The sequence below is a fragment of the Streptomyces sp. NPDC079020 genome, from assembly GCF_044542225.1.
Classification (GTDB): domain Bacteria; phylum Actinomycetota; class Actinomycetes; order Streptomycetales; family Streptomycetaceae; genus Streptomyces.
In genome coordinates, this window is record NZ_JBITUB010000021.1 from 1 (window position 1) to 103,492 (window position 103,492).

General features: G+C 71.3%; 93 protein-coding genes and 5 pseudogenes. 41 read left to right on the forward strand and 57 right to left on the reverse strand.

The window, feature by feature from the left end; all coding sequences use genetic code 11:
* Positions 1 to 145 precede the first annotated feature (145 nt).
* The 6 genes from ACIGJO_RS31330 to ACIGJO_RS31355 all read right to left on the reverse strand — a co-directional run bounded on the left by ACIGJO_RS31330 (position 146) and on the right by ACIGJO_RS31355 (position 9,448).
* Complete coding sequence (locus ACIGJO_RS31330; protein WP_399963968.1) at positions 146 to 3,541, reverse strand: AMP-binding protein; 3,396 nt, start codon at positions 3,539 to 3,541, stop codon at positions 146 to 148.
* 116 nt (positions 3,542 to 3,657) lie between these two features.
* Positions 3,658 to 4,485, reverse strand: coding sequence for a metallophosphoesterase (locus ACIGJO_RS31335; RefSeq protein WP_399963970.1), 828 nt, complete (start codon positions 4,483 to 4,485; stop codon positions 3,658 to 3,660).
* The gene (locus ACIGJO_RS31340; protein WP_399963972.1) at positions 4,482 to 5,279 is read right to left on the reverse strand and encodes a hypothetical protein; all 798 of its coding nucleotides are present in this window, start codon (positions 5,277 to 5,279) and stop codon (positions 4,482 to 4,484) included. Before ACIGJO_RS31340 ends, ACIGJO_RS31335 begins: the two co-directional genes overlap by 4 nt.
* Positions 5,276 to 6,271: an acyltransferase domain-containing protein gene (locus ACIGJO_RS31345; protein WP_399963974.1), complete on the reverse strand. Its 996-nt coding sequence runs from the start codon at positions 6,269 to 6,271 to the stop codon at positions 5,276 to 5,278. Before ACIGJO_RS31345 ends, ACIGJO_RS31340 begins: the two co-directional genes overlap by 4 nt.
* 56 nt (positions 6,272 to 6,327) lie before the next feature.
* Entirely contained in the window at positions 6,328 to 7,386 is a 1,059-nt protein-coding gene (locus ACIGJO_RS31350; RefSeq protein ID WP_399963976.1) for a MupA/Atu3671 family FMN-dependent luciferase-like monooxygenase, read from the reverse strand.
* Positions 7,387 to 7,888: 502 nt separating this feature from the next.
* Positions 7,889 to 9,448 carry a nucleotidyltransferase family protein gene (locus ACIGJO_RS31355; RefSeq protein WP_399963978.1) on the reverse strand — a complete coding sequence of 520 codons (1,560 nt, stop codon included), beginning with the start codon at positions 9,446 to 9,448 and terminating at the stop codon, positions 7,889 to 7,891.
* Positions 9,449 to 9,969: 521 nt separating this feature from the next.
* On the opposite strand from ACIGJO_RS31355, the gene ACIGJO_RS31360 reads away from it, so the two are divergent.
* Positions 9,970 to 13,593, forward strand: a complete 3,624-nt coding sequence (locus ACIGJO_RS31360) for an ABC transporter ATP-binding protein (RefSeq protein WP_399964145.1) — start codon at positions 9,970 to 9,972, stop codon at positions 13,591 to 13,593.
* 110 nt (positions 13,594 to 13,703) lie between these two features.
* On the opposite strand, the gene ACIGJO_RS31365 is transcribed toward ACIGJO_RS31360, so the two are convergent.
* Complete coding sequence (locus tag ACIGJO_RS31365) at positions 13,704 to 14,036, reverse strand: group II intron maturase-specific domain-containing protein (RefSeq protein ID WP_399964147.1); 333 nt, start codon at positions 14,034 to 14,036, stop codon at positions 13,704 to 13,706.
* A 217-nt stretch (positions 14,037 to 14,253) separates the two neighbouring features.
* A complete protein-coding gene (locus tag ACIGJO_RS31370; RefSeq protein ID WP_399963979.1) occupies positions 14,254 to 15,219 on the reverse strand; it encodes a pirin family protein in 966 nt (321 codons plus the stop codon).
* Between the two features lie 155 nt (positions 15,220 to 15,374).
* On the opposite strand from ACIGJO_RS31370, the gene ACIGJO_RS31375 reads away from it, so the two are divergent.
* Positions 15,375 to 15,728: a tetratricopeptide repeat protein gene (locus ACIGJO_RS31375; RefSeq protein ID WP_399963981.1), complete on the forward strand. Its 354-nt coding sequence runs from the start codon at positions 15,375 to 15,377 to the stop codon at positions 15,726 to 15,728.
* 128 nt (positions 15,729 to 15,856) lie between these two features.
* Here ACIGJO_RS31375 and ACIGJO_RS31380 read toward each other — a convergent pair whose 3' ends face one another.
* The 4 genes and pseudogenes from ACIGJO_RS31380 to ACIGJO_RS31395 all read right to left on the reverse strand — a co-directional run bounded on the left by ACIGJO_RS31380 (position 15,857) and on the right by ACIGJO_RS31395 (position 18,182).
* On the reverse strand, positions 15,857 to 16,570 hold the full coding sequence (locus ACIGJO_RS31380; RefSeq protein WP_399963984.1) for a TetR/AcrR family transcriptional regulator: 714 nt from the start codon (positions 16,568 to 16,570) through the stop codon (positions 15,857 to 15,859).
* A gap of 43 nt (positions 16,571 to 16,613) precedes the next feature.
* Positions 16,614 to 17,039: pseudogene (locus tag ACIGJO_RS31385) on the reverse strand (SDR family oxidoreductase); the annotation flags it as partial.
* A 134-nt stretch (positions 17,040 to 17,173) separates the two neighbouring features.
* The gene (locus ACIGJO_RS31390; protein ID WP_399963986.1) at positions 17,174 to 17,947 is read right to left on the reverse strand and encodes a CbtA family protein; all 774 of its coding nucleotides are present in this window, start codon (positions 17,945 to 17,947) and stop codon (positions 17,174 to 17,176) included.
* A 19-nt stretch (positions 17,948 to 17,966) separates the two neighbouring features.
* Positions 17,967 to 18,182 carry a CbtB-domain containing protein gene (locus tag ACIGJO_RS31395; RefSeq protein WP_399963988.1) on the reverse strand — a complete coding sequence of 72 codons (216 nt, stop codon included), beginning with the start codon at positions 18,180 to 18,182 and terminating at the stop codon, positions 17,967 to 17,969.
* Positions 18,183 to 18,463: 281 nt separating this feature from the next.
* On the opposite strand from ACIGJO_RS31395, the gene ACIGJO_RS31400 reads away from it, so the two are divergent.
* Entirely contained in the window at positions 18,464 to 19,045 is a 582-nt protein-coding gene (locus ACIGJO_RS31400) for a histidine phosphatase family protein (RefSeq protein ID WP_399963991.1), read from the forward strand.
* 191 nt (positions 19,046 to 19,236) lie between these two features.
* Here the strand turns inward: ACIGJO_RS31400 and ACIGJO_RS31405 are convergent, their stop codons facing one another.
* The 4 genes from ACIGJO_RS31405 to ACIGJO_RS31420 form a co-directional block, all read right to left on the reverse strand.
* Positions 19,237 to 19,908, reverse strand: coding sequence for a 4'-phosphopantetheinyl transferase (locus ACIGJO_RS31405; protein ID WP_399963993.1), 672 nt, complete (start codon positions 19,906 to 19,908; stop codon positions 19,237 to 19,239).
* Complete coding sequence (locus ACIGJO_RS31410; RefSeq protein ID WP_399964149.1) at positions 19,905 to 20,855, reverse strand: metallophosphoesterase family protein; 951 nt, start codon at positions 20,853 to 20,855, stop codon at positions 19,905 to 19,907. The genes ACIGJO_RS31405 and ACIGJO_RS31410 overlap by 4 nt, the downstream gene beginning before the upstream one ends.
* A 244-nt stretch (positions 20,856 to 21,099) precedes the next feature.
* Positions 21,100 to 22,224, reverse strand: a complete 1,125-nt coding sequence (locus ACIGJO_RS31415; RefSeq protein ID WP_399963995.1) for an MraY family glycosyltransferase — start codon at positions 22,222 to 22,224, stop codon at positions 21,100 to 21,102.
* A 246-nt stretch (positions 22,225 to 22,470) separates the two neighbouring features.
* Entirely contained in the window at positions 22,471 to 23,934 is a 1,464-nt protein-coding gene (locus ACIGJO_RS31420; protein WP_399963997.1) for a dihydrolipoyl dehydrogenase family protein, read from the reverse strand.
* Between the two features lie 115 nt (positions 23,935 to 24,049).
* Here ACIGJO_RS31420 and trxA point away from each other — a divergent pair, with 115 nt between their 5' ends.
* Positions 24,050 to 24,430 carry a thioredoxin gene (gene trxA, locus ACIGJO_RS31425; RefSeq protein ID WP_399963999.1) on the forward strand — a complete coding sequence of 127 codons (381 nt, stop codon included), beginning with the start codon at positions 24,050 to 24,052 and terminating at the stop codon, positions 24,428 to 24,430.
* A gap of 76 nt (positions 24,431 to 24,506) precedes the next feature.
* On the opposite strand, the gene ACIGJO_RS31430 is transcribed toward trxA, so the two are convergent.
* The 3 genes from ACIGJO_RS31430 to ACIGJO_RS31440 form a co-directional block, all read right to left on the reverse strand.
* Positions 24,507 to 24,908, reverse strand: a complete 402-nt coding sequence (locus ACIGJO_RS31430; RefSeq protein ID WP_399964001.1) for a hypothetical protein — start codon at positions 24,906 to 24,908, stop codon at positions 24,507 to 24,509.
* Between the two features lie 64 nt (positions 24,909 to 24,972).
* Positions 24,973 to 25,995, reverse strand: a complete 1,023-nt coding sequence (locus ACIGJO_RS31435; protein ID WP_399964003.1) for a LacI family DNA-binding transcriptional regulator — start codon at positions 25,993 to 25,995, stop codon at positions 24,973 to 24,975.
* Positions 25,996 to 26,121: 126 nt separating this feature from the next.
* Positions 26,122 to 27,261: a glycosyl hydrolase family 18 protein gene (locus ACIGJO_RS31440; protein WP_399964005.1), complete on the reverse strand. Its 1,140-nt coding sequence runs from the start codon at positions 27,259 to 27,261 to the stop codon at positions 26,122 to 26,124.
* A gap of 71 nt (positions 27,262 to 27,332) precedes the next feature.
* On the opposite strand from ACIGJO_RS31440, the gene ACIGJO_RS31445 reads away from it, so the two are divergent.
* Positions 27,333 to 27,800, forward strand: a complete 468-nt coding sequence (locus ACIGJO_RS31445) for a type II toxin-antitoxin system PemK/MazF family toxin (RefSeq protein WP_399964007.1) — start codon at positions 27,333 to 27,335, stop codon at positions 27,798 to 27,800.
* A gap of 35 nt (positions 27,801 to 27,835) precedes the next feature.
* On the opposite strand, the gene ACIGJO_RS31450 is transcribed toward ACIGJO_RS31445, so the two are convergent.
* Positions 27,836 to 28,672 (reverse strand): TIGR02452 family protein, encoded by an 837-nt coding sequence (locus ACIGJO_RS31450; RefSeq protein WP_399964009.1) that lies wholly within the window; start codon positions 28,670 to 28,672, stop codon positions 27,836 to 27,838.
* Between the two features lie 146 nt (positions 28,673 to 28,818).
* On the opposite strand from ACIGJO_RS31450, the gene egtA reads away from it, so the two are divergent.
* Genes egtA through egtD form a run of 4 tightly spaced genes read left to right on the forward strand, consistent with a single transcriptional unit; the run spans position 28,819 to position 33,195 of the window.
* The gene (gene egtA, locus ACIGJO_RS31455) at positions 28,819 to 30,150 is read left to right on the forward strand and encodes an ergothioneine biosynthesis glutamate--cysteine ligase EgtA (protein ID WP_399964011.1); all 1,332 of its coding nucleotides are present in this window, start codon (positions 28,819 to 28,821) and stop codon (positions 30,148 to 30,150) included.
* Positions 30,150 to 31,481, forward strand: coding sequence for an ergothioneine biosynthesis protein EgtB (egtB, locus tag ACIGJO_RS31460; RefSeq protein ID WP_399964013.1), 1,332 nt, complete (start codon positions 30,150 to 30,152; stop codon positions 31,479 to 31,481). The genes egtA and egtB overlap by 1 nt, the downstream gene beginning before the upstream one ends.
* The gene (egtC, locus tag ACIGJO_RS31465; RefSeq protein WP_399964015.1) at positions 31,481 to 32,236 is read left to right on the forward strand and encodes an ergothioneine biosynthesis protein EgtC; all 756 of its coding nucleotides are present in this window, start codon (positions 31,481 to 31,483) and stop codon (positions 32,234 to 32,236) included. The genes egtB and egtC overlap by 1 nt, the downstream gene beginning before the upstream one ends.
* The gene (gene egtD / locus ACIGJO_RS31470; RefSeq protein WP_399964017.1) at positions 32,233 to 33,195 is read left to right on the forward strand and encodes an L-histidine N(alpha)-methyltransferase; all 963 of its coding nucleotides are present in this window, start codon (positions 32,233 to 32,235) and stop codon (positions 33,193 to 33,195) included. The genes egtC and egtD overlap by 4 nt, the downstream gene beginning before the upstream one ends.
* Here egtD and ACIGJO_RS31475 read toward each other — a convergent pair.
* The 3 genes from ACIGJO_RS31475 to ACIGJO_RS31485 all read right to left on the reverse strand — a co-directional run bounded on the left by ACIGJO_RS31475 (position 33,138) and on the right by ACIGJO_RS31485 (position 36,421).
* On the reverse strand, positions 33,138 to 34,064 hold the full coding sequence (locus ACIGJO_RS31475; RefSeq protein WP_399964019.1) for a lysophospholipid acyltransferase family protein: 927 nt from the start codon (positions 34,062 to 34,064) through the stop codon (positions 33,138 to 33,140). The two genes, egtD and ACIGJO_RS31475, sit on opposite strands and share 58 nt — an antisense overlap.
* Positions 34,061 to 34,879, reverse strand: coding sequence for a GNAT family N-acetyltransferase (locus ACIGJO_RS31480; protein ID WP_399964021.1), 819 nt, complete (start codon positions 34,877 to 34,879; stop codon positions 34,061 to 34,063). The genes ACIGJO_RS31475 and ACIGJO_RS31480 overlap by 4 nt, the downstream gene beginning before the upstream one ends.
* Positions 34,880 to 35,167: 288 nt before the next feature.
* Positions 35,168 to 36,421, reverse strand: coding sequence for an extracellular solute-binding protein (locus ACIGJO_RS31485; protein WP_399964023.1), 1,254 nt, complete (start codon positions 36,419 to 36,421; stop codon positions 35,168 to 35,170).
* Between the two features lie 201 nt (positions 36,422 to 36,622).
* Here ACIGJO_RS31485 and ACIGJO_RS31490 point away from each other — a divergent pair, with 201 nt between their 5' ends.
* A complete protein-coding gene (locus ACIGJO_RS31490) occupies positions 36,623 to 36,838 on the forward strand; it encodes a dodecin (protein ID WP_399964025.1) in 216 nt (71 codons plus the stop codon).
* On the opposite strand, the gene ACIGJO_RS31495 is transcribed toward ACIGJO_RS31490, so the two are convergent.
* Positions 36,839 to 37,327, reverse strand: a complete 489-nt coding sequence (locus ACIGJO_RS31495) for a hypothetical protein (protein WP_399964027.1) — start codon at positions 37,325 to 37,327, stop codon at positions 36,839 to 36,841.
* Between the two features lie 69 nt (positions 37,328 to 37,396).
* Between ACIGJO_RS31495 and ACIGJO_RS31500 the strand changes: the two genes are divergently transcribed.
* Together ACIGJO_RS31500 and ACIGJO_RS31505 are read left to right on the forward strand one after the other, a co-directional pair.
* Positions 37,397 to 38,440 (forward strand): MsnO8 family LLM class oxidoreductase, encoded by a 1,044-nt coding sequence (locus ACIGJO_RS31500; RefSeq protein ID WP_399964029.1) that lies wholly within the window; start codon positions 37,397 to 37,399, stop codon positions 38,438 to 38,440.
* A 61-nt stretch (positions 38,441 to 38,501) separates the two neighbouring features.
* Positions 38,502 to 40,928, forward strand: coding sequence for an ABC transporter (locus ACIGJO_RS31505; RefSeq protein ID WP_399964031.1), 2,427 nt, complete (start codon positions 38,502 to 38,504; stop codon positions 40,926 to 40,928).
* Positions 40,929 to 40,992: 64 nt separating this feature from the next.
* On the opposite strand, the gene ACIGJO_RS31510 is transcribed toward ACIGJO_RS31505, so the two are convergent.
* The 3 genes from ACIGJO_RS31510 to ACIGJO_RS31520 are packed head-to-tail and all read right to left on the reverse strand — an operon-like array spanning position 40,993 to position 44,394.
* Entirely contained in the window at positions 40,993 to 41,739 is a 747-nt protein-coding gene (locus ACIGJO_RS31510) for a succinate dehydrogenase/fumarate reductase iron-sulfur subunit (protein WP_399964033.1), read from the reverse strand.
* Complete coding sequence (locus ACIGJO_RS31515; protein ID WP_399964035.1) at positions 41,736 to 43,685, reverse strand: fumarate reductase/succinate dehydrogenase flavoprotein subunit; 1,950 nt, start codon at positions 43,683 to 43,685, stop codon at positions 41,736 to 41,738. Before ACIGJO_RS31515 ends, ACIGJO_RS31510 begins: the two co-directional genes overlap by 4 nt.
* Before the next feature lies 1 nt (position 43,686).
* Entirely contained in the window at positions 43,687 to 44,394 is a 708-nt protein-coding gene (locus ACIGJO_RS31520; RefSeq protein WP_399964037.1) for a succinate dehydrogenase, read from the reverse strand.
* Between the two features lie 95 nt (positions 44,395 to 44,489).
* Between ACIGJO_RS31520 and ACIGJO_RS31525 the strand changes: the two genes are divergently transcribed.
* Positions 44,490 to 45,410: a LysR family transcriptional regulator gene (locus tag ACIGJO_RS31525; protein ID WP_399964039.1), complete on the forward strand. Its 921-nt coding sequence runs from the start codon at positions 44,490 to 44,492 to the stop codon at positions 45,408 to 45,410.
* A 66-nt stretch (positions 45,411 to 45,476) separates the two neighbouring features.
* Here ACIGJO_RS31525 and ACIGJO_RS31530 read toward each other — a convergent pair whose 3' ends face one another.
* Together ACIGJO_RS31530 and ACIGJO_RS31535 are read right to left on the reverse strand one after the other, a co-directional pair.
* Positions 45,477 to 47,651 carry a putative bifunctional diguanylate cyclase/phosphodiesterase gene (locus ACIGJO_RS31530; protein WP_399964041.1) on the reverse strand — a complete coding sequence of 725 codons (2,175 nt, stop codon included), beginning with the start codon at positions 47,649 to 47,651 and terminating at the stop codon, positions 45,477 to 45,479.
* The gene (locus ACIGJO_RS31535) at positions 47,648 to 48,466 is read right to left on the reverse strand and encodes an SAM-dependent methyltransferase (protein ID WP_399964043.1); all 819 of its coding nucleotides are present in this window, start codon (positions 48,464 to 48,466) and stop codon (positions 47,648 to 47,650) included. Before ACIGJO_RS31535 ends, ACIGJO_RS31530 begins: the two co-directional genes overlap by 4 nt.
* 1,016 nt (positions 48,467 to 49,482) lie before the next feature.
* Between ACIGJO_RS31535 and ACIGJO_RS31540 the strand changes: the two genes are divergently transcribed.
* From ACIGJO_RS31540 to ACIGJO_RS31550, 3 genes are all read left to right on the forward strand, one after another.
* The gene (locus ACIGJO_RS31540) at positions 49,483 to 49,617 is read left to right on the forward strand and encodes a hypothetical protein (protein ID WP_399964046.1); all 135 of its coding nucleotides are present in this window, start codon (positions 49,483 to 49,485) and stop codon (positions 49,615 to 49,617) included.
* 15 nt (positions 49,618 to 49,632) lie between these two features.
* On the forward strand, positions 49,633 to 50,397 hold the full coding sequence (locus tag ACIGJO_RS31545; RefSeq protein WP_399964048.1) for a hypothetical protein: 765 nt from the start codon (positions 49,633 to 49,635) through the stop codon (positions 50,395 to 50,397).
* Between the two features lie 172 nt (positions 50,398 to 50,569).
* Positions 50,570 to 51,115, forward strand: coding sequence for a hypothetical protein (locus ACIGJO_RS31550; protein ID WP_399964050.1), 546 nt, complete (start codon positions 50,570 to 50,572; stop codon positions 51,113 to 51,115).
* Positions 51,116 to 51,210: 95 nt separating this feature from the next.
* Here ACIGJO_RS31550 and ACIGJO_RS31555 read toward each other — a convergent pair whose 3' ends face one another.
* Entirely contained in the window at positions 51,211 to 51,849 is a 639-nt protein-coding gene (locus ACIGJO_RS31555) for a hypothetical protein (RefSeq protein WP_399964052.1), read from the reverse strand.
* Between the two features lie 326 nt (positions 51,850 to 52,175).
* Here ACIGJO_RS31555 and ACIGJO_RS31560 point away from each other — a divergent pair, with 326 nt between their 5' ends.
* The gene (locus ACIGJO_RS31560) at positions 52,176 to 52,835 is read left to right on the forward strand and encodes a class F sortase (RefSeq protein ID WP_399964054.1); all 660 of its coding nucleotides are present in this window, start codon (positions 52,176 to 52,178) and stop codon (positions 52,833 to 52,835) included.
* Between the two features lie 82 nt (positions 52,836 to 52,917).
* Here the strand turns inward: ACIGJO_RS31560 and ACIGJO_RS31565 are convergent, their stop codons facing one another.
* Complete coding sequence (locus ACIGJO_RS31565; protein WP_399964056.1) at positions 52,918 to 53,760, reverse strand: polysaccharide deacetylase family protein; 843 nt, start codon at positions 53,758 to 53,760, stop codon at positions 52,918 to 52,920.
* A 165-nt stretch (positions 53,761 to 53,925) separates the two neighbouring features.
* Between ACIGJO_RS31565 and ACIGJO_RS31570 the strand changes: the two genes are divergently transcribed.
* Positions 53,926 to 54,387, forward strand: a complete 462-nt coding sequence (locus ACIGJO_RS31570) for a universal stress protein (RefSeq protein WP_266926216.1) — start codon at positions 53,926 to 53,928, stop codon at positions 54,385 to 54,387.
* A gap of 40 nt (positions 54,388 to 54,427) precedes the next feature.
* On the opposite strand, the gene ACIGJO_RS31575 is transcribed toward ACIGJO_RS31570, so the two are convergent.
* Complete coding sequence (locus ACIGJO_RS31575) at positions 54,428 to 55,639, reverse strand: CapA family protein (protein ID WP_399964058.1); 1,212 nt, start codon at positions 55,637 to 55,639, stop codon at positions 54,428 to 54,430.
* A gap of 268 nt (positions 55,640 to 55,907) precedes the next feature.
* Between ACIGJO_RS31575 and ACIGJO_RS31580 the strand changes: the two genes are divergently transcribed.
* The gene (locus ACIGJO_RS31580; RefSeq protein WP_399964060.1) at positions 55,908 to 56,492 is read left to right on the forward strand and encodes a sigma-70 family RNA polymerase sigma factor; all 585 of its coding nucleotides are present in this window, start codon (positions 55,908 to 55,910) and stop codon (positions 56,490 to 56,492) included.
* On the opposite strand, the gene ACIGJO_RS31585 is transcribed toward ACIGJO_RS31580, so the two are convergent.
* Positions 56,411 to 56,623: a zf-HC2 domain-containing protein gene (locus tag ACIGJO_RS31585; RefSeq protein WP_399964062.1), complete on the reverse strand. Its 213-nt coding sequence runs from the start codon at positions 56,621 to 56,623 to the stop codon at positions 56,411 to 56,413. The genes ACIGJO_RS31580 and ACIGJO_RS31585 overlap by 82 nt on opposite strands.
* A 111-nt stretch (positions 56,624 to 56,734) precedes the next feature.
* Between ACIGJO_RS31585 and ACIGJO_RS31590 the strand changes: the two genes are divergently transcribed.
* Positions 56,735 to 57,253, forward strand: a complete 519-nt coding sequence (locus ACIGJO_RS31590) for a hypothetical protein (RefSeq protein ID WP_399964064.1) — start codon at positions 56,735 to 56,737, stop codon at positions 57,251 to 57,253.
* Between the two features lie 16 nt (positions 57,254 to 57,269).
* Here ACIGJO_RS31590 and ACIGJO_RS31595 read toward each other — a convergent pair whose 3' ends face one another.
* The 11 genes from ACIGJO_RS31595 to ACIGJO_RS31645 form a co-directional block, all read right to left on the reverse strand.
* Positions 57,270 to 58,460, reverse strand: a complete 1,191-nt coding sequence (locus tag ACIGJO_RS31595) for a sensor histidine kinase (protein WP_399964066.1) — start codon at positions 58,458 to 58,460, stop codon at positions 57,270 to 57,272.
* Positions 58,457 to 59,947 carry a cation acetate symporter gene (locus ACIGJO_RS31600; protein WP_266926205.1) on the reverse strand — a complete coding sequence of 497 codons (1,491 nt, stop codon included), beginning with the start codon at positions 59,945 to 59,947 and terminating at the stop codon, positions 58,457 to 58,459. The genes ACIGJO_RS31595 and ACIGJO_RS31600 overlap by 4 nt, the downstream gene beginning before the upstream one ends.
* On the reverse strand, positions 59,944 to 60,306 hold the full coding sequence (locus ACIGJO_RS31605; RefSeq protein ID WP_399964068.1) for a hypothetical protein: 363 nt from the start codon (positions 60,304 to 60,306) through the stop codon (positions 59,944 to 59,946). The genes ACIGJO_RS31600 and ACIGJO_RS31605 overlap by 4 nt, the downstream gene beginning before the upstream one ends.
* Before the next feature lie 62 nt (positions 60,307 to 60,368).
* The gene (locus ACIGJO_RS31610; protein WP_266926202.1) at positions 60,369 to 61,121 is read right to left on the reverse strand and encodes a LytTR family DNA-binding domain-containing protein; all 753 of its coding nucleotides are present in this window, start codon (positions 61,119 to 61,121) and stop codon (positions 60,369 to 60,371) included.
* Between the two features lie 61 nt (positions 61,122 to 61,182).
* Entirely contained in the window at positions 61,183 to 62,043 is an 861-nt protein-coding gene (locus ACIGJO_RS31615; protein WP_399964071.1) for an Fpg/Nei family DNA glycosylase, read from the reverse strand.
* A gap of 67 nt (positions 62,044 to 62,110) precedes the next feature.
* Positions 62,111 to 62,998: an amidohydrolase family protein gene (locus ACIGJO_RS31620; protein ID WP_399964073.1), complete on the reverse strand. Its 888-nt coding sequence runs from the start codon at positions 62,996 to 62,998 to the stop codon at positions 62,111 to 62,113.
* Positions 62,999 to 63,000: 2 nt separating this feature from the next.
* On the reverse strand, positions 63,001 to 63,312 hold the full coding sequence (locus ACIGJO_RS31625) for an L-rhamnose mutarotase (protein ID WP_399964075.1): 312 nt from the start codon (positions 63,310 to 63,312) through the stop codon (positions 63,001 to 63,003).
* A gap of 1 nt (position 63,313) precedes the next feature.
* Entirely contained in the window at positions 63,314 to 64,309 is a 996-nt protein-coding gene (locus tag ACIGJO_RS31630; RefSeq protein ID WP_399964077.1) for an aldo/keto reductase, read from the reverse strand.
* Positions 64,310 to 64,440: 131 nt separating this feature from the next.
* On the reverse strand, positions 64,441 to 65,823 hold the full coding sequence (locus ACIGJO_RS31635; RefSeq protein WP_399964079.1) for a wax ester/triacylglycerol synthase family O-acyltransferase: 1,383 nt from the start codon (positions 65,821 to 65,823) through the stop codon (positions 64,441 to 64,443).
* Between the two features lie 192 nt (positions 65,824 to 66,015).
* On the reverse strand, positions 66,016 to 68,082 hold the full coding sequence (locus ACIGJO_RS31640) for a SpoIIE family protein phosphatase (RefSeq protein ID WP_399964081.1): 2,067 nt from the start codon (positions 68,080 to 68,082) through the stop codon (positions 66,016 to 66,018).
* Positions 68,083 to 68,180: 98 nt separating this feature from the next.
* The gene (locus ACIGJO_RS31645; protein WP_399964083.1) at positions 68,181 to 69,431 is read right to left on the reverse strand and encodes a DUF6777 domain-containing protein; all 1,251 of its coding nucleotides are present in this window, start codon (positions 69,429 to 69,431) and stop codon (positions 68,181 to 68,183) included.
* Between the two features lie 223 nt (positions 69,432 to 69,654).
* Between ACIGJO_RS31645 and ACIGJO_RS31650 the strand changes: the two genes are divergently transcribed.
* Positions 69,655 to 70,164 carry a DUF1990 family protein gene (locus ACIGJO_RS31650; protein ID WP_399964085.1) on the forward strand — a complete coding sequence of 170 codons (510 nt, stop codon included), beginning with the start codon at positions 69,655 to 69,657 and terminating at the stop codon, positions 70,162 to 70,164.
* A gap of 22 nt (positions 70,165 to 70,186) precedes the next feature.
* Positions 70,187 to 71,611 carry a lipase maturation factor family protein gene (locus tag ACIGJO_RS31655; RefSeq protein ID WP_399964088.1) on the forward strand — a complete coding sequence of 475 codons (1,425 nt, stop codon included), beginning with the start codon at positions 70,187 to 70,189 and terminating at the stop codon, positions 71,609 to 71,611.
* Between the two features lie 176 nt (positions 71,612 to 71,787).
* Here ACIGJO_RS31655 and ACIGJO_RS31660 read toward each other — a convergent pair.
* Positions 71,788 to 72,126 (reverse strand): annotated as a pseudogene (locus tag ACIGJO_RS31660) (ammonia channel protein); the annotation flags it as partial.
* Here ACIGJO_RS31660 and ACIGJO_RS31665 point away from each other — a divergent pair.
* The 3 genes and pseudogenes from ACIGJO_RS31665 to ACIGJO_RS31675 form a co-directional block, all read left to right on the forward strand.
* Positions 72,126 to 72,308, forward strand: a pseudogene (locus ACIGJO_RS31665) (ammonia channel protein); the annotation flags it as partial. The pseudogenes ACIGJO_RS31660 and ACIGJO_RS31665 sit on opposite strands and share 1 nt — an antisense overlap.
* Positions 72,301 to 72,639: a fluoride efflux transporter FluC gene (locus ACIGJO_RS31670; RefSeq protein ID WP_399964090.1), complete on the forward strand. Its 339-nt coding sequence runs from the start codon at positions 72,301 to 72,303 to the stop codon at positions 72,637 to 72,639. The pseudogene ACIGJO_RS31665 and the gene ACIGJO_RS31670, both read left to right, overlap by 8 nt.
* Positions 72,636 to 73,011: pseudogene (locus ACIGJO_RS31675) on the forward strand (fluoride efflux transporter FluC). Before ACIGJO_RS31670 ends, ACIGJO_RS31675 begins: the two are co-directional and overlap by 4 nt.
* A gap of 106 nt (positions 73,012 to 73,117) precedes the next feature.
* On the opposite strand, the gene ACIGJO_RS31680 reads toward ACIGJO_RS31675, so the two are convergent.
* Together ACIGJO_RS31680 and ACIGJO_RS31685 are read right to left on the reverse strand one after the other, a co-directional pair.
* Positions 73,118 to 73,291 carry a hypothetical protein gene (locus ACIGJO_RS31680; protein ID WP_399964092.1) on the reverse strand — a complete coding sequence of 58 codons (174 nt, stop codon included), beginning with the start codon at positions 73,289 to 73,291 and terminating at the stop codon, positions 73,118 to 73,120.
* 300 nt (positions 73,292 to 73,591) lie between these two features.
* Entirely contained in the window at positions 73,592 to 75,076 is a 1,485-nt protein-coding gene (locus ACIGJO_RS31685) for an SDR family NAD(P)-dependent oxidoreductase (RefSeq protein ID WP_399964094.1), read from the reverse strand.
* A gap of 241 nt (positions 75,077 to 75,317) precedes the next feature.
* Between ACIGJO_RS31685 and ACIGJO_RS31690 the strand changes: the two genes are divergently transcribed.
* Entirely contained in the window at positions 75,318 to 76,169 is an 852-nt protein-coding gene (locus tag ACIGJO_RS31690; protein ID WP_399964096.1) for an RNA polymerase sigma factor SigF, read from the forward strand.
* Positions 76,170 to 76,413: 244 nt separating this feature from the next.
* Complete coding sequence (locus ACIGJO_RS31695) at positions 76,414 to 76,869, forward strand: ATP-binding protein (RefSeq protein WP_399964151.1); 456 nt, start codon at positions 76,414 to 76,416, stop codon at positions 76,867 to 76,869.
* Between the two features lie 62 nt (positions 76,870 to 76,931).
* On the opposite strand, the gene ACIGJO_RS31700 is transcribed toward ACIGJO_RS31695, so the two are convergent.
* Positions 76,932 to 77,624 (reverse strand): (2Fe-2S)-binding protein, encoded by a 693-nt coding sequence (locus ACIGJO_RS31700; RefSeq protein WP_399964098.1) that lies wholly within the window; start codon positions 77,622 to 77,624, stop codon positions 76,932 to 76,934.
* Positions 77,625 to 77,855: 231 nt separating this feature from the next.
* Between ACIGJO_RS31700 and ACIGJO_RS31705 the strand changes: the two genes are divergently transcribed.
* Positions 77,856 to 79,205: a DMT family transporter gene (locus ACIGJO_RS31705; protein WP_399964100.1), complete on the forward strand. Its 1,350-nt coding sequence runs from the start codon at positions 77,856 to 77,858 to the stop codon at positions 79,203 to 79,205.
* On the opposite strand, the gene ACIGJO_RS31710 is transcribed toward ACIGJO_RS31705, so the two are convergent.
* Positions 79,175 to 80,548 carry a peptidoglycan DD-metalloendopeptidase family protein gene (locus ACIGJO_RS31710; protein ID WP_399964102.1) on the reverse strand — a complete coding sequence of 458 codons (1,374 nt, stop codon included), beginning with the start codon at positions 80,546 to 80,548 and terminating at the stop codon, positions 79,175 to 79,177. The genes ACIGJO_RS31705 and ACIGJO_RS31710 overlap by 31 nt on opposite strands.
* 241 nt (positions 80,549 to 80,789) lie before the next feature.
* On the opposite strand from ACIGJO_RS31710, the pseudogene ACIGJO_RS31715 reads away from it, so the two are divergent.
* Positions 80,790 to 81,347, forward strand: a pseudogene (locus ACIGJO_RS31715) (LacI family DNA-binding transcriptional regulator); the annotation flags it as partial.
* Positions 81,348 to 81,376: 29 nt separating this feature from the next.
* Here the strand turns inward: ACIGJO_RS31715 and ACIGJO_RS31720 are convergent.
* A complete protein-coding gene (locus tag ACIGJO_RS31720; RefSeq protein ID WP_399964104.1) occupies positions 81,377 to 81,850 on the reverse strand; it encodes a MerR family transcriptional regulator in 474 nt (157 codons plus the stop codon).
* Between the two features lie 28 nt (positions 81,851 to 81,878).
* Here ACIGJO_RS31720 and ACIGJO_RS31725 point away from each other — a divergent pair, with 28 nt between their 5' ends.
* Positions 81,879 to 82,649, forward strand: coding sequence for a methyltransferase domain-containing protein (locus tag ACIGJO_RS31725; RefSeq protein WP_399964107.1), 771 nt, complete (start codon positions 81,879 to 81,881; stop codon positions 82,647 to 82,649).
* 393 nt (positions 82,650 to 83,042) lie between these two features.
* On the opposite strand, the gene ACIGJO_RS31730 is transcribed toward ACIGJO_RS31725, so the two are convergent.
* Entirely contained in the window at positions 83,043 to 84,473 is a 1,431-nt protein-coding gene (locus ACIGJO_RS31730) for an amidase (RefSeq protein WP_399964109.1), read from the reverse strand.
* A gap of 126 nt (positions 84,474 to 84,599) precedes the next feature.
* Here ACIGJO_RS31730 and ACIGJO_RS31735 point away from each other — a divergent pair, with 126 nt between their 5' ends.
* The 3 genes from ACIGJO_RS31735 to ACIGJO_RS31745 all read left to right on the forward strand — a co-directional run bounded on the left by ACIGJO_RS31735 (position 84,600) and on the right by ACIGJO_RS31745 (position 87,481).
* On the forward strand, positions 84,600 to 85,250 hold the full coding sequence (locus tag ACIGJO_RS31735; RefSeq protein WP_399964111.1) for a TetR/AcrR family transcriptional regulator: 651 nt from the start codon (positions 84,600 to 84,602) through the stop codon (positions 85,248 to 85,250).
* A gap of 171 nt (positions 85,251 to 85,421) precedes the next feature.
* Positions 85,422 to 86,054: a class I SAM-dependent methyltransferase gene (locus ACIGJO_RS31740; protein ID WP_399964113.1), complete on the forward strand. Its 633-nt coding sequence runs from the start codon at positions 85,422 to 85,424 to the stop codon at positions 86,052 to 86,054.
* A gap of 398 nt (positions 86,055 to 86,452) precedes the next feature.
* Complete coding sequence (locus ACIGJO_RS31745; protein WP_399964115.1) at positions 86,453 to 87,481, forward strand: hypothetical protein; 1,029 nt, start codon at positions 86,453 to 86,455, stop codon at positions 87,479 to 87,481.
* 316 nt (positions 87,482 to 87,797) lie between these two features.
* Here ACIGJO_RS31745 and ACIGJO_RS31750 read toward each other — a convergent pair whose 3' ends face one another.
* The gene (locus ACIGJO_RS31750; protein WP_399964117.1) at positions 87,798 to 88,970 is read right to left on the reverse strand and encodes a S1 family peptidase; all 1,173 of its coding nucleotides are present in this window, start codon (positions 88,968 to 88,970) and stop codon (positions 87,798 to 87,800) included.
* Between the two features lie 314 nt (positions 88,971 to 89,284).
* On the opposite strand from ACIGJO_RS31750, the gene ACIGJO_RS31755 reads away from it, so the two are divergent.
* Positions 89,285 to 89,440, forward strand: coding sequence for a hypothetical protein (locus ACIGJO_RS31755; protein WP_399964119.1), 156 nt, complete (start codon positions 89,285 to 89,287; stop codon positions 89,438 to 89,440).
* Between the two features lie 44 nt (positions 89,441 to 89,484).
* Here the strand turns inward: ACIGJO_RS31755 and ACIGJO_RS31760 are convergent, their stop codons facing one another.
* Entirely contained in the window at positions 89,485 to 90,996 is a 1,512-nt protein-coding gene (locus ACIGJO_RS31760) for a carboxylesterase/lipase family protein (RefSeq protein WP_399964121.1), read from the reverse strand.
* Between the two features lie 332 nt (positions 90,997 to 91,328).
* Here ACIGJO_RS31760 and ACIGJO_RS31765 point away from each other — a divergent pair, with 332 nt between their 5' ends.
* Complete coding sequence (locus ACIGJO_RS31765; RefSeq protein ID WP_399964123.1) at positions 91,329 to 91,976, forward strand: HD domain-containing protein; 648 nt, start codon at positions 91,329 to 91,331, stop codon at positions 91,974 to 91,976.
* 142 nt (positions 91,977 to 92,118) lie between these two features.
* Here ACIGJO_RS31765 and ACIGJO_RS31770 read toward each other — a convergent pair whose 3' ends face one another.
* Positions 92,119 to 93,594: a UDP-N-acetylmuramoyl-L-alanyl-D-glutamate--2,6-diaminopimelate ligase gene (locus tag ACIGJO_RS31770; RefSeq protein WP_399964125.1), complete on the reverse strand. Its 1,476-nt coding sequence runs from the start codon at positions 93,592 to 93,594 to the stop codon at positions 92,119 to 92,121.
* 214 nt (positions 93,595 to 93,808) lie between these two features.
* Complete coding sequence (locus ACIGJO_RS31775) at positions 93,809 to 93,961, reverse strand: hypothetical protein (protein ID WP_399964127.1); 153 nt, start codon at positions 93,959 to 93,961, stop codon at positions 93,809 to 93,811.
* 391 nt (positions 93,962 to 94,352) lie between these two features.
* Between ACIGJO_RS31775 and ACIGJO_RS31780 the strand changes: the two genes are divergently transcribed.
* The 6 genes from ACIGJO_RS31780 to ACIGJO_RS31805 all read left to right on the forward strand — a co-directional run bounded on the left by ACIGJO_RS31780 (position 94,353) and on the right by ACIGJO_RS31805 (position 101,844).
* On the forward strand, positions 94,353 to 94,886 hold the full coding sequence (locus tag ACIGJO_RS31780; RefSeq protein ID WP_399964129.1) for a DUF5709 domain-containing protein: 534 nt from the start codon (positions 94,353 to 94,355) through the stop codon (positions 94,884 to 94,886).
* 99 nt (positions 94,887 to 94,985) lie between these two features.
* Positions 94,986 to 96,428, forward strand: a complete 1,443-nt coding sequence (gene gndA, locus ACIGJO_RS31785) for an NADP-dependent phosphogluconate dehydrogenase (RefSeq protein ID WP_399964131.1) — start codon at positions 94,986 to 94,988, stop codon at positions 96,426 to 96,428.
* 120 nt (positions 96,429 to 96,548) lie between these two features.
* Complete coding sequence (locus ACIGJO_RS31790) at positions 96,549 to 97,619, forward strand: Dyp-type peroxidase (RefSeq protein ID WP_399964133.1); 1,071 nt, start codon at positions 96,549 to 96,551, stop codon at positions 97,617 to 97,619.
* Positions 97,619 to 98,416, forward strand: a complete 798-nt coding sequence (locus ACIGJO_RS31795) for a family 1 encapsulin nanocompartment shell protein (RefSeq protein WP_399964135.1) — start codon at positions 97,619 to 97,621, stop codon at positions 98,414 to 98,416. Before ACIGJO_RS31790 ends, ACIGJO_RS31795 begins: the two co-directional genes overlap by 1 nt.
* A gap of 223 nt (positions 98,417 to 98,639) precedes the next feature.
* On the forward strand, positions 98,640 to 100,286 hold the full coding sequence (locus tag ACIGJO_RS31800) for a PucR family transcriptional regulator (RefSeq protein ID WP_399964137.1): 1,647 nt from the start codon (positions 98,640 to 98,642) through the stop codon (positions 100,284 to 100,286).
* 109 nt (positions 100,287 to 100,395) lie between these two features.
* Positions 100,396 to 101,844, forward strand: coding sequence for a diaminopimelate decarboxylase (locus ACIGJO_RS31805; protein WP_399964139.1), 1,449 nt, complete (start codon positions 100,396 to 100,398; stop codon positions 101,842 to 101,844).
* 357 nt (positions 101,845 to 102,201) lie between these two features.
* On the opposite strand, the gene ACIGJO_RS31810 is transcribed toward ACIGJO_RS31805, so the two are convergent.
* Together ACIGJO_RS31810 and panD are read right to left on the reverse strand one after the other, a co-directional pair.
* Positions 102,202 to 102,555, reverse strand: a complete 354-nt coding sequence (locus ACIGJO_RS31810; RefSeq protein WP_399964141.1) for a GNAT family N-acetyltransferase — start codon at positions 102,553 to 102,555, stop codon at positions 102,202 to 102,204.
* Positions 102,556 to 102,594: 39 nt separating this feature from the next.
* Complete coding sequence (gene panD, locus ACIGJO_RS31815; RefSeq protein ID WP_399964143.1) at positions 102,595 to 103,020, reverse strand: aspartate 1-decarboxylase; 426 nt, start codon at positions 103,018 to 103,020, stop codon at positions 102,595 to 102,597.
* Between the last annotated feature and the right edge of the window lie 472 nt (positions 103,021 to 103,492).

Consider the following 103,492-nt stretch of genomic DNA (forward strand, 5'->3'; position numbering starts at 1 on the left):
CGCAGAGCTCCCTGCAACAACGGCACATCAAAAGAACCTGAAAGCCTCAACATAAACGGCACACCGTAAGGCGCAATCTCACCCCCCAACGCCTCCACGAACCACAACCCCTCCTGCTCCACCGAAAGCGGAAACTTGATGTCCATCATCGCGCAGTACCTCCAGTGCTTCGGCCAGCGTTCCAGACACGCGCCATGCCAGCCGTCGGGCCGGCGTGTGGGGTGGCCCCGAGGGCCGTGGCGGGGTCGGTCTCCAGCAGCGCGGCAACGCCAGCGACCGTTGGGTTGTCGAAGAAGGCCCGGACTGTGAGCCCGCCTGTAGTCGCAGAGTTGAGGCGGTTGACCATGCGAATCGCATGCAGGGAGGAGCCGCCGGAGGCGAAAAAGTGTGCCTGTTGATCAGCTGGCTCACTGCCCAGCACTTCGGCCCAGAGGGCGGCGACCGCTGTCTCGGCGGGCGTCCAGTCGGTCTCCGTCGCACCAGACAGCAGATCATCCCGCAGGGCGCGCCTGTCAGTTTTCCCGTGCCGGGTTACTGGTATCCGGTCCAACGGCCGGAACACGGCGGGGATGAGGAATGGGGGCAGCGTAGCCGCCATGTGTGCGCGCAGCTGCATGGGGTCCGGCGATGAGCCGGGCGCCGGCCGGTAAAAGGCTTGCAGCTGGACGGCGCCGCCGGTCCTCATAGCCGTCACAGCGGCGGCCTCAACTTCCGGGTGTCGCAGCAGGCAGGCTTCGAGCTCTGCGGGTTCGACCCGGTAGCCGTGGACCTTCAGCTGATCGTCCAGCCTGCCGTGGATCTCCAGCCGCCCCTCGGCCGTGATCCGTCCGAGGTCACCGGTCGGGTATCCGGGACCGCCCGTGCTGGGATCGACACCCGGTAGCTCGGTGATCTCGCCGTTCCTGCGGAGGTATCCCGTGGCCAGCCCCTCCCCGTCGATCCACACCTGGCCGAGCACACCCTTCGGCACCACTGAGAGCTCCCCGTCGAGTATCCGAATCGAGGTATCCCGCAGGGGCTGGCCAACCTGTACCCGTGGCGCCGCGCCGTCCACCGTGTCCTCAGTCAGGTCAGCTGCCGTGGCCCAGATGGTCGCCTCAGTGGGCCCATAGAGGTTGGTGACCTGGCACCCGGTGGCCACCAGTCGGACCGCCAACTCAGGCGGGAGCGCATCTCCACCGACCAGCACTTGCAAGGGCGGTTCGGGGGACCAGCCGGTCTCCAGCAGGCACTCCCAGCCGAACGGCGTGGCTTGGAGCAGGGTCACCTGACCGTTTTGAAGCCGGTCGACCATCTCTTCGATGCCGTCCGGTAGTGCGGGGGCGACGTCGACCGCCCCTCCCACGCAGAGGGGTAGCAGAAGTTCGAGCAGCGAGATGTCGAAGGTGATCGGGCTCGTCGCGAGAAGTGTGTCCGAACTGCTCGCCCCCAGCCGGGCGGCCAGGGCTGTGATCCGGGAGGCCAGTGCCGCGTGGCCCACCAGCACTCCCCGTGGTTCACCCGTTGTCCCGGAAGTGAACATCACATACGCCGCTGCAGGCCTCTGATGGGCCTTCAGGTCAGACACAAGGGTCGACGAGTGGATCTGGTCCAGCCGTACGCCGGGAATACCCCAACCGTCCACCCGGGAGTGGGTCTGGTCGTCAACTAGGGCTGCAGAGAGCCCGGCGACATCTCGCATCGTCGCAAGCCGAGCGTCAGGAAGGTCGTCGCCGAGCGGTACACACACCGCACCGATCTGCCAGGCTGCAAGCAGGGCAACGACGAGGCGCTCCGTCCTCTTCAACAGAATCCCCACGCGGTCTCCTTCGGAGACACCGGCGGTCGCGAGTTCGGCCGCAGCCGCGCCTGCGAGGCCAAGAAGCTCGATGTAGTCGAGGCTCTGTCCGCCGTGGCGTACCGCAACCGCGTGCGGGTGCTGGGCAGCATGCCGAGCCACCATGGTCAGCACGTCGTCGACCGGCGCCTCGGTGGCTGCACCGACCAACTCACTTGGAGCGACGGTCCGGACGGTTGCACCGAGTTCGCGCTCGGGGTGCTCTACCAGGGTGCGCAGACTCCGGTCGAGGTCGTCCGCCATCTTCTGCACTGTCCCGCTTTCCACCGCCGAGGTGTCGAACCGCCACACCGCAGTGAACTCCCTGGCGGTCTCCTCGAACTCGAGCTGCAGATCGAGGAAGGCGTGTGCAGAGTCGAGCCGCTGGAGCGCCCAAATTCCGCTCTCGGTATGGATCGTGCCGAGCTTGTGGTGGTGACCGACCAGGAACTGGTATACGGGATTCGTCCTGTGATCTCGGACGGCGTGCAATCGGTTGGCAAGGAGCAGGAACGGCACGCTCTCCCGACGGTATGCGTTGAGGCTGGCCTGGCGCACTTGCTCGAGCAACTCAGTGCCGCTGTCCGACCGACGCAGTTCCACGCTGACTGGAGCCACGTTGGCGTAGAAGCCGACTCCGTGCGGACCGGCCTCCGGCTCGAGGCGGTTGGCGCACGGGACGCCGAGCGTTAGTCGTCGTTGTCCTGAGTAGTCACTCAGGACGCTCGCGGCCGCCGCCAGCAGGACCATGAACGGCGTGGCCCCGTGCTTCTCCGCCAGGCACCGGACTGACGCGCTCAGCTCGGCGTCGATCGGCCTGCTGACGGTCTCCCCCCGGTAGGACCGCGCCGCAGGCGACCGCTCGCTGGCTGGCAGTGTGGCGGGGGATGCGGGCGGGCGGTGTGCATCGGCGGCTGCGGCGACACGGCTGTCCTCGATCGTCCACTCGCTGCGTTGCCGGGCTGCGTACTCGCGGTAGTCGGAGTACCCAAGGTCGCTTCCATCAGCCTGCTCGTAGATCCGGATGAAGTCGGTGACTGCCACTCGAACGGAGAACGCATCGAGGATCGCATGGTGTGCGCTGACCACGATTCTGGTGACCTCGTCCTCGACTCGCACGGCCTCGGCGGCCAGTAGCCGCCCCTCGGTCATGGTGCCGATACTGGCGGACAACCGGGCGTGTGTGGCCTGGACCACGGCGTCGACGCCTAGGGCGGCTGCCCGATGGTCGAGCACGGTCAGCTCGGTGGCGGCCTCAATGCTCTGCAGCAGTGCCTCGTCCCGCTCGGTGAATCGGAGGCGCAGCGCGGTGTGCCGTGTCTGCAGTTTGCGCCAGGCGGCTTTTAGACGGTCAGGGTCAACCGTGCCTCGATACTCCAGGTCAAACGACAGCACGTACGCCCTCGTGCTCTGCGAGTCGATCTTCTCGCTGAGCCAGAGCTGCTCCTGCTGGAACGAGGCCGGCACGTTGGCGCCCGGCGTGGCCCGGACCGCGGGACTGGTCCGGTCGCGTGGTGAAGTCGGATCGTGGAGTAGCAGCTGCACCAACTCCTTTGCGGTCGGCGCCTCGAAGAGAATGTGCAGCGGCAACTCAGCGTCGAGCTCGTCGCGGATGGCAGCCGCCGCTTGCATCGCGCGGATGGAGTCCCCGCCATTGGTGAAGAAATCGTCATCCACGCCCAGGGATGGTTTCCGGAGGACGTCACCCAGGATGCGGGCGACCATGCTCTCCAGAGGACTGAGCTCAGGTGCAGACGGGGACACGGATTACGCCTCTCTTGTCGTGCGAGTGCTCCGGGCCGTGCCGGATGATGAGGGGTTCGTCGCGGTTGATTGTGCGGTCAGGAGCTTCTGGGGGCTGCGGAGCGGGTCCACTCGGTGCGGTCCCCCTCCTCGAGCGCTAGCAGGTGGGAGACGATGCTGGCATCGGCGCCGAGGCTGACAGCGTGGACCGCTATCCCTGGCGCTTCCTTGGTGTATGCGCCGAATCCGCTCGAGAGCTTGAAGGCGCAGGCGCGGTAGGTGCTCGGCGCGGTGACGACCTGGGCCGCACCAATGCGGCCAAAGACGACCCGGTGGATGTGACCGGACAGCACGGCAAGCACGTTGGGAGCGCAGGCGATGATCCGAGCTACTTCATCGCGGTTGAGCAGCCCGATCTCGTCAAGGTACGGGATGCCCACCGTAAGCGGCGGATGGTGCATCGCGACCACCGTGGGGTGCTGGGGGTCGTCGGCCAGCACGGCCCGGAGCCATGCCAGCCGTGTGTCACACAGCATGCCCCAATGCTCGCCCCTGACGGTTGTGTCGCAGACCACGACTCGAAGGCCACCGACATCCGCGACGTACTGGAAGAACTCCTTTTGGTCCTCGCCCGGGCCGAACACCTTCGGGTGTCGCGCCAGCCGGCGTATTTCCTCCTCCTGGTCGTGGTTGCCCTTCACTAGGAGGACCGGTGATTCGGCTTGGTCGAGTGACCTCTGGAACTGCCGATACTGTTCTGGAGCGCCGTCGTGCGTCAGGTCGCCGGTGACAACGACCGCATCCACTGGCGCCTCGAGTCGGGCTAGGCGACCGAAGGCAGAGTTGAGCCTATGGCCTGAAATGTCATCATCTCCCCCAGCTCGAAGATGAGTGTCACTGAGGTGTGCAAGGAGTATTCCGCTCATGACAGCCCGTACGACCGTTCGGGAGCCACCCTCGTGAGCAGGGCTGGGGCGTATCCCCTGATGGCGCTTTCACAGGCCGATACGTAGGCCCGTGCACTGGCCACGCTGATCTGCTGCGGTAGCCCGGGAGCGATTCGATCAAGCAACGGGATATGCCCTAGCAAGGGCTGCAGCCCGGCCTGGCTCGGCGCGCGGCAAGAGCCGGAACAGCCGGTCAGCAAGTGTCCGGATGTTTCGGTGCCGATGGCGGACAGAACAGTCTCCATGGATCGGATCCGTGCCTGAGGGTAGTAACCAGGGCATCTGGTGAGGATGTAGGTGGCGGCGTCGACGGCACGGGGAGCGAGGACATTCGGCAGGTCGGTGGCAGAGTCAAGCTCATCGAGACCGCCCGCACCTTCGAGGACGACGTGTTCGAAGGTGCACAGCAGGCCGTCGAGTGCTGCCAGTACGGCGTCATGGGCGTCCTGGTACCCGCGTCCGGCGAGGCTGGTTAGATCGACGGAGTCCCGCCCACGCAAGCGGACTGCGCCGATGCGACGGCCCATCAACTCCGCCTCGCCGCAGTCGACCGCGGAGCGCCGCACGACAACCGGGCCGACTCTCGGGTCCTCGCGCAGCCCGGCCGCGAGGAGGTGCCCCTCCATTCCACTCGCTTGCGGGTCGTCGGTGACCAGCACAGCCTTGAATGGGGCAACCCGGCCTCCCAACGCTGCCACGGCCGCACAGAGGCCGATGGTGGCCATCGACTTGCCCACGCCAGGGCCATCGGCGAGCACGATCGAGGCGGTCACAGCGTGGTCCGGCAGGTGGTCACCGGAACGTCCTCCGGGCGCGGACCGGGACGCAATGCGGTGACGGCCAAGTGGAGCGCGTCGAGTTGCTCCGCCGAGCCGGCCATGGGCAGCGGCTGAGTGGCGATGCAATCAGCGTCGACATCGGGCAGTGCCGCCAGAAACCGTGAGACCGATCGGCCTGGCCCAAACTGAATGAACCGCCAGGAGTGTTGGGGGAACTCCGTGGCCAGCCTGCGGGCGGCGGCGCCGAACAGAATGGGCTGTTGCAGGTGTCTGACCCAGTGGTCGAGCGGCACGCCGTCCGTCAACGGCTCCGCCGTGACGCTTGAGATGATAGGCAGAGTTGGCATTCGGAGGGGCAGCCCTTCGGTCAACTTCCGTAGTCGGGACCAATGCCGTGGGTGGATTGGACGGTGGCCGGCGACCTCGACCTCGAGTAGCCGGCAGATGTCGCCAGCGTTCTCGAAGACCTCTCGCGCCCGCTGTACTGCTCGGTGGTCACCGGTCACGGCGAAGTGCCGGTCGCTGTTCGCAGCGGCCTGGCGGAGGCCGGTCTCCACCAAGACCCGGCGGAACCGATCGTGGTCCGTATCGACGGCGACCATCGCACCCTCGGCGCCGGTCACCAACGCGTCGGCCTGAAGCAGAGCGACCTGCAGTGCCTCGCTCTCAGTGACCAGGCCGGCAACCACTGCGGCGGCCAGTTCTCCGACGCAGGTACCGATTACCGCGTCAGCGGTGACTCCGGATTCCTGGAGCTGACGGGCGAAGCCGAGGTCAAGAAAGAGGCGCAGGCCCCAGATACCATCCAGCTCACGGAAGACGACATGACGACCCATCAGGGCCTGACGAATCTTGCCAGCCGCAGTTGGCCTGTCGAGGTGGTCCAGCAGGTCGGCGCCCCGTTGCAGGCTCTCCCGGATCGCCGGCACGAATTCTGCTGGGGCGACCAAACGCTCGTCATGGAAGTCTGCAGCCCCGGTGAACACGAAGCAGTACCTTCGCGGCCTTGCGGCTGGCGGGAGTGGAGTTGAGTCGGTCCTGGTCACGCATACACCTCTGAATGCACGGGGTTTGTGCCCTGGGCTAGTTCGGCGATCAGCGGCAGCGATGCGAGTACGGCCTGCGGCTCGACCCCGAAGTCGATCAGGCAAGCGATCTCGTCGACTCCACAGTCAGCGAGGCTGCCCAGTAGGCCCTGAACGCTGGCGACCGAGCCGATCGCAGTGGCCTCGTCTAGCAGACGGTCCGTCGCCCGACCAAGCACGAAGTCAAGGTCAGCGGAGCTGAGTTGCTTGAGATCTGCCCCAGCCCCAAGGTCGCCGGCAGCCCACAGGTCCATCGAGCCACGCAGATAGTTGGCGATGGGGCCAATGCAGCTGCTCCGGGCCTCGTCCCGGTCTGCCCCCAGGAAGGTGTGCAGCATGACGGTGACACTCCCGCGCTCAGGCCCGCCCGCGTACCGTCGGTAACTGGTGCGGTAGGCAGTGATATTGGCGCGCAGGCGATCCAAGTCCTGTCCGAGTAGGTGGGTCAGGACGTTCGCACCTAGAGACCCGGCGGTCCGGTACGTGTCGGTCCGGCCACCGGTGGTCAGCCAGACCGGCAGCTCGGACTGTACAGGTCTTGGGAAAGTCTCTATCTCTACGGGCGCGCCTGACGGATCCGGACGGATAACCGATCCACCGGACCACAACGCCCGGACGGTATCAATGGTCCGTTCGGTGACGTGCCGCCGTTCCTGGAACGGTCTATCGGCGAGGGCGAAGTCCTGCTGGCGCCATCCCGAAGCGAATGAAATCCCGACCCGCCCGCCTGACATTCGATCAACCATTGCCCATTCCTCGGCGATGCGAATCGGGTCGTGCAACGGGGCGACCAAACTACCGGCCCTCAGTTGCACATTTGAGGTCATCGTTGCGAGGGCTGCCGCAGTCACCGCGGGGTTCGGAAACTGTCCGCCGAACTCATGGAAGTGGCGTTCCGGTGTCCAGACAGCATGCAGACCAGCCGAATCCGCAAAGCGGGCCCCCTCGAACAGCAGTTCATAGTCAGTTCCAGGCGTCTGCGCCGAGTGCGCAAAGTAAAATAGACTGAACTTCATGACCGCCCCCATAGCCTCACGGATATATACCTACGCAATTTCTGCTAGCCAATTTTGTGTCGACACAAGATAGCGAGAAATCGAAGAATTCCGCTGCCGTCCAGCGTCGCATCACGAGCTCGGCCGCACCATTAGACCGAGGAGCCGTTACATACCGATTCTTGCAATGCTGCTGCCCGATGACCTCTGCAAAACTAACTGGGCGGTTCAAAGCTTTTCACATTCTCGACGGAGCGGAACTCTAATTCCGCCGTGCAAAAACGAGGCGCCTTCTTCGACAGGGCCCAGCGCGCCCCGCTCCTAAGTGGTTCTCCCTGCGTCGTTCAGTGGGCCGTTCTGCGTGTCTCCTCTTTGAGGCTAAGACTGACTCCGTATAGGTCTTCCCGGAGAATACCGACAGCAGACTTGATGAAGAGTGGCGCCGCGTAGCCACTTTTTGCAAGAGCTCCAGAGGGAATAGCGCCGATGATCGGGTAGTCAATGCCGATCACAGCTTGAAACATCACTTCACTCCCTCCACGAGGCCGGGGCGTCCGGTGGAAATGATGCGTAGGGGTGAGACCACCGTCGCGTTCCTTTCCGACCCGGGCACGGCCTGCCTGACGCCCACCAGAGCGTGGCACTCGCGTGGAAGACCTGCCGTGACAGCGCCGCCCAGGAGGCGTAGAGGGAATTGGGCCACAAGCATTCGCGTTCCCTTCTCTTCGGCACTGACGATCTCGCACTGAGGACCGCCCTCCGCCCTTCGGCCTTGGGTGGAGTCCAGTACCACGGGTTTCCCCTCTGAAGGCACGACGACTTCGTAGACCGGGACCCCGAAGTTGAAAAATACCCGAGTCTCACCATCCGGTGACGACTGTGGGGTGATACGAAAGACGAGAATATCGTCGTCCCAGGTGATCTGCAGGGTCGCGTGGATTGCGTGCAAGTTTCGGCGGTGCGTTATGACGCCTATGCCCTCGGATCCGAGCGCATAGCATGGCGACGATTCGCCGGAAGCCATCGCGTGGACATTAGTCGCACCCAGGTTGCGCACGTACTCGGACGGTTCCTGGCTGCGGACGACTAGATTCTCGAAGTCCTCGAGGGGTGTGGGCCACGAAACAGCCAACGGGTGGTCGAAGTCAGCCCAGAGGACACGTGAGTTCCACAACGGGTAACCTGAATAACGCTTCAGACCCGCTGGCACGTTCCCGATGAGGTGCTCAGCCGCGTGGGCGACGAATGCGACAGCATCCGTCGCATGGAACCTTTCGACCAGATCGCGGAATCGTTGTGCATCGAACTCATCCTCCCTCGCCATATCCAGGGCGTCCGCAAGCTCACCCAACGGCAAATTCGCCATCGGATAGCGCCAGGCCCGGTTTGTGCAGTTCTTGTATATGTGGGCACACGTGACAAGTGTGGCGGCTTCGGGACGCAACATGGCGATCCTGCCGTGCGGAACGTCCACCCAGTGCCATTGTTCCGCGAGGTCCTCGTAGCTGATCAGAGATCGGATCGCGGACGGATCAGAACCCATCGGATCGATGTCGATGCGGCCCTCAACTCTGTGGCCGCCATCCTGACTGTGGGGGAAGGCGAACACCGGAAACCCCCGGTGGATGTCGAGCATCACCTGGGATTCGCGGTCCTCCGCGTCCCCGAGCACGAGGTATCCCACCTCGTGGAACCCTACGTAACGCTCGAAATCCTGGTACCCCAGAGAACGGGCGAGTGACATGAACTCCACTGGATCGCGGGGAAGGAGGTCGATATCGCTGGAGCCATGGTGCGGCGCACGGCCGCGGGTGTTGTAGTGCGGCGTGAACCCCTTGATCAGAAGAGTTGGACGGTCCTGGTCGCCCAGGCTCTGGAGTCGGAGGACATGCGCTGTGTGTGCTTGTGCGCGGGCGGCGATCCGCGCGTCGATCTCTGCCAGCGAGCCGACGACCTCGAAGTACCCCTCTGGCTGTGCCGAGTCGGCCCATCGGGCCAGGAATCGCCCCGTGAGCCGATGGGCAACCAGAGCCTCGACAAGCTCCTCTGAGGTCACTTCGCCCTGCGTCGGCGCGATGTCCATGCCGGGGTAACCAGCCGCCCATGACAAGAGGGCGGTAAGTGAATCTGTCTGACGCATTGATGAGACTCCGTATCCAACTGGGCAGTGTGTGCGGACGCGAGTGCGGGCACCCGGATCGCCGCTGGCTGAACCCAGACCGCAAGTAACTACCCGGCTAGGTTGGTGCATCGTTGCACCAGCCATGAATCGTGGTCAAGGAGATCGACAAAGCTGGGTTGAGATCGCGATCCCGTGCGGCTGGACCGCAACGTCGTTGTCTGAGACGGTATTTGACTGCACTGCAGGTCAGGGCCGCGGAGGCTGGAGACAGGACAGTGCGGCACGTGCGGACGTGCTCGCTTGGCCGGCGCTGTAGGGTGGCGCGGATCTTGCTTCCACGTGGTACAACGATTTACTGGCGGGCGCTGATCGCATCCGGAGGGCGCGTGGCGCACCAAGCCGTGTCTACGCGACCGGTTGCTGCGATGTCGGTGCGCCGGTCGACATGGAGGTATCCGTTGAGCACCGATTCGGGCGGCGGAATGTGGGCATCTCGATTGATCCGGCACTGCCTGCCCCATCGCCGCAACCTAGCGCTAGCTTTCGGCGCGTCGATCTGCGGAGTGGGCATAACTGCGCTTGTGCCCCTCATCCCGAGGGCGGTCATCGACGACGTGAGACATGGTGACGGCGGTCGGCCCGTCAGACTGTGGATCACGCTGCTTGTCATCTCTGCCGGGCTGGTCTACGGTCTGACCTTCGTCCGCCGCTATTACGCGAGCCTCCTCGCCCTCGACGTGCAGCACGACCTGCGCACCGCGATGTACCGGGCGATCGTGGCCCTCGACGGCACAAGGCAGGACGCCCTGTCCACAGGGCAGATCGTCGGCCGTAGCACTAGCGATCTCCAGCTGGTTCAGAGGCAGTTGAGCCTGTTGCCGACTGCGATCGGCAACACGATGCTCTTCGTCTTCTCCATCGTGGTCATGCTCGTATTGTCTCCTCCACTCACCCTGATTGTGCTCGTGGCCGCACCGGCTCTGCAGTACATCGCCCAGCGCAGCCACCGCCATCTCTTTCCCGCCACCCAGCAGGCACAGCAGCAAGCCGCGGCGGTTGCATCGGTGGTCGACGGGGCCGTGGGGGGCGTGCGGGTGGTCAAAGGGTTCGGCAGGGAGCAGCAGGAGTTGCACAGACTGCGCTCGGCCAGCACCAAGTTGTTCACGGCGAAATTGCGCACGGTCCGGCTCAACGCGCGCTACACACCCGCGTTGCAGGCCGTGCCCACTCTGGGACAGGTCGGCGTGCTCGCCCTCGGCGGATGGATGGCCACCCGGGGGGACCTCTCCCTGGGGACCTTCGTCGCCTTTTCCGCCTATGTCGCGCAACTCGTCGGCTCGGTCCGGATCCTCGCCACGATGGTCACGCTCGGGCCACAGGTCAGAGCGAGCGCCGAGCGATTGTTCGCCGTGATCGACGCCCAGCCCGTGATGGCGATCCGGCCGCAAGCGCACGATCTGGACGTCGCCGGCCCCATGAGTATCGAGTTCGATCACGTCACATTCGGCTACAGCAGCGACACCACCGTGCTCAGGGACTTTTCGTTGGACATTCAGGCTGGGGAGACCGTCGCACTGATCGGCGCCTCCGGCAGCGGCAAGTCCACAGCCGCCATGCTGGTGCCGCGCTTTTACGACGTCGACGCAGGGGCGGTGCGCGTCGGCGGCCATGACGTACGCGACCTCACCATCACATCCCTGCGCTCCGCCGTCGGCGTCGTCTTCGACGAAAGTTTCCTTTTCGCGGAGTCCATTCGCAACAACATCGCCTACGGCAAGCCGGATGCCAGCGATGAGGAGGTGGTGGCCGCAGCCCGGACCGCCCTGGCACATGGGTTCACAACGCATCTGCCACAGGGTTACGACTCCGTCATCGGCCTGCGGGGCATGACCCTGTCGGGTGGTCAACGCCAGCGCGTCGCCTTGGCGCGCGCGCTTCTCCCCGAGCATCGTGTCTTGATCTTGGACGACGCGACCTCGGCGGTTGACGCGCAGGTAGAGCGGGACATCCAGACGTCATTGCGTACCGCCGTCGCCGAGCGTACGGTGCTGCTCATCACTCACCGCCGCTCCATGCTGGCGTTGGCTGACCGCGTCGCGGTCCTGGAAGACGGTGCGCTGCACGATGTAGGCACTCAGGAGGAGTTGCAGGCCCGCTGCGGCCTGTACCGCCGGCTGCTCTCCGACACCGCGGAACGTGTCGAAGACTCTGAGGGGGACGACACGGATGGCGCGGCTGATGAACCCCCGATGCCTGGCATTGGTGTCGACCTCCCAAATCCACGGACCCTCTCTCCGATCGGCACCGGGACGGTCAAGGCCGCCGATCTCCCGAACGTGCACGAACCCACGGCCGAAAGAGCCGAGTCGGCATACGGATTGCGCGGCCTCCTGCACGGTCTCGGCACGCCGTTCACCCTGGCTCTGACGCTTGTCATCCTGGACACGCTCGCCTCGCTGCTTTTGCCGATCCTCATCCGGCGCGGGATCGACGACGGTGTCCAGCGCCTTGCGGTGAACGCGGTGTGGACGGCTTCAGCACTGGCATTCGCCCTGGCGCTGGGGCAGTGGGCCGTGCAGACCGGGGCCCTACGGCTAGCCGGGCGCACTGGCGAGCGGGCCCTCTACGCGCTTCGCGTCAAGATCTTTGCCCACTTGCAGCGTCTCGGACTCGACTACTACGAGCGCCATCTGCCTGGGAAGATCATGACCCGGATGACCACAGATGTGGACGCTCTATCTGCCTTCCTGCAGACGGGCGCCACCGCCGCGCTCGTCTCCCTGCTGACGTTCTTCGGCATCCTGATCGCCCTCATCGTCATCGACGTGCAGCTCGCCCTGGTCACCTGTATGACTCTGCCGCCGCTGGTCATCGGCACCTATGCTTTTCGGCGGCACAGCGTGCGTGCGTACGCTCAGGCGAGGTCACGCGTCGGCACCATTAACGCGGACCTGCAGGAGTCACTGTCAGGACTTCGCGTCATGCAGGCGTTCCAGCGGGAAGGACAATGCGTCGAACGCTTCACCAGACGCAGCTGGGAGTACCGTCAGGCACGGGTTCGCGGGCAGTGGCTCATCGCGCTGTATTTCCCGTACGTGCAACTGCTGTCATCCCTGGGCGCCGCCGCAGCGCTCGCTGTAGGAGCGGGTCGGATGGCCACCGGGACCCTCACGGCCGGAGCGTTGGTCGCCTACCTTCTCTACATCGACCTGTTCTTTGCTCCCATTCAGCAGTTGTCGCAGATATTCGACAGTTACCAGCAAGCAGCTACATCACTCCAACGCATCCGGGAGCTTCTCGCTGAGCGCTCAACGACACCGGTCGCCGCACGCGCACAGTCAGTAGGCTCTCTGTGTGGGCATCTCTCCTTCAATGAGGTCTGGTTCCGGTACGACGACGGCACCCCCGCCCTCCGCGGTATCGACCTCGACATCCCAGCAGGGCAGACGGTGGCATTCGTCGGTGAGACAGGGGCAGGAAAGTCCACCCTCGTCAAGCTCGCGGCACGGTTCCATGACCCCAGCTCCGGGGTGGTCAGAGTGGACGGCCGTGACCTCCGCGACCTCGAGTTGACCGAGTTTCGCCAACGGCTGGGCGTCGTCCCACAGGAGCCATACCTCTTTTCCGGAACCGTGCGCGACGCCATCGCGTATGCCAGACCCAGAGCGTCGGACAGCGAGGTGGAGGCCGCCGCGCGTGCCGTGGGGGCGCACGCCACGATCACATCGCTGACAGCGGGGTACAACCACAAAGTCACGCAGGGCGGCCGAAACCTCTCTGCCGGCGAACGGCAACTCATCGCACTCGCACGCGCGGAGCTCGCCGCACCCGACATCCTGCTTCTCGATGAGGCCACCGCGTCCCTGGACGTGGCGACGGAGACAAAGGTCAACAACGCGATCGAGCGGGTGGCGAAGCAGCGCACTACCATCATCGTGGTGCACCGCCTCACCACGGCCGCCAGAGCCGACCGGGTGGTGGTCCTGGACCGCGGGCGCGTTGTGGAGGACGGCACCCATGAGGAACTACTTTCCGTCGACGGGCGCTACGCCGCGCTCTGGGAGTTGTTCACGGACGGCTCGGTGGCACGGGTTGAGTCGGCCTGAAGCGCGGTTCCGGTGTTGCCACCGGCCCGTTTCTCCAGGCCGCTCTCCGAACCCGGCGTACCCGTCTCCGAGTACCGGGCTCTCCACAGTTCCTCTCGTCGGGCTGGTTGTCAGGCTGTGGGCCAGGGGCTGGGGATCGTGTCGCCCCGGTAGCGGTACGGGGTGATCGCCGGTGTCCGCGCCAGGTTGATCAGTTCGACCCCGTCCGCGGTGATCGGCAACCATGATCCGTGAGGGCCAAGGAGCCAGCTGCGGACGTCCTTCCACGACCAGCGGTGCATCGTATTGAGCCACATGATCACGCGATGCCAGGGGAAGGCCCCGAGCATGCGGAACGTGTGCTTCGCGACTGCGTGCCGGAAGTAGTTGGCCCAGCCGCGCGCGATCTGGTTGAGCCGGATCAGCACGTCCCTGGGGTCGGCCTGTGACGTCCTGCGGGTCAGGGCACGACCGCCACCAGATAAACTGACTACTGGTCAGTAAAGTCAGCATTGAGTCAGCATTCGTTCCACCAAACGTCACCACACCCTGCCCTGCATGGGAGTCCCGCCCAAGACCCGCAGCGCACCCCAAGGACTAGGCGAGCAACTACGAGTCGACCAGAAACGGAGCTTTCACCACGCCAGTCGGCCTGATGCCAGTTCGGGCGATTATCCCAGCTCAGCGCACCCTCCCCCGCGCCTTCAGCGGCACCACAGGCAGCTCCGGAGCTGGAATCGGAGAGCCGTCATAGCCCTTCACCTCACCGAAACGGGTCCCGTTCATCCAGTCCTCGCGAGCCTGTGCGATATCCTCCTGGGACCGTCCGATCCAGTTCCAGAACATGACGATCTCCTCCTCGAACGGCTCACCCCCCAGGAGCATCAGCCCTGCGTCGGAGAGGGCACGCAACGGCAGTTCGGAGCGGCCGCAACCGAGGTACAGCATCGAGCCCGGCAGTACGGGTACGCCGTCGACCTCGGCCTCGCCGGACATGGACAGGACCGCGTACTCGAAGTCCGGAACCAGCGGCAGCCGGGCCTCGGCGCCCTGCGTCAGGGCCAGGTCCGCGCCCACGATCGGGGTGTAGGCGGTGCCCGGTGAGACGGCGCCGTCGAGTTCACCGAGGATGACGGTGGCGGTGAGGCCGGGCGCGGTGACGCCGGGCAGGTCCGCGTGGTGCTGGAAGTGCGGTTCGACGTCTCGGTGGGCGTCGGGGAGTGCGACCCAGAGCTGGGCGCCGTGCAGAAGCCTGGCGTGCGACTTCGGGCTCTCCTCGGAGTGGCTGATGGCCCGGCCGGAGGTCATCAGGCCCAGTTCACGGGGCCGCACCGTCTGCAGGCTGCCCAGGCTGTCGCGGTGCAGGACCTCGCCGTCGTGGAGCCAGCTGACGGTCTGCAGACCCATATGGGGGTGGGGCGGTACCTGCATGCCGGGCTCGTCGGCGATGTCATCGGGGCCGTAGTGGTCCACGAAGGCCCAGGCACCGACCATGCGGCGGCCCAGGTTGGGCAGCAGCCGGCGTACCTCGGTGGACTCGCCCAGCTGGACGCGGCGCGGGCTGAGAAGTTCACGTACCGGTTCGGCGACGACGAAGCCGCGCCCTCCGCAGACGGAGAGTGCGGCCTGGCGATCGAGATTGCTCATGGCGCACAACCTATTCCCGTACGGGCGCGGAGAGCCGGTCCCCACGCCGAAAATGTAGTGGAATGTTAAACCATTGTGTGGTGTTGTCACCCCCGAGCGCGCAGCTGCACGAAGTCTCGCGCAGCCCGCGCGGAAGACAAGCAGGAGGAAGACACGTGAGCGAGACCTATTACGAGTTCGGCACGCCCGCCGACCGGTGGGACCGGGCACAGATGTTCTTCGAGGCCGGGGAATACCTGACGGCCGCCCGGATTCTGGGCGGCCTGGTCGAGGAGACGCCGCACCAGGTGGCCCCCCGCCTGCTGCTCGCCCGCGCCTACTACCACTCCGCCCGGCTCGGCAAGGCCGAGACCGAACTGCGTGCCGTGCTGGAGCGTGACCCGGTGGAGGACTACGCGCACCTCATGCTGGGACGCACCCTGCAACGCCAGGGGCGGCACACCGAGGCCACGCCGCACCTGCGGATGGCGGCCGCGCTGACCGGGGATTCCGGTCCCGGGACGGCCTGATCCGGGACCCTCCGGCCCCGGTACCCCGGTCCGGGACGCCCCCGGACCACCTCGCCCGGGAACCGGCCCCGGCCGGGGGTGCACCAACCCGGTGCGCCCCCGCCGGGGCCCGGCCGGGGGCCGCTGGCTCAGGCCGGGGCGCCGTCCGCCGGAAGGGAATTCGCCACGCGGTCCAGCCATTCCGTCATCAAGGCGGCCTCGGCGGTGCTGAGTCCCGATTCGTGCGAGTGGCGCAGCAGCGCACTCAGCCTGACAGCCGTGGAGGGGACACCGGCTTCCGCCGGCTCACCGGGGACCGTGTCCGGGGTGAGGACAGCGGCGTGCACGGCGTCGCGCACCCGCCGGGACATGGTGCCGTCGGAGAAGGCCGCCGGGCGGGCCACCAGCATGAGCGCCACACCGGTGTTCGCCGACATGATCATCTGTGCCGCGAGCGCCGGGGCGATACGCAGCCTTCCGGCGGCGGCGGCCCGCTCCAGGTCCCCGGTCAGGATCCGGTGCCACTCGATCGCCGCCTCCGGCGGTGTGCGCATCGCGGGCGAGTTCATCAGCCGGTAGAGGTTCGGGTTGCGCAGGGCGAACTCCACATGGCCGTCCCAGCCGTCGCGCAGGTCCTCGACGGGGTCCGTCGTGTCGTCGCGCTCCCGCTTGGCCGCCAGATACGCGTCGAAGCCATGATCGACGACCGCCGACAGCAGTCCCTCCTTGTCACCGAAGTGCCGGTAGAGGGCCGGGGCTCCGACCCGCGCCGCCTCACAGACCGCACGCGTGGAGATGTCCCCGTCCGGCGACTCCCTGACCAGATCGGCCGCGACTTCCAGAATGCGTGTTCGCGTGCTCATCGAACGGACGGTATCAAGCGGCGCACGGCGAGGTCCGCGGCCATCACGCGATGCCGCCGTTGGCGCGTACGACCTGGCCGTTGATCCAGCGCGCGGGGCCCGCGAGGAAGGAGACGACCTCCGCGATGTCCTGTGGGGTGCCCAGCCGCTCCAGAGGCGCCCGAGCGGCCATTCTCGCGATGGTCTCCTCGTCCTTGCCGTCCAGGAACAGGTCGGTGGCGGTCGGCCCCGGGGCCACCGCGTTGACCGTGATGTCCCGGCCGCGCAGCTCGCGGGCGAGAATCGGGACCATGGCCTCGACCGCACCCTTGGTGGCGGCGTAGCCGCTGTACCCGGGAAGGGACAGCGCCAGCACGGAGCTGGAGAAGTTGATGATGGCCCCTCCGCCGCGCAGACGGCGCGCGGCCTGCTGACCGACGACGAACGTGCCGCGGATGTTGGTGCGGTGCATCCGGTCCAGCGCGTCGAGCGCTACTCACTTTCGGGGGCGGCGCCCGGTAGCGCCGTTGCCCCGCCACCGCGTACGACGGAACCCGCCGGGACTGCCCCGGCGGGTTCCGTCGTACGTGTGCGTCGTCAGTACCGGTCCTCGTACAGGAACCGTCAGTTCACCGCGCCGGCCGGGTGCGGCTCCGTGGCGCCCCCCGTCGCCGCGACCCCCGTACCGGGTGCCAGCAGCCGCTCGGTCAGATGGCCGAAGGCCAGGCCGAAGACCGTCCAGAGGGTGGTCTGAATGGCCAGCGTGGAGATCCTGAACTCCCACAGCAACGAGGCTGGGAAGTCCTTGCCGACCTCGTTGAACGAGGGCAGGAACGCGTAGGCGAGTCCGATCAGCAGGACGAACCCGGCGGCGGCGGTGATGGCCGCGTTCCAGTTGCCCAGGCGTGGGGCGAGCCGTCTGCCGAGGATCACGGCGGCGACGGCCAGCAGCACGCTGAGGGCGACCATCAGGAAGAACAGGGCGGTGCGCTTCCCGATGGTGCCGGGATCACCGACGGCCGGCGGGTTCGCCGGATACTTCAGGAACGGCACGATGTACACCGTCAGCAGGGCGGCGCCCGCGATCAGCGCGGCCGTGGCCCTGGGGCCGAAACCGCCGATACGGCCGAGGGCGTAGCAGAAGACGAGAGCGGCGATCCCGCCGATCGCCACACCGAAGACCAGGATGCCGGTGGCGAGTCCGCCGGTGGCCTGCATGGTGCGGCTGACGAGTTCCTCGCCGCCGCCGTGATCGTGGCTGTGGGCCTCCTCCAGCGCGATGGCGGCGTCCACTTGGGACTCGCCGAGGAAGTAGGCGACGACGAGAGCCACCGCGCCCGCGATCAGGCCGGCCAGCATGCCGCGCACGAGCAGAGCTCTGACAGATATGGAGTTCACGAGAGTTTCCCCTGTTGTCTCAGTGGCAGGGGAAGCCGAGCAGGTGACGGCCGTCGTGAACCCATTCGTGGACACCTTCGCCGGAGATGACGGCGGTGGCACCCTGCTCGGCGCCGACGAAGTACAGCAGGACGAGCATGAGAACGCCGAAGAAGACGGCCCAGGGCGCGATGGCCTTCGCCGAGATCGGGGCGAGGGCGGTTGCACCGCTCGTGGGGGCAGCGGACTGTGCCATGGCAGAACCTCCTGTGGGAACACGCGTCCCTTTTGTGGTGCCTCAGACGAAGGTGCCGGGTCTGACTTCCCGCGCGGGAGGCGGGTACACAGTGGCGCGACCGTGCCGGATTCTCACCGGACTTCCGTCACACCGTCGTCATGGTCGACGTGACCATACCGCCTGTACGCAGGCACCGCCATGGTGCGACCGGGGTGGTCACCGGCCTCCGGAACCATGAGAACCTGCGCCACCGGGGCCGCAGTTGAGGAGAGTGGAGGACGATCGTGACGGTACGGGTGATGTTGATCTCGCCTGCGATGAACGCGGCGTTGCGGGAGGCGCGCTTCGACGGTGAGGCCGCCCTGGACCGCGCCGGAGAGCAAAGCACCCGCGCAGCCGCCGGATCGGTGCCTGCGGCCGGCCGGTACATGAGCGGACCCTCGCAGCGGTGTCTGCGGACGGCCGAGGCGCTCGGCCTCACCGCGCGGACCGAAGCCGCCCTGGCCGACTGGGACCTGGGGCGCTGGCGCGGGGAGCGGCTGGACGAGGTGACCGCCCGGGAGCCGGAGGCGGTGGCGGCGTGGCTCGGCGATCCTGCGGCAGCCCCGCACGGCGGCGAGTCCCTGCGTGATCTGACCGCCCGGGTCGGTGGCTGGCTGGACACGGCCGCGGACGGGGCCGGGGCCGGGGCCGGCGGAAGCGTACTGGCCGTGGCAGGACCCTCGGTGGTGCGGGCGGCTGTGGTCCATGGCCTGGCGCTGCCGGTGGCCGGGTTCTGGCGGCTCGACGTCGTTCCGCTGGCGCTCACCGAGCTGAGCGGCCGGTCCGGACGGTGGAACGTACGGCTGGGACGCCCGTTGAGGAGCGCCGGGGAACGCTGAACCGGCTCCGTACACAACCCCCCGGTACGTACGCCCCCGTACACACGCGGCCTCAAGGGTGTCCCGTCGTCACTGGTGGATCAGCGCGCGGCGTCGGATGCGGTGCGCCGACAGCCTGCGGTCACGCAGCCTTCCACCCCACCCATCAGCCGTGCGGCACCCGCCCCATCAGCCGTGCGGCACCCACCTCGTCAGCCGTGCGGCACCAGGACAGCCGTGGCGGCGATGCCGTCCTCGACCCGCCATCTGCCGTCCAGCGTCAGCGGCAGAGCCGGGTCGGTACGCAGCAGGCGTGCCGCGAACGTGCCCTCCATGGCCGGGCCGCCGGCGGCCCTGTCGAAGGTGATCTCCGCCTCGTCGAAGTCGAGTTCGCTCCCGGTGACCGGGTACCACGCCTTGAAGACGCTCTCCTTGGCACTGAAGAGCAGCCGGTCCCAGTGCACCGCGCCGTCGTCGTCGGAGCCGGGCGGGGCGTCCCAGCGGCGCTCCGAAGGCAGCGAGATCACGTCCGCCACTCCGGCGGGCAGGGGGGCGTGCGGCTCGGCGTCGATGCCCAGGCTCAGGGCGTCCGTGGCCCGGGCCAGCGCCGCCGCCCGGTAGCCCTCGCAGTGCGTGAGGCTGCCGATGATCCCCGCGGGCCACAGCGGTACCCCGCGCCGGCCGCGCAGTACCGCCACGGGCGGCAGGCCGAGGCCGGCCATGGCCCGGCGCGCGCAGGCGCGGGCGGTCGTGAAGTCGTTGACGCGCTTGGGCACGCTCTTGGCCACCATTTCCCTCTCCTCGGGGAAGAGGATTCCGTCCGGCACCGTTTCCCGGCGGGTGGCGGCGCAGGAGACGTACTCGGGGAGCAGCCGGTCGATCACGAGGTGCCTTCGGGGTCGGGGTGCGGTGCGTGTTCTCCGGCGGGGGTGCCGTCCGGGGTCGCGGGGCGTTCCTCGTACGGGAGCATCTGTCTCAGCAGGCCACGTGGGTGGCCGCGCTTGCGCCACTCCCGGGGATAGCCGATCGAGACCTCCTCGAAGCGCACCCCGTCGTACCACGTCGTACGGGGGATGTGGAGGTGTCCGTAGACGACGGCCGCGACGTTGAACCGGCGGTGCCAGTCGGCGGTGAGTTCGGTACCGCACCACTGGGCGAACTCCGGGTACCACATCACCGAGGTGGGTTCCCGTACGAGGGGCCAGTGTCCGGCGAGCACCAGCGGGATGTCCGGGTCGTGGGCGGTCAGTCTGCGCTCCGTCTCGGCGACCCGCGCGCGGCACCAGTCCTCCCGTCCGGCGTGGGGGTCGGGGTGCAGGAGGTACTCGTCGCTGCAGACGATGCCCGCCTTGTGCGCGATCGCCAGCGATTCCTCCATCGTGCTGGCTCCGGGGGCACGGAAGGTGTAGTCGTACAGGAGGAAGAGCGGGGCCACCGCCACCGGGCCTTCCGGGCCGGGCCACAGGGGGAACGGGTCCTCGGGAGTCGTCACCCCCAGGCTCCGGCAGATCTCGACGAGGTACTCGTACCGGGCCTGCCCGCGCAGCCGTACGGGGTCCTTGTCCACCGTCCACAACTCGTGGTTTCCAGGGGTCCACACGACATGGGCGAAGCGCTCCGCGAGGAGTCCGAGCGCCCACTGGATGTCGTGCGGCTGCTCCGCCACATCGCCCGCGACAATCAGCCAGTCCTTGTCCGACGCCGGGCGCAGCGACTCGACGATGGCCCGGTTGTCGGAGACCCCCGCGTGCAGATCGCTGACCGCGAGAAGGCTGCCGCCCGTGTAGTGGGGGTGCGCGGCGGAGTCGGCCGGGGAGGCGGGCGAGGTCATGAGAGGCATTCCCGATCTGTCGGTCGGCGTACGGCTCCGCTCGCTCGGTGCGGGGTCAGGGAAAATCTACCGTCTCGCACACGTGCGGTGTCCTGGAATGAATCTTCGTCCGGAAACACCGCACGTGGCTCGCGGCGGGTGACCGACCGGACCACTGCCGAAGGGGAGTTGTGTACGCCGGCTGCCGCTCCGTCAGCTCGCGCGGATGCCGCTCGCCCCGGATTCGCGGGCCGGGGTACTCATGTCACCTTCTGTCTCCGGCGAGTTCGGCGGCGGGCCGGCCCCCGGGCGCGGGCGGCGCGGTCGGGCGGGCACCCGGTACGGCGGCGGGGAAAGCGGGCGCCGGGGGGACCTTCGCGGGGCGCGGGCCGCGCGGCGGGCGCGGGAGCACGTTCGCGTACGCCGGGATCCTGAGCAGCGCCACAACGGCGAGCAGCGCGCCCGCCGACGGTACGAGCCCGGCCCATGGGGGCAGCTGCCCCGTGTACACGAAGGTCGCGGTGAGCGTCGCGGCAACCGCGCCGAGCCCCAGGACGACCGCCACGCCCGGTTTGGTGAGGCGTACGCGGCGCAGCCGGTGGGCGATGTGATCGGTGCGGTCCGGCAGCATCGGCCGGGAGGCCCGCCGGCGCGACACCAGCACAAGCACCGTGTCGGTGACGGCCACCAGTGTCAGCACCGGCAGCGCGGTCCACGCGGCTCGCTCCGGCGGCGCCGACGCGTGGACGAGCACGCAGCATCCCGCCAGGACGAAGCCGGTGAACTGCGAGCCGCACGCGCCGGGGAGGAGCCGCGCGGGGTGCCAGTTGTGGGTCAGCAGAGCGATGAGGGCGGCCATGAGCGCGGTCAGCACAAGGACCACGCCGGACCGGCCGTCGGCGGCGGCGCAGACGAGCAGGCCGGCCGCCGTGACGGCACAGACGGTGCCCAGCGCGCCGTCGGAGTTGTCCAGCATGCTGAAGGCGTTGGTGAGGAACACGATCCAGACCATGCCGAGCACGCCCGCGGCCGGTGACAGCCCGGAGAAGGACACCACGGCGACCGCGGCGGCCGTCTGCGCGGCCAGCCGCGGCCAGCTGCCGAGCGGTCGCAGATCGTGGACGAGCCCGACGACGGCGACGGCGCCGGACGCGGCGAGCAGGGGCAGGACGGAGGTACCCGGTTCCGCGAGGCCCAGCCCGGTTCCGGCCCAGGTGACGGCGGTGACGCTCAGGACGGCCGCCGGTCCGCCCAGGTACGGCAGGCGGACGCGCGGCGGGCGGCCGTCCGGACGTGCCACCGCTCCGCGCCGGCGTGCCGCCCTGCGGATGCCCGCGGTGAGCAACGCCGTGATGAACAGCGCGACCGCACCGGAAGTGATGATCCCCACCACGTTCACCTGCCCTGCCTTTCCCGACACGTGCCCGTGCGGCGATCGGCGCTCCGGTTCCACGGTTCGTCCGGCGCATCCGTCCGCGCACATCGGTGTCGCCCGTTCGTCGCGCCATCCACGTGATGCGCGACGCCACCCGGGGGGAGTCCCCCACAACTTAAGGGGAAGATGTCGGAATATGCCCCGAATAACACGAAAAACAAGGCACTGATTGAGGTTCCGGCAGGAAGGCCGGGAGGCGGGTCAGCCGCGGCCGCCGTCCCGGTACGTCTCCAGGAGCCTCAGCCACACCTCGCTGATGGTCGGATAGGCGGGGACCACGTGCCAGAGCCGCTCGATGGGCACCTCGCCCGCGACCGCGACCGTCGCCGAGTGCAGCAGCTCACCGATTCCGGGACCGACCAACGTGACGCCGAGCACGGTCTCCCGGTCCAGGTCGACGATCATCCGGGCCCGGCCCCGGTACCCGTCGGCGTACAGGCCGGCGCCCGCCACCGACGCCAGGTCGTGGTCGACCGCGCGGACCCGGAATCCGGCTCTTTCGGCCTCGGCGAGGGTGAGCCCGACCGAAGCGGCCTCCGGGTCGGTAAAGACGACCTGGGGGACGGCCGCGTGGTCGGCGGTGGCCGCGTGCGCGCCCCAGCGGTCGGTCTCCAGCAGGGGGACGCCCTGGGCGCGGGCGGCGATGGCCGCGCCCGCGATACGGGCCTGGTACTTGCCCTGGTGGGTGAGCAGCGCGCGGTGGTTGACGTCGCCGACCGCGTACAGCCAGGTGGTTCCCTCGACGCGGCAGCTGTCGTCGACGGTGAGCCAGGAGCCGGGCTCCAGGTCCACGGTCTCCAGGCCCAGGTCGTCGGTGCGCGGCGCCCGGCCGGTGGCGAAGAGGATCTCGTCGGCCTCGATCCGCTCACCGTTGTCCAGGTCCACGGTGACCGGTCCGTCCTGCCCGGCCCGGTGCACGGCGGTGGCGGACACTCCGGTGCGGATCGTCGCGCCGGCCCCGGTGAGCGCCTGGGCGACCAGTTCGCCCGCGAACGGCTCCATCCTCGGCAGCAGGCCACTGCCCCGGATCAGCATCGTCACCTCGGCACCGAGGGCCTGCCAGACCGTCGCCATCTCGACGCCGACGACTCCCCCGCCGACGACGGCCAGCCTGCCGGGCACCTCCTTGGCGCTGGTCGCCTCGCGGCTGGTCCAGGGCCGGGCCTCGGCGAGCCCGGGAAGGCCGGGGACGACGGCCCGGCTGCCGGTGCAGACGGCCACGGCGTGCCGGGCGGTGAGCCGCTGTTCCGTACCGTCGGGGGCGGTGACGGAGACGGCCCGGACCCCGGTGAGCCGGCCCATGCCCCGGTGGACCACCGCGCCGATGCCGTCCAGCCAGGCGGCCTGGCCGTCGTCCTTCCAGTGCGAGGCGAACGCGTCGCGGCGGGCCAGGACCGCCGCGACATCGAGCGGCCCCCGCACGGCGGCGCTCAGGCCCGGGAGGTGCCGGGCATCCGCGCGGGCGACGACCGGACGCAGCAGGGCCTTGCTCGGCATGCACGCCCAGTACGAGCATTCGCCGCCGATCAGCTCGGACTCCACGACGGCCGTGCTGAGCCCGGCCGCACGGGCCCGGTCGGCCACGTTCTCTCCCACCGGACCCGCGCCGATCACCACGACGTCGTACTCGATGCTCTCCACTGCGCCCTCCGCTGTGTCGGTCATGCGAACAGTCTGATCGTGGGTGTGCGCGGCGGCCACATGGGCAGGCGGAATAGCGCAGGAGCGGTCACCGTTGTGCGGGACACGTCCGAACGGGCAGAGGAAGAGGTATTTGAGCATGAGCACCGTAGAGCTCACCAAGGAAAACTTCGATCAGGTCGTCAGCGACAACGGCTTCGTACTGATCGACTTCTGGGCTTCCTGGTGCGGCCCGTGCCGACAGTTCGCGCCGGTCTACGACTCGGCGTCCGAGCGTCACCCCGATCTGGTCTTCGCCAAGGTCGACACAGAGGCGCAGCAGGAGCTGGCGGCCGCGTTCGAGATCCGGTCCATTCCCACGCTGATGATCGTCCGGGACAACGTGGCGGTGTTCGCCCAGCCCGGCGCTCTTCCCGAGGCGGCTCTGGAGGACGTCATCGGACAGGCCCGCAACCTGGACATGGACGAGGTGCGCAAGTCCGTCGAGGCCCAGAAGCAGGGGCAGCCGGAGCAGCAGTAGCGGCTCTCCCCGCGCGGCACGTCAGGTGAGGGGCCCGTCCGTCAGGACCGGCCCCTCACCGCTGTCCGCCGGGGGATCAGGTCCCGGTGTCCTCGTCCTCGGGCGAGGCGGCCGGCGCGTCCGCGGCTTCGCCGTCCGGCCGGCCCCCGGGGCTGTCCCCGGGCTCCGGCGTCCCCCCGGCCGCGGGCTCCCCCGTGCGCCTGGCCGCACCGCTTTCCACGCTCTTCTCCGAGATCCGGACCGAGAGCCCGTAGTCCAGCTCCGCACCGTCGACCAGCAGCGCCTCCACGGTGCGGGTCGACGGGTCGATGTCGGCCACCACTCCCTCGCCCGCGTAGCGGGGATAGCCCGACGCCCCCGTCTCACCCGTGGCGGCCACGACCGCCGAGCGGATGGCGCGGCCGGGCCCGGGGGCGCCGGTGCCGGACTTCTTGAACCCGGGGACCAGCAGGATCTCGTAGCTCTGCGGATGGCTCATGCTCCGACGCTAGACATCCGCCGTTCCCCGCGCATGTCGTCGCACCGCCGGCGGCGGGGGCCGGTCAGCTGGATTCGCGCGGGACGGCCCGTGCCCGCAGCAGGTCGTGCCGCTCCGGTCTTCCGGCGGGGTGCTGCATCAGCCGGTCGATCATCTCGGCCAGCGGCTGCCGTGTCGCCAGTTCCATCCGTACGGTGCTCAGCCTGGGCCGCAGCAGTCTGCCCAGCATCAGATCGTCCGCGCCGATCACGGCTGTCTCCCCGGGCACCGCGATGCCGGCGTCCTGAAGGGCTCTCGTCAGCAGCATCGCGTACTCGTCGTTGTAGGCGAAGACGGCGTCCAGGCCGAGTGTGCGCCAGCGGGCGGCGAGAGCGGCGGCCGATTCCTCCTCGTAGCGCAGCGGCAGAGGCTGGATGCGGGCACCCGCCGGTTCCGCCGCGCGCAGTGCGCCGGCCAGCCGGGGTTCGGCGAACGGGGCGAGGGCGGGCTCCTGGGGCATGACCACCCCGATCCGGCGGCGGCCGCGCGCCAGCAGATGGCCGACGGCGCAGCCGCCGATCTCCCGCTGATCGATGACCAGGGCGTGCGCGCCGTCCACCGGTTCCGGGCCCAGGGTGATCACCGCCTTGGCACCGGAGCGGGTGAGCACGGCTATGCCGTGCGGTGTGAGGGCGACCCCGGCGGGTGCGACGACGGCGACGGGCCGCAGTTCCGCCCATGCCCTGGCGGCCTCGTCGGCACCGAGGCCGCCGCTGCCGTACTGGACGACGGTGTAGTCCAGGCGCCGCAGCCCGGACTGGAGTTCTTCGATGAAGTGCTGGTGCAGAGGCCCCGCGGGGCTGTTCCCGTCGGGCAGCAGCACCATCCGGGTGTGTCCGGCGCGCAGGCTCCGGGCTGCCGCGTGCGGCACATAGCCGAGATGGACCGCGGCTTCCCTGACTCTTCGCCGGGTGGGTTCGCTGATCCGCACGGTGGCGTTGTTGTTCAGTACGTACGACACGGTGGCCCGGGAGACTCCTGCGAGTCGCGCCACGTCGGCGCTGGTCGGAACGGAGACTGCGGCGGGCTGTTTGGGTAACTGGCTCATGGCGTCGGGCAGTCTTCCAGACCGGGCGGTCCCAGGAACGGTCCGGGGCCCCGTAGCGCGGAGCCGGGGCGCCGGAAGCGGTGTGCCGGCACCCCGGTGACGGCGGCCCGCGCCGGCGTGGGGCGTTCAGCCGCGGGCCAGCTCCGGCCACAGCGCGGGGTCCTCGAAGTTCAGGGCCCACAGAGCCGTGTTGCGTACACCGTGGCGGCGCAGCACCGGCAGATGGGTGGCCACTCCGTGTGCGTCCTGGTACCAGACCTCGTGCGGTTCTCCGCCGTCGCGGTAGGTGAAGTACGGCGTGCCCGAGACCGTGTCGAGCCGGTAGGGGGCGCCCTGTTCGCGGCGCAGCGCCTCGGCCTCCTTCCAGGTCACGTGTCCGGCCGCGGCCCTGCTCCCGCCGGCCGGCCAGTCCCAGCCGTACGCGGGAAGCCCCATCTCCAGCTTGGCCGCCGGTACGAGGGCGGTGGCGCGGGTGAGGATGTCGTCGTACCACCGGGTGTCGGCGATGGGGCCCGGTTCGCCGCCGGCCCAGTGCAGGTTGTAGGCCATGATCCGCATCCGGTCGGCGACCCTGCCGATCGCCGCGTAGTCCCAGATGCGTCCGGTGGTGGCGGTCTTCGGGAAGACGGTGATCACGCACTTCTTGTCCAGCGCGTGGAGCCTGTCGCACAGGTCGGTGGACAGCGCGGTGAAGCCGTCGCGGACCTCCGCGTACGTGGCGTCGCCGGTGGCGGCGATCGACTCGTAGTCGAGGTCGAGCCCGTCGTAGTCGCGGCTGCGGGCGGTGCGCAGCAGGGCGTCGGCGTGCTCCTCGCGCCGGGCGGGGCTGGTGAGGACCGCCGCGAGGGCTCCGGCCTCCATCGTCTCCATGACGGTGGGCACCACCTCGGTGCCCACCCGGTGCAGTCCGTCGATGATGCGGCGTTCTCCGGCACCGGGGTGGGCGTCGATCCGGCCGGCGGAAATCGCCTGGTACCAGAAGGGGCTGACGGTGTGCAGTTGACCGGCGTGCCGCAGCGCGTCCTGGTACGCGCCCTCCTGGTCCCAGTAGGGCAGCCAGGCCGACACCGTGCGCGGGAGGGTCCCCGGGCCGCCTCCGCCCGCACCGGAGTCCGACCCTGAGGTTGAGGGTGAGGGTGCGGACGCCTGTCCTCCGGGACGCGGCGGATCCGACGCTCCGGCAGGAGGCGCCGGGAGCAGGGCTGCCGCGAGGAGTGCGGCGGCGGCGAGGGTCCGGGACAGCGGGACGGTGAGGGTGTGGGCCATGAGGCCGAGCCTGCGGCCGGTTCGACGGCCCCGCTCCATGGAATGGGCCGTCCAGGTCCTACGGTGATGTGATGACGTTCCACCACGGCACATACAGCACCGCCGGTTCGTCCGGCTCTCCCGGCCACGGCGGACCGGCCGCGACCGCCCAGGCCGATCCGCGCGATGTGGGCCCGGTCCGCACCCTGTACGCCCCCGACCGCGACGGCGATCCCGATCCGGGCGAGATCGTCTGGACCTGGGTGCCGTTCGAGGAGAACGACGGGCGCGGCAAGGACCGGCCGGTTCTCGTCGTGGCCCGCGAGGAGGCGGGCACCCTGCTCGCCGTCCAGCTCTCCAGCAAGCAGCACGATCCGGACCGCGAGTGGGTGGCGCTGGGAGCGGGGCCCTGGGACAGCTCGGGCCGGCCGTCCTGGGCCGATCTGGACCGGGTGCTGCGGGTGCACGAGGACGGGATGCGGCGGGAGGCCTGTGCGCTGGACCGGGAGCGGTTCGAGCTGGTCGCCGTGCGGCTGCGGGAACTGTACGGCTGGAGCTGACCGGGGGCCGGCCGGCCGGGGCGGCGGACCGGCCGTCAGCCCTGGAGCCGGTCGGCGAACGTACGGGCGAAGGCCGTCCGGACGGCGGACTCCGGGCCGCGTTCGAGGATGCCGAAGACGATCTGTTCGAAGTGGCCGCCGAACCGGCCGCCGTCACGGAGCAGCGTGTGGAAGGCGCCCGCCACCTGTGCCGGATCGTTCCGGAACACCCCGCAGCCCCACGCGCCCAGCACCAGCCTGCGGTAGCCGCGTACCGCCGCCACCTCCAGCACCCGTTCGGCGCGGCTCGCCAGCGCGGCCGGGATGCGGTGCGCCTGGTCCGGGGTCTGCCTGCGGATGACTCCGGCGTTGGGCGCGGGCGAGGTGAGGAAGCCCACGCTGTACGGGAGGTCGAGGAACCGTCCCCGGTCGTCGCGGAACACCGGTACACCGGGCGAATGAATCACCCGGTCGGTGTAGAAGGCGCTGCGTTCGGCACGGTGGTGGGCGTAGTACTCGGGGGCGCGCAGCAGGGTGGCGTGGAGCGCGGAGCCCCGGCACAGAGCCTCTTCCTGGGCCTGCGCGCCGTTGAGGTAGCCACCGCCCGGGTTGCGGGCCGAGGCGTAGTTGAGGACGGCTACCTTGCCCGCCGCCCCGCGGGTCATCCGGTGTGCCGCCTGGAGGCTGCTCTCGCCGGTCACCTCGACGGCCGGGGTGCGGTCGGTGTCCAGGGCGGCGACGGGCACCGGCTCGGGGCCGTAGAGCCGGGTGCCGGAGAGCGCGGCGCTCAGCGCGCGCTCGATGGACACCTCCCGGCCGTCCTCGGTGCGGTACCGGCCGGCCTCGACGGCCTTCTCCGTCTCCCGCGCGATGCCGCGCAGCCGTGCGCTCATGGGCGCGCCCCCGTGTGGTGCATACGGGGCATGCTCGGCTCCGTACCGGCATGGACGCAACCGGTTTTCCGTCGGCCGGGGGCACTCTTGTGCGATCTCGTGGGAGGGGTTTGGGTGGTATCGATGTAACCGTAGAGGAGGCCCGTATGCCCCCGGACAGTTCCGGCGATCACGGCCCGCGCCCTTCCGCCGACGCGCCCCTCGGTGAGGGCGAGGCGGAGGACTTACTGCGTGGCATCTGCTTCAAGACCGGCCCGCCCCGCACCGTGGGTGTGGAGCTGGAATGGCTCGTCCACGACCGGGACCGCCCCGACGTCCCGGTGTCGCAGGAGCGCCACGACGCCGCCGTGGACGCGGTCCGCGCCCTGCCGCTGAGCGCCTCGCTGACCTTCGAGCCCGGCGGCCAGCTGGAGCTCAGCTCGCTGCCGGCGGACTCGCTGATGGCCTGCGCCGAGGCCACCGCCGCCGACCTCGCCGCCGTCCGCGACACCCTCGGGCGGCTGGGCCTCGCGCCGGTCGGCCTGGGCGTCGATCCGTGGCATCCGCCGCGCCGCAGACTGCTGGAGCCGCGCTACGAGGCCATGGAGCGGGCGCTCGACCGCTCGGGGCCGGCCGGGCGGGCCATGATGTGCACCTCCGCCTCCGTCCAGGTCTGTCTGGACGCGGGGGTGGAGGAGCCGGGTCCGCTCGGCTACGGGCGGCGCTGGCAGCTCGCGCATCTGCTGGGCGCCGTTCTGGTGGCGTCCTTCGCCAACTCCCCCTTCCAGCAAGGGCGCAGGACCGGATGGCGGTCCACCCGGCAGTCCCTGTGGGCGAACCTCGACCCGGTACGTTCGCTGGCCCCGCCCGGCCGTCTCCCGCCGCGCGACGCCTGGGCCGCGCATGCGCTCGAAACGACGGTGATGTGTATCCGGGGCGATGCCGTCCCCTGGACCGTGCCGGACGGGCTCACCTTCCGGGAGTGGATCCGCAGCGGTGTCCCCCGGCCGCCCGTGCGTGCCGATCTCGACTACCACATCACGACGCTGTTCCCGCCGGTGCGTCCGCGCGGGCACCTCGAACTCCGCATGATCGACGCGCAGGGCGGACCGGACGGATGGCTGGTTCCGCTCGCCGTGACCACCGCGCTGTTCGACGACCCGGAGGCCGCCGAGACCGTGTACCGCACCGTCAAACCGCTGGCGGAGACGGCGGGCTCTCCCGCCGCGCCCCGCAATCCGCTCTGGACGGGCGCCGCCCGGGACGGGCTGGCCGATCCCGAACTGCGGGCGGCGGCCGTCATCTGCTTCGAGGCGGCGCTGGACGCGCTCCCCCGGATCGGCGCGAGCCGGGCCGTGCACGACACCGTGGCGGCCTTCCACGACCGCTTCGTCGCACGGGGCCGATGTCCGGCCGACGACCTGCCCGATCCCGCCGGCCCCGGTACCGCGACCCCGGGGAACGACCCGGCGCCGCACTCCGGAAGGGGCACCTCCTGATGACCGACTCCCACGGCACACCCGGCATCGGCCCCGAGACCCTGCGGCGGCGCGCCCATGAGGCGCTCCTCGGCGCTCGCGACCGTACCGCCCTGCTCACCGGGAGCGTGGACGACGGTGAACTGACCGCGCAGCACTCCCCGTTGATGTCGCCGCTGGTCTGGGACCTGGCGCACATCGGCAACCAGGAGGAGCTGTGGCTGCTGCGCAACGTGGGCGGCCGGGAGGCCATGCGCCCGGAGATCGACGGGCTGTACGACGCCTTCGAGCATCCCCGCGCCACCAGGCCGTCGCTGCCCCTCCTCCCGCCCGCCGAGGCACGCGCGTACGCCGCCGAGGTGCGGGGCAGGGCACTGGACCTGCTGGAGGGCGCCGAACTGCACGAGGGCGGCCGGCGGCTGGAGCGGTCCGCCTTCGCCTTCGGGATGATCGCCCAACACGAGCAGCAGCACGACGAGACGATGCTGATCACCCATCAGCTGCGCTCGGGGCCGGCCGTGCTGACGGCCCCGCGGCCGCCCGCCGCCACCGACGCCGCGGCGCTCGCGGCCGAAGTACTGGTACCGGCGGGCCCGTTCACCATGGGCACGTCCACCGAGCCATGGGCGCTGGACAACGAACGGCCCGCGCACCGGCGCGAGGTGGCGGCCTTCCACCTCGACACGGCTCCGGTGACCTGCGGCGCGTATCAGCGGTTCATCGAGGACGGCGGATACACCGACGCCCGCTGGTGGGCGCCGGAGGGCTGGGCCATGGTGCGGGAGCACGCGCTGTCGGCACCGCTGTTCTGGCACCGGGACGCCGGGCAGTGGCTGCGCCGCCGGTTCGGGGTGACCGAGCCGGTGCCCGCCGACGAACCCGTGCTGCACGTCAGCTGGTACGAGGCGGACGCGTACGCCCGCTGGGCGGGCAGAAGGCTGCCCACGGAGGCCGAGTGGGAGAAGGCGGCCCGCCACGATCCGGCGTCCGGGCGGTCCCGGCGCTACCCGTGGGGCGACGAGGACCCGACCGCGGACCGGGCCAATCTGGGGCAGCGCCATCTCCGCCCCTCGGCAGCCGGGGCCTACGCGGCGGGCCGGTCCCCGTACGGCGCGGGCCAGCTGATGGGCGATGTGTGGGAGTGGACCTCCAGCGACTTCCTCCCCTACCCGGGCTTCGCGGCCTTCCCCTACCGCGAGTACTCGGAAGTGTTCTTCGGCCCGGAGCACAAGGTGCTGCGCGGCGGCTCGTTCGCCGTGGACCCGGTCGCCTGCCGGGGTACGTTCCGCAATTGGGACCTGCCGGTACGGCGCCAGATCTTCTCCGGCTTCCGGACCGCGAGGAATGCCTGATGTGCCGTCATATCGCCTATGTGGGACAGCCGGTGTCCCTCGGCGAGATAGTCCTGTCACCCCCGCACTCACTGGTCCGCCAGTCCTGGGAGCCGCGCCGGCAGCGATTCGGCACGGTCAACGCCGACGGTTTCGGCGTGGGCTGGTACGCGGACGGCGACCCGGTCCCCGGCCGCTACCGGCGCCGGGGCCCCGTCTGGGGCGACGAGACGTTCACCGATCTTGCCCGGGTGGTGCGCAGCACGGCACTGCTCGCCGCGGTCCGTGACGCGACGGAGGCCGGCGCGGACGGGGAGGCGGCGGCCGCTCCGTTCGCCGCGGGCCGGCTGCTCTTCAGTCACAACGGGGTGGTCAGGGGCTGGCCCGGGTCGATGACGGACCTGGCGGCCACGCTTCCCCCCGCCGAACTGCTGGCGCTGACCGCCCGCTGCGACTCCGCACTGATCTGGGCGCTCGTGCGCCACCGGACGGCCCGGGGCGACGCCGTACCGCAGGCCGTCGCCGACACCGTGGGCGAGATCGCGGCCGCGGCACCCGGCTCCCGGCTGAATCTGCTGCTCACCGACGGTTCCGTCGTCGTGGGCACCGCGTGGGGCGACAGCCTCTGGTATCTCCACGTTCCGGCCCGCCGCACGGTGGTGGCCTCGGAGCCGTACGACGACGATCCCCGCTGGCAGGAGGTCCCCGACCGGACCCTGCTGGTCGCGACCCTTGCCGATGTCTCGCTGACCCCGCTCAAGGAGCCCACCGCGTGAGTCCCTTTCTGCTGACCCGCACCCTGCCGGAGGACGCGACGGACGAGGCGCTGCGCGCCGACGTCCTCAGCGGTCTGACCCGGCACCCGAAGGCCCTGCCGCCCAAGTGGTTCTACGACGCGCACGGCAGCGAGCTGTTCGAGGAGATCACCCGGCTGCCCGAGTACTACCCGACGCGAGCCGAACGGGAGATCCTGCTGGCCCGCGCCGGGGAGATCGCCTCGGCATCCGGTGCCCGCACCCTGATCGAGCTGGGTTCGGGCTCCTCCGAGAAGACCCGGCACCTGCTGGACGCCATGCCCGCACTGCACAGCTACGTACCCGTCGACGTCAGCGAGAGCGCGCTGAGCGGGGCGGCCGCGTCCCTGCTCGCCGAGCGGCCGGACCTCTCGGTGCACGCGCTCATCGCCGACTTCACCGGCGGTCTGGCACTGCCCGGCACCCCGGGGCCGCGGCTGGTCGCGTTCCTGGGCGGCACGATCGGCAATCTCCTCCCGGAGGAGCGCGCGTCCTTCCTGCACTCCGTACGGTCGCTGCTCTCCCCCGGGGACGCGCTGCTGCTCGGCACCGACCTGGTCAAGGACCAGGGCACGCTGGTGGCCGCGTACGACGACGCGGCCGGGGTGACGGCCGCGTTCAACAAGAACGTGCTGCGCGTCGTCAACCGTGAGCTGGGGGCCGATTTCGCGCTCGACGCCTTCGACCACGTCGCGGTGTGGGACCCGCGTGCCGAGTGGATCGAGATGCGGCTGCGGGCCCGCCGGGCGCTCACGGTGAAGATCCCCGAGCTGGACCTGGTGGTTCCGTTCGGGGCCGGGGAGGAGCTGCGTACGGAGGTGTCGGCGAAGTTCCGCGAGGAGGGGGTGCGCGGGGAGCTGGACGCCGCGGGGCTGCGGCTGGATCAGTGGTGGACGGATTCCGCGGGCCGGTTCGCCCTGTCGCTGGCCACGGCCGTCTGACCGGCGGCCAGCACGGCGGTGCGGGCCTGACGGGCGAGCGCCCCTCTGCCGGGCCCACCACGTGCGGGGATCGGCGCCAGGACGCCGATCTCCGCGGTGAGTCCGGCGGCCCGCACCACCCGCCACAGGGAGGCGGCGAGCGGGTCCTCACCGACGAACGCGACGGCTCCGGCGGCCTCCCCCGGGCCGCCCGCGCGTTCCGGGCCGCCCCGGGAGGGGGCGGCGTCCGGACGGGTGCGGTGGCCGTGGTGGACGCGGTAGTCGATCCGGACCGGCCGTACGCTCGCCCCGGCGTCGATCGCGGCCTGGAACACGGCGGGCGCGAACCGGTTACCGGGGCCCCGCCCGCACCAGGTGCTGCCCTCGGGGAAGGCGACCACGCGGGAGCCGGAACGCAGGGCCCCGGCCACGGTGCGCACCGCGTCCGGCAGGGCACGCAGCCGGTCGCGCTCGATGAAGAGCGTGCCGCCGAGCGCGGCCAGCGGGCCGAGCAGCGGCCAGGCGCGGATCTCCTTCTTGCCGAGCATCCGGCCGGGCAGCGCGGCGGCGACCAGCGGGATGTCGAGCCAGGAGATGTGGTTGGCGACCACGAGTTCGCCCGCGCCCGCCTCCCTGCGCCACTCCGGCCTGCCGCTGATCCTCAGGCGTACGCCGAAGGCGCGCACCACCGTGTACGCCCACCCGCGGATCAGCCGGTCGCGGTGCGCCGTGCCGAGGAGCAGCACGGCCGGTACGCACACCACCCCGAGCAGGACGAGCGTGCACCCGGCGAGCAGCAGAGCCGCGGCGGGCAGGTGCGGCCGGACCGCCCCCCGATGCCCGGCGCAGTCGTGCGGGGTGCAGGGCGCGGCGGGCAGCCAGGCGCTCATCGCAGCGGGGCGAGGGAGAGGAAGTGCCGCAGGTAGCGCGGGTCGGTGCGGCGCAGGGACAGCAGGACGTAGAGGTCGGCGACGTCGAAGTCCGGGTCGTACGCCGGGGCTCCGCACACCCAGGCGCCCAGGCGCAGGTAGCCGCGCAGCAGCGGCGGCAGATCCGCGCGGGCGCCGCCGGTTCCGGCGGGGTGCCCGGAGGTGTCCCAGAGGCGGCGGGGGGTGACCCAGTACTCCTCGGGCGCCAGGTGCTTCGTACGGACGGTCTCCCAGCTGCGGGCGGCCAGGGCGCCGCCGTCGGCGAGGGATATGGAACAGCAGCCGGCCAGCCAGGTGTGGCCGGAGCGTTCCATGTAGCGGGCCAGTCCGGCCCAGATGAGGGCGATGACGGCCCCGTCGCGGTGTGCGGGGTGGACACAGGAGCGGCCGACCTCGACCAGGTCGTGGCGGATGGGCCCGAGCCGTGCGAGGTCGAACTCGCTGTCCGCGTAGAGCCGTCCGGCGACCCGGGCCCGTTCGGGCGGCAGCAGCCGGTAGGTGGCGACGACCTCTCCGGTGGCCGACTCCCGTACGAGCAGGTGGTCGCAGTAGGCGTCGAAGGCGTCGATGTCCAGACCGGGTTCGGGGCCCTCCAGCCGGGCGCCCAGCTCGCCGGCGAACACGAGGTGGCGCAGCCGCTGGGCGGCGCGGACGTCGTCCTGGCCGGTGGCGAGGGAGACCCGGTAGGCGGGGGCCCCGGGAACGGACGTGGCCGGCCGGTCGGGGACCGGGGGGCGGGGGGCGGCGGCGAGCGGGGTGGCGGGCAGCGCGGTCATGGCAGTCTCCGGGGACGGATCAGCAAGGGCGGCTGCCGGGCCGCCGCGGTGGCGCGACGGCCCGGCCCCTTACTTCTTCCGCTGCCGGCTGGATTTGACATGACCGCTACGGAGAGCGGGGATGTGCGACGGCTGAATCCCGCGCGCGGGGCACCGGCGTACGACCCGGCGCGCAACCGGCACACCGGGTGGGGCGGTCACGTACTCCGGGGGGTACGTACGGCGGGAGGTCACGTACGACGGGGGTACGTACGCCGACGCGCCGCCCGGCGTACGTACCGCGTCGGCTCAGCCGCCCGTGAGCATCGCGGTGATGCGCTCCGACGCCGCCTTGGCCTCCTCGGCGGGGTCACCGCCCTGGAGAACCGCCGTCATGTACGGCTTGATCGGGTTCTCGGCCTCGACGGCCGCCCACTGGGGCGAGTTGGGGGTGGCGCGGCCCTCGGTGGCTCCGGCGGCCATCGCCACGGTGCCCTCCTCGTCCCCGATGACACGCGCGAGGCTCGGCTTGTTGGGCACATAGCTCATGGTCCGGACGAGTTCCGTCTGCCACTTCTCGCTCGCCAGCGCCTTGACGACCTCGATGCCCGCGCTGCGCTGGTCGGCGTTCTTGGGAACGATCAGGTCGGAGCCTCCGGTGAATACGGAACCCGGGGCCTTCGCCGTCTTGCCAGGAATGGGGAAGTAGCCGAGCTTTCCCTTGAGTTCGGGGTTCTTCTGCTCGATGAGGGAGGCGGCCCCGGGCACCGAGATGATCTGCGCGACGTTGCCCCGGGCGAATACGTCGGTCTGCGGGGGCTTCTCCTCGTCGGCGTCCGTGGGTCCGTCGCCGAGCGCCTGGAGTTCCTTGTAGAACTCCATTCCCTTGAGCGCCTCGGGTGTTCCGAGGGCCCCTTCCCAGTCGCCGCCGTTCTCGTCGGCCAGGTCCCCGCCCTCGTCCCAGATGAACCCGGCCAGGACATACCAGTTCTGGCCCGCGAGATAGATGCCCTGGTTTCCGTCCCTGTTGAGCTTTTCGCCGGCCGCGATCCACTCCTCGCGGGTCTTCGGCGGAGTCTTGATTCCCGCCTGCTCGAAGATGTCCTTGTTGTAGATCACCACCCGGTTGGCGGCGTACCAGGGGATTCCGTACTGAACTCCGTTGATGCTTCCGGGCTGGGCGAGCCCGGGAATCCAGTCGTCGCTGCCCAGGTCACGCATCGATTCGAGCGTGAGGTCGCGCAGCCCCCCGCTGACCGCGTACTGGGCCACCTGGGTGTTTCCGACCTCGATGACGTCCGGGGCGTCGTCCCCCTTGAGCGCGGACATGACCTTGGGGCCGATTCCGCTCCATTCCTGGATCTTGAACTCCAGGTCGACCGAGGGGTGCTCCTCCTCGTACGACTCGGTGAACTTGTCCAGGAATCCCTGGGAGACGCTGTCCTTCATCAGCCAGACCGTCACGGTGCGGTCGCCGGAACCGGAGTCCGAGAAATAGCCGCATCCACCGAGAGCGACGGAGGAGACGAGCGCGACGGCTCCGGCGAGTATGCGGTTTTTCACTGGGTCACCTTCTGCGGAACGGCACGACGGAATCAGAACCCGGTGTGGGGGGACTGCGGGCATCGCTCGCACGGGCGTGGCTGGATTTTGGTATGGACCATTCGCCAGGTCAAGGCCCGCGCGAGCCCGGGACGAGCCGATTCTCCCTCTCGCGCGACATCCCGAAATGAGGCAACGTGGTCACAGGAAAGGGGACATAAGATGCCTAACCACACCTATCGGGTCACCGAAATCGTAGGAACCTCCGAGGAGGGCATCGATGCGGCGGTCCGGAACGGCGTTGCCAGAGCTTCTGAAACGTTGCACAATCTCGACTGGTTCGAGATCACTCAGGTGCGCGGACACATCGAGGATGGCCGGATCGCGCACTATCAAGTCGGCCTGAAGGTTGGCTTCCGGCTCGACGAGAATGCCTGATCAGGTCCGCCCTTCGCGTTCCTGCGCGTCCTTCAGCACTTCCGGGGCGACCGCCCAGCGAGCCCTCACCACGGCGAATCCGGCCGCCTCCGCCGCATCGCAGACCAGCTCGTCGTCATCGACGAGCACCCGCACCTCACGCGTCCGGCCCAGCCGCTTCAGGCTGTCCAGCTTGGTACGGCGGGCCGGCCGCCGGTCGTTGTCACGGCGCATATGGAGCGTGCCCCCGGGCAGCCCCTGCCGGGCCAGCCAGTCCAGGGTGTCGCGGCGGCACCGCTCCGGCCGTCCGGTCAGATAGGCGACCTCGCACTCCTCGGCGCACTCCAGCGCCAGAGCGACCCCCTCCGCCAGCGGGGGATCATTCACCGCGGCGGTGAAGAAGGCGTTCCAGTCCTTCGTCCGCCCCTCCAGGTGATGCTGCCGGTGGGCACTGTCGGCGAGTGTGCCGTCCAGATCGAAAACGGCCAGCGGCCGCGCCTTGTCGCTCACTCCCCCAGCTTAGGCAGCACCGGCCCGGCCCTCCGGGAATCCTGGCGGGGGCCCGGCGTTGAACACGGTGTGAGCCCTCTGATCGCGTCGACCCGCTTCTCCGTCCTGGACCGTTCCCGCACCCGCGAGGGTCATGACGGCCCGCAGGCGCTGCGCGACACCGTGCGCCTGGCCCAGGAGGCCGAGGCTCTCGGATTTCACCGCTTCTGGGTCTCCGAACACCACAGCGTCCCGGGGGTCGCGGGCTCGGCCCCGACCGTGCTGGCCGCCGCCGTCGCCGCCGCGACCTCCGCCATCCGGGTCGGGACCGGCGGGGTGATGCTCCCCAACCATCAGCCGATCGTGGTCGCCGAGCAGTTCGGCGTGCTCGCCTCGCTGTTCCCGGGGCGGATCGACATGGGGCTCGGCCGCTCGGTGGGATTCACCGACGGCATCCGCAGGGCGCTGGGCCACGGCAAACGGGACGCCGACGACTTCGCCGGGCAGCTGGAGGAGCTCCTCGGCTGGCTGGACGGCACCCAGCAGGCCCATCCCCAGGTCCACGCCCGCCCCGCCGAGGGCCTGGACATCCCCGCGTACGTCCTGGCGACCGGCGAGGGCGCCGCCGTCGCGGCAGCGGCCGGCCTGCCGCTGGTCATCGGCGACCTGAGCGGCAGGGACAGGCTGCTGCGCGCCGCCGAGGTCTACCGCAGGGACTTCCGGCCGTCCGCCCGGTCGCCGGAGCCGTATGTGATCGTCGCGGGCACCGTCGCGGTCGCCGCCACCGAGGCCGCGGCCCGCCGGCTGCTGATACCCGAAGCCTGGTCCATGGCCTACTCCCGCACCCATGGCTCCTACCCCCCGCTGGCCCCCGCGGAGCGCGTCGAGAGCATCGCCATGACGGAGCGGGAGCGGAGCATGTTCGAGCGGGGCCTCGCCGGGCACATCCACGGCACCGGGGAACAGGTGGCCGCGCGGCTCGAAACGGCCATCGGGGAGACCGGCGCCGACGAGGTGCTGGTCACGACCAGCACGTACGACCGCCAGGGCCTGCTGGACTCCCTGCGGCGGCTGTCCGCGCTCACCGGCCGGAGCGCGGGCGCGGACCGGGCCGCCCGGGGCGGGCGGTACTAGAATCGAACCGCTTGCCCCGAATTCTCCGCCCAGATCAGTTTCCGTACGGAGCCACGCCCCGATGCCCTCCCCCCACGATCCGTACGTCCGGGTGCGAGGCGCCCGTGAGCACAACCTCCAGGACGTCCATGTCGACATTCCGCGGGACACCCTCACGGTGTTCACCGGTGTCTCGGGTTCCGGGAAGTCCTCGCTGGCCTTCGGGACGATCTACGCCGAGGCCCAGCGCCGCTACTTCGAGTCCGTCGCCCCGTACGCCCGCCGGCTGATCCACCAGGTCGGCGCCCCGGCGGTCGGCGAGATCACCGGACTGCCGCCCGCGGTCTCCCTGGAGCAGCGCCGCTCCGCGCCCGGGTCGCGTTCCTCGGTCGGTACGGTCACGACGCTCTCCAACTCGCTGCGCATGCTGTTCTCCCGGGCCGGGGACTATCCGGCGGGCGCCGAGCGGCTCGACTCCGACGCCTTCTCCCCGAACACGGCGGCCGGGGCCTGCCCCTCGTGCCACGGCCTCGGCCGGATCCACCGCACCACCGAGGAACTGCTCGTACCGGAGCCCTCGCTGTCGATCCGGGACGGGGCTATCGCCGCCTGGCCCGGGGCCTGGCAGGGCAAGAACCTGCGCGATGTGCTGGACGCGCTCGGGTACGACGTGGACCGGCCGTGGGAGGAGCTGGCGGCCGCCGACCGGGAGTGGATCCTGTTCACCGACGAGCAGCCCGTGGTGACGGTCCATCCGGTGCGCGAGGCGGGCCGGATCCAGCGCCCCTACCAGGGCACGTACATGAGCGCCCGGCGCTATGTGATGCACACGTTCGCGGCTTCCCGGAGCGCCACGCTCCGGGCGAAGGCGGAGCGGTTCCTGACCAGCGCCCCGTGCCCGGTCTGCGCGGGCAGCAGGCTGCGGCCGGAGGCGATGGCCGTCACCTTCGGCGGGCGGACGATCGCAGAGCTGGCCGCGCTGCCCCTCGCCGCGCTCGCCGGGGTGCTGTCCTCCGCGGGCGGCGGGGAGACGGCGCGGGTGCTGACGGCCGATCTGCTGGCGCGGATCGGTACGGTGACCGAGCTGGGCCTGGGCTATCTCAGCCTGGACCGTACGGCTCCGACGCTGTCCTCCGGCGAGTTGCAGCGGCTGCGGCTCGCCACTCAGCTGCGGTCGGGGCTCTTCGGGGTGGTGTACGTCCTGGACGAGCCCTCGGCGGGGCTGCATCCCGCGGACACCGAGTCCCTGCTCGCCGTGCTCGGCCGGCTCAAGGAGGCCGGGAACACGGTGTTCGTGGTGGAACACCAGATGGACGTGGTGCGGCACGCGGACTGGCTGGTGGACGTGGGTCCGCTGGCCGGGGAGCACGGTGGCCGGGTGCTGCACAGCGGGCCGCCCGCCGGGCTCGCGGACGTGCCGCAGTCCGCCACGCGCCGGTTCCTGTTCGACAGGGCTCAGGCGCCGGTGCGCGAGCCGAGGACGCCGTCCGGGTGGCTGGGGCTGACCGGGGTGGACCGGCACAATGTGCGCGGCGTCGACGCGGAGTTCCCGCTCGGGGTGTTCACCGCGGTGACCGGTGTCTCGGGTTCGGGGAAGTCGACCCTGGTCGGCCAGGTACTGGCCGGCGCGCTGGCGGACCGGCAGGGCGCGGACGGGCCGCCGGGCGCGCGGTACTGCGCGTCGGCGCGGGGGCTGGAGGCGGTGGACCGGCTCGTCCAGGTCGACCAGAAGCCCATCGGCCGTACGCCCCGGTCGAATCTGGCCACGTACACCGGACTCTTCGACGTCGTACGGAAGCTGTTCGCGCGGACGGAGACGGCGCGGGAGCGCGGCTACGGTGCGGGGCGGTTCTCCTTCAATGTGCCGGGCGGGCGGTGCGAGACCTGTCAGGGCGAGGGGTTCGTCTCCGTGGAGCTGCTGTTCCTGCCCAGTACGTACGCGCCCTGCCCCGACTGCCACGGCGCGCGCTACAACCCGGCGACCCTGGAAGTCACGCTGGGCGGACTGACCATCGCGCAGGTGCTGGACCTGACGGTGGAGTCGGCGGCCGGGTTCTTCGCCGGCACCCCGGCGGCCGGGCGCAGTCTGACGACGCTGCTCGATGTGGGGCTGGGGTATCTGCGGCTCGGTCAGCCCGCGACGGAGCTGTCGGGCGGCGAGGCGCAGCGGATCAAGCTGGCCGCCGAGCTTCAGCGCACCCGGCGCGGCCACACCCTGTATCTGCTGGACGAACCGACGACCGGGCTGCATCCGGCCGATGTCGACGTGCTGATGCGGCAGTTGCACGGGCTGGTGGACGCGCGGAACACGGTGGTGGTCGTGGAGCACGACATGACCGTGGTGGCGGGCGCGGACCATGTGATCGATCTGGGGCCGGGAGGGGGCGGCCAGGGGGGCCGGATCGTCGCGACGGGCACTCCGGCGCAGGTGGCCCGGGCGGCGGGCAGCCGCACGGCCCCCTATCTCGCCAGGGCCCTGCGGACGGACCCCGGGGCGGCGGTCTCCTGATCCGCTCCCGACCCCCCGGCCCCCCCGGGGCCCGGGGGGTCACGAGCGGTGTGTGCGGGTCCGGTCAGCGGGCGGCCTTGCGGGTCGCGCGCAGCCACTCCTTGTTCATGGCCGCGATCGACGGCAGCGGAATGCCCTTCGGGCAGGCCGTGGCGCACTCGCCGGTCAGGGTGCAGCCGCCGAAGCCCTCCTCGTCCATGGTCGCGACCATGTCCAGGACCCGGGTCTCACGTTCGGGCGCGCCCTGCGGAAGCACATTGAGGTGGTTGACCTTCGCCGAGGTGAACAGCATCGCCGAGCCGTTGGGGCAGGCGGCCACACACGCGCCGCAGCCGATGCACTCGGCGTGCTCGAAGGCGAAGTCGGCGTCCGGCTTGGGCACGGGCGTGGCGTGCGCGTCCGGGGCGGTGCCGGTGGGGGCGGAGATGTAGCCGCCGGACTGGATGATGCGGTCGAAGGCCGAGCGGTCCACGACGAGGTCCTTGACCACCGGGAACGCGGCGGCCCGCCAGGGCTCGATGTCGATGGTGTCGCCGTCCTGGAAGGACCGCATGTGGAGCTGGCAGGTGGTGGTGCGTTCCGGGCCGTGGGCGTCGCCGTTGATGACCAGGCTGCACGCTCCGCAGATGCCTTCGCGGCAGTCGTGGTCGAAGGCGACGGGCTCGTCCCCGCCGAGGATGAGCTCCTCGTTGAGGGAGTCGAGCATCTCCAGGAACGACATGTCCCGGGAGATGCCGTCGACCTGGTAGGTGGCCATGGCGCCGGGCGTCTCGGCGTTCTGCTGGCGCCAGACGCGCAGGGTGAGCTTCATGCGTAGCTCCGCTGGGTGGGGTGGACGTACTCGAAGACGAGGTCTTCCTTGTGCAGGACGGGGGCTTCGCCGGTGCCGGAGAACTCCCAGGCCGCGGCGTAGGAGAACTCCTCGTCCCGGCGGGCGGCCTCGCCGTCTGGGGTCTGTGACTCCTCGCGGAAGTGGCCGCCGCAGGATTCGGCGCGGTGCAGGGCGTCGAGGCACATCAGCTCGGCGAGTTCCAGGTAGTCGACGATGCGGTTGGCCTTCTCCAGCGACTGGTTGAACTGTTCTCCGGTGCCGGGGACCTTGATGCGGCGCCAGAACTCCTCGCGGATCTGCGGGATCCGCTCCAGGGCCTTGCGCAGTCCCTCCTCGGTGCGGGCCATCCCGCAGAACTCCCACATGAGTTCACCGATCTCACGGTGGAAGGAGTCGGGAGTGCGGTCGCCGTCGACGGCGAGCAGCAGGTTGATGCGGTCCTCGGTCTCGGCGACGGCCTCGGCGACCGCCGGGTGGTCCGCGTCGACGGTCTCCGTGTGGGGGCTGCGGGCCAGGTAGTCGTTGATCGTGGACGGCAGGACGAAGTAGCCGTCGGCGAGGCCCTGCATCAGCGCGGAGGCGCCCAGCCGGTTGGCCCCGTGGTCGGAGAAGTTCGCCTCGCCGATCGCGAAGAGCCCGGGGACGGTGGTCTGGAGGTCGTAGTCGACCCAGAGGCCGCCCATCGTGTAGTGCACGGCGGGATAGATCCGCATGGGTGTGCTGTACGGATCCTCCGCGGTGATCCGCGCGTACATGTCGAAGAGGTTGCCGTACTTCTCCTCGACCCCGGCCCTGCCCATCCGTGCGATGGCGTCGGCGAAGTCCAGGTAGACGCCCTGGCCGCCGGGGCCGACGCCCCGGCCCTCGTCGCAGACGTTCTTGGCGGCCCGGGAGGCGATGTCACGGGGCACGAGGTTGCCGAAGGCCGGGTAGATGCGCTCCAGGTAGTAGTCGCGCTCGTCCTCGGGGATCTCGCCCGCGGGACGGTCGTCGCCCTTGGCCTTCGGGACCCAGATCCGGCCGTCGTTGCGCAGCGACTCGCTCATCAGCGTCAGCTTGGACTGGTGGTCGCCGGTGCGCGGGATGCAGGTGGGGTGGATCTGGGTGAAGCAGGGGTTGGCGAAGTAGGCACCGCGCCGGTGGGCGCGCCAGACGGCGGTGGCGTTGGAGTTCATGGCGTTGGTCGACAGGTAGAAGACGTTGCCGTAGCCGCCGCTGGCCAGGACGACCGCGTCGGCGAAGTAGGTGTCGATCTTCCCCGTGATCAGGTCGCGGGCGACGATGCCGCGGGCCTTCCCGTCGACGACGATCAGGTCGAGCATCTCGGTGCGCGCGTGGAGTTCGACGTTACCGGCGGCGATCTGCCGGGCCAGCGCCTGGTAGGCGCCGAGGAGGAGCTGCTGCCCGGTCTGGCCCCGGGCGTAGAAGGTGCGCGAGACCTGGACGCCGCCGAACGAGCGGTTGTCGAGGAGGCCGCCGTACTCGCGGGCGAAGGGAACGCCCTGGGCGACGCACTGGTCGATGATCTCGACGGAGATCTGGGCGAGCCGGTGGACGTTGGACTCCCGGGCGCGGAAGTCGCCGCCCTTGACGGTGTCGTAGAACAGCCGGTGGACGGAGTCGCCGTCGTTGCGGTAGTTCTTCGCGGCGTTGATGCCGCCCTGTGCGGCGACGGAGTGCGCCCGGCGGGGCGAGTCCTGGAAGCAGAACTGGACGACGTGGTAGCCCTGTTCGGCGAGGGTGGCGCCGGCCGAACCGCCCGCGAGGCCGGTGCCGATGACGATGACGGTGTGCTTGCGGCGGTTGGCCGGGTTGACGAGTCTGGCCGTGAAGCGCCGGGTGTCCCAGCGTTCGGCGACGGGCCCTTCGGGTGCCTTGGTATCGGCGACGGGCGTGCCCGTGGTGTAGTGCGAGTAGTCGGTCATGTCAGCTCACGACTCCGGTCATGACGGCGACGGGTACGGAGATGAAGCCCAGCGTCAGCACCGCCGCCAGCACATTGGCGAGGGTTTTCAGAACGCGGTCGCGGGTGGCGCTGCCGACGCCCAGGGTCTGCGCGGCGCTCCAGAATCCGTGCTGGACGTGCAGGCCCATGGCGAGCATCGCGACGATGTAGATGGTGTTCCCGTACCAGGTCGAGAAGGTGTCGACGACGTTCTGGTAGGGACGTCCGGACTGGAAGCCGCCCGGGTGCACGGTGCCGGTCGTCAGGTCGAGGATGTGCCAGACGATGAACAGCGCCAGGATGATGCCGCCCCAGCGCATGGTCCGGGTGGCGTAGCTCGCACGCGGCTTCCGGTGGACGTATCGGGTCGGGCGCGCCCTGATGTCGCGCCGGCTCAGCTGGTACGCGGACACTCCGTGCAGCACGACGGCGGCGACGAGCACCACCCGGACGATCCACAGGGCCCACTCGTAGTGCAGGAAGGGCTCGCCCATGGTCCGCAGCCAGTGGGCGTAGTGGTTGAACTCGCCGGATCCGAAGAAGATCTTCAGGTTGCCCACCATGTGGACGACCAGGTAGCCGAGCATGATCAGGCCGCTCACAGCCATGATCATCTTCTTGCCGACGGACGAGTCCCAGAGCGTACGCGTCATGGACGGCCGTCGGTCCGCCCGCGTTGCCAATGCCATGGACACGACGCTAGGGCCGAAAGGCCCATCAGTCCAAGACATGGTGTGGCTCATCTTCATAGGCTTTACCTATCGTGCCGCGTTATCGTCGGTGCATGCACCTCCAGCAGCTCTCCTATTTCGTGGCCGTCGCCGAGGCCCGGCACTTCACCCGCGCCGCCGAGGCGGTGCATGTCTCGCAGCCTTCGCTCTCCCAGCAGATCCGGGCGCTGGAGAACGAGCTGGGCGCCGAACTGTTCAGCCGGGCACGGGGCAACATCACCCTCACCGACGCGGGCGAGGCACTGCTGCCGCTGGCCCGCCGGATCCTCGCGGACGCGGACACCGCCCGGCACGAGGTGCAGGAGCTGGTGCAGCTGCGGCGGGGACGGGTCCGGCTCGGGGCGACCCCCAGCCTCTGCACGGGTCTGCTGCCGGACGTCCTGCGCGCCTTCCACGATCTGCATCCGGGCGTCCGGCTGCTGCTGGAGGAGGGCGGCTCGCACGACCTCGTACGGCAGCTGGCGCGCGGTGCGCTCGATCTCGCCCTGGTCGTGCTGCCCCTGCCGGCCGCCTCGCCCGCGCTGACCACCGTGGAGCTGCTCCACGAGGACCTGGTCGTGGTCTCGTCCGCGGCGGAGGCCGCCCCGGGGCGGGGCGGCAGGGTGCGGATCCCCGATCTCCAGGGCGCGCCCCTGGTGATGTTCCGTCACGGCTACGACCTGCGGGAGCTGACCGTGGCGGCCTGCCGCGCCGAGGGCTTCGAACCGTCGTTCACGGTGGAGGGCGGCGAGATGGACGCGGTCCTCGGTTTCGTCCGGGCGGGGCTGGGCATCGCGGTGGTGCCCAGCATGGTCGCGAACCGGGCCGGGCACGATCTGCGCACCACGCCGCTGGCCAGACCCGGGCTGCGCCGCACGATCGCGCTCGCGCACCGCAGCGATGTGGCACCGCCGCGTGCGGCGCGGGAGCTGCAACGCGTACTGCTGTCCTCGATCGCCGGACGGGCCGGAGGTCCGGGCCCGTCCGGCGGCTGAGCACACCCTCACGGACCGCCGGGCCGCCGGACCGCCGGGCCGACGCGGGTCCGCCCGGCGGGCCCGTCACACCGCGTCGGCCAGCAGCAGGCTGTGAATACGGTCCGGGGCGCCGGGGCGGGCATAGTACCAGCCCTGGGCGGTGTCGCAGCCCAGCTCACGCAGCTGCTGGGCCTGGGCCCCGGTCTCCACGCCCTCCACCGTCACGGCCAGCTCCAGGCTGTGCGCCAGCGACACGATCCCTTCGACGATCTTCAGGTCGACGGGGTCGGCCGGGTGCTGCTGCATGCCCTGGGTGAAGGAACGGTCCAGCTTGAGCACACTCACCGGCAGCCTGCGCAGATTGGCCAGGTTGGAGTATCCGGTGCCGAAGTCGTCGAGCGCTATGTCGACGCCCATCTCCGCCAGCTGCCGCAGCGGCTTGAGCAGATCGTCGTCGGCGCCGATCAGCGCGGACTCGGTGACCTCCAGGCAGAGCGCCCCCGGTTCCAGACCGGAACGTTCCAGCACATCGACCGTCTCGGCGACCAGCCGCGGGTGGTGCAGCTGGGTCGGCGAGAGATTGACGTTGATCCGCAACGGGCCGCCGTCGCTGTGCCGTTCCTGCCAGAAGTTGGCCTGCCGGACGGACTCCTCCAGCACCCAGCGGCCCAGCGGCACGATCAGCCCGGTGTGCTCGGCGAGCGGGATGAACCGGTCCGGGCCGAGCACCCCGTGCTGCGGATGGCACCAGCGCACCAGCGCCTCCGCACCGTGCACACTGCCGTCGCCCAGGTGTACGAGCGGCTGGTACTCGATGAAGAACTCACCGCGGTCCAGCGCCGCGGGCAGCGCGGTGGTCAGCCCGTGCCGGGTGATGGCACGCGCGTCGGCCTCCGCGTCGGCGAGTTCGAACCGGTTGCCGCCGGCCGACTTGGCCCGGTACATCGTGATGTCGGCACTGCGCAGCACCTCGGCGGCGCTGCGCTCCCCGGAGGGGCCTTCGACGATGCCGATGGAACCGCGCACGGTCAGCTCCCGGCCGTCCAGCCGGATGGGCGTGGCGAGCACACCGAGGATGCGGCAGGCGAGTTCGTCGACCTCGTCCTCGGTGTCCGGTCCGGTGGTCAGGGCGACGAACTCGTCGCCGCCGAGCCGGGCCACCATCTCGCCGGGCGCCGTGGCGCAGCTCTGCAGCCGGTCGGCGACCTCGACCAGCAGCCGGTCACCGGCGGCGTGGCCCAGGCTGTCGTTGATCGCCTTGAAGCCGTCCAGGTCGAGGTAGCAGAGCCCGAAGCGGGCGCCGTTCCTCGCGGAGACGGCCTTCTCCAGCCGTTCGAAGAAGAGCGTGCGGTTGGGCAGGCCGGTGAGCGCGTCATGGGTCGCCTCGTAGCGCAGCCGCAGATTGAGGAGCCTTCGCTCCGTGGTGTCCTCCAGCAGGGCGAGCTGGTACTCCGGGCGGCCCTCGGCGTCCCGCAGCAGCGACACCGTCAGATTGGTCCACAGGACCGTTCCGTCATTGCGGTAGTAGGGCTTCTCGACCCGGTAGTGCTCGCGTTCGCCGCGTACCAGCTCGTTGTAGTACTTCCAGACCTGCGGCGAGTCCTCGGGGTGGACCCACTCGTTCAGCTTGTGGCTGCGGACATGGTGGTCCAGGCCGCCGAACATCCGGGTGAGGGTGTCGTTCACCTCCAGGACGTTGCCGTCCAGGTCGGCGATGCCGATGCCGATGGCGGCGTCCTTGAAGACCGCCCGGAAGCGCGCCTCCGTGGCGTGCAGCACCTGCTCCGCGTGGGAGCGGGCGGCCAGCGCCGAGCGGGCGATGGCCTCCTGTTCGGACAGGGTCCGCTCACGCAGCGCCTGGGTGAAGCCGCCGGCCATCGCGTGCTGCATCCGCGCGCAGCGGGCCCGGCTGTCCTCGGTGGACAGTTCCCTGGGCCCGTTGCCGCCGCAGTACAGGACGAGATAGGAGTCGACGACGCCGAGCGTGGAGCTGAGGGCGTCCGGGTCCGTGCAGTGGGCCTCGACCAGCGCCGCGCCCACGCGCTGGGCGGGCGCCGCCTCGAACGGGTGGGCGTGCAGGATTCCGTTCAGCTCCCGTGCCAGCGGCAGGAGATGCTGCTCGAATTCCGGTCGGGTCATGGAGGTGGCCGTCGAGGGGAAGATGGCCCGGCTCCAGATCGTGGCGAATCTCCGGAGCCGGCCTTCGGGGCCGTCCGGTTCCGCGTCCGGCTCACCGGACGCCTGGGCGGGAATGCTCACGCCTTGCGTCCTACCCCTGCGAAGCCCGAGAAGGCGAACGGGTCCTCCTGCTCCGGCACCACGGGGGTGTCCGGGCGCCAGTGAGGCATGGCGACGAGGCCGGGCTCGACCATCTCGTACCCCTCGAAGAACCTGCTGACCTCGGCGCGCGAACGCATGACGAGCGGATTGCGGATGTTGCGGTAGACGCCGACCGTGCCGCCCGCCTCCGCCTCGGACAGCGGGACCCCCTCGTACGAGGCGTGGGTCATGACGATCAGGCTGCCGGGGGCCAGCGCCTCACGCAGTTCGGCGACCGCCGTGTACGGGTCGTCGGCGTCCTCGATGAAGTGGAGCACCGCGACGAGCAGCAGCGCCACCGGCCTGCCGAGGTCGAGCAGTCCGCACACCTCGGGGCTGTTCAGGATGTCCCGGGGGCGGCGCAGGTCGGCGGCGGCGACGACCGTACGGTCGTCGCCCTCCAGCACTTCCTGGCTGTGCGCGACCGCGACGGGGTCGTGGTCGATGTACGCCACCCGGGACTCGGGGTCGGCCGCCTGGGCGACTTCATGGACATTGCCGAAGGTCGGTATGCCGGAACCGATGTCCAGGAACTGGCTGATACCCACACTTGTGGCGTAGCGCACGGCCCGGCGCATAAACGCCCGGTTCGCCTGCATGATCTTGGGAAGGCCCGGCATGAACTCCATGGCCTTGCGCGCCGCTTCCCGGTCCACCTCGAAATTGTGCGATCCGCCCAGATAGAAGTCGTACATGCGAGACACGCTCGGCACCGAAATGTCTATGCCTTGCGGTGCCCAGGCGGGACGCTCCATCGATGTCTCCAACAAGTCGCCACGGCGATCCGGCCATGTTCATGGTCAGTGTTGACCAGAGGCTACTGATCGACCGCCAAGAGAGCGAGCGGAAACGGAAATTAGCGGTCCGTTATTGGTCACACACCAGTGGCATGTGCGGTGTGATCCGTCGCTGCCTGTACGCATTCAGCGACGGACCGGCACTTCGGGCGCCGTTTTCCGGCACCCGGCGGCGACTTGGACGAATGCGCGCGGTGATGCCGAGGATCACTTCGGCGCACCGCCGAGTTAGGCACGAGCGGGGACCGCGTATCATGTTCCGCCGACGCCCCGGCAGTTGGCGTCCCCGCGCTTCACATCACCGGAAAAGGTATAGACCTACCCTGCGGTGACAGCTTTCACCGTATTTCCCGGCCCCCGGGGTGAGCATCGCTCACTTCTTGAGCAGTCGCCCGTACGGAGCTTCGAGGGATCTCCCCCGTTCCGGGTCCTCGCGCGCCAAAAGCCCTGAGGGATCGACCGGTTCGGCAGCGCGTACACCGGCACCTCAAACGTGAACCGTCAATTGTCCCCTCTATCAGGCGAATCCACTGCCACTCCTCGCGTGTCCGGCTTCGGCGCAGAACATGCTCCGGATCGTGTACGGATCACTCATCGGGCGGCTCACGGCAGCCGCCGCGCTCATCTGGCTCATAGCCCTACCGCCGCCCGCGTACGCCGACGCGTGTGCGGTGGCCTCGATCGGACAGGGCGACAGCGATTACGCGGTCGCCGTGGCGGGCGGAGCACGGTGCGAGGAGGTCGCCAAGCCCGAACCTCCCCCGCCGCCCACCAAGGAGCCACCACCGCCCCCTCCTCCGACCCGTCCCGCACCACCACCTCCACCACCTCCGCCGCCCCCTCCCGCACCGGTCTCCGCACCACCGCGGCCGGAGCCTTCGCCGCGGGTGCCCACGCCACCGCCCCCGCCGAAACCCTCTCCACAGTCCGCTCCGACACCTTCGGCACGCGTGGCGCCCCCGGCCCCCCGGCCCGTGACACTCCCCACCTACCGCAGGGCGGCCCGCAAGGCACCGGGGAGCGGGCCGTCGCTGGTCTCCCTGACCCTGCTGATCACCGCCCCCGCGGTATTCGCCGTCGCGGTGCTCCGGCCCCGCTCGTCCCGCTGACCGAGGGAGAAACCCATGTCGGAATGGCTTGTTCTGACCCTTGCGATGGCCTCGGCCTGCGCCGTCGTCCTCACCATCGCCGTCCTCAACAACCGCCGCGTCGGTGAGAACGACGACCCGTCCGAGACACCCGACGTCATCGAGTACATGACGATGATGATCGGCGTGGTGTACGCGATCGTGCTCGGCCTCGCCATCGCCGGAGTCTGGGAGGGCCGCAGCGCGGCCCAGGAGTCGGTACGGCTGGAAGCCCAGGCGCTGCACGAGGTGCGGGCGCGTTCATCGGTCTATCCGGCCGAGGTCCGCGACCGGATCCGCGCCGATGTCGACGCCTATGTCGGCCATGTCGTCCGTGACGAGTGGAAGGCCATGTCCGACCACGGCAGGCTCACCGACCGGGGAACGCGCCTGCTGGACCGGATCCGCGCCGACGTCACCGGGTACGAGCCGAGGACCGACCACGAGGGGCAGGCGTATCAGCCACTGGTCGACCAGGTCGCCGCGGCCGACGACGCCCGCAGTTCCCGGGGGCAGAGCGCCGGAGCCACCATGCCGGGCGTGGTCTGGTTCGGACTGATCACCGGGGCGCTGGTGACGGTCGGGCTGATCTTCACGCTGCAGATCCGCAGAACGTTCCGCGAACTGCTGCTGGCGGGCCTCTTCAGCGTGCTGATCGCCTTCCTGCTCTTCCTCATCTGGGACTTCGACTCACCGTTCGGCCGGGGCATCTCGGCCACCGCCGCCCCCTTCCTCGACCTGTTCCCGCACGCGGGCGGCTGACCGCCGCCACCCCCGGCCGGTGCGCCGGCCGGGGGACAACGCTGCCCCATTCGCCGGACTCTGATCGCGGGCGATATGAGCAACTTCTAGCGTTTCGCGTATCGAGGTGCATTTCCTATTCCTTGTGGAAATCCGTTCCGCAGCTGCTCCTCGGGGACCCGGAGGATTCACCATGCGCGCGATACGTGTCGCACCCGCCGCCCTGCTCGGCGCCACCGCACTCACCCTGCTGATACCGGCCGCCCAAGCCGTGGCGGGCGGCACGAACACCTCGTTCAACCCGACCGTCGCCCCGTCGGTGGTCGCCCCGGGCGGCACGGTCACCCTCGGCAGCGGGGGCTGCACGGGCAGTACGACCGTCACCTCGGGCGTGTTCGGCACCACGGTCATCGCCGGCGGCAGCACCTCGGCCACCGCCACGGTCGACGCGGCCGCCAGACGGGGTGCCGTCTACGCGGTCACCTTCGTCTGCGGCTCCACGGGGGCGAGCAGGAGCGTCGACCTGACCATCACCAGCGGCGCCACCGCCACCCCCACCACGGCGCCCACGGCCAGTTCGACATCCATCGCGCCACCCGGCGGGGTGACGGGCGGACTCGGGGGCAGCATCGGCACGATGGACGCCACCAGCATCGCCGCCGGTACGGGGCTGGTGCTGGCGGCGGGGGCCGGGGCCGTCTACTTCGTGCGGCGGCGCAACGCCGGCCGTCAGCACTGACCCGCGGCACACCGCGGACGCACGGCAGTCGCCCCGGGTCCTGATCCAGGACTCGGGGCGACGGGCGTATCGGGCCGGGCGGGAGGTTCGACGCCCTAGACCGCCGCATCGCTCGACCGCCGGCGCCGGACGATGAAGACGGCGCCTCCGACGGCCGCCGCGGCCACCAGAGCGCCGCCGATCTGCATCTCCACGGAGCTCGGCCCCATGGAACCGCCCAGGCCGCCCTGTGCGCCCCGGCCCGGCAGGACGGTGAACTGGTGCGTCGCGACGGCGCCGTTTCCGCCGTTGCCGCCGTTGCCGCCGTCGCCCCCGTTGCCTCCGTTGCCCCCGTTCCCGTTGAAGTCGTTGCTGTCGTTGTTGTTGTTCTCGTTGTTGTTGTTCCCGTTGTTGTTGTTCCCGTTGTTGTTCCCGTTGTTGTTCCCGTTGTTGTTGCACCGCACGGACAGGTTGTAGTGCCCGGGTGTGGCGTTGCGCCGGATGTGCGCCGTGGCGTACCCCGTACGGCCCGCCGACAGCTCGGTCGTCGGGAAGGCGTTCGACCAGACCCTGCCGCCGTGGCGGCAGCCCTGTGCGGTCACCTGCATCGTGGCGCCCTGGTGGACCGACGAGGGATTGACAGTGATGTTGCGCGGAGCGTCGCCGGGAGCACCGCCGGCGGCGGCCAGCGGGGCCGCCAGCCCGACGGCCGCGAAGGCGGTCGCGGTGACCGCGAGAGCGCGTGAAGCACGCATGGTGTGAACCTCCAGCGGGGCACGCCCCGGAGTCCTGTCCTCCGGGATGGATCGAAGAGAAACGCGTCCCATGACGAACCCTCACCAGTTCCCCGGACCGTCGCACTTCGGTACTGCTCCACCCCGGTGAGCCGACACGCCGTACGGAAACCCCCGGGCCTGACGGAGTCGCAGGTCACAGACCGTCAGAACTTTTATCCGCTCATTACTCCGAAGAGCAGACGGCCCGGGTGGGCCGGCCGGTGCCGCCACCCGTTCGCCCCTCTCTGATCGCCGCCCCGCCGCACGGCACCTAACGTTCCCCTCGTCGCAACGAAGGGAGAACCATGGGCCGGGACTACTCGGGGGCCGAGCGGACCAGACGCGTGCCCTGGGGCGCTGTCGCCCTGGTGATGCTCACCGGCCTCGCACTCATGCGGAACGGAGCGGACATCGCGCCGGGCCCGCCCCAGCCCGCCGCGGCCGCCTCCCTGGACAAGGGGCAGGACACCGCAGGTCCGCCCGTGGAGGGCGAGCCGGTGCAGACCCTGCCGTACGCCCCCGCCGCCCGGGTCCAGATCCCGTCCATCGATGTCGACGCACCCGTCATCGACGTGAATCTGGACGCGAACGGCTGGATCGCCGCGCCGCCCCCGGAGGACCCCAACCTGGCGGGCTGGTACCAGAACGGGATCGCGCCCGGTCAGCGCGGAACCGCCGTCGTGGTCGGCCATGTCGACAACAAGTCCGGGCCCGCCGTGTTCTACGGGCTCGGCTCGCTCGCCAGGGGCAAGCAGGTCGAGGTGACCCGCTACGACGGCCGGATCGGCGTGTTCGAGGTGTACGGCGTGGAGGTGTTCTCCAAGGACGACTTCCCCGGCGCCCGGGTGTACGGCGACACGGGCCACGCGGAGCTCCGGGTGATCACCTGCGGCGGCGGCTACTCCAGGGCGGGCGGGTACGACGGGAACGTGGTCGTCTTCGCCCGGCTGGTCGAGACCCGCTGAGGGCCGCGGGAGCGCGCCCGCCGGGAGTGCGTGCCGCGCCCACCGGGGTCGGGTGGGGCGCCCACCCGCCCGCAACGCACCGTCAGTCGCGGTGCGGCACGGTGATCCGGTAGCCGTCGTCGAGCAGCGCGGGCAGATAACGCCGGAGCGCGGCGACGCTCTGCGACCGGTCGCCGCCCGCGTCGTGCGAGAGGACCACCACCCCGGGCGCGGCGCCGTCCAGGACCCGGCGCACGATGGTTCCGGTCCCCGGCGTCGTCCAGTCCAGCGTGTCCACGGTCCAGGCCATCGGCTCCATGCCCAGCTCGGCGCCGATCTCGAACGAGTTGCGGTTCCACGCTCCGTAGGGCGCCCGGTACCAGAGCGGCGGGGCGCCGAGCGTCCTCTCGATCACTTCGCTCGTGCGGCCCAGCTCGTCGCGGATGCCCGGCCGCGAGAGTTTCGGGACCAGCGGGTGGGTCCAGGTGTGGTTGCCCACGACATGGCCGTCCGCCGCCATCTCCCGGAGCAGGTCCCGGTTGTCGTCGGCCATCTCGCCGCAGACGAAGAACATCGCGCGGACCCCGTGTTCGCGCAGCGTGGCCAGGATGTCCGGGGTGTACCGGGGGTCGGGGCCGTCGTCGAAGCTGAGCACCAGGGAGTGCCCGAGGGCGGGCAGCGCCTCGAACGGCCGGGTGCGTACCGGCGGCGCCGCCGGTCTGAACCGGGGCGGCGCGTTCCCGGTCATCGGCTGGAGCCGGTAGGCGGAGGGTCTCCCCCGCGGTTTCGCCGGCGGACCTGCCGCGGCGGTGGCCCGTGTGCCCGCCGGACGGACCGGTGTGGCGGCCTGATCGGCCGCGATCAGGTGCACGGCGGTGGCGGCCCCGAAGCCCAGGGCGAGTTTCAGAGCGGTGCGGCGCCCAGGTGAGGTCTGATCACGTCTCATGGCCAACTGCTCGCACGCCTGAGCGTGCGCGCGGGCGTGCGACACCGGGTGCCGGTGGTTTTGCACCCGATCGACGCAGCAGGCCGGCGGCATCCGGAGGGGCCGTCCGCGGTGCCGGGGACACCCGGAGCAGCTTCCTCCGCACCAGCCGATAACCTCTGTGCCGTGACAGACCAGAACCCCCATCAGTTCGAACGTGGTACAGACGGTCCCAAGGTGATCGTCGCCGGTCTCGACGGGTCCGACTCCTCCATGCGCGCTGCGGCCTACGCGGCCGGGCTCGCCCGCCGGCAGAACGCCATGCTCGCCCTCGTGTACGTCCAGCCGGTGATGCCCGCGGGCGCCGCGCTCGGCGCGCCGGTCGGGGACACCACCGTCGAGGTCGCCGAGGGGCTGGTCAGCGAGATCCGGGCGGCCACGGAGCGGCTCAAGGACATATGGGATGTCCGCTGGGAGTTCCACACCTTCCGCGGCGATCCCTACAACGGGCTGGTCACGGCGGCGGACGAGCTGCGGGCGGACGCCGTGGTGGTGGGCGCGTCGGAGTCGGCGGGACACCGTTTCATCGGGTCGGTGGCGGTGCGGCTGGTGAAGGCCGGACGCTGGCCGGTCACCGTGGTGCCGTAGGGGCCGGCCCTGCCGTGCTCGGTGTCCGCGTCCGCGCGGCCTACCGGCCCATGACCAGGCCGTCCCGACCCGCTCCCCGGCTCAGCACCACCGTGCGGATGCGGTCACGGACCTTGCGCAGACCGTCGTTCCCGTCGCCGATGGCCGCGTTGAGATCGATGACGCGACCCGCTTCGGGGTCGTACCACTGGGGGATGAATTCGGCCTTGTCCACCGTCCAGCGCTGCCCGGGTTTCCCGGGCGGCGCGAAGGTGAAGCGCGCCATGGAGCCCTGGTTGCCGCGCGGATCCTGCTCACCCTCGTAGTTGATCATGGCCCCGGCGATCTGGTCGCCCATGCCGTAGACGACCCAGGTGCCGTTGACCTTCTCGTAGGCCTGCGGCACATGGGCGTGGGTGCCGATGATCAGGTCGAGGTCGGGACGGCCGGCCGACGCGGACGCGGTGAGCCGCTCGGCGAGCGCGAGCTGCTCCTCGTCCGGTTCGTCCTGCCACTCGGTGCCCCAGTGCACCGACAGGACGACCACGTCGGCGCCCGCGCGGCGGGCGGCCCGCGCTTCGGCGACGATCCTGTGCCCGTCGGTCGGATTGACCGCCCAGGGCCGGTCCGCGGGCAACGGGATGCCGTTGGTGCCGTAGGTGTACGCGAGGTGGGCGACCTTGGCCGCCCGCTTCCCCGGCCCCGCGTCCAGCAGTACGGGGCGGGCGGCCTCGGCGGCGGTGCGGGCGGATCCGGCGTGCCGCACACCCGCCCTGTCCAGGGCGTCCAGGGTGCGGCGGATGCCTTCCGGGCCGTCGTCCAGGCTGTGGTTGGAGGCGGTCGAGCAGGAGTCGAATCCGGTCGAGCGCAGCGCGGTGGCGACCTCGGGCGGCGAGGTGAAGCTCGGGTAGCCGCTGAACGGGCCGCCGGCGGGCCCGTACACCGTCTCCATGTGGCAGATGGCCAGATCCGCCCGGGAGACGACCGGGGCGACACCTTCGAACATCGGGGCGAAGTCGTGGCCGCGGCCGCCCGCGTCGGCGGCGGCCCGCTCGATGACGGAGGCATGCGGGAGTACGTCGCCGGAGACCAGCAGCGTGAAGGCGCCCGGCCCGCCGGATTCCTCGCCGCCCGTACCCCGGGCGGCCGGGGAACCGGTGGGCCGCTGGCCGCGCTCCCCGGCCGGCGGGGGCTGCGGGCCCGTACAGCCGGCCGCCGCGGCGAGCAGCACGGCGACGGCGGCCGTCGCGCCCCTTCGGATGCGCTTCGTCATCTGCGCGGCTCCATATTCGGATGATCAAGACCCTCCGAATAAAGAGATAGTCATACAACTTATTCAAGGAGCAAAGCCGCGTAAGTAGCTGAACCGGCCGTACTGTTCGCACACGGCGGCCCCGCGACCGTTCACCGCACCATTCGCCGCACTGTGCGACCGCTCGTCGCACACCTCGGCGTACCGCCTGTTGCTCAGCCCCCCGATGCGTTCGTATACGGCAGGCGGCAGCGAGGCGGCAGGGCCTTCGCGGGAAAGGACGTTCACGATGACCACGACGACGACCGATGAGCGGGCCATCGCGGAGTTGCAGCGCGAGCACGGACCCGCGCTGTTCCACTTTCTGCTCGGCCTCACGTTCGGCGACCGGCAGCGTGCCGAGGACCTCCTCCAGGAGACCCTGGTACGTGCCTGGCAGCATCCGGAGGCGTTCGACGCGCCCTTCGACTCGATGCGCCCGTGGCTCTTCACCGTCGGGCGCCGGCTCGCCATCGACGCCCGCAGGTCGCGCGGTGCCCGCCCCGTCGAGGTGAGCGACGCCGTCCTGGAGAGTGCCCCGGCACCGCAGGACACGGCGGACTCGGCGGTCCGCGCCCTCGACGTACGGGAGGCCGTGCGCACCCTCAGCCCCGAGCACCGTGCGGTGCTGGTGCAGATCTACTTCCGGGGACTCAGCGTCGGCGAGACGGCGCAGGTGCTCGGCATCCCGCCGGGCACCGTCAAGTCCCGCTCGTACTACGCGCTGCGGCTGCTGTCGCGCGGCCTGCCCGGTTACGGGGCGGGCGGCCCCGGGGACAGCTCCTCCTCACCGAGCAGCGCGAGCAGGGCCGAGGCCTCCGCCAGCTCCACATAGACCGCGGCGCATCCGTCGCAGCGCTGGAGGTGGCCGGAGACGGCGCGCGCCTCGTCCTCGTCCAGGGCGTCCAGGACGTACGCGCCGAGCGACTGGCGCACATGCGGGTCATCGCCGGGGTCGGCGGTCATCACAACCTCGTATCTCCTCGACGATCCTGCTCTTCTGCCCACGCGGGGCACCCGCCCCCGGTTCAATGCTCGGTGGAGCCCGGTGCCGAGCGGGGAGAGAGGCGGGACGGAATGCGTCCGGAACGTGACGAGGGGGCCGGTGGCGGGCTGCCGGTCCCGATGGCCTGGCTGTCCACGGAGTACATGGCCGACGAGCTGCTGAGGACCGGCGACCTGATGGAGCCGGCGACGCTGGAGTTCCGCGCGGGGCGCGACGCGCTCGCGCTGACGATCTTCCTCTCGGACGGGGCGGCGGCCGGTGCCCTGTCGGAGGCGCGGGTGGACGAACTGCGGCTGCTGACCGCGTGCGGGGCGCCCTGGCGCCGATGGGTCTGCGAGCGGCTGGAGGGCGCGGCGGCGCGGTCCGCCCCCGGCGACCCCGATCTGGCACTCGCGCGGGCCGCCTGGCGGTGGCTGGAGGAGACCGAGGTGCTCGCCGCGGACCTCGACGCGATCACACCGCCGCCCCGGGAACCGCCGGGCCACGAGGCCGGCGGGGCGGACCGGTCCGGCGAAACGGAGGCCCAGGTCTGGACCCCGGCGTGGCAGCTCGGGCTGCCGCTCGGACATCTGGCCGTCCACCTCTGCTGAACGTCCGCGCGCCGGGTCATGAACCGTGCACCCCGGCCCGGTACTTGGGCAGCCGCAGCGTGATCCTCATCCCCGCGCCGACGCCGGTCTCGATGACGAGCCCGTAGTCGTCCCCGTACACCTGCCGCAGCCGCTCGTCGACGTTGAGGAGTCCGATGCCGCTGGACGCGCCGCCCTCGCCGCGCAGGATCTGCCGCAGCCGGCCGGGGTCCATGCCGGTGCCGTCGTCCTCGATGACGACCTCGGCCTCGGAACCGGCGTCCAGGGCGCTGATGGTGATGCGGCTGGTCGTGACGGCGCCTTCGAGTCCGTGTTTGACGGCGTTCTCGACCAGCGGCTGGAGGCACAGGAAGGGCAGCGCGACCGGCAGCACCTCGGGGGCGACCTGGAGGGTGACCGCCAGGCGTTCACCGAAGCGGGCCCGGACCAGCGCCAGATACTGGTCGATGGAGTGCAGCTCGTCGGCGAGGGTGGTGAACTCGCCGTGGCGGCGGAACGAGTAGCGGGTGAAGTCGGCGAACTCCAGCAGCAGTTCGCGTGCCTGCTCCGGGTCGGTACGGACGAACGAGGCGATCGCGGCCAGTGAGTTGAAGATGAAGTGCGGGGAGATCTGGGCGCGCAGGGCCTTGATCTCGGCCTCGATGAGCTGGGTGCGGGAGCGGTCCAGCTCGGCGAGTTCCAGCTGGACGCAGACCCAGCGCGCCACCTCTCCCGCGGCCCTGGCCAGCACCGCCGACTCGCGCGGCGCGTAGGCGACCAGCGCGCCCAGGACCCGGTGGTCGACGGTGAGCGGGACGGCGACGGCCCATCGCAGCGGGCAGTCGATGTCGCCGCAGTCGCTGTGGAAGGCGGTGTCGCGGCCGCTGTCCAGCAGGCCCCGGACGTGCTCCATCACCTTCTTGCCGTGGTGGTGTCCCGCGCCGTCCCAGACCAGGACCCGGTCGCGGTCGGTGAGGCAGAGCGCGTCGGTGCCCAGCAGCGAGCGCAGCCGGCGGGCCGACCGGCGGGCGCTCTCCTCGGTGAGACCGGCCCGCAGCGGCGGCGCCGCGAGGGAGGCGGTGTGCAGGGTCTCAAACGTGGCGTGCTCGACGGGCGTGCCGACGTCACTGGGGCGTACGGGGCGGGCCGTGCGGCGCCCGAGCAGGAAGCCCGCACCGGTCAGCAGCGCCGCCAGCACGGTCAGTACGGCGATACCCGCCCCGGTCATCGCTCCCGCCCTGAGGTGAGCGCCTCCGGCAGATGGAAGCGGGTCATGGCGGCGTTGGTGCCCGGGGGTATCCGGCCGGGGGTGGCGAGCGAGACCAGGATCATCGCGAGGAAGCCGACCGGCACGGACCAGACGGCGGGCCAGGCGAGCAGGGCGTGCGGCCAGCCCGGCGGCCGTACCGCACCGCTGACCGTGATGGCGACCGCCAGCAGCGCCGAGCCGCCCCCGAGCAGCAGACCGGCCACCGCTCCGGGCGGGGTGAGCCGGCGCCACCAGATGCCGAGGACGAGCAGCGGGCAGAAGGAGGACGCGGACACCGCGAAGGCCATGCCCACCGCGTCGGCCACCGGCACCCGGCTGACCAGCAGCGAACCGCCCAGCGGAACCGCGATGGCGAGCACGGTGGCCAGCCGGAAGTGCCGTACGCCGCGCGAGGGCAGGACATCCTGGGTGATGACGCCGGCGACGGCCATGGTGAGCCCCGAGGCGGTGGACAGGAACGCGGCGAACGCGCCGCCCGCGATCAGGGCGCCGAGCAGATCGCCGCCGAGCCCGCCGATGACCCGGGCGGGCAGCAGCAGCACGGCGGCGTCCGCGTCCCCACCGTGCCGGAGCTCGGGCGCGTACAGCCTGCCCAGCGCACCGTAGACGGGCGGCAGCAGATAGAACGCGCCGACCAGCGCGAGCACGGCGACCGTGGTGCGGCGGGCGTCGCGGCCGTTGGGGCTGGTGTAGAAGCGGACGACGACATGGGGCAGCCCCATGGTGCCGAGGAATGTCGCCACGATCAGCCCGTAGGTCGCGTACAGCGGGTGGTCGGCGCGGAAGACCGGGAGCTGGTCGCCGAAGGAGACCCGCGGCTGTCCGTCGCCGCGCCAGGCCAGTACGAGGAAGACCGCGGGGACGAGGAGCGCGGTGAGTTTCAGCCAGTACTGGAACACCTGGACGAAGGTGATGGAGCGCATGCCGCCCGCCGCGACCGCGATCACCACGACGGAGGCGACGAGGACATCACCGAGCCAGCCGGGCGCACCGGTCAGGATCTTCAGGGTGAGCCCGGCGCCCTGGAGCTGCGGCACGAGGTACAGCCAGCCCGCGCCGACCACGAACACACTGACCAGGCGGCGCACCTGCCGCGATTCGAGCCGCCCTTCGGCGAAGTCGGGCAGGGTGTAGGCCCCCGAGCGGCGCAGCGGCGCGGCGACGAACACCAGGAGCACGAGATATCCGGCGGTGTACCCGACCGGGTACCAGAGCATGTCGGGGCCGTGTACGAGGACCAGACCCGCGACGCCGAGGAAGGAGGCGGCGGAGAGGTACTCACCGCTGATCGCGGCGGCGTTGAGGCGGGGCCGCACGGTGCGTGAGGCGACATAGAAGTCGGAGGTGGTACGGGAGATGCGCAGCCCGAATCCGCCGACGAGGACGGTGGCGAGGACGACGAGAGCGACCGCCGCCCACGACGCCATGTGGTCGGGTTCGCTCACGGTGCGGGGCGGCCTTCCACGAGCCTGGCGAAGTCGCGCTCGTTGCGTTCGGCCCGGCGGACGTACCACCAGGCGGTCAGGGTGAGCGGCGGGTAGGCGGCGAAGCCGAGCACCGCCCAGACGAGCGCGGAGCTGTTGAGCGCGGCGAAGACGAGCGGCAGGGTCCCCGCGACGAGGGCGAGCACGGCGAAGGCGGTGACCGCGGCGCGGAGCTGGCTGCGCATCAGCGAGCGCACATAGGCACCGCCGAGGGCGGTCTGCTCGTCGATCTCCGACTGGGTGCGGTATCGGGGCAGCGGACGGACCCGCCGAGGCTCCCCCGTGACCACTTCGCGCCGGGGCGTGGGCTCTGCGGACATGAGCTGGGAGTGTAGGCGCGGCCCGGTCCCGCTGGGAAGGTCTCCGGCCGCGCAGGTCCAGGTCAGCGGCTGGTCTGGCGCATCAGGAGGTCACGCAGGGAGCGGGTGTGGCGGCGGCTGACGGCCAGCTCGGCGTCGCCGATGCGCACGCTCATGCTGCCCGCGTCCAGCCGGAGTTCGTCGATGCGGCCGAGCGCCACGAGGTGCCGGCGGTGGATGCGGACGAAGCCGCGGGAGCGCCAGCGCTCCTCCAGGGTGGTCAGTGGGATGCGCACGAGATGGCTGCCGGTGGCGGTGTGCAGCCGGGCGTAGTCGCCCTGCGCCTCGGCGTAGGCGATGTCGTCCACGGGGACGAAGCGTATGACGCCGCCGAGCTCGACGGGGATCTGGTCCGCGGCGATGTCGTGGACGGGTGCGGAGCGGTCCTGGACCTGTTCGGCGACGCGCCGCACAGCTTCGGCGAGACGTTCGCGGCGGACGGGCTTGAGGACGTAGTCGACGGCCTTCAGGTCGAAGGCGTGCACGGCGAAGCCCTCGTGGGCGGTGACGAAGACGATGAGCGGCGGAGCGGCAAACCCCGCCAGCAGCTGGGCGACGTCGAGTCCGGTGAGGCCCGCCATGTGGATGTCGAGGAAGACGACGTCGATGGCGTTGGGGTCCTCGGGGCCCGCGTCCACGGCGCCGCCGATGCGGCGCAGCGCCTCGGTGGCACCGCCCGCGCCCTCGGCGCTGCGGATGCGGGGGTCGGCGCGCAGGAGGTAGAGGAGTTCCTCCAGGGCGGGTTGTTCGTCGTCGACGGCGAGTACGCGCAGCATGAGGCCGGAGTTTAGGTGCTGCGGGGCGGTGTGGGCACGAGTGCTGACGGGGTTCTTCCCGCTATTTGAGGAGCTTGGACAGCCGGCGGTCGGCGAGCGGTCTGCCGCCGGTCTGGCAGGTGGGGCAGTACTGGAGGGAGGAGTCGCTGAAGGAGACGTCGAGGATGGTGTCGCCGCAGACCGGGCAGGGCAGGCCGGTGCGGCCGTGGACCCGCATGCCGCTCTTCTTCTCGGCCTTGAGCTTTCCGGCGGCGAGTCCGCTGGAGCGGGCGACGGCGTCGCCGAGGGTGGTGCGCAGCGCCGTGTACAGATGGGTGATGTCGTCCTCGCCGAGGCCGGTGGTGAGTTTGAACGGGGACATCTTCGCGACGTGCAGGATCTCGTCGCTGTAGGCGTTGCCGATGCCCGCGATGAGGGACTGGTCGCGCAGGGCGCCCTTGATCTGGCGGCGTTCCCCGCCGAGGAGGGCCGCGAACGTGTCACGGTCGAAGGAGTCGGCGAGCGGGTCGGGCCCCAGGCGGGCGACGCCGGGGATCTCATGGGGATCGCGCACCAGATGGACGGAGAGACGCTTGGTGGTGCCCATCTCGGTGAGGTCGAAGCCGTCGCCGCCGCTCAGGACGGTGCGCAGCGCGAGGGGGCCCTTCCCCGGCCGGGGCGGCGTGGCCGGGAAGCTGTCCTTCCACCGGAGCCAGCCGGCCCGCGCGAGATGGGTGACCAGGTGCAGCGGCCCCACCTCGATGTCCAGGAACTTGCCGTGCCGGTCCACGGCGGTGACGGTGCCGCCCGTCAGGGCGGTCAGCGGTGGGTCGTACGTCTTGAGGACGCTGATCGCGAGCGGCAGGACGCGGGCGATCTCCTTGCCGACGAGGTGCTCGTCGAGGAAGACCCGCAGGGCTTCGACTTCCGGCAGTTCGGGCATGTCACCCAGCCTGCCGCAGGCCGGTGACGGATGCCTCTCCAGCGGCGGCCCCGCGGACGCGGGCGGGTCAGCGCAGTCCGTAGACGCGGGTGGCGGTCCCCGCGAACACCGCCCGCCGCTCGTCCTCGGTGAGGTGGGAGGTGAGTGTGTGCGCGGCCTCGACGACCTCCCCGTAACCCGCAGCGAGGCGGCACACCGGCCAGTCGGAGCCGAACATCAGCCGGTCCGGGCCGAAGGCGTCCAGGAGCGTGGCGGTGTACGGGCGCAGATCCTGGACCGTCCAGGTGCGCGGGTCGGCCTCGGTGACCAGGCCGGAGAGCTTGCACACGGTGTTGGGGAGGGCGGCCAGGGCCCTGAGGTCCTCGGACCACGGGTGGCTGCGCCGTGCGGCGATGGGCGGTTTGCCCCCGTGGTCGAGTACGAAGGTGAGTGCCGGCAGCAGTTCGGCGGCCCTCGTGGCAGCGGGCAGCTGGTGCGGCCGGAGGATGAGGTCGTAGACGAGTCCGGCATCGGCGACGGCGGCGAGCCCGCGCAGGACGTCGGGCCGCAGCAGCCACTCGGGGTCGGGTTCGCCCTGGACCTGGTGGCGCAGGCCCACGAGCCGGTCGCCGCCGGGCAGGGCCCGCAGCGCGGCGAGGGTGCCGGCGATCCCGGGGTCGGTGAGGTCGCTCCAGCCGACGACGCCCGCGACCAGGTCGCTGCCGTCGGCGAGGGCGAGGAACTCGGGGGTCTCCTCGGCGACGGTGACGGTCTGCACCAGCACGGTGGCGTACACCCCCGCGGCGCGGGCCTCGGGTTCCAGGTCGTCGAGGGTGAAGGTGCGCCGGATGGGGGCCAGTTCCTCGCCGGTGATCCAGTCCTGGTCGCGCACGGCGAGGTCCCAGACGTGGTGGTGGGCGTCGATGGCCGCCGGCACGGGAGGTACGGGAGTCGCGGGCGGTACCGGAGCGGTCATGCTCACAGCTCCCAGGCGACCGGCAGTCCGGCCCCGGCGCCGTCCGCCGAGTAGTCGTGGGAGACGTCGAGCAGCTGGTCCATCCGGGTCTGCCAGGCGACGTTGACGGGCAGCTGTTCCAGTTCCGCCAGGAGCCGGGCGTAGTCCGCGCACTCGATGAGATGGAAGAGATCGGTACCGCTTCGCCAGATGGTCCAGGAGGTGGCGCCCGCCGCCCTGATGGCGCGGGTGAGTTCCGCCGGGACTTCGCGGTGGGCGGCCTCGTACTCCTCGACGCGGTCGGCGCGGACCTTGGTGTGCAGAGCGACCCTCATGTCAGTTCCCGTCCTCGTGTCCGTCCGTCATCAGCAGTCCTTCGGCGCGCAGATCGTCCCAGAGCCCGTCCGGGATGCCGTCGCGCAGCAGGGCGGCGGCGTCGTGGACCTCGTCCGGGGAGCGCGTACCGACGAGCACTCCGGCGACGGCGGGGTGGGCGAGGGGGAAGTGCAGGGCCGCGGCGCGCAGCGGCACACCGTGCGCCTCGGCGACGGCCCGCATCCGCAGGGCCCGGTCGAGCAGGGCCAGGGGGGCGGCGGCGTAGTCGTAGCGCGCGCCGGGGCGCGGGTCGGCGAGGAGCCCGGAGTTGAAGACCCCGCCGACGACGACGCTCCTGCCGCGGGCGGCGGCCTCGGGCAGCAGGGCGGTCAGGGCGCTGTGGTCGAGAAGGGTGTAGCGGCCCGCGCACAGGACGGCGTCGACGTCGGTCTCGCGCAGGAACCGGGTGAGCATCGCGGTCTGGTTCATCCCGGCGCCGATCGCCCCGACGACGCCCTCGGCGCGCAGCCGCTCCAGCTCCGGGTACGCCTCGCGGAACGCCGCCTCCCCATGGTCGTCGGGGTCGTGCAGATAGACGATGTCGACGCGGTCGAGGCCCAGCCGTTCGAGGCTGTCCTCGATGCTCCGGCGGACGCCGTCGGCGCTGAAGTCCCAGCGGCGCCGGTGGGTGGCGGATACGGCGAACCCTTCGGAGAGCCCGTCTCCTGCGGGTCCCTCACCCGCGGGCAGCGGTTCGAGGATCCGGCCCACCTTGGTCGAGACCGTGTACGCGTCGCGGGGCCGGGTGCGCAGGGCTTCGCCGAGCCGCCGCTCGGAGAGGCCCAGGCCGTAGTGCGGCGCGGTGTCGAAGTAGCGGATGCCCTCGTCCCAGGCCGCGTCGACGGCGGCGGCGGCCTGTTCCGGGGTGACAGCGGTGAAGAGATTGCCGATGGCCGCTGCTCCGAAGGACAGTTCGGTGATCTCGACCGCACTGCGTCCGAGCCTGTTGCGCCGCATGGATCCGCCGCCCTCCCCGATGATCGCTTTGATGTACAGAGCGAATATTCATCGGATCACTTGGGCACGTCAACACTTCTGGCATGAGGCATCGCCAGGAATGCGGACAGATCTTCAACGATCTGTCCGACCTATCGCGCGCTCACCCCTTCATCGAGCGCCGCGCCCCGAGAGGTGACGGTCAGCGCGTACAGCTCCCCGAACTCCTCCTGGACCGCGGCCGCCAGCCGGTCGAGGTCCGTGAGCGCCTTGCCGTCGGCCACCAGCCCGACCTGCACCCGCCCTCCGTAGGTGGACAGCGCCACGGCGAGGGACTGTCCCCGGGCCAGCGGGGCCATCGGGTAGAGCGCGCGCAGGGGGCAGCCGCCGAGGGAGAGCGCGGAGCGCGGCAGCGGCACGCTGGTGACCAGGACGTCGAACAGCATCCGCGCGGCGCCGGCGGCCAGCGGCGCCCCGAACCGGTGGGCCAGCGGCGGCAGCCGGTCGGCGAGTACGGCGACGGCGCCCGCGCCCTTCAGCGGTCCCGCCGCCTTGTTGCGGTTCATGGCGGTGCGGACCGCGCGAAGCCGCTCACGGCCGTCGGACTCGCCGACCGGCAGGCCGAGGAGGTACCCGGAGAGCAGGTTGCCGCTCACCGCCGCACCGCCCGGCCGCCGCCGGGAGACGGGCACCAGGGCACGCGGATCACCGGTGGGCAGCGGCTCGCCGCGCTCCAGCATCCAGCGCCGCAGCGCCCCGGCCACCACGGCGAGCAGGACGTCGTTGGCCGTGCCGCCCTCGGCCCGGCGGATCCGCTGGACCGCGGTGGCGTCGAGCTCCGCGGTGGCGAGCCGCCGGGTGCCGCTGGAGGGTGCGGTGAGCGCGGTCGCACCCCGCGGGCCGAAGCGTCCCGCCCGGACGACGGAGGCGCCCACCCCGAGCGCCCGGCCGACCTCACCGATCCGCCCCAGCGCCAGGCCCACCACGTCACGGGGGTCCGGCAGCCAGGAGCGCGGGGCCACGGGGGCACGGCGCTCCGTACCCCGGGCCCCGGCGACAGCCGCGATCTCGTCGAAGATCCCGGCGCCGATGGCGACGGCACGCATCCCGTCGGCGAGCGCGTGGTGCAGCTTCACCAGTACGGCGAACGGACCGCCGTCGGCGCCGCCGATGAGATACATCCGCCAGGGCGGCAGCCCCCGCCCGAGCGGCCGCTCCATCAGCTCCCCGGCCAGCCGGGTCACCTGTTCCATGAAGTCGCCCTCGGCCAGGACCAGCCGCCGGACGTGACGGTGGACATCGAAGCCCTTGTCCACGGCCCAGGCACAGCCGCCGACCGGCAGCAGCACATCCCGTACGCACATCCGCAGCCGGGGAATCGCGGCGGCCCGTTCGCCGAGCAGCCCCAGGATGTCCTGCGGAGCGACGCCGGGGGACGGCGAGAAGACGGCGAGCGCGCCGAGATGCATCGGGTGGGAATCGGATTCGAAGTGCCAGAAGGCCAGATCGAGAGGGGCCAGAAGCTCGGTGCCCAACGGGTCCTCATGTCATCGAAGGCAGAACCGCCGTACGGCCGCAGTCAATCCCTTGCGGTCGGTTACGGTCAAGGACAGACATATTACGTATTGTTACCTTGCGGTACGGGTCATTCTCCGCCGGGAAATCCTCACGCGCACGCGGGCCGGGCCTCTTGGGCGACGCACCTCAGGAGCGGACCGGACGCCGCCTCACAGCCGCTCCGGGATGAGGAACTCGCACCACACGCACTTGCCGTTGCCCCGGGACTCCACGCCCCAGACATCGGCCAGCCGGTCCACGAGCATCAGGCCTCGCCCGGAGACTCCCGACTCCCCCGCGTCCCTGCGCCGCGGCAGAGCGCTGGAGCGGTCCTCGACATCGACGCGCAGCCGCCGCTCGGTCCCGGCGAGGACCCGGATCGTGACGACGGCCCCGCCGTCGGTGTGCATCAGCGCGTTGGTGATCAGCTCGTCCGCGGCCAGTTCGACCTCGTCCACGCGGTCCTTGGCACCCCAGGCCCGTACCGCCGCCCGGATCATGTGCCGGGACGAGCTCAGCGCCTCCGGGTCGTTCTGCGCGACGTGCTGCTGGAGCCGGCCGCCGGGCTGCGGCGCGTCGGCGGCCCGGCGGCGCAGGAGCAGCACCGCGACATCGTCCTCGCCGCCCCGTTCGTCGACGGCTTCGCAGAGCTGGTCGGCCAGCGTCTGCAGGTGCTGGGGGCCGTTCGTCACCATGGCGGTCAGCAGCTGCATGCCCTCGTCCAGATCGGCGCCCGGCATTTCCACCAGGCCGTCGGTGTACAGCACCAGCGTCTGGCCGGGGTCCAGCTCTACGGTACTGACCGGGTACTCCAGCCGGCCGAACTCGGCCGAGAGGCCGAGCGGCAGCCCGCCCTCGGCCGGCAGTCTGCGGCAGCTGCCGTCCCCGTCCCGCACCAGCGGGTCGACATGACCGGCCCGGACCAGCTGCACGACTCCGGTGGTCAGATCGACCTCGGCGTAACTGCACGTGGCGAACCTGTCGGTGTCGAGTTCATGGAGGAAGACGGAGGCCCGCGCCATCACGGTGGCCGGGCTGTGCCCCTCGGCCGCGTAGGCGCGCAGCACGATCCGGAGCTGTCCCATGACGGCCGCCGCGTGGGTGTCGTGCCCCTGTACGTCTCCGATGACGGCGCCGACCCGGCCGCCGGGCAGCGGAATGATGTCGTACCAGTCGCCGCCGATGTCGCGCGCCAGGCGGGCCGAGCGGTAGCGGACGGCGACCTGTGCCCCGGGCACCTCGGGGATACGGCGCGGCAGCATCGCCTGCTGGAGCCCCTCGGCGAGGTCGTGCTCCTGCTCGTAGAGCATCGCGCGCTGGAGGCTCTGCGCGATCGAGCTGCCGAGGGCCACCATCAGATTGCGTTCATCGGCGGTGAAGCCCTCCTTGTCGCCGTAGAGCAGCCCGAGGGCGCCGATCGGGCGGGCCTGGGCGATCAGCGGCAGATAGGCGGCGGAGGTGATGCCGAGGTGGCTGATGCTGGGCCACAGAAGGGGGTAGGAGGCGGCGAATTCCTCGGCGGACTCGATGAAGCGCGGCGTGAGCGTGCGGACCACCTCGCTCATCGGGTACGGCTCGTCCGTCCGGGTGTACCGGGTGCCCGGCACATACGCCCCGTCGGGTGCGTCGGCGACCAGGTGGATGCGCCCCGCCTCCAGCAGCCCCACGACGAGGCTGGCCGCACCGAGGTGCGCGAGCCCCTGGGAGTTGTTGAGCACGTCGATGACGTCCTTGACGGTACGGGCGTGCGCCAGGGCCGCCGTGGTGCCCTCCACCAGACTGGTGCGGCGCCGGCGGTCCTGGTCCACTTCCAGCCGGGCGGTCGAGTCGGCCAGCTCCTGGGTGGCGTCGCGGACGATTCCGATGATGCGGCAGGGCCGGCCGGTCGGGTCCCGCCGGACGAAGCCCTGGGTGTGGGTCCAGCGCAGGGTCCCGTCGCGCCGCTGGATACGGAAGTACGCGCCGTAGTTGGTGGACCCGCTCTTCAGCGCCTGCGAGACCAGACTGTCCAGCCGGATGCCCTCGTCCGTCGGCACACGCACGGCGAGCGACTCCGGCCGGTTGTCGTACTCCTCGGGGCTCAGGTCGAACACGTCGAGGGCGGGCCGGTCCAGGTGCATCAGGCCGCTGTCCAGATCCCAGTCGAAGCTGCCCATACGGTTCAGGGCGAGGCTGAGGTCCGGGTGGGCGGGCCAGTCGTCGGGGAGTGACAGGGCACCCGCTACCCGATCATCCATGTGGGTCACTCTGCCATCATTTGTCCGATTCTTCGAGCGTTCCACGCCCCTGCTCCCACGTCCCTGCCCGCCCCGCTCCGGCGCCGCTCCGGCCCCGCTCAGCCCGCGAAGGGCTCGGGGGCGGCCGGCTCGGCGGGCCCGTCGGGAAGGACCGGCGCCGGTCCGTCCGGGGCCGGCGCGTCCGGGTAGCCGGGGCCGGGGTCACCAGGGCCGTCGGAGTCAGGACCGTCGGGGCCGTCGGAGCCGTCGGGGCCGTCGGAGCCGTCGGGGCCGTCGGGCGGCACGCCGGTGTCGGCGGGGTGGTCCGTGGGCATGCCGGGCGTCGCGGGATCCCGGTCCGGGTCGCCGTCACCGCCCGTCGGGGCCGGGCATCCCTCGGGTGCCGGGGTGCCGGTGTCACCGCCCGGCCGGTCCGCGGCGGGACAGTCCGTACGCCCCGTCCCGCCGGACGGCGTGGGGTCGGCGGAACCGGACGGCTCCGCCGAGCGCGACGGCGGCAGGATGTCGTCGCCCGGCTCGAACGGCGGCGGGATGTCCGGGACCTTGTCCCGGCCCCCGCCGTCGCCCATCGGCCGCTCGATCCAGGTGTTGTCCGCGTCGTTCACGATGACCAGCTGGGTGATCACCTGCGCGCTGGCGCGGACGACCGTGACCCGGGACGGGTCGTAGCCCGCCCAGCGCTCGCCGCGGTGCGCGACCCGGCCCTTCGCGACGACGGGCGGGTCCAGCGGGTTGCCGCAGGCGCAGCGGACCCGCGGCAGGCCCCGGCTGTCGGCCATGACGGCGGAGCCCGCCTGGAGCACGGACTGGAAGCTGGTGGCCGCGCCCGCCTCGTAACCGTGGCTGGTCACCTGGACGTCGGCCCGCAGAACGACGGGGGTCAGCGATCTCAGGTACCCGGGGATCTGCACCGGCTCGATGCCCGCGGCCCCGGCGAAGGCACGCCCCTTGGCCCGGTCGGCGGTCAGGAAGCGGATCTGCTGTTCGACGTCGCAGGACGCGGCGGACCGGGTGCCGCCGTAGAGCCCCGGGGCCGCCCCGGACACGGCCCGCGTCCTCCGGACGTCGCCCCGGGGCCTGGCGGTCGACTTCGCGGTGACGGACGGCGCGGGTGCGGGCCTCGCCGTCGACCCGGTGAACGGGGCGGGTCCCGCCACCGCGGCCGGCTGGAGAAGGACCTCTTCGGCCTCGGCGGTACCGGGGGTGCCGCCCGCCGCCCCGTCGCCGCCGTCGCCGCAGCCCGCGGCGAACAGCACTCCGGCGGACAGCGCGGCGAGCATCGCGCGCCGCAGACGGCGGGGGGTCCGGCCGGCCGGCGCCCGCCGGCCGGCGTCAGTCTGTCTGGCCACGTCGACCTGCCTGTTCACGTCCTGCGGATGGGTAACTCCCATCTCTTGGGCACGGCACACCCGGCCGCAAGCCGACGTGGGCACATGGCGCACACGACGCACGGCACCCAGCGCCTTGAACGCGTTCAAGGAAACCCCTACTCTCGACCCAGCTGTTGAACATGTTCAAAGGGGCTGCCCGGCGCCGTGTCCGGGGCACCGTCCACCCGGAAGGCGGGACCGCATGACGACGTTCACCTACCCGGAGGTGGGGGCCACCCGGCTCGGCCCGCTCCCGAACGGCTACCACCATCTCCACCACCGCACCCGGGTGGGCCGGGGCCGGTCCGACTTCCGGGTGGCCGGCGCCGCGGTCACGGAGTGGCGGATGCACCGCACCTCGGGCGCCCGGGTGAACGCCTCGGCGGCACGGGCGGAGGCGGGCGGCGGGGTCCAGGTGTCGCTGGGGCTCGGCCCGGTCCGGCTCACCGCCCCGTGCGAGGTGGTCTGGACCGCGTACGAGAAGGACCGCACCGGCTTCGGCTACGGGACGCTGGAACGGCATCCCGAACGCGGCGAGGAGTGTTTCGTGGTGGATCTGGCGGACGACGGCACGGTCTGGTTCACGGTCATGGCGTTCTCCCGCCCGGCGAGCTGGTACGCCCGGCTCGCCGGGCCGCTCGTGCCGCCCGTACAGCTCTGGTACGCGCGGCGGCTGGGCCGGACCCTGCGCCGGATCGTCGCCGTGAGCTGATTCCTGGCCGATACTGGGAGGGATGGAGTGGTTCACCGCAGACGGCTACTGGCTCAGCAGGCTGGTCTTCCAGCGGGCTCTGGCCGTGGTCTATCTGGTCGCCTTCCTCGCCGCCGCGCTCCAGTTCCGAGCGCTGATCGGCGAACGCGGCATGCTGCCCGTACCGGAGCTGCTGCGGCGCACGCACTGGCGGGAGGCTCCCGGTCTCTTCCGGCTCCACTACTCCGACCGGTTCTTCGCCGCCGTCGCCTGGAGCGGCTGCGCCGTCTCGGTGGCCCTGATCGCCGGACTCGACGGACACCTCCCGCTGTGGGGCGGGATGCTGCTCTGGGCGCTGCCGTGGGTGCTGTACCTGTCGGTCGTCCAGGTCGGCCAGGTCTGGTACGGCTTCGGCTGGGAGTCCCTGCTGCTGGAGACGGGGTTCCTCGCGGTCTTCCTCGGTACCGGGGACACCGCGCCGCCGGTGCTGGTGCTGTGGCTGCTGCGCTGGCTGCTCTTCCGGGTGGAGTTCGGTGCCGGGCTCATCAAGATCCGGGGCGACGCGTGCTGGCGGCGGCTGACCTGTCTGGACTTCCACCACGAGACCCAGCCGATGCCGGGGCCGCTGAGCTGGTTCTTCCACCGTCTGCCGAGACCGGTGCACCGGGTCGAGGCGGCCGCCAATCACGTCACCCAGCTCCTGGTCCCCTTCCTCCTGTTCACCCCGCAGCCGGCGGCGAGCGCGGCCGCGGGACTGATGGTCATCACCCAGCTGTGGCTGGTCCTGTCCGGGAACTTCGCCTGGCTGAACTGGCTGACGATCACTCTCGCGCTCTCCGCGGTCGACTGGCACCTGATCGGCGGCCGGCCGCCCGCGCTGTCGGCGCCGCCGCTCTGGTACGAGGTGGCCGTCATCGCGGTCACCGCGCTGGTCCTGGTCCTCAGCTACCGCCCGGCGCGCAACCTGCTCTCCCGCCGTCAGGTGATGAACCGGTCCTTCGATCCCCTGCATCTGGTCAATACCTACGGCGCGTTCGGCAGCATCAGCAGGCTTCGGCTCGAAGTCGTGGTGGAGGGGACGGCCGATCCGGTCGCCCACGACGGGGCGCACTGGCAGGAGTACGGATTCCGCGGCAAGCCGGGCGATCCACGCCGTGCGCCACGGCAGTTCGCGCCTTATCATCTGCGGCTCGACTGGATGATGTGGTTCGCGGCGCTCTCCCCCGCCTACGCCCGCGCGTGGTTCGGACCGTTCGCCGAGCGGCTCCTCAGGAACGACCGCGACACGCTCCGGCTGCTGCGGCACAATCCGTTCCCCGGCACGCCGCCCGCGCACGTCCGGGCCAGGGTGTACCACTACCGGTACACCGACTGGCGCGAACTGCGGGCCACCGGACGCTGGTGGCACCGGACCTATGTACGGGAGTTCATGCGGCCGATGGCCCGGCCGGTGCCGCGAAGTGACTGAGCCATGACGCGAGCCTGCCCAATGTTCCGGACGGAGGGACGCCTGTCTCCCGCATCCATCGGACGGCCGCTCCGCCCGCCCCGGCGGAATGACGCGTCCGGGCCGGGGACCTGCCACCGGCCCGGACGCGCGCTCCCGGTCCCCTGCCGCCCGCCCGCGGCGCCCTGCCGTCCGCGCTACTCGGCGCCCTCGCGGGACTTCAGCAACCGGCTGATCTGCTCCACGAGTTCGGAGTCGCCGGCGCCTTCCCTGCCCGAGACCAGCACGCCCAGCCGCTCGGCGGTCCGGAAGTCGTAGGCCCGCTCCACCTCTTCACCCGGAACGCTCCCGTACTCGTCGCGGGCGCGGAAACCGACGGTCAGGTCCACCGCCTTCGCGATGATCCAGGTGAGGACGAAGGAGAACGCGATCACCGAGACGATGGCGAGAAGCTGCTTGCCCAGCAGCCCCCAGCCGCCGCCGTAGAACAGTCCCTCCTTGCCGCTGATCCGCGCGGTGGCGAACAGCCCGACCATCGCCGGGACTGGCGTTCTTCTACGGCGGCATGGTGCGCACCACACACGTCCCGATGATGATCAAGATGAGTTTCGCCGCGCTGGCCTTCGGGACCATCGTCTGGTGGGCGATCGGCTACACACTCGCCTTCGGCCCCGATGTCGGGGGAGTGGGACTGATCGGCGATCTCGACCATGTGTTCCCGGGTCACCACCATGGGTGTCGTCTCCTCAGCCGTCGCGGGCGCCGTGGGCTGTCTGCTGATGGGCATCCTGATGGTGGCCCTCAAGGAGAGGTTCACCGGTGCGCCGACCCTGCTGAGTCCACTGCTGGGCACCGGCGTGCTCGGCGGTTTCACCACGTCCTCCCACTACGCCGACGACGTGCGCCTGCTGTTCGAGGAGGGCTCCCCCGGATACGCGGTCGGCTGCCTGGTCCTGACCGTCGTCGCGTCTCTCGCGGGTGTGACCGCGGGCGTGTACGCCACGCGCGCGGCGCTGGGCCGCCGGAGCGGCGACGGGATGACCGCGTGACACTCGACTGGGTGCTCGTCCTGGCCGGCGGGCTCGTGGGGCCCCGCTCCGCTATCTGACCGGAGTCGCGGTCAAGTCCCGCTTGCACACCGCCATCCCCTGGGGCACCTTCGCGCGAACGCGGCCGCCGCGCTGATCCTCGGGTTCGTCGCCGAAGGGGCGTCCGAGGGGGACCTGTGGCCCCGGGTCCACCTGCTGCTGGCCACCGGCTTCTGCGGGGCCCTGTCGACCTGGTCGACGTTCGCGTACGAGCTGCTGACCCTGGCCTCCACGCGCCGCGTCGCCGCGGCCGGCGTCTATCTGTGCGTCAGCGTCGGCGCAGGCGTGGGACTGTCCTTCGCCGGGGCCGCCCTGGCCCGCGCGGCCTGGTGACGGGTCCCGCCGGGCACCGCGCGGCCGAGCCGCCCGCACCGCCGAGCCCCGGTCCCCCGCGGGTGCGGGAGCCGGGGCTCGGTGATGCGGTGTGCGGCCGGGACTGTCAGTCGATGCCGGGCAGGATGTGCGGTTCGGCGAGGTCGTCCTCGTAGCCGGCCAGCCGGATCGGTGCGGACCTGGCCCAGACCTCGATGTTCCGGAGCTTCTCGGGCCGTCCGGCCCGCGCTCCGTGCTCTTCGGCGGGCCGCTTCTCGTCCTTCGTCAGTTCTGGTGTCACCGCGCACTCCTCTGTGTCGCGTAACCCCGGACAGTTACGGCGCGACCTCTCGGCCGTGGACCGACCGCCCTCGGGGGCAGGGGCAGGAACAGTTCGGTCGCGGTGGCGCCGGCATTGGGGCGGGACGACGACCTGGTTGCAGGCCTGTCCCAGGACGGTCGAGGAAGGTTCGTGGATCCCTCGGTGCCGTCCGTTCGCTTCAGGGTAACCAAATGAGCGCCATTGCGCTCGACGGAACGTGTGGCCTGGGTCACTTTCCGCCATCGGCGGGTCCGGAAGACGGGAGAACCGGCCCCCGGATCACCAGCCGGCGGGCGCGTAGTCCTTGAGGAAGCAGCCGTACAGGTCTTCGCCCTCTTCCCCGCGCACGATCGGGTCGTAGACCCGGGCGGCACCGTCGACCAGGTCGAGAGGGGCGTGGAAGCCCTCCTCGGCGAGGCGCATCTTGTCGGGGTGCGGCCGCTCGTCCGTGATCCATCCGGTGTCGACGGCGGTCATCAGGATGCCGTCCTTCTCGAACATCTCCTGGGCGCTGGTGCGGGTCAGCATGTTCAGAGCGGCCTTGGCCATGTTGGTGTGCGGGTGGCCGGCGCCCTTGTAACCGCGGCTGAAGACCCCCTCCATCGCGGAGACGTTCACCACGTACGCGCGCTTCCCGGCAGTGGCCGCCATCGCCGGGCGGAGCCGGCTGATCAGGATGAACGGCGCGGTCGAATTGCAGAGCTGGACTTCGAGGAGCTCGATCGGCTCGACCTCCTCGACCGTCTGGATCCAGCTGTTGGTGTCGTGCAGGTCCGGGACGAGCCCGCCCGCGTCGATCGCGGTACCTGCGGCGATGCGCGCCGGCGAGGCCGAGCCCGTGACCAGGGCCAGTTCGGTGACGTCCTGCGCGCTCAGCCCTTCCCTGCGGGCGGCGGGCAGCGCGGCGACCCGGTCCACGGTGCCGCTGCCGAAGGTGCCGATCACCTCGGCGGCCGGCAGCTCGCCCGCGGGCAGCGGTGCCGACTCCGCGCCGACCAGCTCGCTGTACGCCTGCGGGGACCGGCGCACGGTCTGGGCGGCGTTGTTGATCAGGATGTCCAGGGGCCCCTCGGCGGCGACCGAGTCGGCGAGAGCCACGACCTGGGCCGGGTCACGCAGGTCGATGCCGACGATCTTCAGCCGGTGGATCCACTCGTCGCTGTCCGGCATCGCCTTGAAGCGGCGGATCGCGTCGTTGGGGAAACGGGTGGTGATGGTGGTGTGCGCACCGTCGCGCAGCAGCCGCAGCGCGATGTACATACCGATCTTCGCCCGGCCGCCGGTGAGCAGCGCACGGCGCCCCGTGAGGTCCGTCCGGGCGTCGCGCCGGGCCCGGTTCTCCTTGGCGCACCGCTGACAGAGCTGGTGGTAGAAGGCGTCCACCTCGACGTAGCGGGTCTTGCAGATGTAGCAGGACCGGGGCCGCTGGAGTATCCCGGCGATCTCCGCCTCGGCCGAGGACGAGGGCAGGACGCCCTGGGTCTCGTCGTCGATGCGCTCGGCGGAGCCGGTCGCGGTGGCTTCGGTGACGGCCTTGTCGTGCGCGGTCTTCGCCGCCCGGCGCTCCTGGCGGCGGCGCTGCTTCACGGTGCGGTAGACGCCCGCCGTGGCCCGGCGCACGGCGACGGCGTCCGGGTGGTCGATCTCGATGGAGTCGAGTTCGTCGAGCACGCTCAGGCAGACGGCCAGTCGCTCCGGGTCGATACCGGCACCGAACTCTTCGATTCCGGGAGCGAACTCCGGGCTGTCCTCTGTCACCGTCATTGCCGATCCTCTGCCATCTGTCCCCGCGGGCCACTGGTCACCGCAGGCCGAAACACCCCGGTCAAGTCTGCCATGAGCCGAACGCTGCTCCGTTCGTGGCCGTCCGGCCCCTTGTAGACATCCGTTCGACGATTTATCGACATGGAGTCGGGATGCGGCGGAAGAGCGAACCCGGACGCATGACCCCCGTCTTGCTGGGCAGGCGCGCATCGACACATCCGACGGCAGGGAGGGCGACACCATGGCGGCCATGTCCGTGCGAACCACCGGAGCCGACCCGGGCACACTGCCCTGGATCGAGGAGACCGGGAAGGTCGCACCACAGGACGCCCGCGCACTGTCGAAGGTGTTCTTCGACCGGCTCCAGGTCCTCGAGGAGGGCACGCACGAGTACCAGTACGCGCGCAACACCCTCATCGAGATGAACCTGTCGCTGGTGCGTTTCGCCGCCTCCCGGTTCCGCAACCGCGGCGGTGACGACACCGAGGACATCATCCAGGTCGGCACCATCGGGCTGATCAAGGCGATCGACCGCTTCGACCTCTCCCGTGAGGTCGAGTTCGCCACCTTCGCCGTGCCGTACATCGTCGGTGAGATCAAGCGCTTCTTCCGTGACACCTCCTGGTCCGTCCACGTCCCGCGGCGGCTCCAGGAACTGCGCGTGGACCTGGCGAAGGCCAAGGAACAGCTGTCGGCGGAGCTGGACCGCGAACCCACGGTCAAGGAGCTCGCCGCCCGTCTGGACCTCCCGGAGGAGGAGATCATCGAGGGTCTGGTCGCCGCCAACGGCTATTCGGCGGGCTCCCTGGACACACCGTCGGCCGACAGCGACTCGGGGCAGGATCAGCGGGCCTACGCGGATCTGCTGGGTGAGACGGACCCCGCCATGGAGACCGTCGAGAACCTGCACACCCTGGCACCGCTCCTGGAGCAGCTGGACGAGCGGGAGCGCAGAATCGTCCGGATGCGGTTCGGGGACGAGATGACGCAGTCACAGATCGGCGCGGAGCTGGGCGTCTCCCAGATGCATGTGTCGCGGCTGCTGTCGCGGATCGTGCAACGCCTGCGCAAGGGCATGTCCGTGGTGGCCTGACGGATCCTCCGCCCCTGCTAGCGGTCCCTCGCGCCCGTCGTGAGGGGGCCGCGACGCGTGCCGCCCCTCCCCGCGCCGCCCTCCGGACCGCCGGGTGCTGGAGCGGACCGGGACGCAACCCGTAGGATTTCACCGCCCCCTCGTGGGGCCGCCGGAATCCGGCCGGAGTGAGATGTCCGGACGCGGGTAGACGACCGGCGAGAAAGTGAATTCGACCATCCCCGCAGCGCCCTGGCTGGAGCTCATGAACGAACAGGTCACCTCGCGACCGGCCGGCCGCTCCGAGGAGTCACGGCCCACCGAGATGCTGCACAGCGCCGCTGTGTTCGACGGCCGGCCGGGCTGCATAGCGCAGGCCCGTTCCCTGGCCGACCGGTTCCTGGCGCGCCTCGTGGCCGAATGGCTGGCGGTGCTGGGGGAACACACACGCAACGACCTGATGCTGGCGGTCAGCGAACTGGTCACCAACGCCGACCGGTACAGCCACGGGCCCTACCTGCTGGAGCTGGAGGGCACCGCCGAGCGCATCAGCGTCACGGTGTACGACAGCAGCACGGCACTGCCCGTGCTCTACGCACCCGACCCGGCCCGGCCCGGCGGCCACGGCATGGAGATCGTCGTCGCGCTGTGCGACCGGCTGACCGCCGAGCGGGTGCCGGTGGGCAAGCGCATCCGCGCGGAGTTCGAGCTGAGCAGCTAAGCAGCTGAGCGGTCGCCGGGGCCGGGGAACCGGCCCGGCCGGAGAACGGCGGCCCGGCCCGGTCAGCGCGTCACGGGTGGCGCGTCGAAGACGCAGTCGCCGCACAGCCCGCCCGCCGGACACCGGTAGTACAGACAGCAGCTGCGCCGCCGGAACGCCGGTGTGTGCGGAGCACCGGTGGTCCGCAGGTCCGGATCGTCGAAGAGTTCGGCCCCCAGAGCACGGGCCCGCCGCGCCACGTCCGGGCGGGAGTTCGTCCGCGCCCAGGCGACGAGTTCGCGTACGGCACCGGCGAGCGCCGAGCCCGCGTTGCCCCACAGCAGCCGGCCGGAGATGTTCCCGTCGCGCCGCATCGCCTCGGCGAGCGGTACGAGGTGTCCGTACTGGACTGCCTCGCGCAGCCGCTCTGCGGTGCCCGGCACCACTTCCGGGTCCGCCAGCCACAGGTCGTCCGGGGAGGTGTGCCCCGGGTCCCAGTGCAGGGTGTCGGGCGCGATGTCCGGGAACCGGCCGAAAAGCGCGGCCGGTCCCAGCGCGACGGACCAGAGCCGCGCCGCGAGACCGAGGTGGGCGATGGAGGCGGCGATCCTGCGCTCGGGAGCCCGGAGCCGGGCGGCGACCGTGTCGATACGCGCCGTGAGCGGCGCCGTATCCCCTGTGTACAGCCGTGCCAGCGGCCGGTGGGCCCCCTCGGGGACGGGGGCGGTCCTGAGGGCGAAGAAACCGCCCACCGAGGCCGCTCGGGTCAGGTCCATGCTCGGCTCCTCCTCGGGCCGATCACAGCCCGCCCGCCTTGTTCCGGCCACTCGATGTGCCGGATCGGCAGCTCACCGTATCCGCAGGGGCACAACTTCTGAGTCCTGGGGGAAGGAGGACTACCGTCAGGAGGAGGACGTGGGCGTGACGCCCGTACTACTAGAGCAGTACGCCGAATCGCCGACTCAAGGACGACGACGCGGCGGCCTGAACGGGACATCGTGGTGTACATGAGCTCCCTCGCGCTGTCTGTGCTGCTGTCACTGATCTCCGCGGTCGCCTATGCGGCCGGGGCGATCGTCCAGGAGCGCGTGGCCGCGGCCGGTGACGGCCGCGCGTACGCCCCGCTGCGCAACGCCGCCTGGTGGGCCGCAGTGGCCCTCAACGGGGTCGGCGCGGTCCTGCACGTGGTGGCTCTGGCCTACGGTCCGCTGAGCCTGGTCCAGCCGCTGGGCGCCCTCACGATCGTGTTCGCCCTGCCGATGGCGGCGCTGTTCGTCCGCCGCAGGGCGGGCGCCACGGCCTGGCGCGGCGCGGTCATGGCGACGGTCGGACTGGCCGGACTGCTGGCCCTGACCGGGAACTCCGCGTCGCACTCGCTGGACGGTCCGGAGCAGCTGATGCTGGCGACCGTGACGTTCGGAGCCGTGGCGGCACTCTTCCTCCTCGCCCAGGGGCTGCACCGGCCCATGCTGCGCAGCGTGGTGCTGGCCACCGGCGCCGGGGTGGCCTTCGGGATGGCATCGGTGTTCACCAAGACCGTGGCCATGGAGTGGACGTCCGGATCGGTGCGTTCCGGTCTGCCGCCGCTCCTGGTGATCGCGGGACTCGCGGCGGCGGGTCTGCTGCTGTCCCAGGCCGCGTACCGCGGGGCCGGTCTGACCGCTCCGCTGGCGACGGTGACCGTGGTGAACCCGGTCGTCGCCGCCGCCGTCGGCATCACCCTGTTCGGCGAGCACTTCCGCTACGGCTGGACGGGCACCGGACTGGCGCTGTCCTGCGGTGCCCTGGCCGCGGGCGGGCTGGTGCTGCTGACGACGGAACGGCTCGGCGCCGAGCGCGAGAGGGATGCCGCGCGGGAGCGGGCACAGGCGGCGCCCGCCGAAGCGGCACAGGGCGTGCGGGCCGCCGCGGCGGCCGGGACCGGCGACGAGGACGTGCGGGCCGCCGAGGACCTGGGCGAGCCCGAGGGCGCGTCGGGCGCGGGACCGGGCCGGGGCTCCGTGAGGTCGCCCGCGCTGCCGGTGACCCCGGCCGGAGCGGCGCCCTGGAGCCGGTCGGTCGTGCGCCTGCCCGGGCCCGCCCGGTCCGGTTCGGCGGGTGTCACGGCGACCGGGGCGGCGGCTCCCGACGCGCCCGCCGAGTCCCCACCGCCGGGTCCTTTCCCCGCGCCGCACGCCCTGCCGCTGTCCGTGAGCGTGCCGCCGGGCCGCGGCGCGCGGCGCGTGGTGTTCGCCGGGCCACGGCCCTTCGCGGGCCGGGCACGGCGTGCGGAGTTAGCTCCCGCCATCGGCGCCGAGCCGGAGCGGGCCGTGGAGGCGGGGGCCGTTCAGACGTTGACGCCGCCCGCCCTGAGGTAGGCCAGCGGGTCGATGTCCGATCCGTAGCCGGGGCCGAGACGGATCTCGAAGTGCAGGTGCGGGCCCGTGCTGTTGCCCGTGGAGCCCGAGCGGGCGATGCGCTGCCCGCTGGAGACCTTCTGCCCCTCGCGCACATGGAGCGCGGACAGATGGGCGTACTGGCTGTACCTGCCGTCGCTGTGCCGGATGACCACCTGGTAGCCGTACGCTCCCGCCCAGCCGGCCGAGACGACCTTCCCCGAGGCCACGGACTTCACCGACGTGCCGGTGGGGACCGGGAAGTCGACGCCGGTGTGATAGCCGCTGGACCAGGAACCGGCCTGCCGGTACGGGGTTCCCGTCCGGGCGGACACGGGGGCGCTCAGACCGGAGTGCTTCTCCGCCCGCTCGGGGGCGCGGTGCTCCTTCTTCGGCTCGGGCTTCCGCTTCGGCTCGGAGGTCCGCCGGGGCTCGGGGGTCTTCTTCGGCACCGTTTCGGCGGCCTGCCTCGCGGGCGCCTTCGCCACCGGCCGGGCGGCCCGCTCCGGCTTCGGCGCGGCGGATTCCGCGGCCTGCGGCTTCTTGGTCTCCGCCGCCTTCCCGTCCCGCTTCTCCGGCTTCGGGGCGGGCTTCGCCCGCTCCGTCCAGGACGTGCCGTCGGCCGCCTGCTTCTTCGCTCCGGCCTTCGGTGTCCGGGCCACGTCGAGGTTCAGCCGCTGTCCGGGAAGGATGAGGTCGGGGTTGTCACCGACCACCGTGCGGTTCGCCTCGTAGAGCCCCTGCCAGCCGCCCCGGAGACGCTCTGCCGACGCGATCCCGGAGAGCGAGTCGCCGCTCGCCACCGTGTACGACTCGCGCTTGCCGGGCACGGCGGTCGGCGAGGCGGACGCCGCGTCGGTCCGCGGCTGACGGGGCGGAGCGGCTTCCTTCGGGGCCTGGACCGGCCTGCTGCCCGCGGCCTGCGGCGTGACCTCCGGGGCGTCGCCGCCACGGGTGAGCCCCGCCTGTACGGAACATGTGGGCCAGGCGCCGGGCCCCTGCCCGTCCAGCACCTTCTCGGCCACGGCGATCTGCTGGTCCCTGGTCGCCAGGTCGGCGCGTGCCGCGAAGGCCGTGCCGCCGTACGCCGCCCAGGTGGAACCGGTGAACTGGAGTCCGCCGTAGTAGCCGTTGCCGGTATTGATGTGCCAGTTGCCGGTCGCCTCGCACGCGGCGACCTTCTCCCAGACATCGCTGGAGGCGGCCCCGGCCGGGGCCGCGGCGATGAGCGGGAGCGCAATGCCCGCACCGCCCACCGTCACCGTGAGCGAAGCACGGTTGAGCCGGCTCGGCTGATACTTGCGGTGCCGTCCGTTCGCGGCCATGACTTGGCTCCCCCCACAGGCAGTAGGACACGTCGCAAACGGCCAACTTAGGCCCATACGAAGGATGGTGACAAGGTACCGTTTCGTCTCGGCCGTCCGGGGCGTCCCCATGGCCTGATTCCACCCTCGGGCCGGGCGTCGGGCGCCCGGTCAACACCCCTGCGGAGCACCGGCGTACGCCGTCCGGGGCGGCGCCGCCGGGAAATGGAGAGCGCTCTCCCCTGATGCCATAAAGGCGCACATGACGGATGACCCGCGGTCGGCCGGTGCACCAACCCTGGAGGACGTGGCGAGGGCGGCCGGCGTGTCGCGCGCCACCGTCTCGCGGGTCATCAACGGGGTCCGCAATGTCGACCCGGCCATCCAGGAGGCCGTGCGGCAGGCGGTGTCCGTCACCGGCTACGCCCCCAACCGTGCCGCCCGCTCCCTGGTCACCCGGCGCGCCGATGCCGTCGCCCTGGTGATGTCGGGCGCGGGCGTCGAACCGGGGGCGGCACGGACTGCGGCCGAGGGCCCGTTCACCACGCGGGTCTTCGCCGACCCGTTCTTCGGCCGGGTGGTGACCGGGGTCATCAACTACCTGCGGCCGCGGGGGATGCACCCCGTACTGATGTGCGCGGAGACCTCGCGGGACCGCGACGAGGTGGTGTCGTACCTGCGCCAGGGCAGCGCGGACGGCGCCCTGATCGTGTCCACGCACGCGGAGGACCCGCTGCCCGGACTGATCACCGACGCCGGTCTGGCGGCGGTGCTGTACGCGCGCCCCGCCCGGCCCGTGCGGATCAGCTTCGTCGATCTCGGGATCACGTGAACGGCCCTGAGGGGACCTCACACGTCGAGCGCACGCGGCCGGAGGGGACGGCGGACCACGGCGCCCGTGCCAGTGCGCTCCGCCACCACCCGCTGGAAATGGGCACACCGGGCGAAGTCCTCGTGGTCGCAGCCAAGGGCACATTCGATCAGTCCGAGGGATGCCTGCGCCGCCGCGATACGGGAGCGAAGCACCTCGGCCTCTTCGCGCAGGATGTCCGCGCGCCCGGCGGGATCTCCGGTGGTGACCAGGGCGCGGATGCTGTCGAGGGAGAGTCCCGCTTCCTTGGCGCGCAGGATGACGGCGACGCGGGTGAGGTCGGCTCTCCCGTAGCGGCGGCGGCCGGCGGCGTCGCGGGCGGGCGTGAGCAGCCCCCTCGCCTCCCAGTGGCGCAGGACGTGCGCAGCCAGACCGAAGCGTTCGGCGAGCACGCCGACGCTCATCGGCGCGCGTTCACCGCCACCGGGCGTCCCGTGCTTGCTTGACTTCATGCCGACATTAAGTCGCAGCCTGGCTCCCATGGCCAGGGAAACGGATCAGAAGAACCGGCAGCCGGACGACCTCATCGCGCTGCTCGACTCGGCCGACCGGATGCCGGGCGCCTCCGAACTGCGGTCCCTGTCCTACGCCTTGCTCGGCGCGGGACCCGGCGTATCCGTCGTGGACGTGGGCTGCGGCGCCGGACGGGCCGTCGCGGAGCTGGCCGAACGGGGTGTGAGGGCCGTCGGCGTGGACCCGAGCGAGCGCATGATCGCCGTCGCCCGCGACCGGCGGCCCGAGGCGGACTTCCGAATCGCGGGGGCGTACGAACTGCCGCTGGCGGACGCCTCGGTGGACGGCTACCGCGCCGACAAGGTGTTCCACGAACTGGCCGCACCCGAGCGGGCGCTGACAGAGGCCCGGAGGGTTCTCAGGCCCGGAGGGCGCGTCGTGCTGCTCGGCCAGGACTGGGACACGATCGTCATCGACTCCGCCGATCCGGAACTCACCCGCACCGTCGTCCACGCCCGCGCGGACCTGACCACCGGCCCGCGCGCCGCCCGCCGGTACCGCAACCTGCTGCTGGACGCCGGCTTCGACGCTGTGACGGTCGAGGTGCGCACCGGCGTGTTCACCGGACCGGCGATGCTGCCCCTGCTCACCGGACTGGCCGGAGCGGCCCGCTCCACCGGCGCCCTCACGCCTGAGCAGTCGGACAGCTGGATCGCTGAACAGCGTGCGCGGGCCGAGGCCGACCGGCTCTTCCTGGCGCTGCCGATGTTCGTGGCCTCGGCGACCGCTCCGCGGTAGACCGGCGGTCGCCTGGTCGGGGCGAGTACCAGACCCCCGCGCCCGCGCCCCGACCGGCCGACCGTCCACGCGTCGAACGCGCTCTCCCGATCCGCCGTCCGTTGAGCTGGACGGTGCAGCCGGGAGGACACTCGGCGCCCTGCGCTGCGGGGCCGGTGACTCCTGGGGAGATTCGCCGGGAGACGTGCCGGGAGATTCGCCGGGAGAGCGCTCTCCCGCGCCATGCCAGTGTTTCGCCGGTGCCGAGAACGTGTCAATAGCCCGTGAACGATGCACAGTTCACGGGCTATTGCCCTACGAGGGGGCGCAGCGGCGCCCGGAGGCCGCGCGGGGAACCACGCGCCGAGGGCGACGGGTACGGGGGCGGCGTGCGCGCCCTCCGGACCCAAGGCCTCATTCGGCCCGGCCTCCCGCTCGCGGGTCGACCGGGGCGAGGACTCCGAGCCGGTCCTCGATCGCCTGGGCCGCGTCCAGGCACAGGTCCTCCCGGAACGCGCGCCCGACGATCTGCACTCCGGTGGGCAGCCCGCCGGCCATCCCGGTCGGTACGGCCACACCGGGTACGCCCACGAAGCTGGTCACGGTGCACAGGCGCATGGCCGACGCGACGCGGTCCCGCCCCGACCGGTCACGTGACTCCACCCCGGGCTCGACCGGCGGCTCGGTGAACACCGGTCCGAGCAACAGCGGGTAGGAGTCGAGGAATTCGGCCCAGGAGCGGCGGATGTTCAGCCAGGTGCCCATCAGTTTCATGAGCTCGTCGGCGTTCGCGGGCGGGGTCCGCTCCATCGCCATCCCGATGTAGCGGTCCCCGCCCTTGCCGAGCAGCTCGCGCACCGCCGGCCAGTTCGGGGCGAACTCGGTCACGGTGATCCGGCCGTACGCCTCCAGCGCCTCGTCCAGGCGAGGCACGTCCGGCAGCTCGCGCACGTCGTATCCGGCGTCGCGGAGCGCGTCGGCCGCCGACGCGACGGCCGCGCGGACGGTGGGGTGGACGCCGTGTCCGCCGGGGTCCGCCACGACCGCGACCTTCACCGGCCCGGCGAGCGGTTCGCCGTACAGGGGCACCGGCACGGCACGCGGGTCTCGCGGATCGGTCCCCGCGAGCACCTCGTAGGCGAGCCGCAGGTCGCCCACGCTCCGGGCCAGCGGGCCGTCGGTGACCAGCATCTGGGACGCCGGGCCGGGGTCGTCCGGGCCGAGAATCCGATGATCGGCGGGAAACCGGCCCGTGGACGGCTTCAGCCCGGCCACACCGCAGAACTGCGCCGGTACACGCACCGATCCCCCGGAGTCGTTGCCGAGCCCGAGCGCCGCCATGCCCGTGGCGACGGCCACCGCGTCACCTCCGCTGGATCCGCCCGGCGTCCGGCCGCGGTCCCACGGGTTGACCGTGTCACCGAACAGCTCGCTGCGCGTGTGCATCCCGGCCAGGATCAGGGTGGGGATGTTGCTGTGCCCGATGGGGATGGCCCCGGCCGCGCGCAGCCGTGCCACCGGGGGCGCGTCGGCCGATGCCACCAGATCGCGGAAGCGTTCCACGCCGAACGTGGTGGGCACGCCCTCGACGGCGGTGCTCTCCTTCACGGTGAAGGGCACGCCCGCGAGCGGCCCCAGCGTTTCACCGGCGGCCCGTCGCCGGTCCGTCCGCGCCGCGGCCTCGCGTGCCCGCTCGGCCAGGAGCTGAGTGACCGCGTTCACCCGCGGGTTGACCTCGGCGATGCGATCCAGATGGCTTTCCACCAGTTCCACGGCCGATATGTCCGCGCCGCGCACCGCCTGCGCCTGTGCGGTGGCCGGCATCGCCCACAGAGCGTCCCTCATGGCTCTCCCCTCCTCGTTCACGTACCAATGCGCTTGCATCGGAACCGTACCGCTGGAACCGATGCGGGCGCATCACATAAAATGCGCGGTGAACCGGAGTGCTGTGGGACAAGGAGGCGACCGAGCGTGCCCAGACAGGTGGACCATGCGGGCCGACGCCGCCTCATCGCCGAGGCCGTCTGCCGTCTCGCCGACGAGAGCGGCCTCGAGGGCGTGACCCTGCGCGACGTCGCCGCCCGCGCGCAGGTGTCGATGGGCGCGGTTCAGCGGTGCTTCCGCACCAAGGAAGAGATGCTCGTGTTCGCTCTCGGGCACATCGGTGAGCGGATCGGCGAGCGCGTACAGGCCCGTCTCGTCAGAAGCCCGGCCCAGTCGGCCGGTACCGCCCTGGGCCACGCCGCCGACGAGATCTCACTGCTCCGGGAGGAGCACCGCGCCGAGGCCAGGGTCTGGCTCGCCTTCGTCGCGCAGGCGGCCGTGAGCAAGGCTCTCGCCAGGACGCTGAAGGCGAACTACGCGGCTCTGCAGGAGACATTCGCCCGCCTCGTATCGGAGGCCGGCGAGGGCACCGGCTCCGCCGTGCCCCTCGATCCGCAACGCGAGGCCCGCACCCTCCTCGCCCTCGCGGACGGCCTCACCACGCACGTCCTCATCGGCCACCTCACCCCGCACGAGGCACACGGCATCCTCCACACGCATCTGGCCGGCCTGTGGGATCAACGGGTCCGGCCTCCTCACACCGCTTCGCACCTCCCGAACCGTCCGGACACGGTCTGAACCTCCGTGAGGACCGGTCGAGTCGGCGCTCCGGGCAAACTGGCTGACCGGGGGCGCCCGCCTCCGCCGTCCACCGTCACCGGGCGCGGGCAGGCCGGTGGCTCGGCGATCGCCTCCGGGACGGCTCGAAGCATCTGCGGACACGTGCGTCCGCTGTGGCAGGGTCGGACCATGCCCTTTGACCACAACGATCACTATCACCCCCTGCTGTTGCGTCAGGTGCCTCCGAACTGCGGTGCGGCACTGGATGTCGGCTGCGGGACCGGTCGGTTCGCACGTCGGCTCGCCCACCTGGGCATAGCGGTCGATGCGATCGATCCGTCGGAGGAGGCCATCGCGGAGGCCCGCGCGCTGTCCGGGCGGACAGCCGGCGATCCGATCCCGCGCTTCCAGCACACGGACATCACCGATATCGAACTGCCCAAGGGGCACTACGACTTCATCTCGTGCCTCGCCAGCATCCATCACATGCCGTTCGACACGGTCGCCGCGCTGCGCGAGGCGCTCGCCCCCGGCGGCGTCCTCGTGATCCTGGGCTGCTATCCGGAGAAGAGCCGGCTCGACTGGGCCTGGAGCCTGGCAGCCGTGCCCGTCAACGCGGTCGCCAGGCTGACCGTCGCCGTGAAGGACAGACTTCGCCCCGTCTCCGCCGCGACAGGCCGAGAACGAGTGCGGGCACCGGTGAAACAGCCGGCCATGCCCCTGCTCCGGATCCGCGGGGAGGCCGCAGTGCTGCTGCCCGGATGCGACATCCGCAGGCTCCTCTTCTGGCGCTATCTGCTCGTCTTCCGCAACCACGGCTGACGGGACCCCATGGCGTCGCCCCCTCTGCGCGCGGGAGCCATCACCCAGCGAGGGCGCCCGGCCCGCGGAAGCGGCGTTCTGCCGTGGGTGACGGACACCGGGCCGCCGGTACGGCACTTGAGCAGGCGGGGCGGGAGCCGGGCGGTGCCGGCGGTCCCGGTGGACCGTCTCCGACGCGAAGTCCTCGCGCGCCCGGCCACGGCGTCGTGTCCAGGTCCGGGACATCGGCTCCCGGGCATCGCCGCCCCGGCCGTTTCCTTCGTATCACTTGCTGATCGGACGACGACGGAGACGAGGCGATCCGGAAGAGGCACCCCGGGAGCCGTACCGAAATCCGGTGGATCGTCCGCCGAGGGCGAGGCACAATCCCCGGGGTACCGGGCCGAGGGGGAAGTTGTTTGGACGTGTTCGCGTGCGCCGGGTGCGGCACGGAGCTGACGGCGCCGGTGTCCCGGGTCGCCCTCCCCGTCCATACCCACCACGGGGCGTGGGAGGAGCTCCATCCACCGCTGATGGAGTCCGCCACCTACGCCGTCGACTCCCGGCCCACCGGACCGCCCTGGCGATTGTGGGAGGAGACCGGAGAGGACGCGGCTGCCCGGCAGGGCGTGTACGCGCCGGTGTACCGCGTCTCCTTCGGCGCCCGGAACAGGATCGTGATCGCCCCCGGCGACTCCCGGTCCATGGCTCTGATCCTGGAGAGATGCGAGGGCTACTGCCGGGGTGTGGACGGCCGGACCGGACCCAACCTGGCGTGCGAGGGATGCGGTCGGGCCGTGGCGACCCGCATGGACGACTGCGGGATGTGGCAGACGGTGTGGCTGGAGCCCGACGCGGTCGTACGCCGCCCCTCCGGGCTGCCTCCCTGCTGGGGCGATCTGGAACGCGCCGAGCATCGGGTCCCGCCCGTCGAACCCGACGGGTCGTGGAGCCGCCGCTGGGAGGCAGCGCTCGGGGTCGCGCTGGCCCACCTCGTGGCGACCACCCGGGACAGCCCGGTGATTCTCCCCGCCGGCCCCGTGGCCGAGCTGCTCGGCCACGCCGTCGACCGGTGTCTCCCCGCCGGGCCGGGGGCCCGGACCGTGGGACTGGCCGGCCCGGGGATCCACCCGCCCCGGCCCCGCCCCGCCATCCTCCTCGTCCCCCTCCACCCCCTCACGGGGGCGCCCTGGCGCCCGCCGGGCGATGAGGGCGCCGTGGTGCCGCTGGACAGCGGAGTCTGGGCCTACCTCGCCCACCCGGGCGAGACTTCGCCGATGCCCGCGACCGGCGTGCTCCCCGAGGGCGTCCTGCGCGACGACTACCCACTGTCGCAGCGCCCCTGGTACCCGCTGATGCCCAACCGCCGCGCCTTCGCGGACACCCTGGTCGGGCTGCCCGCCATACGCGCCCCCGAGCTGGGCAGGTATCGCGACCAGCAGCGCTGAAGGGTGCCCCCTACTCCCTGGCGGGCGCGCCACGACAGCTACGGCACCGCACGGCACCGCACGGCGTCGTCGTCGCGGCGTCCGCATACATCCAGTAGGCGGACGTCCCTCCGCCGTGCGGCACGCCGCGTCCGACGCCGCGCGCCGATCCCCACGGAAAGGTGCCGCCCGCCACCCGCGTCCGCAGCCGGCCGGAAGGCTTCACCACCCTGCCCGCCCGGACCGACGCCGAAGGCGGTCCCGGTCCCGGTCGGTCTTCGCCGGGACGCCCGGCGGTCCGGCCCGCGTCGCCCCCGGGCGACGCGGGCCGGGTGGATCAGGCCGTGTGGAGAGTCAGCCCGTAGCGGTTGAGGATCTCGTTGACCGGCTGGTGCCAGGTCTCACCACCGCCGCCGCAGTTGCCCCAGCCACCCGAGGTGACGCCCTGCGCCTGGTCACCGCTGATGAAGGAGCCGCCGGAGTCGCCCGGTTCAGCACAGACGCTGGTCTTGGTCATCTGATGGACGGCGCCCTGGCTGTAGTTGACGGTCTCGTTCTTGGCGAGCACGCTGCCGCAGTGCCAGTGCGTGGTGGAGCCCGAGCGGCAGACCGAGGCACCGACCGGAGCCTCGGCCGAGCCCCGGACCAGTTGGTCGGAGACGGTGCCCCAGCCGAGGACCACAGGGACGGTCCACCAGCCGTTGCCCACACTCACCCAGGCGTAGTCGTCGCCCGGGAAGGACGAACCCTGGAAGCTGCCGATGTCCGAGCCGTCCCAGCCGCGGACCGCCCCGCCCGCCTGGCCGCAGTGCCCGGCGGTGACGAAGCCGCCGTGCACCGAGAAGCCTATGGAGCACCGGACGTTGCCGGTGTAGTACGGGTCACCGCCCACCGTGCCCGCGGCGAAGGTCCGGGGAGCACCGGCTGTTTCCCTCACCGTGACGGGACCGGCCTCGCGGGCCCGCTCGACGAATCTCCGGACATCGTTGTCATCATGTGCGGAGGCGACCACGTTCACGACAACGCTGCTCGCCTCGGGGTCGACGTGCCAGCTGCTGACCCCGCCCGGTGCGGACAGCGCGTCGATGCGCTGTTTGGCGGCGTCGAGCTGCCGTGCGGTGTGCGGGACCAGCCGGGTATCGGCGCCGGTCTCCCGTACCGCCGCCGCGGTCCGGTCGTCGGTGATGGCGACGGTCAGCCTGCCGGTGCCCGCGTCGAACCAGGAGCCGCCGTACGTGGACCCCGCCGCGCGTCGCGCCTTCGGTTCCACCGCCGTCGCCGTCTTCTCGGCGGCCAGCCGCGCCCGCGCCTGACTTTCTGTCAGCCCGAGGTCCTTCCGCATCGCCGAGAGCAGGCCGGCGGAGGCCGGAGCGTCGTCGGCGGAGGCCCGGGTGCCGGTGAGGGAGGAGGGGGAATCCGCCGCGGAGGCCGAGGGCAGGCCGACAGCCGCCCAGCTACCGAGGAGGAGCAGCGCGGACAGACCGGTCCGCACAACTGTCGCGTTTCTCAAGGGAATGGACCTTCCTGTTGTTCCAGCATCGTGGGGTGGAACAGGAGGCATCCGGAGCGCATCCGGAACAGTCGACTGGGAGCGCTCTCAGATGTACCGCAACGGACTGTAGCCCAGAACGATAGGCAGGTCCATGCCAATGAAGGTCCACACCAATGAGCGAACCGGTGCGGGAACGGGGTTCCACCCGGTACGCGGCTGAGTAGGCGTACTCATCCGGCGCACCGTCAGCGGTCGTACTGTCGCCGTGGTACGGGGTGAAGGCACATCCCGGCGGAGCCGGGGGGCTCCGTCGGTGGAAGAGGGGGAAGTCCGTGGATCTGTTCGACTGGGAGCTGGGCGGCCGCAACGAGCACGGGGTGGAATCCGGGGGCGGCTGCTCCTGGGTCACCGTGGTGCTCATCGGGATCCTGGTAGGACTGGTCATGCTGGCGAGCGCGTTCTTCGGGTTCCTCAGGGGGCTCCTGTGACAGGCCCGTTCACCGCGGGCGGGCCGGGCGGGGACTGACCGCGGTCACGGGGCCAGCAGCGGGAGCCCGGCCTCGGACCACAGTTCGCGGCAGCCGCGGCCCGGCGCGGTGTCCTCCTCCCCTGCGGTACGCCAGGTCCTCACCGCCCGGGAGGGGGCGCCGAACCGGGGCCAGCCGGGATCGCCGTGCGCGGCGAAACCGGCCCAGGCCGCCAGCATGCGGCGCGACAGCTCGTGATCGTCCCGCCCCGGTACGCCGCCGGTCAGGAAGTGGACGCTCTCCTCGTCGAGGTTGCCGAAGGCGAACGGGATGTCCGCGCAGTGCCAGGCGCGCACCCGCTGCCCCTGACCACCGCGCTGCCGGGCGAAGCGCGACATGAACACCGTGCCGCCCGCGTCCGCGTGGGAGTCGGCGAGCCGGCTGCTGTACTCGCCGAAGAGCAGGTCCGAGTGGACGGCCAGATGCAGGCCGCGTACGGAAGTGTCCGGCATCCGTACGCGGTATCCGTCGACGAGCGCGGCGGGGAGGCCGAAGTCCCTCGCGAAGGAGGCAAGTTGCTCCTCCGTGGTGATCTTCGCACTGCTCCCGACGGCGTCCAGGAGCCAGTACTCCTCCGTGGTGTGGCAGACCAGCAGGTCCACCGCCCGGGTGAGCCCGGCCGCCGAGGCGGTGAGCGGGTCGAGAGGCAGGGTGTCCCCGTCCGCGACGGGTCCGTAGATCGCCGGGTCGTAGTGGCGCTGCCCGGAACGGGGGTCCCGACGGTACCGGTCCATGACCCGGTCGCCCGCGGCCACGAGACGCTGAGGCGACGCGGAGAGCAGTCCCGTGCGGGTGGCGGGCACACCGGCCGCGGCGGCGACCTCGGCGGTGGTGCGCGCGGCTTCCGTCACGGACGCGCAGGCGTTGACGGCACTGTGGACGATGGCGCGGCGGAAGAGTCCGCGTGCCCGGTCCATCGCCATCAGGCAGGCGACCGCCGTGGCTCCCGCGGACTGTCCCGCCAAGGTGACGTTCCCCGGCGCGCCGCCGAACGCCGCGATGTTGTCGCGTACCCACTCCAGGGCCGCGATCTGGTCGAGCAGCCCCCGGTTGTCGGGGCAGGGCCTCTCGCCCTCGCCGGCCGGGACATGACCGAAACCTTCGAAGCCCAGGCGGTAGTTGAGGGTCACGACGACGACTCCCGCCCCGGCCAGCGCGGTGCCGTCGAAGTCCGGCTGCGCGGAGGAGCCGAAGAGATAGGCGCCGCCATGGATCCAGACCAGTACCGGCAGTGCGTCCCCCGCGGTGCCCGGCGTCCAGATGTTGAGGGTGAGGATGTCCTCGTCGCCGGGTGACCAGACCGGCGCGCCCGGCAGTTCGGCGGACTGGGGGGCCACCGGCCCGAAGGCCGCACCGTCCCGGACCCCGCCCCAGGGCCGCGCCGGGCGGGGCTCGCCGAACCGGTACGCGCCGAACGGCGGAGCGGCGTAGGGGATGCCGAGCACGGCGACGACCCCGTCGTCCCGTACGGCGGTCCGTCCGCGCACCCGTCCGGACCTGGTCGTGTACTCGGTCATCTCCACTCCCCCGTCGTCCGTGCCCGGTTCTCGGTTCCGGGCACGGATGCAGCATGTCAGCGGGGCGGACGCCCGCACCAACACCAAGATCGCCACGATTGACGCACTGAGGATGTGAGTCGGTGTGCGGAACCGCCGGTGTCCGGATCTGTGGGGTGTACGGCCCGGTGACCATGGCGCCGCACCCGCGGACCACCGATGCTGGAGTGGTTCCGGGGCAGCACTGGGCGAAAGCCTCGGACCGCGGTACTGCCCATGACGGCACGGCCGACGACAGCACGGTCCGCGGCCCCACGACCGTACGACCACGAAGCGGAAAGCCGGTGAACACCATGACGACCGACACGCCTCTCGCGGCCGGTGTCCCCGTACCCGACACCAAGCTCGCGCGGGAAGCGACCGAGCTGGTACGCGACACCGCGAGCGAGCTGATCTACCACCACTCCCGCCGGGTGTTCTGGTTCGGCGCCCTTCAGGGCCGAAACCGCGACCTGTCCTTCGATCCCGAGCTGCTCTACGTCGGGGCGATGTTCCACGACCTCGGGCTCGGTGAGCGGTTCCGTTCCAGCGGCAGGCGCTTCGAGGTGGACAGCGCGGACGAGGCCCGCCGCTTCCTCCAGGCGCACCAGGTGCCCGAGGACAGCGTCCGCCGGGTGTGGACGGCCATCGCCCTGCATACGACCCCGGGCATTCCCTCACACATGGAACCCGAAGTGGCTCTGGTGACCGCCGGTGTGGAGTACGACGTGCTCGGCATCGGTTTCGGGGACATCTCCGAGACCGACCGGGCGGAGATCGTCGCGCTCCATCCGCGCCCGGACTTCAAGCGGGAGATTCTCGCCGCGTTCACGGACGGCATCCGGACCAGGCCGGAGACCACGTTCGGCAATGTGAAGGCCGATGTGCTGGAGCACTTCGTCCCCGGCTTCGCACGCGGTGACTTCGTCCGCACCATCCTCGACTCCCCCTGGCCCGAATGACCGGCGCGGTCCCGCGGGGCTGGGCACCCCGTGGCCGTGCCGGGTCTCCGTACGGCGTCCGGGCCGGCCCCTCCGTACGGAGCGTACGGAGGGGCCGGCTCCCACTACCGGTCCTCCGGCGGGGACCTCCGGACAACGGGCCCTATGTCCCCATCAGCTCACGCACCGTCGCCACGTCGCTGAAGGGCACCAGTTCGTCACCGACGATCTGGTACGGCTCACTGCCCTTGCCCGCGATGAGAACGACGTCGTCCCGGCCGGCCTGCTCCAGCGCGAACGCGATGGCCACGCGGCGGTCGGCGAAGCGCTCGAAGGGGGTACCGGTCGCCACCAGGCCCGGAGCGATCTGGTCCAGGATGACGTCCGGGTCCTCGGACCGGGGGTTGTCCGAGGTGAGGACGCACAGATCGGAGTGGGTACCCGCGATGGTCCCCATGGCGGCCCGTTTGGTGGTGTCGCGGTCCCCGCCGCAGCCGAACACGGTGATGATCCGGCCCCGGGCGAAGCCCCGGACCGTGGTCAGCACCTTGTTCAGGGAGTCCGGCGAGTGCGCGTAGTCCACGATCACCGATGTGCCCCGCGGGGTGTGGAGGCGTTCGAAGCGCCCCGGGATCTGCGGCATCTGTTCGAGCGCGCCGACCAGCCCGGTCAGATCGTGCCCCAGGAGATGACAGGCGGCCACGGTCGCCAGTGCGTTGGAGACGGAGAACCGTCCGGGCGAGGGGATCGCCGCCGGATACTTGACGCCGTCGTGGTGCAGGGTGAAGCGGGTGCCGGCGGCGTCCACGAGAAGGTCGGTGGCCCGGTAGTCCGCCGGGGCGTCCAGGGCGTACGTGGTCACCTCGCCCGGCATCACCGCCAGGATCCCGGCGCCCACCCCGTCGTCGGCGTTGACCACCGCACGCCGGCAGAGCCCCTGGAAGAGGCGGAGTTTGGCGTCCCGGTAGTTCTCCATCGTCCCGTGGTCGTCGAGATGGTCCTGCGTCAGGTTCGTGAAGACGCCGACGTCGATGAACGTACGGTCCAGCCGGTGGTTCAGCAGGCCCATCGAGGTGGCCTCCAGGGCGACGCTGCCGGTCCCCCGGTCACGCATGCGTCCCAGCAGATACTGGAGGTCGGGCGATTCGGGCGTGGTCAGTACCGAGGGCGGCATCGGGATCGGCTCGTCGCCGATCCGGCTCCCGGCGGTGCCGATCACCCCCACCCTCGCGCCCTCCGAGATCCGCAGCACCGACTCGACCATGTACGAGACGGATGTCTTCCCGTTCGTACCGGTGACGGCCACCAGGTCCATCGCGCGTCCCGGCTCACCGAAGTACCGCGAGGCGACGACGGCCGCCGCCTTGCGGGTGTCCGGTACGCGGACGGCGCACACACCCTCCGCGGAGGCCGGCAGCGGCGGTGCCTGACCGTCGACCAGGACCGCCACCGCACCCCGGGCGGCGGCCGGTGCCACGGAACGCGGGCCGCCCGCGTGGTGGTCCGGCACCGCGACGAAGAGCGAGCCCGGAGTGACCCGGTCCGTGTCGAAGGCGGTCCCCGCGGTGATGTCGGTCCGCTCCGGTACACCCTGGAGCACGAGGTGTTCCTGCCCGGCCAGTAGTTCGCTCAGCTTCACGGTGATCCCTTCGAAGGCGGCTCGGGCCCGGTCGTGCGGCCGTCGCCGGGCAACAGCACCGGCGGTGCGCCGGAAGCTGCGGTGATGCTGTGGAGCCGGTGATGGGTCTCGCGGCCGGGCGATGCCGGACGCGACGGTTCGGCCCGGCGGAAATACCGGGGTCGTGAAGGGAGCGGGCCGGGGCAGTGCCCCGGACAGAAACCGCTGAGGACCGCTAACCGTGGCCGTGCAGAGCGGTACGACACGCTCCGGAGGCAACCTCGGCGGGCAGGGCCGCCGCTGCGGGAGCCGCCGGAGCGGCGGCGGCCGGGCGCAGCGGGGAGACGGCCCGCGACAGGCACTTCCTCACGTCATCGGTGCGACCCATGGACCGAGTGTACGTCCGGCCGGGCGCGACGGAGCCCGTGCGGACCGCCGGTCCGGCGCAGGGTGCCCGCCCCCGGACGAGGGTTGCCCGCGACCGCACGGGGGCAACCCTGGAGCGTGTCCGGTGGGGCCGGCGCGGGCCCTGAGCTGCGAAGGAAGGCCCGCCCGCGCCGACGCGGGCGGGCCGTGCGCTGATCTTCCCTTTGCGGCCCCGGCCCGACCGGAGTGGAATTGCGTACAGGGGACGGTTGGGCGCCCGCGCCGTTCGGCACCGGGCTGTCCGCCCCGCCGGAGTGGACTGCCGACGTGGACCGCCGAGGACGGACCGCCGTAGTGCACTGCCGGAGGCGGACTGCCGCAAGCGGTGACGACGGGCAGAAAGGACACACACCATGACCGACACCGACCGGGGGGACGACGTCTACCAGCCCCAGGAGCCGCAGGCCTCCGACCCCGCCGACCTGCTCGATGCCGAGGACACCCTGGACACCTCGGGAATCACGGATGTCCTGGACGAGGGGTACTCGCCGCCGGACCGCCCGTGGGCGGTCGACGACCGAGGCACCACGGCGGCCGAGCAGCACTCCGGCGAGTCCCTCGACAGCCGGCTGACCAGGGAACTGCCCGAGATCCCGGTCTCCGCCGACGACGGCCCCGGCGACCTGCCCGGCGGGGACGGCGAGCTCTGGGACACCGAGGTCGGCACCGACCGGGCCGGGCGGCTCACCCAGCAGGCGGACGGAAGTGTTCCGTACACCCTGACCGCTCGGGACGTCGGGATCGACGGCGCCGCCGCATCGGCCGAGGAAGCGGCCATGCATGTGATTCCGGACGAGGAGGACGGCCTGCCGGGCGAGGTGCCGCTGCCCGCCGGTGATGGTGCGGCCCCCTCGCCCGGCAGGGGGGCGGGCGCCGGCACGTCCTGAACCCTCTGTCCTCCCCGCCGGTTTCCACTCCGGCCGTTCCCCCACGTCCCCGTCGTCCCACACATCCCCGTCGTCCCACGAGATTGCAGGAGTACACAGATGAGCGGCACTGCGCAGATCGGCGTCACCGGGCTCGCGGTGATGGGCCGCAACCTCGCGCGGAACTTCGCGCGCCACGGCTTCACCGTCGCCGTGCACAACCGCACCACCGCGAGGACGGACGCCCTGGTCGAGGAGTTCGGCGACGAGGGCACCTTCGTCGCCGCGCACACGCCGAAGGAGTTCGTCGCCGCCCTGGAGCGCCCACGCCGACTCGTGATCATGGTGAAGGCCGGGGACCCGACCGACGCGGTGATCCAGGAGTTCGTACCGCTGCTGGACGAGGGCGACATCGTCATCGACGGCGGGAACGCCCATTTCGAGGACACCCGCCGCCGCGAGAGGGAACTGCGCGAGCGCGGTATCCACTTCGTCGGCACGGGGATCTCCGGCGGCGAGGAGGGCGCCCTGCACGGCCCGAGCATCATGCCCGGCGGCTCCGCCGAGTCGTACGGGTCGCTGGGGCCGATGCTGGAGAGGATCGCCGCGAAGGCCCAGGACGGCACCCCGTGCACCACTCACATCGGGCCGGACGGGGCCGGGCACTTCGTGAAGATGGTGCACAACGGCATCGAGTACGCGGACATGCAGCTGATCGCCGAGGCGTACGACCTGCTGCGGGCCGTCGCGGGCTACTCCCCGGAGCGGATCGCCGAGACCTTCCGCGGCTGGAACACCGGGCGGCTCGACTCGTATCTGATCGAGATCACGGCGGAGGTCCTCGCCCACACCGACGCGGCCACCGGCAGGCCCTTCGTCGACATCGTGCAGGACCGGGCCGAGCAGAAGGGCACCGGCCGCTGGACCGTACAGATCGCGCTCGACCTCGGCGTGCCGGTCTCCGGGATCGCGGAGGCGGTCTTCGCCAGGTCGCTGTCCGGCCATGCGGACCTCCGGGAGGCGGCCCGCGCTCTGGCGGGCCCGTCGGCCATGCCCCTGGGCGAGGCGGAGGCGGCGGCCTTCGCCGACCGGGTGGAGCAGGCGCTCTACGCCTCCAAGATCGTCTCGTACACACAGGGCTTCCACCAGATCCGGGCGGGCGGTGAGGCGTACGGCTGGGACATCGACCTGGGCGCCGTCGCGTCGATCTGGCGGGCCGGGTGCATCATCCGGGCGGCGTTCCTGGACCGGATCAGGTCGGCCTACGACACCCGTCCGGAACTGCTGAGCCTGCTGTCCGACGGACAGTTCGCGCGGGAGATCGGCGCCGCGCAGGACGACTGGCGCGCGGTGGTCGCCGAGGCTGCGCGCCAGGGTGTTCCCGTCCCCGGGTTCGCCGCCGCGCTCTCGTACTACGACGGCCTGCGCGCCGGCCGGCTTCCGGCCGCGCTCACCCAGGGACAGCGGGACTTCTTCGGCGCGCACACCTACCGGCGTACCGACAGGGAAGGCTCCTTCCACACGCTCTGGGGCGGCGACAGGTCGGAGGTCCCCGCCGGGTGACCCGGCCGGGTCACCCGGGGTGCGGGCGGGCCGCGGGTGTGGGTAAGTGGCAGCGAGCCCCCGCCGGCCCTCGGTCCCGCCGATGCCCCGCCGATGCCCCGCCAACTCTGGAGTGCGCGCATGCCCGACGCCGTCCCGGACCCGGTCGCGGTCCAGCCCGTGGTCGCCCAGCTGACCAGCGCCGCGCTGATCCTGGTCGGCACGATCGAACCGGGCGGCGAGGCGGCCGTGCGTGAGGTGCTGCCGGACCTCGCGGCGGTCAGCCGTTCGATCGGCTTCCGCTTCCCGGACGCGGAGCTGGCCTGTGTGACGGGTTTCGGCTCCGCGGCCTGGGACCGGCTGTTCGACGGTCCCCGCCCGGCGCGGCTGCATCCCTTCCAGGAGCTGCGGGGCCCGCTCCACCACGCTCCGGCCACCCCGGGCGATGTGATCTTCCATGTCCGGGCCGAGCGGATGGACGTCTGCTACGAGTGGGCCCGGCAGCTCCTGGAGCGGCTCGGCGGTGCGGTGCGGATCGTCGACGAGACCCAGGGCTTCCGCTATTTCGACCACCGGGACCTGCTCGGCTTCGTGGACGGCACGGAGAATCCGGTGGGTGACGACGCGCGGTCCGCCGCTCTGGTGGGCGACGACGACCCCGGTTTCACGGGCGGCAGCTACGTCATCGTGCAGAAGTACCTGCACGATCTGGCGGCCTGGAACGCGCTGTCCGTCCATGAGCAGGAACTGGTGATCGGCCGGACCAAGTTCGACGACGTCGAGATGTCCGACGCCGAGAAGCCCGCCGACTCCCACATCGCTCTCAACACGATCACCGACCCGGACGGTACGGAGCGCGACATCCTGCGCGCCAACATGCCGTTCGGCAGCTTCGGACAGGGCGAGTTCGGCACGTACTTCATCGGCTACGCGGCCGACCCCGAGGTGACCGAACGCATGCTCCGCAACATGTTCCTCGGCGATCCGCCCGGTACGCACGACCGCATCCTCGACTTCTCGACCGCGGTCACCGGCACGCTCTTCCACGCCCCCAGCGCCGAGTTCCTCGACGCCCCGCCGCCGTCGCCCGCCCTCACCGGGGCCGGTGCCCGCCCGGAACCGGCGACCGCGCCGGACGGGCGGGCACCGGCCCCGGCGGTCCCGGACGACGGTTCGCTGCACATCGGCAGCCTGCAAGAAAGCGTCCAGTGATGAACAACCTCCACCGCGAACTCGCGCCCGTCACGCAAGGCGCCTGGGACCAGATCGAGGAGGAGGCCCGGCGCACCTTCAGCCGCCATGTCGCCGGCCGCCGGGTGGTGGACGTGACCGACCCGGACGGGCCGGGGCTGGCCGCGATCGGCGACGGTCACCTCCGTGACATCGACCCGCCCACCCCGGACGTGCTGGCCAGGGCCCGTACCTCGATGCCGCTCATCGAGTGGAAGGTGCCGTTCACGGTGACCCGGGCGGCCGTGGACGATGTCGAACGGGGCTCCGACGACAGCGACTGGCAGCCCGTCAAGGACGCGGCCCGCACCTGTGCGTTCGCCGAGGACATGGCCGTCATCGACGGCTACCCGGCGGCGGGGATCACCGGTCTGCGGGACGGTTCCTCGCACACCCCGCTCCCGCTGCCGGCCGATGCGCGGGACTACCCGGCGGCGGTCAGCCAGGCCCTGACGCGGCTGCGGCTCGCCGGGGTCGACGGACCGTACCGGCTGCTGCTGGGTGCCGACGCGTTCACCGAGGCCACCGAGACCTCCGACCACGGCTATCCGGTGGCCACCCATCTGGGGCGTCTGCTGGACGACCAGATCCTGTGGGCGCCCGCCGTGACGGGCGGGGTCCTGCTGTCCACCCGCGGCGGCGACTTCGAACTGCGGCTCGGCCAGGATCTTTCGATCGGCTACCAGGACCACGACGCCACGAGCATCCGCCTCTACTTCCACCAGGCCTTCACCTTCCGGATGCTGACGCCGGAGGCCGTGGTCCCGCTCATCGCCTGAAAGGACCACGGCGGCTGGGGCGCGGTCGGCCACGCGGGCCGTCGACGCTCAGCCGCGGAACCACGGCAGAGTCCCTTCCGCACCACGCTCGGACCGCTCGGAACCCGCACCGGTGGCGCCGGGCCCGGCGCTGGAGGCGGCGCCGGAAGGCCGGGCGAGGGCGTGTCCGGGCGATTCCGCCGGCACGGTCCGCCCCGCCGGTCCCGCCCGTATGCTCGGTTCCATGGACAGCGGACCGCCGCACGAGGTGACGGCGGCCGGGCCCACGCTCCGGGAGATCCTGGCGTTCGACGACAGCGGGGCGCTGCGGCTGCTGCTGGCCCCCGCCGGGCAGGATGTCGCGGTCCGGGGTGTGACGCTCGGCGACGAGGGGGCGGACCGGCCCGCCGGGGCGCACATCGTCCTGGCGGTCGGGGCGTCCACGGCCCTGGCCGAGGCGGCTCGGCCGGTGTTCCGCGCGGCCCGGCAGGGTGCCTGTGCCGTGGTGCTGCGCGAGGCGGAGGGAGCCGCCGCCGCTCCCGAAGTGCTCGCCGCGGCCGAGGAGTCGGGAATCGCGCTGCTGGCCCGCGCGGCGTGGGCGGACTGGACCGACACCGCGACGCTGCTGCGCTCCGCGCTCGCGTACGCCCGCGCGGGCCGCAGCGGTCACCCGCCGGCGGACGGCACTGCGGCGGGCGGGCTGAGCGCGCTCGCCGCGTCCATCGCCCGGTCGACCGGCGGCTCGATCACCATCGAGGACACCGGCTTCCGGGTGCTGGCCCACTCGGCCACCCGGCCCGAGGCCGACGGGGTGCGCCGGTCCACGATCCTGGGCGGCCGGGTCCCCGAGTGGCGGGTGGCCGAGCTGCGCCGCAGCGGGATCCTGCGGAATCTGTGGACCTCACGCGACGTCATTCACCGCCCGGCGGACGGCGACAGCCCCGAGCGCCTGGTCATCGCCGTGCGCAGCGGCCCGGAGGTGCTCGGCTCGATCTGGGCCGCCGCGGACGGCCGCCCCCTGTCCCCGCGGGCCGGGGAGGCGCTGCGCCGCGCCGCCGGGGCCGTGGCGCCCCATCTCGTGCGGCACCGGCTGAACGAGAGCGGCGCCGTACGCCGTCGCGACGATGCCCTGCGCGGGCTGCTGTACGGGCGGGGGGACCGCCGTACCCACGCCTGGTCGCTGGGCCTGGCACCGGACGCTCCGTGTGCGGTCCTGGCCGTGGTCCCGGACCCTGCGGCCGGTTCGCCGTCGTCCGCCGGCCGCGCGCTGGATGTGCTCGCCCTGCACGCCACCGCGTACCGCCGTGCGGTGCTGGTCCTGCGCGAACGGGCGCGGCTGCTGGTGCTGCTGCCCGGCGAGCGGGGGCAGGACCGCGAGGCGCTCGCTCTGGCCCGGGAGCTGGACCGGGTGGCGGGGTCACTGCCCGGCGGCGTTCCGGTCCGGATCGGGGCCGGATCCGTGGCCTCGTCCGCGCTCGGCGCCGCAGACTCGCTGGAGGAGGCCGTGCTCGTCGTCCGGGTGCTGCGCGAGCGGGAGCACCGTGGCGGGGACGGCGCCCCGGTGCGGTACGCCGGGGCGTCCGGGGTACGGACGGCCCTCGATGTGCTGCGCGTGCTGGATACCGTACGGCCGTTGTGGGAGGCGGGCAGCGGGCCGGTGCACGACCTGGTCGCCGCCGATCTCGCGGCAGGCGGCGAGCTGGTCCGCACGCTCGCCGCCTACTTCGACGCCGCGGGCGATGTGACCAGGGCCGCGCACCGGCTCGTGCTGCATCCCAACACGCTGCGCTACCGGCTGCGGCGCGTACGGGAGAGGTTCGGCGTCGACGTGGACGACCCGGACACCCGGCTGCTTCTGACCCTGGCCGTGCGCCTGACGGGTGAGGTTTGAGGAGTTCGGCGGGTTTCCGTACGGCGGTTGACCGTACGGACAAGGATCGGCGCCAGGCTTGTCCTTCCCGACAAAGACCCATGGGGTTCCCATCACCGATTCTCACCGTATGACGCAGACATCCGCACAGTCCGCCGCCTCCACGCCCCCCGCCGCCTCCGCACAGTCCACCGCCTCCGCACCGTCCGCCACCTCCGCACCGTCCGCCGCCTCCGGACGTTCCGCGTCCGTCGCCGACGCCGTCCGCGCGGCCGTCGAGCAGGGCCTGCTGGGCGAGCACAGCCCCGTCGCGGGCTTCATCGACACCGACGGGGTACGTGATTCCGTCGCCGCGCTGCGGGACGCGTTCGCCGCGACGCCGGATGTGCTCCACACCTTCGCGGCGAAGGCCGCCGCCCTGATCCCGGTGCTGCGGCTGCTGGCCGACTGCGGGATGGGGTGCGAGGTGGCGAGCCCGGGTGAACTGAGGCTCGCCCTGGACGCCGGGTTCGCGCCCTCGGCCATCGTCCTGGACTCCCCCGTCAAGACGCGCGAGGAGATCCGGCTGGCGCTCGCGCTGGGCGTGGCCGTCAACGCCGACAGCCTGGACGAGCTGCGGCGTATCGACGAACTGCGCTCCCCGGACACCGGGTCCGTCCTCGGGCTGCGGGTCAATCCGCAGGTGGGCGGCGGTTCCATCGGGGCGATGAGCACGGCGACGGCCACCTCGAAGTTCGGGGTGGCGCTGCGCGACGCGGGAGCCCGCGAGGCAGTGGTCCGGGCCTTCGCGGAACGGCCCTGGCTGACCCGGCTGCACGCCCATGTGGGTTCCCAGGGCTGCCCGTTGGAACTCATCGCGGCGGGCATCGGCGAGACCTACCGGCTGGCCGAGGAGATCAACGGTCGTCTGGGGACCCGGCAGATCACCAGCCTCGACATCGGCGGCGGGCTTCCGGTCAACTTCGACGACGACACGGTCCGGCCGTCCTACACCGATTACGTGGCGGCCCTCACGGAGGCGGTACCCGGCCTCTTCGACGGCCGCTACGCGCTCGTCACCGAGTTCGGCCGGTCCCTGCTCGCGAAGAACGGCTTCATCGGAGCCCTCGTGGAGTACACGAAGGACGCGGGCGGACGCCGCGTCGCGCTCACCCATGCGGGTGCGCAGACCGCCACCCGTACGGTTCTCATGCCGGACGCCTGGCCGTTGCGGGTCGGGGCTTTCGGTGCGGACGGGCGCCCCAAGGAGGGGCCGCCGCTGGCCCAGGACATCGCGGGTCCGTGCTGCTTCGCCGGGGACGTGGTGGCGCACCGCCGGGAGCTGCCGGAGCTGCGCGAGGGCGACTTCGTCGTGCTGTACGACACGGGTGCCTACTACTTCTCCGCCCCGTGGGCGTACAACAGCCTGCCGCGGCCCGCCGTGCACGGCTTCCGGGCCACCGCGGGCCGCGGTGCGGCCGGGGTGGTGTTCGCCCCGGTGCGCGACGCCCAGTCGCTGGACGCGATCGCGGCGGAGAGCGGCCTCGCCCACGCCGACGCGCTGACCGGGCCCGGCGGCGGGCCCGCCCGGCCCGCCTGAGGGTCCGCGTGCCGGACCGGGGGCTCAGCGGCTCACCCGGTGGGCTGGGGCGAGGGCTCCGGCTCGGGCACCGGGTCGGGGTCGGGCGACGGCGGCTGCGGAATCGGGTCGGGCGACGGGCCCGGGGGCATCGGGCCGGGCCGTACGGGCGGCGGGCCCGGTACCGGTGCGGGCGGTCCGGGCACCGGTGCGGGGGTCGGCGCCGGCGGTACCGGGTCGGGGTACGGGTGGGTCATCTCGGACCTCCAAAGCGTCGGGAGTCTTTCCGGTGAAGCTCGTCTCCACCGTCTCCCGCTGCGGCTGCCCGCGCCTGTCGAGTCCACACATGTGCCCCGTACGCCCCACGGCGCCGACGGGTCAGAACAGCTCGGGGTGCGACCTGAGCTGCCGCTCCGCCTCCAGGACCAGCTCCGCGGGGGCGGCGGGCGCCTGCTCCGGGTGGCGCTGCGCCCATTTCGCCGCGTACGGGCAGAGCGGGACGACGGGGACGCCTTCACGGGCCGCCATGGCGTAGAACTCCGCCACGAGGGCGCCCGCGATGCCCTTGCCCTCGTGGCCCGGCTCGACGACGGTGTGCACGGCGACGAGGGCACCGGGCGCGGGGTCCATGACGAAGTACGCGATGACCCCGGCGGCCTTGCCGTCCTCGTAGGCCACGAGGTTGCCGTGTTCCCGGTCGTCCCGGATGCCGACCGCTGAGTTCCCTGCCATGACGGTGCTCCTGTCGCCTGCGGGCGTGGACGGTGCGCTTCAGCCTGCCGTGGGCACCGCGTGCGGCCCACGCCGCGTACGGGTCCCGGGAACGGGTGCGGAGGCGTCGTGTCCGAGGGCGACGATCCGGTTGTCCGCGTCGACATGGACCACTCGTGGAGTCAGGGCGCGCGCCTCGGCGTCGTCGACCTGCGCGTAGCTGATCAGGATGACCAGGTCGCCGGGGTGAACCAGATGGGCGGCCGCCCCGTTGATGCCGATGACACCCGAACCGCGCTCACCCTCGATGACGTACGTCTCCAGGCGTGCACCGTTGTCGATGTCGACTATATGCACCAGTTCACCGGGCAGCAGATCGGCGGCCTCCATCAGCTCGCCGTCGATGGTCACGGATCCGACATAGTGCAGGTCGGCCTGCGTCACCGTGGCCCGGTGAATCTTGGACTTGAACATGGTGCGTATCACTGAGGCACTCCCGAACATAGGCTCCCTGCCTGCATTTTTGCAGGTCAAGTGCTGTTTTCCTACCTTACAACGAGTCGCAAGTTCGGTCAGCTTTCCCCAGGTATTTGAGGACTGATGCTCACCACTTGCTCACTTTTCTGACCCCCCGTCAGGCAGATCGGAGGGGATCCACGGACAACCTGTGGCCGTCCCACCGCGACGACGACGCCAGCCTACGCAACCACCTGGGGCATCCTCGGGGCCGCCCCCATCCCCCTCCACACCCTGGCTCCGCTCCTGGCGCGAGGGGGCGGGTGACCACGGAGCCGGGCTACGCCTCCGCTACCGAGACACCCCCTGCCCACCAGCTAGTAAGAGCGGGAATGCACAACTTAGAGCGACCGGCAAATGGATCACTTGAGGCGTCGGGTGGTGGGGCGGCCGTCCCAGCGGTAGCGGCTCGTCGAGCGTCGGATGAGCATGCGGAGCGTGA

Coding starts and splice junctions, on each gene's coding strand:
- ACIGJO_RS31515 (WP_399964035.1), bottom strand. CDS start 43,685: ATGACCGACTACTCGCACTACACCACGGGCACGCCCGTCGCCGATACC.
- ACIGJO_RS31505 (WP_399964031.1), top strand. CDS start 38,502: ATGCCCTCCCCCCACGATCCGTACGTCCGGGTGCGAGGCGCCCGTGAG.
- ACIGJO_RS31410 (WP_399964149.1), bottom strand. CDS start 20,855: ATGACCTCGCCCGCCTCCCCGGCCGACTCCGCCGCGCACCCCCACTAC.
- ACIGJO_RS31690 (WP_399964096.1), top strand. CDS start 75,318: ATGGCGGCCATGTCCGTGCGAACCACCGGAGCCGACCCGGGCACACTG.
- ACIGJO_RS31370 (WP_399963979.1), bottom strand. CDS start 15,219: ATGAGCAATCTCGATCGCCAGGCCGCACTCTCCGTCTGCGGAGGGCGC.
- ACIGJO_RS31795 (WP_399964135.1), top strand. CDS start 97,619: ATGAACAACCTCCACCGCGAACTCGCGCCCGTCACGCAAGGCGCCTGG.
- ACIGJO_RS31535 (WP_399964043.1), bottom strand. CDS start 48,466: ATGGAGCGTCCCGCCTGGGCACCGCAAGGCATAGACATTTCGGTGCCG.
- ACIGJO_RS31730 (WP_399964109.1), bottom strand. CDS start 84,473: ATGAGGGACGCTCTGTGGGCGATGCCGGCCACCGCACAGGCGCAGGCG.
- ACIGJO_RS31590 (WP_399964064.1), top strand. CDS start 56,735: ATGCGTCCGGAACGTGACGAGGGGGCCGGTGGCGGGCTGCCGGTCCCG.
- ACIGJO_RS31400 (WP_399963991.1), top strand. CDS start 18,464: ATGTTGATCTCGCCTGCGATGAACGCGGCGTTGCGGGAGGCGCGCTTC.
- ACIGJO_RS31685 (WP_399964094.1), bottom strand. CDS start 75,076: ATGACGGTGACAGAGGACAGCCCGGAGTTCGCTCCCGGAATCGAAGAG.
- ACIGJO_RS31550 (WP_399964050.1), top strand. CDS start 50,570: ATGCGCGCGATACGTGTCGCACCCGCCGCCCTGCTCGGCGCCACCGCA.
- ACIGJO_RS31450 (WP_399964009.1), bottom strand. CDS start 28,672: ATGAGCGCACGGCTGCGCGGCATCGCGCGGGAGACGGAGAAGGCCGTC.
- ACIGJO_RS31810 (WP_399964141.1), bottom strand. CDS start 102,555: ATGGCAGGGAACTCAGCGGTCGGCATCCGGGACGACCGGGAACACGGC.
- ACIGJO_RS31760 (WP_399964121.1), bottom strand. CDS start 90,996: ATGACCGAGTACACGACCAGGTCCGGACGGGTGCGCGGACGGACCGCC.
- ACIGJO_RS31420 (WP_399963997.1), bottom strand. CDS start 23,934: ATGACCGACACAGCGGAGGGCGCAGTGGAGAGCATCGAGTACGACGTC.
- ACIGJO_RS31440 (WP_399964005.1), bottom strand. CDS start 27,261: ATGGCCCACACCCTCACCGTCCCGCTGTCCCGGACCCTCGCCGCCGCC.
- ACIGJO_RS31380 (WP_399963984.1), bottom strand. CDS start 16,570: ATGAGCACGCGAACACGCATTCTGGAAGTCGCGGCCGATCTGGTCAGG.
- ACIGJO_RS31335 (WP_399963970.1), bottom strand. CDS start 4,485: ATGAGCGGAATACTCCTTGCACACCTCAGTGACACTCATCTTCGAGCT.
- ACIGJO_RS31700 (WP_399964098.1), bottom strand. CDS start 77,624: ATGGACCTGACCCGAGCGGCCTCGGTGGGCGGTTTCTTCGCCCTCAGG.
- egtC (WP_399964015.1), top strand. CDS start 31,481: ATGTGCCGTCATATCGCCTATGTGGGACAGCCGGTGTCCCTCGGCGAG.
- ACIGJO_RS31350 (WP_399963976.1), bottom strand. CDS start 7,386: ATGAAGTTCAGTCTATTTTACTTTGCGCACTCGGCGCAGACGCCTGGA.
- ACIGJO_RS31330 (WP_399963968.1), bottom strand. CDS start 3,541: ATGGTCGCCCGCATCCTGGGTGACGTCCTCCGGAAACCATCCCTGGGC.
- ACIGJO_RS31620 (WP_399964073.1), bottom strand. CDS start 62,998: ATGACCGCTCCGGTACCGCCCGCGACTCCCGTACCTCCCGTGCCGGCG.
- ACIGJO_RS31630 (WP_399964077.1), bottom strand. CDS start 64,309: ATGCGGCGCAACAGGCTCGGACGCAGTGCGGTCGAGATCACCGAACTG.
- ACIGJO_RS31765 (WP_399964123.1), top strand. CDS start 91,329: ATGACGACCGACACGCCTCTCGCGGCCGGTGTCCCCGTACCCGACACC.
- ACIGJO_RS31555 (WP_399964052.1), bottom strand. CDS start 51,849: ATGCGTGCTTCACGCGCTCTCGCGGTCACCGCGACCGCCTTCGCGGCC.
- ACIGJO_RS31650 (WP_399964085.1), top strand. CDS start 69,655: ATGACGACGTTCACCTACCCGGAGGTGGGGGCCACCCGGCTCGGCCCG.
- ACIGJO_RS31725 (WP_399964107.1), top strand. CDS start 81,879: ATGGCCAGGGAAACGGATCAGAAGAACCGGCAGCCGGACGACCTCATC.
- ACIGJO_RS31800 (WP_399964137.1), top strand. CDS start 98,640: ATGGACAGCGGACCGCCGCACGAGGTGACGGCGGCCGGGCCCACGCTC.
- ACIGJO_RS31580 (WP_399964060.1), top strand. CDS start 55,908: ATGACCACGACGACGACCGATGAGCGGGCCATCGCGGAGTTGCAGCGC.
- ACIGJO_RS31445 (WP_399964007.1), top strand. CDS start 27,333: ATGACGTTCCACCACGGCACATACAGCACCGCCGGTTCGTCCGGCTCT.
- ACIGJO_RS31625 (WP_399964075.1), bottom strand. CDS start 63,312: ATGAGGGTCGCTCTGCACACCAAGGTCCGCGCCGACCGCGTCGAGGAG.
- ACIGJO_RS31475 (WP_399964019.1), bottom strand. CDS start 34,064: ATGAGCGCCTGGCTGCCCGCCGCGCCCTGCACCCCGCACGACTGCGCC.
- ACIGJO_RS31355 (WP_399963978.1), bottom strand. CDS start 9,448: ATGGACATCGCGCCGACGCAGGGCGAAGTGACCTCAGAGGAGCTTGTC.
- ACIGJO_RS31595 (WP_399964066.1), bottom strand. CDS start 58,460: ATGACCGGGGCGGGTATCGCCGTACTGACCGTGCTGGCGGCGCTGCTG.
- ACIGJO_RS31705 (WP_399964100.1), top strand. CDS start 77,856: ATGAGCTCCCTCGCGCTGTCTGTGCTGCTGTCACTGATCTCCGCGGTC.
- ACIGJO_RS31780 (WP_399964129.1), top strand. CDS start 94,353: ATGACCGACACCGACCGGGGGGACGACGTCTACCAGCCCCAGGAGCCG.
- ACIGJO_RS31695 (WP_399964151.1), top strand. CDS start 76,414: ATGAACGAACAGGTCACCTCGCGACCGGCCGGCCGCTCCGAGGAGTCA.
- ACIGJO_RS31610 (WP_266926202.1), bottom strand. CDS start 61,121: ATGCTGCGCGTACTCGCCGTCGACGACGAACAACCCGCCCTGGAGGAA.
- ACIGJO_RS31395 (WP_399963988.1), bottom strand. CDS start 18,182: ATGGCACAGTCCGCTGCCCCCACGAGCGGTGCAACCGCCCTCGCCCCG.
- ACIGJO_RS31775 (WP_399964127.1), bottom strand. CDS start 93,961: ATGGGTCGCACCGATGACGTGAGGAAGTGCCTGTCGCGGGCCGTCTCC.
- ACIGJO_RS31710 (WP_399964102.1), bottom strand. CDS start 80,548: ATGGCCGCGAACGGACGGCACCGCAAGTATCAGCCGAGCCGGCTCAAC.
- ACIGJO_RS31520 (WP_399964037.1), bottom strand. CDS start 44,394: ATGGCATTGGCAACGCGGGCGGACCGACGGCCGTCCATGACGCGTACG.
- ACIGJO_RS31805 (WP_399964139.1), top strand. CDS start 100,396: ATGACGCAGACATCCGCACAGTCCGCCGCCTCCACGCCCCCCGCCGCC.
- egtB (WP_399964013.1), top strand. CDS start 30,150: ATGACCGACTCCCACGGCACACCCGGCATCGGCCCCGAGACCCTGCGG.
- egtA (WP_399964011.1), top strand. CDS start 28,819: ATGCCCCCGGACAGTTCCGGCGATCACGGCCCGCGCCCTTCCGCCGAC.
- ACIGJO_RS31560 (WP_399964054.1), top strand. CDS start 52,176: ATGGGCCGGGACTACTCGGGGGCCGAGCGGACCAGACGCGTGCCCTGG.
- ACIGJO_RS31360 (WP_399964145.1), top strand. CDS start 9,970: ATGTGGGCATCTCGATTGATCCGGCACTGCCTGCCCCATCGCCGCAAC.
- ACIGJO_RS31615 (WP_399964071.1), bottom strand. CDS start 62,043: ATGCCCGAACTGCCGGAAGTCGAAGCCCTGCGGGTCTTCCTCGACGAG.
- ACIGJO_RS31740 (WP_399964113.1), top strand. CDS start 85,422: ATGCCCTTTGACCACAACGATCACTATCACCCCCTGCTGTTGCGTCAG.
- trxA (WP_399963999.1), top strand. CDS start 24,050: ATGAGCACCGTAGAGCTCACCAAGGAAAACTTCGATCAGGTCGTCAGC.
- ACIGJO_RS31525 (WP_399964039.1), top strand. CDS start 44,490: ATGCACCTCCAGCAGCTCTCCTATTTCGTGGCCGTCGCCGAGGCCCGG.
- ACIGJO_RS31435 (WP_399964003.1), bottom strand. CDS start 25,995: ATGAGCCAGTTACCCAAACAGCCCGCCGCAGTCTCCGTTCCGACCAGC.
- gndA (WP_399964131.1), top strand. CDS start 94,986: ATGAGCGGCACTGCGCAGATCGGCGTCACCGGGCTCGCGGTGATGGGC.
- ACIGJO_RS31490 (WP_399964025.1), top strand. CDS start 36,623: ATGCCTAACCACACCTATCGGGTCACCGAAATCGTAGGAACCTCCGAG.
- ACIGJO_RS31655 (WP_399964088.1), top strand. CDS start 70,187: ATGGAGTGGTTCACCGCAGACGGCTACTGGCTCAGCAGGCTGGTCTTC.
- ACIGJO_RS31545 (WP_399964048.1), top strand. CDS start 49,633: ATGTCGGAATGGCTTGTTCTGACCCTTGCGATGGCCTCGGCCTGCGCC.
- ACIGJO_RS31605 (WP_399964068.1), bottom strand. CDS start 60,306: ATGTCCGCAGAGCCCACGCCCCGGCGCGAAGTGGTCACGGGGGAGCCT.
- ACIGJO_RS31670 (WP_399964090.1), top strand. CDS start 72,301: ATGTGTTCCCGGGTCACCACCATGGGTGTCGTCTCCTCAGCCGTCGCG.
- ACIGJO_RS31790 (WP_399964133.1), top strand. CDS start 96,549: ATGCCCGACGCCGTCCCGGACCCGGTCGCGGTCCAGCCCGTGGTCGCC.
- ACIGJO_RS31720 (WP_399964104.1), bottom strand. CDS start 81,850: ATGAAGTCAAGCAAGCACGGGACGCCCGGTGGCGGTGAACGCGCGCCG.
- ACIGJO_RS31640 (WP_399964081.1), bottom strand. CDS start 68,082: ATGGATGATCGGGTAGCGGGTGCCCTGTCACTCCCCGACGACTGGCCC.
- ACIGJO_RS31585 (WP_399964062.1), bottom strand. CDS start 56,623: ATGACCGCCGACCCCGGCGATGACCCGCATGTGCGCCAGTCGCTCGGC.
- ACIGJO_RS31575 (WP_399964058.1), bottom strand. CDS start 55,639: ATGACGAAGCGCATCCGAAGGGGCGCGACGGCCGCCGTCGCCGTGCTG.
- ACIGJO_RS31430 (WP_399964001.1), bottom strand. CDS start 24,908: ATGAGCCATCCGCAGAGCTACGAGATCCTGCTGGTCCCCGGGTTCAAG.
- ACIGJO_RS31480 (WP_399964021.1), bottom strand. CDS start 34,879: ATGACCGCGCTGCCCGCCACCCCGCTCGCCGCCGCCCCCCGCCCCCCG.
- ACIGJO_RS31565 (WP_399964056.1), bottom strand. CDS start 53,760: ATGAGACGTGATCAGACCTCACCTGGGCGCCGCACCGCTCTGAAACTC.
- ACIGJO_RS31510 (WP_399964033.1), bottom strand. CDS start 41,739: ATGAAGCTCACCCTGCGCGTCTGGCGCCAGCAGAACGCCGAGACGCCC.